Below are 115,343 nucleotides of genomic sequence, written 5' to 3' on the forward strand. Positions count from 1 at the left end.
CGTGCGGCCGCCGCCATTAATAATGAAATCACCTTGCTCTATTGGCAGGTCGGCAACCGAGTTCGTCAAGAGGTGTTAGGCGGTGGGCGGGCAGATTATGGCAAACAAGTGATCGCCACCTTAGCCTCTGAGTTAACGGCTCAATATGGTAAAGGCTGGAGTAAACGCAATCTTGCCCAAATGGTTAAATTTGCAGAGGTGTTTACTGATGCTCACATTGTGCAGACGCTGTCTGCACAATTGAGTTGGAGCCATTTTGTTATCCTTTGCGCTATTGATGACCCGCTCAAACGTGACTTTTACAACAGTCAATTGCGAATGCAAAGCAGCGAATCAACACCCAGGGCGGATAAATGAACCAAGAAAGATCATTAAGAGAGTTTCAGTTTCAAAACGACATCCTTGAGCAAATGCAGTCTCACGGTTGGTTACTGGGCGAGTCGAACAAATACAACAAAGCGTTGGCACTTTACCCTGAAGATGTGATTGCCTTTGTCAAAGCAACACAGCCTGAGCAGTGGGAAAAGTTATCTCAGCACTTCCCAGAGACGGAGCGCAACCCCAATGCTACGGCTGATGCGCTGCTTAAGTCTCTTGAGCAAGAACTGAAAAATGAAGGCACGCTGTGGGTGCTGCGCAACAAACTCAGTAATCGTGGGGCGAAGTTTGAACTGTGTAGTTTTAAGCCTGATCACGACTTAAACCCAATGGCAACCGCTCGTTATGAGCAAAACATTCTACGCGTGGTGCCAGAGCTGGTTTACTCACCCAATGGCTATGATGGGCGTTTAGATTTAACCCTGTTCGTTAACGGTATCCCTGTTGCGACCTGTGAGCTTAAATCTGAGTTTAAACAGTCGATTGATAACGCCAAAGTCCAATATATGAAGGACAGGCAGCCAAAAGACCCAAAAACGCGTAAACCAGAGCCGTTATTAACCTTTAAGCGTGGTGCATTGGTTCACTTTGCCGTGAGCCAATACAATGTCGCGATGACTACGCGCTTAGATGGCAAGAAAACCTTTTTCCTACCATTTGATCAAGGCACAAGCGAAGGTGGTAAGGGGAATGATGTACCCGAAGATGGTGGTTACGCAACGTCTTACCTTTGGAACGAGATTTTCCAAAAAGATAACCTGTTATTAATCCTTGGCCGCTACATTCACCTTGAAGTGAAAGATGTTGAAAACCTAGACGGTTCAATCGCTCAAAAAGAGACGATGATTTTCCCTCGTTATCATCAGTGGGCGGTCGTCTCTAAGCTGCTTAAAACGGTGGATAGTGAAGGCACAGGGCATAAATACCTTATCCAGCACAGTGCAGGCTCTGGCAAATCAAACTCGATTGCGTGGCTGTCTCATCAACTCGCATCAAAACACTACTACACCGACCATCCAGAGCTGAATAAAAAGGCAGGGGATAAGGTTTTTGATTCTGTTATTGTCATCACTGACCGAACGGTACTGGATAGCCAGTTACAGGACACGATTTATCAGTTTGATCATCACGAGGGGATGATTGCGCGTGTTAACCGAGAAGAAGCACAAGGTTCTAAATCCAGCCAACTGGCAGGAGAGCTAAAAGCAAGCACCTCGATCATTATCGTGACCATTCAAACCTTCCCACACGTTTTAGAAGCGATCCGCAAAGACTCAACCCTTGCAGGTCGAAGCTATGCCGTGATAGCAGATGAAGCCCATTCTAGCCAAACAGGGACAACCGCTCGCAAATTGCGTGAAGTGTTGATGAGCGAGCAGCTTGAAGGTGATGAAGAGAGCGCCAGCGGCGAGACTGAATTGTCGAGTGAAGATATGCTGCGTTTGTCACTGGAAGCACGTAAAGGCTCGAACAAGCTCAGCTACTTTGCTTTTACCGCTACGCCCAAGGCAAAAACACTAGAGCTTTTTGGTCGCAGACCAAACTTTGATGAGCCTGCGAGTGACACCAACAAGCCTGAGCCATTCCACGTTTACTCCATGCGTCAAGCAATTGAAGAAGGGTTTATTCTGGATGTGTTGCAAAACTACACCAGTTACCGAGTCGCTTACCAGCTAGCGCACAACAACCCAGATTTGGATCACGAGGTGGACAGTAAAAAAGCCGCTTCGAAAATGGCGAAATGGGTTCGCTTGCACCCGTATAACATTGCTCAAAAAGTAGAAACCATCATTGAGCACTTTAACGAGAAAGTGAAACATCTGCTTGGCGGTGAAGCTAAAGCGATGGTCGTCACCAGTAGCCGATTAGAGGCGGTGCGATACAAGCTTGCCTTTGAAAAATACGTTCAGGCAAAAGGTTATACCAACGTTAATGCAATTGTCGCCTTTTCGGGTGAAGTGAATGATCCTGATGTGCCCGATCACCCCTTTACCGAACTTAATATGAACCCGAAGTTGCGTGGTCGTGATATGCGTAAAGCCTTTGATACCACAGATTATCAGGTGATGCTGGTGGCGAATAAATTCCAGACGGGCTTTGATCAACCCAAGCTGGTGGCCATGTATGTCGATAAACCATTAAAAGGTGTTGAGTGCATTCAGACCCTTTCAAGGCTAAACCGAACTTACAAAGGTAAAGACAAAACCTTTGTGCTCGATTTTGTGAATGACCCAGAAGAGATTTTGGCTGAGTTTAAGGTGTACTTCCAAACTGCAGAATTGGCTGATGTGTCAGATCCCAACATCGTTTATGAATTGATGAAGAAGTTGGATAAGGTTGGCATTTACCAGTGGCGAGAGGTTGAGGCATTTGTTGAAGCCTACAACAACAAACAAGTGAATCAAGCTAAATTAGCGAATGTGTGCAAACCTGCCGTTGAACGTTTCACCGTTCGTTATAAAGAGGCCACGCAAGTGCTCCAATCCGCACAAGCGGAGCTGTCTAAAGCGAAAATTGAACCTTTTTCGCCCAAAGAGCGGGATAAGAAAATCAAGTTTGCAGAAAACAGCGTGAAACACGCCAAAGAAGCACGTGATATTCTGGAAGTGTTCAAGAAAGATTTAATCTCTTTCTATCGCTTTTATGAGTTTACGTCTCAAATCGTCAATTTTGAGGATTATGAGCTAGAAAAACTGAGTATCTACGCCAAATATCTTTACCCATTGCTGCGTCTTGATGTGGTTGAGGATGAAGTTGATTTGTCCGATGTGGTAATGACGCACTACCGCTTGCACGAACAGCGAGAAGCTGATCTACAGCTTGGCACGAAAATTGGCGAAGAGCCAAAACCCTATCTGCCCGTCGCAAAAGAGGGCTCTGGTGCGGTTCCAAAAGATCCTAAAACTGAACTACTGAACGAGATCATCCAAAGAATGAACGATTTGTTTATTGAAGATGGTTTGTCTGAGAAGGATATGCTCAATTACGCCAATACCATAGCAGGCAAGATTTCAGAAAATGAAGTGGTGATGGATCAGCTCCGCAGCAACAGCAAAGAACAAGCGATGCTCGGTCAATTTCCAGAATCGATCAACAACGCCATCATCGAGAGTATGGATGTACATAATGAGATGGCGATGAAACTTCTGTCAAATGAAGTCATTGCCAAAGGCTTTGCTGGACTGATGTTTGATGTGTTGATGAAGGGGCTGGGTAAGTCACAAGCTTAGTGTTTGAAGAAAGCCAGTGGGGGAGGCTGGCCTTCATTAGGGTATCCATTTTTTCAGTTTATTTAATAAACGGAGTTGGTTTTTCAGCAGGATACACGCGCACTTTACGTAAATAGTTTTGCTTCTTGTTCGCTGTTAGCTTGGGCCCTTATACTGCATGTCTAAAAAATACGTTAAGGAAAGTGTTTATGTTCAAGCCCGTGATACAGGAAGAAGTCTCAGGATGCGGAATTGCGTCGGCTGCCAACATTTTAGGAAAGACGTATCAAGAGATGAAGGTCATTGCCAACGCAATGGGCATTTATGCAGAGGATGAATTGCTCTGGTCTGATACTCGGTATGTGAGACGCTGCTCAGCCATGCAGGCGTTGAGACTTCGGTAGATGAAACACCCTTTGAGTCTTGGAGCGCTCTACCTGATTTAGCGTTGTTAGCCATCAAACACCATCAAGAAAACGGCAAAGACTTTTGGCACTGGGTTGTATTTAAGCGCTTAGAAGGGAAGACGTTTGTTTTAGACTCAGCCAGTTACCTGCCTTCTAATATTCGAACAGACTTTGATGAAATGCAGCCTAGATGGTTTATTGAGGTTAAGGGTGTTTGATTTAGTGGGTAAATTTGAAGCTCGACTGCATCCTTAAATGCTATTGTGCCTAACGTTGACCACGACTGAGGTATTCCATTGTTGAAGCGTGAGCTATTGGAAAAGTATCAAGTGATTGTCTACTTGATAGCCATTGTGTGTGGTCTGGCACTTGGCGCTTTTTTGCCAGCCCAAGTGGGTGTTTTGGAGCTGTTGCTTTGGCCTGTTCTAGGGGTATTACTGTACACAACCTTTACTCAAGTTCCACTGGCTCATATTCGCCAGGCATTTGCTGATACTCGATTTATTGCTGCCGCTGTGATGGGTAACTTCATTCTATTGCCTGTTGTTGTATGGGGTTTGATGGCGTTGGCACCTAATGAGCCCGCAGTTCGTCTTGGTATATTGCTGGTTCTGTTGGTTCCGTGCACTGACTGGTTTATCACCTTCACTCACTTGGGTGGTGGTGACACAAAGCACGCTATTGCTTTTTCCCCTGTCAGTTTGATACTTCAGGTTCTTTTGCTGCCTTTTTATTTGTGGTTGTTTCTTGGTTTTGATGTTGCATTAGAGATAGCGCAGCAAGAAATGCTACTGGCTTTTTTTGGATTGATTTTACTTCCATTGTTGGCGGCATTCCTGACAGAGAAATGGGCAGATAAAAATGCCCGTAGAGGGGCGATCATTCAGAAACTGGGTTGGTGCCCTGTACCCTTGCTTGCGCTTGTCGTCTTTTCGATTGCAGCGACCCAAGTTGGACTCGTTATGGATTCAGTCAGTTTGCTTGGACATCTGCTTTTTATCTTTATTGCCTTTCTTGTGATAGCCGCTCTAATGTCCCGTGCTCTTGCACAGATATTCAGATTGCCGACAGGGCAGGGGCGGGTATTGGCATTCAGTTTAGGAAGCCGGAACTCGTTTGTCGTACTACCGCTGGCGTTGGCATTGCCACCATCATTTGAGGTGGCCGTTGTTGTTATCGTTTTTCAATCCTTGGTCGAACTCTTTGGGATGGCGGCGTACTTGTGGTGGGTTCCGAAGGTGTTATTTTGTCCTGAAGAGATTATCCGATGGTCGCCTTAAAAGCATTCATAATTTGGGCTGGTATCCTCGTGCTAGCTGTTGGCAATGGTGTGCTGCGCGAGTCTGTCCTCATATCTAGTCTTGGAAGTGCGGCTGCGTTCGTGTTGAGTGGCATTCTGCTTTCCGTTTTGATCATTGTTGTGGCGTACTTTTCGCTTCCGTGGCTGCAAATCCAGAGCTCTATGCAGTTTTGGTTGATTGGGTTTTTCTGGCTGGCGCTTACGCTCGCCTTTGAGCTTTCTTTCGGGCTCTGGCAAGGAAAATCATGGTCCGTGTTACTTGAAGCTTACACATTTAAGGGCGGGAATATTTGGCCTATCGTTCTCGCAGCAACGCTCTTTGCGCCTTACATTGGGGCCAAGCTAAGGTGAAAAGCGGCTCAATAATGAGTCGTTTTACTACGATTAGCCATACACTGGAGATGATATGACATTCGAAGATTTGCGATCTGAAGTCCATGAAACATACATGAAATACTACGTTGCAGGATTTAAAGAAAACGACGTTTCACTGATCGATAAAATGGTCCAGTATCCTATCGCATACATTAAAAATGGTTCAGTTACCCTGTGTGATTCGTACCCCATAGATCCGAAAAGTCTCAAGGAAGAAAAAGGATGGGATCACTCTATTGATTGGAGATTTGAGGTAACAGCTGCCAATAATCTTGAAGCACATGCAGTAGCTTCGGCTGTCAGATGCAGAGCAGATGGCTCAAAAATTGAGAGCGTGCATGGGTTCTATGCTTTTACAATCAAAGGGTTTTGTCTGTTTCAGGAGTGTGATTCGGTCTTTTTGCAAGCGGTGTATCCAATACGTTTGGGCCAAGGTTTATGCAGTGCGTTAACACTTTCAATTGGTGACACGCCATAAAAAATAGTATATAAACACCCCTCAATTAATAACTGCAGTAGTAGGCCAAGCATTTTAGATTGTTGACAATTTAAGGTTTAAAGCAGGTAAGCTTATTTATAAGGATGTATAAATGACCAATATTATTTTATGTAATCAATCTTTACGTAGGGATATTTTAAGCAACACTTGTGGGATTGAAAGCAACCTTCTCTACGCTAGACAGGGCACTCAGCCTGAAACTCTTGCACGTTTTACTCCCTATGCGGCTTGTGAAGATTTTACCCCACAAGATCAACATATCCTCTCATGTCTGTCCGCGCCGAATGTATCAAGAGAGTTAACAAACCTTAGTTTGTCCTATGGTGAAAGGAACATACTGGCGATTGCCGATGTTTCGAATAGGCTAAATGAATACAATATTGGTTTGATTGGTGCTTCAACAAATGTTTACGTGAGTCGAATGGGTGAGTTTGGTCAAGCCGTCAAAGAGTATCAGGACGCCCTGTTAACGTATCGTGATACTATGCGCTCAGGTGCGACCCCTCTGTCCAAAATGACTGCAAAACATCGTGCTGAACGTAGCTTTGATCGGATGCAGGTTAGCTACCGCCATGAGCTCAGTAAGGTCAATTCACGCTCCCGAGCAAGCCGGCGAAGTACGCCGTTAACGAGTTCAACACGTGGAACGAATATTGCGCGAAGCAGCCGAAATGTCGCAAGTCTTAATTTGAACTCACGAATTGAGGCGGATAATTTAGTTCGATTTACTCAGTATGCCAAGTTTCTTGGAAATGGACTGACTGTTATCGACTTTACCAGCAGGGTTGGCCATATACACAACAGTTACGAAGCGGGCGGTGAGTGGGAGCGTGATCTTTTTATTGAGTCGAGTAGTTTTGCTGCAAGTGCAGTCGTTGGGACTGGTATTGCAAAAGCAGGTCTCGCAGGTCTTGCGTTTCTTATGGTTGCGACTCCCGTTGGTTGGGTTGGATTAATTGTTGGCGGGGCTGCAGTGGCTGGTACCGCAGCTGGTGCTTCACTGGGCATGAATTATTTGGTTAAAAACAATGCTGGGCGTTTTTATGATTCTATTTTGAATACGTTAAGGATCAGATGATGCTTGAAGAAATTGTTTTCGGAGTTGCATTTTCGATTATGTTTGTCGGATTGATTCTATTTGTAATCTTCGGTCAAGTTACAGTACGTAAGCTCAGAAAAAACCCTGATACAAAGCGTGCACTTGGAATGGAGTTATATAGCGGCTATGACATTTTTAATGTGGCGGGTGTGTTTTCAACTCCAAAATGGATAAGAACTCGCTTAGAGGCCTCACCTCTGAGCAGTTTATATGCAAACCATGACTTACTGTTTAAACACACAACCCGCTTTGATCGTGTGTTTGCTCGTATGGTGTGGATTTGTACCATGGGTCCCGCGTTTATATTATTGATTTTAGTCGTACTAAGCGCTCTCGGTATTACCGAATAACCTCTGCTTGGGTGTTCTGTAATAGGCTAGAAGCCATATTCTGTATAGCTCCTTGCATAAATGCTTGAACAGATGCAGTCGGTGGAGTTATCACTGGAGCCATACGATGGCTCCTTAATTCAAAGGAATTTTTTCGATGGCTTTTGAACATGTTTATTTAGTAACGAGTCGCTTGAATACTGTGACGCCTGAACAAGTCGCGAGTGCCGAGGAAACGCTCGGCTTCAAGTTTCCCGATGGTTACTCTGATTTCGTTACACGATTGGGCGAGGGAAGCTATTCGAATTTCGTTCGCGTTTATTTGCCTTCTCGGATTGTTGAGGAGCATCGTGAATTCCAAGATCGTTGGAAGCAGTATTTCTTTTGGGACAAGGGACATGAGGTTCTTACTAAGGAACAGATTGTCGAGTCATTCATTGTCGCCGATACAGTGCAGGGTGATGAATTGATTTTCCATCCGGCACAACCCAATTGCTTGTTTGTTTTGCCGCGTTATCATGACACTGTCTTTGTGGCGGGAAAGGGTTTTCCTGCTGCTGTGGACTGGCTTTGTAAATCGGGTCAATTAACTGATCCCATCACATTCGATAGCTTTGAATCATGGCAACAACGCCGAAGTCTTAAGTTTGTAGGTCCCGGGCAGTTCGAAACGGTAGCAAAAGCGCTAGAAGACCTTGGTATTCATGATCACATACAAACCGATGAAGAATACCCATTGCTTGAGATCTTTGTTTCTGATTTTCAAGGCAAGGTTGTTCTTACAGCGTATGATTCGCATGCGACAGCTTGGCTGACGCTTGATGCTGATGCGAACACCAAAACGATGCAAAGAGCGATTGCTTGCCTTGAAAGCTTGGGATTGGTTTGTCAGTAAGGATACAAATGAATAATGATAAACAACACCTAGTTACGTATTTATGCGGGTGTATCAGTCAAAAAGCGTTGGATTATCAGTAAAAATACCGTCCACACCCATTTCAAACAGACACTTGGCGGCGTTCGGATCATTCACTGTGTACACATATAGATCATAGCCCGCTTGTTTAATGGCTCTGGCCTGATCGGTGGTCAATTGGCTGTAATCCAAATGGATGCTGACAGCACCAAGCGATTCAGCAATGGATTGCCAATTATCCGGTAACGCTTCCCAGAGTTGTCCTAGTGGCCACTCGGGCTTGCGCTGCTGTATCAATTGCAGAATTTCCGTATCAAAACTTGAGATAATCAGTCGATCAAATGCCTGCCAATTCTGCTCCAACGCTCTAATACTTGGCTCAACGATCTGCTCGGCGCTGAAATGTTCGTAACGTTTGATTTCGAGATTCAATCCGAATTGATGTTGTGATAAAAATACCAGCATTTCGTCCAAGGTCGGAATCCGTTCAGCGCTGTATTCGGCTGAAAAATGACTGCCCACATCCACATGCGCCAGATCAGCATAGGTTAGAGACATTAACCGGCCCTGATCTTTGCTCAGTCGCGATAGCTCGTCATCGTGAAAAATCACCACGGTTCCGTCACCCACCAGATTGGCATCAATCTCGACCCAATCAATTCCCAAACGTTGAGTCAGGCGCATGGCACCTAAGGTGTTCTCTGGTGCCAGCTGTGCACAGCCTCTGTGTGCAATCAAACGGTTTGCGATCATTGTTTACCTGCTATCGATTCTGAATCAGTTTCTGGGTTGATCTGAGCTTGTCGCGCTTCATGTCGACGCTTTACTTCATAAGCGGCGGCAAACAGAATCGTGATCAAGATTAATATTAGCCCCAGTGCATTCACCGCCGGTGTTAGTCCTGTGCGCACTTTTGAGGCAATATAAATAGTCAATGTAGTGTCATGCCCCTTCACAAACAACGTGGTATTGTAGTTTTCGAAGGATTGCAGAAATGCAATCACAGCCGCTGACAGGATGGCGGGCATCAAGTAGGGCAGGAGTATACGACGGAAGACCTGAAAGTGCGAAGCACCTAGGCTGAAGGCGGCATTTTCCAGAGTCCGGTCAAAACGTTGCAGACGGGCCAGTATCATCAGCATGACGTAGGCGGCAATAAACGTTGTCTGGGCAATCATGGTCAAATAAATCCCACCACTCACACCGAGGCTGCGCCAAAAAATCAGTGTGGAAATCCCAATAATGACTCCGGGTGTCAGCAAAGGAGACAGCATTAGCCCGTAGAGGAAGTTTTTGCCGTTGCCACGGTACGTCGAAAGAAAGAGCGCACAAGCTACGCCAATTGGCACGGCGATCAACAACACACCCGCAGCGATAATGGCACTGTTCCCTAACGCTTGCCACATGCCAGAGTCTTGCCATAGCTCCTCAAACCACTTGAGTGTGGTGCCGCGCCAAGGGGATATGGTTGGAAAACGGCTGTCGTTGAAGGTTGCAGCTGACATGATAATCAGTGGGGTAAACAGATACAAAAAGAACAACGTAATGTAAAAGCGTATGCCCCATTTCAAGATGCTGTGTGAACTCATCTGGCAATATCTCCCAGACCTACTTTAAACAGGCGCATCATCAGCACAATAAAGCCAATACAAAGCAACAGCAAAATGAAGGCATAGGCGGCACCCTGATTCCAGTCACCGCCCTCAAAAAACCAGTTATAGATGATTTGTGTAAACCAGCGACTGCCAGGTGAGCCTAGCAGGGCAGGGACGGCATAACTGCCAGCCGAGAGCATGAACACCATGATACAGCCGGTGGCGATGCCGGGCTTTGCATGTGGGATGATGATGCGATAGTGAGTGCGTATCCAGCCTGATCCAAGGTTGCGTGCGGCTTTTATCTGATTGCTGTCGAGGCTTTCGATGGCATTGTACAGTGGGAAAATCATGAACAGGATATAGGCGTAGACCATACCAACGATGACACCACCGTCGCCGGATAAAAAGCGAATGGGTCGATCAATAAATCCTAGGCTGAGTAACAAGGCATTGAGTGGCCCTCGGTAAGACAGGATGATAAACCATGAAAACGTGCGCAGTATCTCGTTAATCCAAAAGGGGATGATCAGCAGCAGCACGCACAGGGCGGCCTGCCGGGGAGTAGCAACTTTTGCGAGGTAGTACGCCAAGGGATAGCAGACCACCAGTGTACAGACGGTAACCAGTACGCTTGACCAGATGGTTTTAAAGAAAATACTCTGATGAATGGCGTTGTTGGCCAAGGTTGCGTAGTTCTTCAGTGTGTACTGATCGTCCGGGCCACCGATCTGGCTGGGAGGCAGGTTTGGCCTCAGGGAGTAATCAATCATCAGGATTTGCGGCAGAATCACCAGCATCACCAGCCACAAAAACATCAGCAAAAAAATGCCTAAAGAGACCCAAGGGCCAAAGCGTTCGGAGAGTTGTTTAAACATCGCGAGCCCCTGACATGATCATGGCATCTTCGGCGGCGAAACCAAAAATGATCAGATTTCCGGGGGCAACATCACCTAGGTTCATATCGCTCAAAAGTTGAATTCGCAGACGGTGTTGACTCTTTAAAGGCGTTGCTTCCATCATCAGATATGCACCCTCAAAATTCAGCTCCCGAATTTGAGCTGTAAAGCAATTGTCACTCATGGACGTCCGGCGAGTCAGTAATTCGGGACGAATAAAGAGCAGAGCCTTGTCGCCGAGACGAAATGTGTCGTGTGTATGACCGCTTAGGCGACCCAGATCGCCACAATCCAAGGTGACCCGAGTGCCATCAATCGCAACGACCTGGCCCTCAATGCGATTGTTTTCGCCCACAAAAGAGGCCGCAAATGGGGTTGCAGGGGTTCGGTAAAGTGTCATCGGATCGGCAACCTGTTGTAACTTGCCTGCCGACATGACCGCCACTCGGTCCGACATAGTCAGCGCTTCACCTTGGTCATGGGTGATATAAATAAAGGTGATTCCGGTTTTGCGCTGGATGTCTTTCAGTTCTGTGCGCATATGTTGGCGCAGCTTCAGATCCAAGGCGGAGAGGGGTTCATCTAAGAGCAATACTCGAGGTTCAACTGCTAGGGCGCGAGCAATCGCAATGCGTTGTTTCTGTCCACCTGACAGGTCACTGATTCGCTTATCTCGGCACTCAGGCAGCGCTACGAGATTGAGCAAACGCTCAGAAACTTTGCGACGTTCCGCTTTGCGGACACCGCGAACTTCCAGACCAAACTCAATATTCTCGGCGACGGTCATGAGTGGAAAGAGCGCTAAATTCTGGAAAATCATTGAGGTAGGACGTTTGTTGGCAGGGACTTGGCGCATATCCTGCCCACCAATCCGGACTGTGCCCTCGGTAGGGTCAAGGAAGCCACTGATAATATTCAGCAAGGTGGTTTTGCCACATCCAGAAGGTCCCAAAAAACTGAAGAACTCGCCCGATTCTATTTTTAAATCGGTTTGTTGAACGGCAACAAAATTGTCGAACCGCATCATGACATTATCAAGATGAACACTACTATCCATAACGTCTCACATAGCGTCGGTGAAGCATGACCCTGAGATTAGGGTCATGCAGAGGGCATTCCAAACTCAATCAAGCAGATAGGTAACGGTCTTGGTATTCGTTACGCAGGGCGACATACCAAGGCTCCTGAATTGGCCACCACCAGAGGTTTTTCAGGTCATCTTCTGTATAAGAATCAATGAAGAACTGCTTGGTTTCTTCTGGTAACAGCTCTGCAGCCCCTTTAGAAGTGGAGTTATACCCCGTTGCTTTAACAAACATTGCGCCAGCTTCAGGGGTGTAATACCAGTTAATAAACTCGTACACTGCATCGACATTGTTCGCATTTTTGGGAATAACAAAGCCCTCCATCCAAGCCATCGCACCTTCTTTGGGTGCCGCATAGGCCATGGGCTCACCGTCTTTAATCAGGTTGAAGGCAGTGCTGTCCCAGGTTTGTCCGATGATTGCGCCATTGGCCAAGAATGCTCCTTGTGCTTCATTTTCAGTGGACCAGAACTGTGCGATCATGTGCTTGTGCTCGGTGGCCACTTTTAAAATGACATCAAAGTTAGCACGCATAGCCTGCTCGTTCTTGTAGGAGTCCAGCAGTGGGAAGGGTAATTTCCCTGCTTTTTCCAGCCACAGACCGATACCGACCAGAGCCGAATGGCCACGTACCGTGACACCATCTGCGTGCTCAGGAAGCCACAAGTCACCGTAGCTGAGGTTGTTACGGTCCACTTTGGCCAGCTCTTTGTTGTAGCAGATGGCTTCCGTACCCCAGTCGGAAGGGGCAAAGTAACGTTTGCCATCGACAATGCCACCCACTTCAGAGCCTTCTATCGCGCTTTCCAAGGCACCGTCCCAGTTAATGCGGCGGGTGTCCAGCGGTTGTACCAGATCAAACTCGACATAACCCGGCACACGGTCCACGGTTGGCATAATAATATCGAAACCGCTGCCGTCGGTAGCACGCAGTGAGTTCATCAGTTCATCATTGGTACCGTAGGGGGTGAAGGTGGCATTAATGCCTGTTTTTGCTTTGAAATCGGCGAGCATTTCATCCGTGATGTAGCCTGCCCAGGCATAGATCCGCAGTTCACGGCTGGAGGCCAGTGTACTGTTAATAAAAAATGGACTGACGGCAAGTGTTCCAGCCGCAGCAGCTCCTTTCAAAAATTGGCGACGTGAGACGGTCATGGCGTATTCCTGATCTTAAATAAATAACTTGGATGTTCATCAAGGTTAGACCATATTCCATAAAAGTGAAATATTTATGAAAATACGAACATAAGCGAAAAAATAAACGCACAATAGGTGCGTTTAGATGGGCTGTAGCTGCGATGGAGGGAATAACGACGGCGATGACGGCGGTGACTAAAGACAACGCCGCCGCCAATCTAGATTATGTCCGTTGAGACACACCCACTCCCACCAAGATCAACGCCAATGCAACAAAGTGATTAATCTGAAGTTGTTCACCCATAAAAACGATACCGACAATCACCGCCCACACCGGAATCATATAGTTAATTAAGGAGACAAAGCTGGGACCCGCCATGTACACCAGTTTCATGTAGATCACAGTCGCAATTCCGGTGCACATCAGCCCTAATACGGCGACAGCAATTAACACCGATTCAGACAGTTGTCCGATGGTGCTAAAAGTGGGAATACCGGGGTACAGTGTGCCAGCATGGCCAAAGCCACTGGTCATACTGGCAATGGGGAAGGTCATCATCGCCCCCATGGCCAGTATAGAGGCCGACGTGGACCAAGGGTCACTAGCGGGCTTGCGTCGAGCAATAATGGTATTGCAGCCATAACAGATGGCGGCGGTCAGAACGGCAAATTGTCCGAGCAATGCTTGGCTGTTAAAGCTCAGGTGTTGCAGCGCTTGGGGACCGATCAGTACTAGAATGCCTATAAAACCCAAGCTGAAACCAACGAGTTTCGTGCGTGTGAGCGTTTCACCCTGTATAAAAAAATGCGCCAACACAATGGTAACCAAGGGCATTACCGCCATCAAAATGCCAGCTAACGCACTGTCAATGTATTGCTGCCCCCAACTGATTAATGAAAAGGGAATCAGGTTGCCGATGAGGGACATGGTTAAAATATACGCCCAAACTCGAGCACCACGAGGCATTTGACGTCGGAATAACAATGCAAGTGGAAACAACAAAGAACAGGCCAATAGGTTGCGCAAGAATACAAGGGTGGCGGGACTGAGTTCTTTCACGGCTATAGACGTAAAGGCAAATGAAACGCCCCAAATCATCGCTAATAGAACAAGTAAGCCCCAATGTGTTAAAGGACGATGCATAGTTTTATCTACTTTAATGTATTCAAAATGAGATGATCGAGTATTGGCTGAAACAAGCGGTTGCTGAGTTCCATAAAGCGGCCGTCACGAATGAAGTCCTCGAAACGAGGCCAGAGTCGTTGCAAGGCAAGGTTCTGCTGCACTTCACCCATGAGTTGATAGTTGCCCTGGTAAGCATCCTGAGCCTCAATCAGTTCGGAACCCTCTTTACTCGGTTTAATAAAGGCCCCGCTGGTTTTGGCTGAAAAAGGGAGAGGGGACTGCAAATTGTCAGACCAACTTGTCATGAGCTGCTGCAAAAGTTCAGTCGCCTTTTGAGCTTCTAAAGGCGTTAAAAAAAGCTGGGTGTCGGGCGCGAGTATTTCAGTGAAGGTTTCCCCTTTTAACTGAGCGGCCAAGTGATAAGGCCATTGGCGCACAAGGTGATGCCATTTAAGTGCCTTGCCCTGCCAAACTTGGCTGGGTAGGATCAGTAACCGACGGCGTTCTCCCGTCGAATTGATCCGAATATCCAGTAGAACGTCGTCTAAAACGATCATGCCCTGCTTAAGTAACACGGCCTCAGAATGCGAGGTAGCGTAGGGAAAGTCTGCCGCACGCTCTTGATACACACCCAGAGGGTTGATTAATGGAGCAATCAGTTCATCAGCATAAAGATGCCCAAAGGGCGCTAATGGCAGCTGACCTCGGCGTTGTTGTTTTAGAACCGCCTGCTGTAATTTCTGGCCTACATTGAGTTCGGGCTCCGTTTGCAACTGATGTAAGATCGACTCAAGCAGTTGTTGCCGTTGTGCCCAAGCGTCAAGCCCCGAAATCGCGAAGGCCTCGTGGTCTTCTCCGGTTGGGTCAGGATCATTGAACACAACCCCTAAACGTTCTGCAAAAAATGCTTGTGCAGGGACTTTCAGTAACTGCCCCAAATGTGCGAGTGAAATTGGCGGCTGTGCATCCGTGCTTAAGGGAGGCAGTTCAAACATGTCAGATGCTGCGATAGAAGGGGCAAGGTGAATCTCTTGCCACTCCTTCGCATAGGTTTTGTGGGGCGAGTCTTCTGAAAAATACGCCTGACTAAACGGTTGCAAGGGGTATTCAAAGGTGATCTGTTTTAGCTGTTCGGCGCTTGAAACGTTAAGGATGTGGTCACGGAGCTGCCCAATCAGAACTGAAGGGGGCCGTTCTGTGTTGTCCCTGATATTGCGTCCAACCCAACTGATATAGAGTCCGTCCCGCGCGGAGAGTAGCGCTTCAAGAAATAAATAGCGGTCATCCTCTCGGCGCGAGCGATCACCTGCACGGTAATCCAATGGCATTAAATCAAAGTCAGGTTGCATGACCTGGCGTGGGTAGTCGCTTTCATTCATGCCGAGTAAGCAGATATGACGAAAAGGCACGGCCCTCATTGGCATCAGCGTTGCGAAATTGACAGCACCGGCCATGAAGCGTTGATTCAGTCCTGTTTGATCTATCTGTCCTAAAATCGTGTCTCGGACCATGTGCAGAGGTAAAGGGTCCGAAAAGGCGGCATGTTCACAGTGCTCTTGCCAGGTTTGAAGACCTAACTCGATGCGTGTCAGCAATAGCTCATCACGGCTGTCTTGTGCAATAAAAAAGTCTTGGCACAGTGTGCGCAAGAGCGATACCCATTCTGAGGGGGCTAAGGGCGCTTGCAGTTTAAGCCAATAGTGATCCAGTGTTTCAATAAAACGAACCAGAGCACCTGCTAGCGTGGCGCTTAAGCCGCCAACTTCTGCATACGGTTCGATGCCCTGCCAAGCTTCTTCTTGACCGAGGGTGTACCCGAGCAGCATGCGTTTTAATCCAAAACGCCATGTGTTTTGCTCTTGATCCGGTGGCAGACCAAAGCTCTCGCGATGGGTTGCATCCAATCCCCAGCGAATCCCTGAGTCCTCAATCCAATGGTGCAGCAAAGGCTTGTCTAAAGCGGTAATGCCAAACTTGGCCTGTAGGGCAGGGACATCTAAAAGATCGAGGATTTCACTGACACTGAAGCGCGAACCCGGAAGGTTCAGCAAACTCTCCAGTGCAATTAATAGGGGCGCTTGGTGTCGTTGTCCTTGATCTGACAGGGTAAAAGGGATGTAACGCGTATCGTCAAAGCCGATGCGTCCAAAAACCGCACGAATATGCGGTGCGTACTGATTGATATCCGGTACCATGACCAAAATATCACGGGGACGAAGGTCCGGATGTTGAGCAAAGAGCCCTAATACATAATCTTGTAAAATCTCAACCTCACGTTGCGCGCTGTGGGCAATGTGGAAGGTTAGGCTTTGGTCCGATGAGTCAATTGGGCGGGTGCGCGCTTTGCTTTCATCAAGGCTGCGCAAGGATAAAATATCGCTTTGCAATTGCTTCAGCAGCGACTCCTCACCCGGTTCTTCAAATAAGTCGATGGAGAGCTTTTGTTGCTGGAAGTGTTCTTCGTAGCTGTCTTTTTGGTCAAACTCATCTAACAGCCGAATGTAATCGCGTCCTTGTTTGCCCCAAGATCCGAGCAAGGGATTGGCATGAAGATAAAGATGTTCATCGGAGATATCCGTTTGCCATTTAAGAGGATGGCGTTTAAAGCGTTCGGTAAACAAACGACGAGATTGAACCGGATCAATAATATCCCCCCAGAAATACTGACAGGGGTTAGAGACACAGAGTAACACTTGAGTCACCTGTGAGACGCGCTCCAGAACTTGCACGGTTTGTTTGGGCAATGACGAGATGCCAAACACCACTACACGTTTAGGAAGGTTTAGTGACATTTCGGGAGTGATCGAGGTTTTCAAAAAACGTTGATGCACTTGTGCACGGCTGGTATGGCGGTCCACCTCTGACATATCCGCAATGATTTGTCGCCAAAGTTCCGCTTGCCAGAGTTGACCCTCAGGCAGTGGGATCTTGTCGCCCTTTTGTGTCATGCAATCAACATGCTTTGACCAGTCCTCTAACCAATCAGCACGATACACCTGATACTGATCATAAAGATCGGCAAGGCGCTGTGCCAATTGAAAGCGTTTACGTTGCTGATGATCATCCTTTAAAAAGCGTGATAGTGGTTGGAACTCAGGTCGATCCATCAATGAAGGCAGCAATCTTAGCAAGCGCCAGGTTAAGGGGTGTTTATCATAGGCCGAGTTGATAGGGAGATCGCCTAATACCGAACGATAGACTTGCCAGACATAACTCGCGGGCAAGCTAATGTTTAAGGCGGTTGCGATGTCACAGCCTCCACCGACGTCCGCTTCGTCTTCGGCCAGTGCGAGTTTTAACCATTGCGCTATCCCATTGCTCTGCACCAGCAACACTTCATTTTCCAGCGGGGGCAAAGGGTGGCGTTTTAACCATTCAACGGTTAACTCACGTAAAGCTTCCAGGCGGTTGCTTTGCACAATCATAAAACCTGTTTCAATCTCTGCTGCCATTGAGTCTTGCCTGTTTTGCGAGTGACAAAGATCCTAAGTGTAACAGTTGATTATCCGAAAGTGAGGGGATGTGTTGTCGATATTCGTCAAATCAAATGGAGAATAAAGTGGCGTTCAATCGAGACATGGATGTAGGGTTCAGTTAAGCTTTCATTCGTCCTATACCTTATCGGCCAAGTGATTGGTGTGATTTTAAAGAGAGTCATCATGAGCGATCTTAATTCCAGCGTGACAGAAAAACCGAGCATTACGATTCGTTATTGCACCCAGTGTCAGTGGTTGTTACGAGCGGCTTGGTTAGCACAAGAGCTGCTGTCAACCTTTAGTGATGATTTGGCGTCCGTTACACTGGAGCCTGCGACAGGCGGGGTGTTTGAGATTACCTGTCAAGGACAACGCTTATGGGAGCGCAAAGCGGATGGTGGCTTTCCAGAAGCAAAAGTCCTTAAGCAGCGTGTGCGTGATTTAGTGTGGCCAAGCCGCGATTTAGGCCATAACGATCGCTAAGTTCGTATTGCAGTGCAAAAAAATTAAGTCAAAATTAAGCCGGGTTTACAGTTGAAGTCATCCTGATTTGGATTAATATGCAGTCATAACTTAAACGATTAAGTTAATGTTCCTATAAAAACAATAAAAGGTATAGGTATGCATATTAATAAAGCATCAGGGCTTGGAATCACTGTATTTGCAGCTGGCTTACTCGCCGGCGCCGTTCACGCTGCGACCTTGACGATCTCTTGTGGAGCTGTAGGGTCTGAGTTACAACTCTGTGAAGAAGGCACAAAGCTGTGGAGCGAAAAAACAGGCCATAAAGTTGAGTTGGTTTCAACACCCAACTCGTCCACAGAGCGTTTGTCTTTGTACCAGCAACTCTTGTCGGCTCGATCAAAGGATATCGATGTATTTCAGATCGATGTCGTTTGGCCTGGCTTACTGGCGCCGCATTTGTTGGATTTAAAACCGCATTTTGAAGCGCTTGAATCCCAGCATTTTGAATCCCTCATTACCAATAATACCGTTGACGGTCGTTTGGTGGCCATGCCATGGTTTACCGATGCGGGTGTATTGTATTACCGCTCCGATCTTTTGGAAAAATACCAGTTAGAGGTACCGAGCACTTGGGAAGAACTCACCCAGACAGCCCAGCATGTTCAGGAACAAGAGCGCGCCGCGGGGCAGGCACAATTTTGGGGATTTGTATGGCAGGGACGTGCATATGAAGGGCTCACCTGTGATGCACTTGAGTGGATCTACAGCTATAACGGCGGCACGATTGTTGATGCAGATGGAAAGGTCACCATCAACAATCCAGGCGCTATATCCGCATTGGAAATGGCTGCTAGCTGGGTGAATACCATTTCACCACCGGGCGTTTTAAGCTATGCCGAAGAAGAATCTCGTGGGGTGTTTCAGTCAGGTAATGCATTGTTTATGCGCAACTGGCCCTATGCTTGGTCTTTAGGCCAATCTGACGGAAGTCCTATCCGTGGCAAAATCGGCGTAACGGCGTTACCGAAGGGCGGTGAAGACGGGCGTCCTGCGGGAACGCTAGGGGGATGGCAGTTAGCCGTTTCTCAATACTCTGAAAATGCCGAGCTGGCCGTGGATCTCGTGCGCTTTTTGACCAGTTATGATGAGCAAAAGCGTCGAGCCTTGATCGGCTCCTACAACCCAACACTGCCTGCGCTGTACGAAGATACCGAGGTACTTGATCTCGTTCCATTCTTTGGCGAGTTGTATGAAACCTTCCTCAATGGTGTACCGCGTCCGTCCTCAGTGACTGGAAACAGTTACGGACGTGTGAGTAATGCCACCTTTAATGCTGTTCACAGTGTTTTATCCGGCTCGCAAAGTGCTGAAAAAGCTGTGCAAGAGTTAGAAAGTCAACTCAACCGTATGAGTCGTCGCGGCTGGTAAGCGGGGTCGGTGATCGGGCAGGGTGCTTGATCACCGATAGATCGACAAGAGCGGAGTCAACAGATGTCTACTAAATCCGATATAGCGCAATCAATGCCAGCGTCCAACCGCTTGTCTTTATTGACACAGCGCAAGCGCATGGCCTGGTTGTTTCTGTCACCGATGATGTTAGTTCTACTGGCCGTGGCGGGCTGGCCCCTACTCAGAACCATCGGTTTTAGTTTTACCGATGCCAATCTGGGTAATTTACATGATTACCAGTTTATTGGTTTTGAGAACTACTTGGTGTACGAGGCAGGAGAGTGGTACGGCGTTTTAGCCGATCCCCTTTGGTGGCGAGCAGTGAAAAACACCTTGTTTTTTACCCTGGTGTCCGTCTCTGCCGAAACGTTTTTAGGCATTATTGTTGCGCTCACGCTCAATGCCCAGTTTAAAGGACGTGCCTTGGTACGAGCCGCCATTCTGATTCCTTGGGCGATCCCAACCATAGTATCAGCTCGGATGTGGGGTTGGATGCTGCATGATCAGTTTGGGATTTTAAATGATATTTTCATGACGCTGGGCTTTATTGCGGAGCCAGTGGCTTGGACCGCCGATGCGAATTTGTCGATGTGGGCGGTCATCATGGTGGATGTTTGGAAAACCACGCCTTTTATGGCCTTGCTGACGCTCGCGGCTTTGCAAATGCTGCCGTCAGATTGTTATGAAGCAGCCAAGGTGGATGGCATCCATCCCGTGCGTGTGTTCTTTAAAGTGACTTTGCCATTGATTGCACCTGCCTTGATGGTGGCCGTGATCTTTAGGGTCTTGGATGCATTGCGTGTGTTCGATTTGATTTTCGTGCTCACCTCCAACAGTGCCGATACCATGTCCATGTCAGTCTATGCGCGCCAACAATTGGTTGAGTTTCAGGATGTTGGTTATGGCTCTGCTGCCTCAACACTGCTCTTTTTTGTCATCGCCCTTTGTACACTTGCGTACCTTTATTTAGGCAAAAAACGTATGGAGAGCTACTAATATGTTGACTAAATCACTCTCTAAACTTCTCCTGCGCGTTGCATTCTGGATGTTGATTCTAGCCATTATCGTGTTTTCAACCTTTCCATTTTACTACGCGATTTTGACGTCCTTGAAAACCAGCGAGCAGTTGTTTTCCATCGATTATATTTTAACGAGTGTTCATTTTGGCAATTATCAAACGGTGCTGAATCAGGCGTCGTTTATTCGAAGTCTAGGGAATTCGTTGTTTGTTTCGACGCTCACCGTCGTCATCTCCTTGTTGTTTGGCTTGACTGCGGCCTACGCCTTAGGACGTGTTGAGTTTAGAGGGCGCGGAGCGGTGTTACTGATGGTGCTAGGGGTGTCCATGTTCCCTCAGGTTGCTGTTTTATCTGGGTTATTTGAGGTAATACGTTGGCTTAATCTGTACAACAACCCACTTGCGCTTGTGTTTTCTTACACCATTTTCACCTTGCCCTTTACTGTTTGGGTTTTGACCACCTTTATGCGTCAACTGCCGAAAGAGTTGGAAGAGGCGGCAATAGTGGATGGTGCATCGCCAATCGTGACCCTGTTTCAAGTGTTTATGCCGTTGATGTGGCCTGCCATGGTGACAACCGGTTTATTGGCATTCATTGCGGCTTGGAATGAGTTTCTATTTGCACTGACCTTCACGCTGACCGATGACCAACGCACTGTGCCTGTCGCCATTGCGTTGATCAGTGGTGGGTCTGCGTATGAATTGCCCTGGGGCATTATTATGGCGGCATCCGTCGTGGTGACGGTGCCCTTGGTAATTTTAGTCCTTATTTTTCAACGACGTATTGTATCTGGTTTGACAGCTGGTGCTGTTAAAGGCTAATCCGAGGAGAAACTATGAATGTGTTGACCAATCAAGAGTGGTGGAAGGGTGGAGTCATCTACCAGATTTACCCTCGGAGTTTTATGGATTCAAATGGGGATGGGATTGGTGATTTGCCAGGCATTACTTCCAAGCTGGAGTACGTCGCGTCATTAGGTGTGGATGGGATTTGGCTGTCACCCTTTTTTACATCACCGATGAAAGACTTTGGGTATGATGTTTCAGACTATCGTAATGTTGATCCCATGTTTGGCTCGCTTGACGACTTTAAAGCACTGATTGAGAAGGCGCATGCCTTAGGTCTAAGGGTAACGATAGATCAAGTGATTAGCCACACCTCTGATGTGCACCCTTGGTTTACCGAGAGCCGACAAAATAAGGACAATGCGAAAGCCGATTGGTATGTATGGGCAGATCCTAAGCCCGATGGCACTCCACCCAACAACTGGCTGTCGATTTTTGGCGGCAGTGCTTGGACGTTTGAGAGTCGTCGTCAGCAGTATTATTTGCATAACTTTTTGACAAGTCAGCCGGATTTAAACTTTCATAATCCCGATGTGCAGCAGGCGCAGTTAGACAATATGCGTTTTTGGCTGGAGTTGGGGGTGGATGGTTTCCGATTGGATACAGTGAATTTTTACTTTCATGATCAACAGTTAAGGGATAATCCACCCTTGCCAGCGGGAGCGGCTAAAACCTACGGTGCGCCAGCCACTAATCCGTACACTTGGCAGCAGCATGTCTATGATTTAAGTCAGCCAGAAAATTTGGCTTTTCTTAAAGAGTTAAGAGCCTTATTGGATGAATACCCTGGCACCACAACCGTTGGGGAAATTGGCGATGATCATCTTAGAGCGGATGGCAGAGTATTGCTCCGGTGGCGATAAGCTGCACATGGCCTATACCTTTGATTTGCTCAATAAGCCCAATTCGGCAGAGCATATTCGCAGTGTGATTCAGAACTTTAATGCGATGGCACAAGAGGCTTGGCCTTGCTGGGCGTTATCGAACCATGATGTCGTGCGCAGCGCAACGCGTTGGGGGGAGAACGAAGGCTCTGGTTATCCTCGGGTGGCGTTAGCAATGCTGATGTCTCTGCGTGGCAGTGTGTGTTTATATCAAGGTGAGGAGCTTGGCCTTCCCGAAGCCGAGGTTCCTTTTGAGCGAATTCAAGATCCGTATGGGTTACCTTTTTGGCCAGAGTTTAAAGGGCGCGATGGCTGTCGCACGCCGATGGTTTGGACCTCTGGGGAACAAGGCGGCTTTTCCAGCAAGGAACCTTGGTTGCCAGTCGACCCTGCTCATTTGCCCTATTCTGTTGCAGAACAGGATGCAGACACGTCATCGATGTTAAATGCTGTGCGTCGCTTTATTCATTGGCGTCAACAACAACCTGCCTTGAAACGTGGTGCGCTTGAGTTGCGTGATGCGCCGAGTGGTCTATTAAGCTGGATTCGACGGGATGCGACTCAAACGCTTTTGGCCGTCTTCAATATGACAGGGCAAACACAGCATTATCCGTTACCCTGTGATGTGACGGCTGTGCTAGAGGGACATGGTTTTGAGGCCTTATTACAAGACCAAGTGCTAGCGCTTCCGCCGTATCAGGCTTTTTTCGCTGAAATTGATTGAGTTGACAGAAATGCCGAAGGGATACCTTCGGCGAGTGAGGTTTTATGGCCAGTGTAACACTAAAAAAAATAAGTAAGACCTACCATTCGGTGAATGTACTCAGAGACATCGATTTAGACATCAAGGAAGGTGAGTTCGTTGTCTTTGTTGGCCCCTCCGGTTGTGGTAAATCGACTTTGCTGAGAATGATTGCCGGATTAGAGGAAATCAGTGACGGTGATTTACTGATCGGAAGCGAGCGAGTGAATCACCTGTCACCTAAGGAGCGCGGTGTTGGCATGGTTTTTCAGTCCTACGCACTCTATCCGCATATGACTGTGGCCGAGAATATTGCCTTTGGTTTGAAGCTCGCTAAGCAAGATAAGGGCACGATTGACGATAAAGTTAAGAAAACCGCCGATATATTACAGTTAGGGCCCTTGTTGCAGCGTAAACCGAAGGAAATGTCCGGTGGTCAGCGTCAACGTGTCGCGATTGGGCGTGCCATGGCGCGTGAGCCTAAAATCATGTTGTTTGATGAACCCTTGTCCAATCTGGATGCGTCCTTGCGCATTCAAATGCGCAGCGAGATTGCCAAGCTTCATGACCGCTTAAAGTCGACAATGATCTACGTGACCCATGATCAAGTCGAAGCAATGACATTGGCCGATAAAATTGTCGTGCTAAATGCTGGAGGCATCGAGCAGGTGGGGTCGCCCTTCGATTTGTATGAAAACCCGGCCACTTTGTTTGTTGCGGGTTTTATTGGGTCCCCCAATATGAATGTGATTAAGTGCCATCTCCACCAACCGGGTGAATCGATAACGGCCTTGGACATTCCAGAGCTGGGTACACTGGACGTTAAGATCAACAGCCAAACCGCCCAGATCGGCGAAAAAGTTGTGCTCGGTGTACGTCCAGAGCATTTGGAGATTCAAGCATCGGAGACGGGCCTTGAGATTGTCAACGTTGAATATCTCGGCAATGAGTCGTTTGTGTATCTGCAAATTGGCAAGGAAGAGGTGCCGCTAGTGGCGAGAGTCTCTGCCTATACGACGTATAAGGTTGGTGATAAAGTGCAGGTCTCTATCGCCCCAAACGCGGCACATTTGTTTGATGATAAAGGACGGGCATTTAAGCGAACCTAACGGATGTGGGTACAGGCAGTGAAGTGGTTTAGATGATCGAATATAAAAAAAAGCTGACAATCAAAGATATGGCGAAAGCGTTGAATGTGTCCACGGCGACCATTTCCAATGCATTCAATCGGCCTGATCAACTCTCTGAGTCTTTGCGTCTACGTATCATTGAGGACTGTCAGCGTTTAGGGTATGAAGGACCGAATGCGGCCGCACGCAGTTTGCGTACCGGGGTTAGTGGTATCGTGGGTGTGCTGCTTGCAGATAGCCTGAGCTATTGCATCTCAGACCCTGTTGCGAGTCAATTTTTGGCAGGACTTGCGGATGTCCTCGATCAACGCCAATGCAATATGCTGTTGCTACCCGGACAGGATGAGTCGACATCCTACAAATCTAGGCAAATGGAGTCCATGGTGGATGGGTATATCGTCTATGGTGGGCTGCATCCGTCTAAACGTTTTCAGAGGCTACTGCAACAATCCAAACCGATTATAGCGGTGGACGTGGATACGACGGATTTTATCACGGTGAATATCGATAATCAGGATGGTGCGTATCGTTCTGCCTGTTTGGCGCTTGATCATCGTCCTCAAAAAGTTGCGATTATTTCGTTACGCTTAACACCTGTGTCGACTGTGTCTTGGGCAACCTGTGATGCATGCTATGCCAGTCCAGCCTCGGTGTCTCGATCGCGTTGGCTTGGTTATATGCAGGCATTGCAAGAATATAACTATCCACTGGAACAATTAAGCGTGGTGGATGTGCCTGTGAATACCCATCGGAATGCCTGTCTGGCCGCCTTTATGTTGCTGAATCAGGAGGAACGCCCTGATGTCATTATCTGCATGAGTGACCGAATGGCGCTGGGCGCCTTGCAGGTGGCATTGCAGCAGCAAATATCGGTTCCCAATGATCTTAAAATTGTTGGATTTGATGGTATTGCCGAGAGCCAATTTACGCATCCTACTTTAACTACCGTCCAGCAATATAATGAACTCAAAGGACAAATGGCGGGGAATATGTTCTTGGGACTCGCACCCAGGCAGAATGTGATTCTACCCACCGATATGCTGATGGGTGAAACCTGCCCGAGAGTCGTGCCTTAATTAGCCTTTTTCATGGTTAATATACCTAACCCCAATTTGATTTCGGCCCTGCTGCTTAGCGGTGTAAAGTGTTTGATCAGCAAGTGAGTAAAGTCGTGTGAGCCCGGACTCTATTGAAAGTTGGTTGGGGTGTTTGACAATGACAGCGCCGATGCTAATGGTTAATACCTTAAGCGCGTCGGGACGGCTTGTGTGAGGAATGTTTAAGTCCTCAAATCCCTGTCGAAAGGCTTCAAGATGTGGTAAAAAATCATCATGAGATGAGCGAAGAATTACAACAAACTCCTCACCGCCAATGCGCGCATAAAAGTCATCTTCGCGACAAAAATGTTGAGAAAATAAAGCCCCTAGCTGTTTCAGGGCAACATCCCCCGCTTGATGACCTTGACTGTCATTAAACTGTTTAAAATAGTCAATATCCAAGATCGCAAAGCAGAAGGTTGTATTGTGACGTTTGGCATGTTTCCACGCAGTGGGCGCGAATGTGTCGTAGGCACGGCGGTTCGGAATGGCGGTGAGTGCATCCTTAGTCGAGAGTTCAAGCAGTGCTAATTTTTGCTGCTGAACCAAATCAACGGCGAGATTAAACACAGACCTGAATTTTTCGAACTCATTAATACGAAATCGTTCAGTAAGAGGGGTTAAGTTTTGCTCCGATACCATTTGCTCAATTGCTTGAATGTGCTTCTTCATGGGGCGGTGAACAATCCGTTCCAACAGCGCCATGAGTAGGAGAGCTACCAACCCTGTGATGGCAAAAACGAATGGAAAGCCATCCAGTAAATTGGGGGAGTGTATAGGTGTATGGGTAATGTGAATGGTTACCATCGGCGTGTTGGTATCATCGCGAATAATTCGATCACGTTCAGTTTGAAAGCCTTCCTCAAGTGTAACTGGCGCTAAGTTGGGGATGGTATTCGCAAATGCGAGTTCGTCTTCGGTGGTGGGGGTAGTGAAGTTGAGCTTGAGTCGAGTAATCGATTCGATAAATTCAATTTCACTCTCTGACAAGAGTTGAATAAACATAAGATAGCCAGCGGGATCTTTCTCGCTCAAGGAGTCAGTGACATTGGCTATCGCGTAGATAGCAGGCCCGGATCGAGTGAGCAACCAGCCACCAAGAACGTCACTATCGACTTGATTAAAGCGATGGGTAATTAACGCCCAGTCAATATTTGATATCTGACTGAGATCGACCAATGTTTCGTTGGAAAGATCGTAGCCTTGACTGTAATGAACATGGACGTCATTTGTTAAATACACAACGCCCAAGAGTTTGTTGGTGATAAACGAACTTGGCGTAAAATTACTTTGAACAAAACGCTCAAATTGAGTAGGTTCGGTCAGGAACTGGTAGCTATCGTCCCAATGAGCCCAGTCCAGCGTAATGCTGGCAAGTGTTGCTTTTTTCAGGCGTAAGATTTTTGACAGGCTATTTAATTCTTGGAGCTGAAGTTGTTCTGCGATCTCTATTTCTTTTGGATGCTCAATATAAAAACGATACAAGCCCAATACACTGATCAGAAATAATGCGAACACAACTGAGGTGAGAGCAATATAGCCTTTGATGCTTTTCAAATGAATACGAGCCTTTCGTGCATAAATACCTTTATTCTATATGGGTATTTGTGATGTATTTATTAGCTATCACTATAGCACGAGAGGTCAATTTTTCACTAGATTGTCTCTAAAGCAACTTCAAATGGCGCAATAACGCACGTGTGTCGAGGTGGCTCTCGATCATATCGGCGAGTCGATCTAACGAGGCTTCGCGGTGATGGGTGTAATTGGTGGTTGTTTGAGGAGCTGCTAGGCCAAAATAGGTGAGCAATGTGTTTAAGGCTTCTGCCTGTTCAAAGATTCCGTGCATATAGGTGCCGAGTATCAGTCCATCGTCACTTATTGCGCCGTCAGGTCCACCGTCTGAATGAGTCAACGGCCTAGAAAGCGCGTGACCTTCACTCCTGCCCATGTGGATTTCATATCCGCTAAAAGTGGAGGTTTTTCCTGTTCCATTTAGGTCATGCATCTGTCCGCGTTGTTTGCGCAGTACTTTTTGAGCCTCTAAGTGTGTGGTAAAAGGCAATAGATTCAGGCAGTGGCTGCTACCGGGTTGCCCCTCAAGACCCTCTGGATCATGGATGCTAGACCCTAACATTTGAAAGCCACCGCAGATCCCCATGACTTTGCCGCCATAACGCAGATGCTTTTGCAGGTGCTCAGGCCAGTTGTGTTCGATTAGCCAAGCTAAATCCTGGCGAGTATTTTTGGTACCGGGCAGAATAATGACATCGGCAGCAGGGATAGGCTCGTCTTTACCGACAAAGATCAATTCAACTTGGGGGTGTAAGCGCAGAGGATCGAAGTCATTATGATTGCTCATTCTGGGCAAGCGTGGAACCACAATTTTAAGCGCGCCTGCCTGGTGCTCTCCTGCATGAGCGACACTGTCTTCTGCATCAAGAAGCAGGCCTTGCAAGTAAGGTAACACGCCGTAAACAGGCTTTTGGCTATATTGCTGCAGCCAGTCGGTTCCCGATGTTAAGAGTTGAGGGTCTCCGCGAAAGCGATTAATGATAAACCCTTGGGTGCGTGCTTGTTCAGACGGCGAAAGCAAGGCGAGGGTACCCACCAGCTGTGCAAAAACACCGCCTCGATCAATATCGCCGACTAAAATCACCGGACAGTCGATGGCTTCAGCAAACCCCATATTGGCAATATCACCTGCGCGAAGATTAATTTCGGCAGGGCTGCCAGCACCTTCAGCAATCACAATATCGTGCCGTTGAGTTAATGCCTCCCAAGCCGCGAGCACGACGTCTTTGGCCGTACGTTTAAAGGCGTGATAATCCATCGCGTCCATATTGCCATAGACCTGTCCTCGTAAAATAACCTGGGCTCCTCGATCACTCTGTGGCTTTAGCAACACGGGGTTCATATCGCTGTGTGGTACGAGACCGCAGGCCAAGGCTTGCAGTGCAGTGGAGCGTCCGATTTCACCACCATCACAGGTAACGGCACTGTTTAATGCCATGTTCTGCGGCTTAAATGGGGCAACATTGACGCCTTGACGTGCCAACCAGCGACACAACGCGGCCACCACCGTGCTCTTGCCTGCATCAGACGTAGTGCCTTGGATCATCAAAGTGGTCATCAGAGTTCGATGCCTTTTTGTGCTTTGATCCCTTGGTCTTTAAAGGCATGCTTCACTACGGTCATCTCTGTTACGGTATCGGCAAGTTCGATCAAAGCCGTAGGCGCGTTGCGACCTGTGACAATCACATGCTGGTGGCTGGGGCGATTGTGTATATCGTCGAGCACCTGCTCAAGATCCAAATAGTTATAACGCAGGGCAATGTTCAGCTCATCCAGTAGAATAAATTCATAGGTTGGATCACGTAGCATCGACTGAGTGATTGTCCAGGCGGCTTCTGCGGCGGCAATGTCGCGCTCCAGACTTTTCGTTTCCCAAGTATAGCCTTCGCCCATTACGTGATAGTCAACGCCAACCTGTTGACGAAAAAACGCCTCTTCGCCTGTTTGAAAAGCGCCTTTAATAAATTGAACAACACCGGTTTTCATGCCGTGGCCTAGCGCTCTGGCCAGCATGCCAAAACCTGAGCTGCTTTTGCCTTTTCCGGGGCCTGTGAGCACCAACAGCAGACCCTGTTCATTTTGGGCATTGGCAATGCGGGCTCGCATCAATTCTTGTTTTCGCGCCATGCGTTTGGCATGACGTTCGGGATCTCGTAATAAAGTGGTCATGAAGGCATCTCCCAATGTAGACTAAAAACACGTCTGTTGAGTAAAGATATCGGCAACCAGCGCGGGCGCCGATGGAAAGTAGCCGTGAAAGTAACTGGCGATTAATGAGCCCTGTCGATAGACGGGTTCTGCTTCAGTCCCCGCTTGAATACGAGCTCGGCACACGGGCTGTAAGTGTGTGTCAAAGATTGAGTGGTGATAGGTGTGACCCCGCAGCTCGCCTAGTGAAGTTTGCACCGATTGCAAGCCAATGGCTTGTAGTTTGGGTTGCATTAACGCTTGTCCCTTGAGGAGATCCAGCAAGGCATGGTTGTCACCTTCGATGTCTCTCAATTGAGACGCACAATACATAAGCCCTCCGCACTCGGCCAAAATGGGTTTGTTGGCTTGGTGATGAGCCCATATCGCATCACGCATCTGGGTGTTTTCAGCTAAACGGGCAGCGTGTAGTTCAGGGTAGCCACCCGGTAACCAAAGTGCATCGGCGTCTGGCAATTCTGTGTCAGTGAGCGGTGAGAAGAAACTGAGCTCGGCACCCATTTCCTTGAGTGCGTCGAGATTGGCGCGATAAATAAAGGCAAAGGCTGTATCACGAGCAATGGCAATGCGTGTTCCTTCTAAATAGCGGGGCAGAGGCGTTGGACGGTAACCGGATAAGGTCACGCTTTGCGGTAAGCGATCAAGGCCTTGCTCCTTTAAAAGCTGGGCGGCTTTGTCCAGTTGTGCATCTAAATTATTAAGCTCAGAGGCTTGAACGATGCCTAGGTGACGATCAGGAATGGACATAGCCTCATGTCGAGGCACTGCACCCAGTAAACGCAGGTTAGAGGGCAAAGCTGATTTCAAAATGTCCGTATGGCGTTGGCTGCCAACTCGGTTGGCAATCACATCGTAAATGGGGAGCTCTGGGTCAAACTGAGCGAGGCCTTGTGCGACGGCTGCAAAGGTTTGCGCCATGCCCCAGGCATCAATCACTGGCAGGGCAGGGATGCCTGCCAGTTTGGCAAGGTCGGCGCTCGAAGGTGCGCCGTCAAATAATCCCATAGAGCCTTCAACCAGAATAACATCGGCGTCCATGGCCGCTTCAACTAAGCGCCAACGGCACTCTTCTTCTCCTGTCATCCAAGGATGCAACTGGTAAACAGGCTGACCGGATGCCAACTCCTGCAACATGGGATCAAGATAATCCGGCCCGTGTTTAAATACTCTAACTTTACGTCCTGCATTGCGATGCAACCGTGCTAAGGCCGCCGTAATCATGGATTTTCCCTGACCTGAGCCAGGTGCGGTAATTAAGGCAGCGGGACGATTAAGGGTTAAGAATTGATTATGCATGCGTTATCTCGCTGGAATAAAAAAAGGTTTGCCATCAATCCAAGCCGTTTGGAGACGTTGATTAAACAGCGTTTCTAATGCAGTGGGTTGCAGCATGGACTCAGCGTCTCCCCAACAAGCCTGACCATCGGGGTAAAGTAATAGAATATGGGTACACCAGCGTGCCGCTAAATTCAGGTCATGCAAGCACATCACCAGTGTTTTTCCCTGTTTGGCTTGCTGGGCCATCAACTCAAGCGTTGCCACTTGGTGATGAAGGTCTAGGTGATTAGTGGGCTCGTCGGCCAGCCAAATCGCGGGGTTTTGTGTCATCAAGGTGGCAATGGCAACCCGTTGTCTTTCCCCCCCAGATAAGGTGCTCACTAACCTATCTGCAAGGTGATCAATATCCAGTGCCACCAATGCCGCTTGTGTGAGTGCTATGTCGTTAGCTGACTCCATCTGCCAAGCCGATAGAAAGGCATGGCGTCCCATTAACGCGGTTTCCATCACGGTTGCCGGAAAATCATCGTGTCGTTCTTGAAAAACAAGACCCAGCAGTTGGGCAATGGCACGGCGTTTATAGCTGTGGAGTGGGCGTTGATTGAGGTGAATCTGTCCTGAGCGAGGCGCACGCAGCCCAGCAAGTGTCTGTAGAAATGTGGTTTTGCCAGCGCCATTGGGCCCCAGTATGCCCCATATTTGCCCTGGCTCTAGACAAAAAGACAGGGCATCCCCCTGAGCTCTGCCCGGCACGTCGATGGCCATGGCTTTAAGTTCAAGGCTGGCCATCAACGTGTCCTATGCAATAGATAGAGAAACATAGGCACTCCGAGTAAGGCCGTTAACACCCCAACTGGAAGCTGCTCGGGGGCAATTAAGGTGCGAGCGAAGGTGTCAGCAACCGTCAGTAGCGCGCCGCCGGCAAGGGCCGAAGCGGGTAGGATCAGCCGTTGATCATTGCCCAATACCAAACGCAGCATGTGCGGCACTATCAAACCGATAAACCCGATGCTACCTGCAGTGGTGACGGCAATCGCCGTGAGCAGGCTGGCTAGAAAAAAAATGCCAGCTTCTAAGGGTTTGACCGCAACGCCTAAGGCCGCCGCTTGCAAAGGGCCACGTGCTAACACGTTTAAACTGCGTCCAAACGGGGTTAAAACAACACAAATGCTGATCAGTAGGACTAAGGCTGGCCAGGGTGTTTGAGCATAGGACAGATCTCCCATCAACCAATAGAGCATACCGGGTAGGCGCTGCGGTGGACTCAAGGCTAACATCAAGGTGATGATGGCACCCCATCCCGATGCGACCACAACGCCCGTGAGCAATAGACGAGAGGGTGTCCAACTGCCTGAACCATGGGCCAGCCCAAATACGAGAAGGGTTGCGATTAGAGCCCCTAATAATGCTGACCCAGAGACCAATAGAGCACCCAGTCCCAAGAGCATTGCTCCCAAAGCGCCAACAGCCGCCCCACCCGAGAGTCCTAGGATATAGGGGTCGGCCAAGGGATTGCGCAACAGAATTTGCATTAAGGCTCCGGCCACAGCCAGCAAACCACCTGTAGAAAAGGCCGATAGGGTTCTAGGTAGGCGTAAGTCCAAGATCAAGGTGCGTTGCAAGGGATCACCCTGTCCAATCAGCACGTTCATCACGTCGCGAAGGGGCAGTCCGGAGCTGCCCTGTGTGACTGAGAATACGAGGGCCATTGCCGAGAGCAGTGCTAAGCTCAACAAAGGAATCAGATAGCGCGTATGTATGGAGCCTGCGATGGGTCGTTTACTGACGTTTGGCACGGGCTTCATCCAATGCTTGGCAGAAACGTTCTGCCCCTTGTAAAAGGCGCGGGGTTGGCCTTTGAATCAAAGAGGGGGGAATAAAGTATAGATTCTGATCGGCTGTTGCGTGTAAATGGGGGTATTGTTGCCAGTGGTCGAGCCAGGCTTGGTTTTCCTCGCCCATTCCGCCAGCCAATATTGCTTCGGGATTGGCACTTAAGATGGATTCGGTATCTAAACGCGGAATCATACGCGGTAAATCGGCAAACACATTGTCGCCCCCGCAGAGTTCAATGACTTGGTGAATGAGATGTTCATGGTTGACCGACATGATTGGGTCATTCCAAACCTGGTAAAAAACGCGAACGGGTGATGCGTTTTGATAGCGCTGCTGTAAGTTGTTTATGCCCTCTTCAAACGCTTGAGCAACTTGTTGCCCGACGTCATCGCTTCCTGCTAAATGGGCTAAACGGAGTAAAGTGCTAGAAACATCGGCAAAACGGCGTGGTTCTAAGTAAAAAACCTTGAGGCCCAATGCTTCTAGTCGTTCCATTTGTTCAGCGGGATTGCCCGTTACCCAGGCAATCACTAAATCGGGTTGCAATGAAATGAGCTTTTCCATGTCCAAACGGGTGAGGCTACCGAGTGACTCTATCGCTTGTGCCTCGGGGGGGTAGTCACTAAAGGTGACAACTGCCACCACTTGATCACCGCCGCCCGCTGCAAACATCAGCTCAGTGGCACCGGGTGACAAAGTGGCAATGCGTTGAGCCGGGTGATCCAAACAGATTTGGCGACGCTTATCATCAACCACACAGCGTGCTTGAGTGGTCTCATCCGCCAGTAAGCTGGATGTTCCCAACAAACTCACGAACGCGGCTAAGATCCATTTATGTAGCATGATAAGGTCGCCTTCTGATTAGAGTCCGCTATAACTTAGAGTTAAAAATGCACTGCGTCCAGGATTCTTATAGTCCCAACCACCGAAGCCACGTGTCGTGACATAGTCTTTATCAAACAGGTTGTCGACAGTGACGGTTGCAGACCATTCAGGTGCAAAGTTCCAGCGGCTTCTGAGGTTAACAAGGCCGTATCCCGGCATCTTGTCAGACTCACGGCGTGCATTGTAACGGCTACCTTGCGCAATTAAAGTACCGCCGACCGACCAGTCTCCCCAGCTGCGATCCGCATCAAAGCGAACGCTTTTAGTGGTGCGGCGTTGTAGACGAGTATCGTCGGCACGATCGATCGGATCAGTTCCTGTCAAGGCGGCTTTTAGCATCCAGTCGGCGACCTCAGCACCAAGCTGAACTCAATGCCACGAATACGCGCACGATCAATATTTTGGGGTGCCCATAAACCGGAAGGCAGGGGAGCCCAATTGATCAGGTTTTTATACTGCGCTTCGTAAACGGCGACATCCCAGAAAAACGTTGGGTATTGACCACGAAGCCCTATCTCAGTGGTATGGGAGGTTTCCGGTGCTAGATCAAGATTACCGCTGCCAGGCCAGTAAAGATCATTGAACGTGGGCGCTCTAAAGGCGGTTCCGTAGCTGCCTCTGAGTGTGTGCTCGGGGTTGATGGCGTAACCCAGGGCAAGGCCACCCGTCACCTTATCACCATAGACTTGGTTGTCATCAACGCGTAGATTGGTTTGCAGACTTAAAGGATTGAAGTCAAATAAACCTTGTGCGAAGACCGCATGGTTTTTACGAGATTCTCCAGCATAGCTTGAGGTTTCGACGCTATCCTTAAGTGTGTCTGCACCCAAAATAAACTCATGGGCATCCATCCAAAGCGTGTTTTCCCAACGCAGTTTGTGCGTTTTGGTATCAAAATTAGAACGAGTGCCTTGATAGCTTGTGTTCTCATCCCTTGCTTCACTGAGTTGCACGCGAGACAGCCAATGCTCCGTGACTGGAATGCTGGCCGTTAGCCTAGTACTTGAAGTCGGTAATCCGTGTTACCACCGACAAACTCGGTATTCCCTTGGGTGTGCATCACCAATAGACTTAGATCTGCACCTGAGTCAAAGCCCTGACCGAGACGGGCAAGGACCGATGTATTGTCATAGCCCCTACGTCCTTCACCTTCTTTAATCTCGATGCCATCGGTTGTAAATTGATTGGCAACCAGCTGGTATCGAGTTGAGTTGTGTTGACCCGAAACCCCTGCATTGACTTGGTAGGAACCAAAGGATCCACCACCGACAGACACATTCATTCTTTGTGCTTGAGAGTTGGCTAAAAAGCCTTGTATAACACCGCCCGCCGCATCAGCACCGTAAAGCCCCCCGCGTGGCCCTCTCACAATTTCAAAGCGTTCAAACAGATTGGGTGTTAAAAACTGCCAAGACGCACCGCCAGAGGTGGCGGACTGAAGACGAATACCGTCCACTAACAAAACGGTCGAATCCGAAGCGGCGCCGCGAGTGTAGACACTGGTCGTTTTACCGAATCCGCCATTCGAACTGAAATCAACACCAGGCTGACCTTTCAGAAGGTCAATGATGTCTTTAGGTTGTTGTAGACGAATTTGCTCTTCATCTATAACCGTGACAGATGCCAGCGTTTCATCCGCTGTTTTTGCGGACAGGGTGGCTGTCACAATAATTGGATTAAAACGTGTGTCTGCAGAATCCAAGGAGGAGATCGGCTGAGCGAAGAGAGGAGCGGAAAGGCTCGATAGGCAAAGCAAAGCTAAAGGCTTGATTGCAAAAACCGGTTTGTTCATGTGACAAGGTCTCGTCAAGTGTGCACACCCGCACAACTAATTATCGGGGAACTGCTGTCAGTGGGAGGAGATAGGAGGGACAAAACAAGACCCTGCCCAATGATCGCCCACCGCAATCAGGCATAACATCACGGGCAGGTCTCCGGGCTGACAAGCAAAAGACTCGGTTTTTTAAAAAGCTATCTTTAAAAAAGCTATGTCTTAAGGGGTGGCTCACCTTCCCATACCGACGTACAGTGGTTATTGAGGCACCTTAACTTGATCACCGTTGCGGGGGCAGCGTCAGATTGAAGCACTGACTTCCCTATTAATCCGAGAGCGAATCTACAGAACCTGTGAAGCGCCAAAGACTAGCATTTTGAGTGATTTTTCACAAGTTAAGGGTGCAGTGTGAGCGTGCTTTAAGGACGAATCCAGCGGAATAAGTGAAGGCAGAGTGAGGTTGCTTAAACCAACGACCCCTTTCACTGTTTAACCGATCGTCTTGATCGGTCGGACCAATCCATTCCACGCATAAAACACCTCATCACAGCGCTCAGCTGCATCTTGCTTAACCAGCCGTTGAGGTCGCGAAGGGCGCGTTGTTTGGCTTCGATCGGCACTATACCTCGTCCAATCTCCAGCAAGATCAAGCAAATGGGCTGTTGCGAAGCCTGCTCATGTGCCAGATAGGTGTCGAGTTGGTTTGCATACTCAGTACGAAGCTGCTTAACATCATAGTTCCCCATTAAGTCTGCCTCAATCCAACGCTCCCAGCCCTCAATGATGAGAGGGGATGGGGCGCTGGATTCGGTTGGCCAATCCTTCAGGTATTTGCTTCATAGGCTGAAAGCCAATAGCCATTGGGGTAGAGCTGACGAGCAAAACGGCGTTTTCCTGAGCAGTACCCACCGATAATCAGTTTCACATTAACCTCCTTTCCAATCGTACGCACATCCGCCAAGCATTTGGATGACGTGATCCGCCTGAGCCGTCAGGCATTGATGCAGGCACTGTAAAAAACGCACATAGTTGAGCAATTCTGGGGTGTTTGGAGGCAAACACTCATTGATATCATTAGAGACGATAATTAAATGGATCTGTTGGTCTGTAAGGGCCTGGATGAAGGCATCGAGCTCTTCGATAGCCTCTTTAGGGCTAAAGTCGCTGGCAAACATCACTTGGCTGCTCCAAAGGGTCAGGCAATCCAGCAATAGCGTGCTGTTGGCTTGCAAGCGAGGCAGGACTGCGTTTAAATCTATGGGCTCTTCCAGTGTAATCCAAGCCTTCCCTCTATCCTGTTGATGCCAACGAATACGAGCTTGCATCTCAGATTCTTGCGGCGTCGCGGCTGTTGCTAAATAAAAAAGCGCCCCCCCTCGTGTCTCAGCATCCTGCTCGGCAAGTTGCTCTGCCAATCGACTTTTTCCTGAGCGCACCCCTCCTGAAATAAAGGTCAGCATGACAAACGCCCCCATTCCTGCAAAGCCATTAACAGCCGCTGATTGTCAGCGCGCGAACGTATGGCAAATCGTAGCGCTGAGCCATTTAACCCTGCAAAGTTGTGAGTGTGACGAGCGAGTAAACCGCGTTGCAGTAGGAAAGGCAGCAAGGCATTTGAGTCGCGTTCGGCTGATGGGGGCTGCAATAGAAAAAAATTGGCTTGGGTTGGGGGAATCGAATAGTGATACTCGCGCAGTTGCGGTAACAGCCAGGCTTGCTCTTGTGCTAACCAATCGTGGGTAGCGGCTAAAAACTCACGGTCCTGCAGCAGATGGGGCACGATGTTGGCGGCAAAGGTATTCACACTCCACGGAATTTGTCGTTTTTTAAGCTGTGCGATGCATTCGGGGTTGGCCAGAATATAGCCGATTCTGAGCCCCGGTAAGGTGAACATCTTGGTTAAGGAGCGTAACAGAATCAAGGGTGTGTTTTTATCCAGACAGTGTTGCAATTGGTTTTGTTCATGAGGGGCAAAGTCGATAAACGCCTCATCAACGATCAGTGTACAGTTGGTTATTTTTGCCTGATCGACCCATTCTTCCATTTCCTCCATGCCAATAAGGATGCCCGTTGGGTTATTGGGGCGGGCGATAAACACCACATCCTGCGCCGCCATTTCGGCAAAAATAGCCTGCTTAGGCAAGTGGAAGTCAGGTGTAGAAAGTTGTTTGATACTGGATGTTAGGCCGTAGTGATCGCAGGCTCGACGGTATTCCGCAAAGGTTGGCTCCAAAATCAAACTGCGCTTGCCTGCGAACAGGGAGGTTGCCAAAAAGATGGCCTCACTGCCGCCATTGGTTAAGCAGACCTGCTCAGGTTGCACGCCTTCGGCCTGCGCAATGGCATGGATGGCATCCGTATACTTGGGGTCTGGATAGCGTGTTAGGGTGTCCAATTGCGATTGAATAAACGGACCCAACCAAGCGGGTGGCCCCAAAGGGTTGAGGTTGGTACTAAAATCAATAACCTTAAGTTCTTTGGGGAAGCCATAATAGGCCAGAATTGATTCTGACTGACCACCATGCGAAGGCCAGGGTGCTGTGCTTGAATGATTCATTGCCAAACCCATCCCAGCAAGCTGATTAAGGCAAAAAGCAGGGTGAAAACGATCCAGGCACCATGCATCAGGCGAATACTTTGGCCTATATGCGCGGTTTGCAGTGGCTGGTTGTTTGAACCCAGAATGGCTCGGTGAGAGGCAATGCCTTGGTAATAATTGGTTCCACCAAGTTGCACGCCCAGCAAATTCGCCACCATGGCCTCCGGCCATCCGGCATTGGGGCTTGGATGCAGAGGGGCTTGCTGCCACGTGTGTCGCAGTGCATCCGTTGTACGAACACCTTGCAGCAGGATGGCCGCGATCCAAAAACAAGCCGCTGTCAAGCGCGCAGGCAGCCAATTGGCTAAATCATCCAGCTTCGCAGAAGCATAGCCAAAGTCGGCATAGCGTTCGTTTTTATAGCCGACCATCGAGTCCAGGGTGTTGATGGCTTTGTAACTCATTGCCAGGGGCGCGCCGCCTAAAAAGGCCCAGAACAGGGGAGCGGTGATGCCATCGACCGTGTTTTCGGCCAGGGTTTCCACCGTGCCACGAGTGATTTCGGTTTCATCCAATGAGTGGGTGTCGCGCCCAACAACATGGGATAAAGAGGTACGTGCCAGCGTGAGGTCGCCTTGGCTCAGGGGCCGAGCAACGGCGAGCGCCGCATCCTTTAATCCTTTGATGGCAAAACAAGACGACAGCAACAGGATTTCCAGCAGTAGGCCGAATACCGTATGAAGTGCATAGGCGAGCGCTAAGCAGCATAGGTGATCGCAAAGGTGCTCATCACAACGCTAGCGGTTAATAAAAAGCCATTGATACGTTGTGTGCGGTGGTCGCCACGGTTCCAACGTGCATCAAGTCTGATGATGAATGCGCCTATCAGTTGCACTGGATGTGGAAGACGTTTGGGGTCTCCCACGACTAGATCCAAAAGAATAGCCATCAAAATAACGCAGAGTAAACCTAAACTTAAGCTTGAAAGCAGCATGAAAGCGCCATGACCATCGGTTGTGAACAAGGGGTAATGAAGTCGGCTATCATAGCAAAAACACGACGTGTTGGTGCAGCTTTCATCAAGCATGTTCACCGTTTGCTATTGGGCTGTGGTAACCTTCGCGTTTTGAATGAGTCGAGCCGATGTTCAAGGAGCCAAGGTGAGTCAGATGGTTGAGAAGGGGGTGTTCAACATCCCACTGCTTTCAAATGAGTTGGATGCCGAGATTCAACACAAAATTGACATGAAAACCAAACCCCAAGGATCACTGGGTCGTTTAGAAAGTTTAGCGGCTCAGATTGCGCGTCTACAACACACGTTATCACCTTGCACCGACACGGCCATGCACTTGGTGTTTGCCGCTGATCATGGTGTGTGTGAAGAGGGGGTAAGCCCTTTTCCTCAAGAAGTGACGGCGCAAATGGTACTGAATTTCCTGCAAGGTGGTGCGGCCATTAATGTCTTTTGTCGCCACAATAACGTCGGTCTTAAGGTCATTGATGCGGGCGTTAAAACGTCTTTGCCTGAGCATCCTGATTTGGTGTCCTGTCCGGTTGCATCGGGCACTCGTAACTTTGCGCAAGAGGCCGCCATGTCGGCTGGCGAACTGGCGCAGTGTCTGCAAACAGGAGCAGAGATGGTCGATTGCTGGGCTGCAGATGCGCAGGTGTTAAGCTTGGGTGAAATGGGAATTGGCAATACCACTACTGCTGCCGCTGTCTTGGCTGCGTTACTCAATATACCCGCACGGGATATTGTCGGGGCCGGAACGGGGGCAAGCCCCGAGATGCAAGTGCATAAAGCACAGGTCATTCAAGCAGCACTTGAACGTCACCAGACACATCAACTATCGCCTCTAGAAATTTTGCAATCCGTGGGTGGGCTGGAAATTGCCATGATGACCGGGGCTTTTTTACGTGGGGCTGCCCTTAAAAAGCTGCTCGTGGTCGATGGTTTTATTGCCACCAGTGCCTGGATGGTGGCGTACCAGCTCTCTCCGCACATTCGTGACTACACGGTCTTTGCGCATCAAAGTCATGAGCAAGGTCATCAGCCTATTCTGTCTCAGCTAGGAATCGTGCCTCTGTTGACACTCGATATGCGTTTAGGGGAGGGGACGGGCGCCATTGCGGCGATTCCGCTGATTCGTTTAGCGACCGCCTTTTTGAATGAGATGGCCTCCTTTGATGATGCAGGGGTGAGCCAGTCCGCATGAATACGCCCAAGACAAGTCTGGTCCGCCAAGAGTGGCAAGCGTTTTGGTTGGCGGTGAGCTTCCTGACGCGTATTCCAGTTTGGGTCAAGATTGATTACTCCCAGCGCCTAATGAACCTATCCAGTCTTTATTTTCCGCTGGTGGGCTTGTTACTGGGGGTATTGAATCTGCTTGTGTACAGTCTGCTGATCAGTCTGTTGCCACTCACGGTCACTTTGCTGCTATTGCTGGTGTTACATTTATGGATAACGGGTGCCTTTCATGAAGATGGTTTGGCCGACAGCCTCGATGCGTTTGGCGGCGGCTACACCCGCGAGAAGCGCTTAGAGATTATGAAGGACAGCCGTATAGGCACCTATGGCTCCGTTGCCCTGTTTTGTGTGCTGGCATTAAAGTGGGCCATTTGGGTTGAGCTAGACAACTTAGCCATTGCGCTGTTAATGGCACCTGCCATTGCCCGCTTAACGCCGCTGTTTTTAATGCACTTTATGCCCTATGTCACAGCATCTGAGCAAAGCAAAACCAAGCCTGTTGCTGACTCTATGAGTCTAGGACGCTTGGCTTTCGCCATCCTTGGTGTGCTGCTGGTGGCGCTTATTGCCCAGGTGTTTTGGATAACCCTTCTTGCCATTGCGATCACGCTGTTGTACTGGGGATATAGTCTGCATCGGAACTTAGGGGGATACACAGGGGATACACTGGGGGCCAGTGTGATTATCTCTGAGCTGGTCTTTTTGCTCTTGCTGCTGATTGGACGCTGAGTATGCGTTACTGGATCAGGCATGATCGACCCTTGTTATCAAGCCATCTGTGTTACGGTTGGCTTGATGTACCTTTGGCGGTGCCTGTGCAAGAGACCCTTACCCAGCTGCCCAGCTTGCCAATCCATCTGCCCATTTACACCAGTCCTTTGCAGCGATGCCGTTTATTGGCTGAAGCCTTGGCCGAAGGTAAGCAATCTTTACATTGCCTTGATGCACTGCGAGAAATTCATTTTGGTCAGTGGGAGGGGGTCGAGTGGGATAAAATCAGCCGAGCTGAACTCGATGCTTGGGCCGAACAGCCTTATGCCTACTCCTTTCCAGAAGGGGAGTCGATCCCTGAATTTTTAGCCAGAGTTCAAGTCTTACTCGATGACCTTCCAAGTGAGGCCATCGTCATCACCCATGCTGGCGTTATTCGCGCGGCCCTGCATTTTGTGAAACACTTCCCCCTTGAAGACGCCTTTGCGACTCCGGTGGGGTATGGTCTGTGTCTTGAATTTTGATGGTGAAAAAAGCATGGATAGATTCATATTGGCAAGCGTGTCGATGCTTTGAGTTCTCGCAAGGAAAGATTCGATGCAATTGCGGAGACTCCAGGCAGTTTTCTGAGTACCTGATCCACGAAGCGGCTGTAATCGTCCAAATCCTTAGCGACCACTTGCAGTAGAAAATCGGCAGCTCCGGTTGTGTTATGGCACGACAAAACATTGTCACAACGCTGAATCACCTGTTCAAAGCGCTGTGTTGTCTCTTCATCGTGTTGGTTGCAGGTGAGCTGTACAAAAGCGAGCACACCAAAGCCCAGTTTACGGCGATCAAGATTGGCTTGGTAGTCGGTAATGATGTTCTCTTCTTCTAGGCGTTTCAGGCGGCGCCAGCAGGGTGTTTCGCTCAATGACAATTCAGTCGCCAACTTCGCATTCGACAAACGGCCGTCTTGCTGCATACGTCGAAGAATATCAGTATCTACCTTGTCTAAGCTGATCATTGAAAGACTCCTCTAAAATAAATCCATTTTAAGAAATAATATTCCAAAGTCTGATGGATTTATACGATAAAAAGCAAGGTAATTTCTGGTGAATTCAGTAGTCTGTTAGCTCAACCAATTGATCACCTGAGGGGGGAAGCATGAAAGCCGTTGTGTATGAGAAGTTTGCGAAGGCACCAAAGATAATGAATGTACAGGACCCAACACCTGAGGCCCATGGTGTGGTGATCAAGGTTGAGGCGACAGGTGTCTGTCGAAGTGACTGGCACGGCTGGATGGGGCATGATCCGGACATAGAACTCCCTCATGTCCCTGGGCACGAGTTTGCTGGAGTCATTGAAGCCGTCGGGAAAGATGTTAAGTCTTTTAAAGTGGGTGATCGAGTCACGGTGCCATTTGTCAGTGCATGCGGTGCTTGTCCTGAGTGCCACGGTGGAAATCATCAAGTCTGCGGCAACCAAACTCAGCCTGGATTCACGCATTGGGGATCGTTTGCAGAATATGTCACTATCCACCATGCCGATGTTAATCTGGTGACACTACCGGAAACCATGGACTTCGCCACTGCTGCTAGCCTTGGATGCCGTTTTGTTACATCCTTCAGAGCCGTGGTTGACCAAGGCAAAGTGAGTGCAGGGCAGTGGGTGGCTGTTTATGGCTGCGGGGGTGTTGGGCTTTCAGCCATTATGATTGCGAACAGCATTGGTGCCAATGTGATTGCGGTTGATGTAACAGAGGACAAGCTAGCGCTCGCTAAATCCCTTGGGGCTTATGCAACGATTAACGCCTTGCAGGTGCCTGATGTTGCCGAGGCGATTAAAGAGATCACGCGTGGTGGCGTGCATGTTTCACTTGATGCCCTAGGTCACCCGACAACCTGTATTAATTCGATCAAAAGTTTGAAAAAACTGGGTAAACATGTTCAGGTCGGTTTGTTATTGGCGGATCATGCGACACCACCAATTCCGATGAATCTTGTGATAGCGCATGAGCTGGAAATTATTGGCAGTCATGGCATGCAGGCATTTCGGTATGACGCCATGCTCGCCATGATTAAATCGGGCAAGCTGCGTCCTGATAAGCTGCTGGGACGCACCATCAGCTTAGAAGAGTCCATCGCAGCGCTCACCACGATGGATACACATAACCCGCCGGGTGTGACTGTGGTGACGCATTTTTAGAATGCCTGTGCCGTAAGGGTAAACACAAGAATAATGCCAGCCCCATTGTGTTTACCCTCAGATCAAGCCCGTTATGTTGCGGACTTGGTCTGGCGCCTAAACCAACTCTGCTGCCATTGTCCGATTAAAAAGCCCACCAATATGAAACTGCATGCCAGTAGCTTGGCGTTACTGATCACTTCACCGTGAAACAGGGCGCTGCCGATCAAGCCAAATACAGGTGTCAGCATGGTGAGTGGCGCCACCGTCGATAAGGGGTACTGAGTAATTAAGCGGTTCCACAACCAGTAGCCCAGCAAAGTCGTTGGGTAAGCTTGAAACAGTATTGAAAACCAAACACTTGAATTCATTTGAGCGGGTAAGGCAATAAAGACCTCCGGTCCCTGTGAGATCAGGGCAAGCGTTGCCAGCGGGATGGGAGCAAACAGCATTCCCCAGACGCTAAAGGCAAAAACCTGCTGAGTGTTCGCCATTTTGACGATCAGACCGATGATGCTCCAGCTGAGTGCTCCAATTAATACCAGAAGTAAACCGGCTAAGGGAACGGAACCGTCCTGAAGGTTTAGGCTGGCCAACGCTCCAATTAAAATCAGTAACGCGCCGAGGCTTTGGCGAGGTGTGATTTTCTCTTTTAAAACGAACCAGCCGATCAAAAGGCTGGAGATCAAACTTAAATCCATGAGCACACCGGCCATTCCTGCGGAGACACCTAAGGAAATCGCTGATGTCATCATTCCCCAGACTCCGACACCAAAGGTGACGCCGTAACCGATGAGGTAACGTAACTTCACAGGGGGACGTTTGATGAAAAAAATGACGGGCAAAACCGCAAAGGTAAAGCGCAGGGTGGTTAGCAGAATCGGATTGATTTGATCTGCGCCGAGTTTAATCACTGAAAAATTAAATCCCCACAAGCACATAATGGCGAGGCCCAACAGTAGGTCATTCAGACGCATGGCGTTGTTTCCTTTTTCTCTTCGTTTGCTGAGAAATAAGTATCGATGTTGGGATTAAAGGATAACAGATGCAATTTATGAAAATAAAAAGTATACAGTTTGTTTGAGGCCGATTATTCTTAACTCTAAAGGGGTGTGCAACGGAGTAGGTGTATGCGATATCAGGGCATTGCAGAACAGATTATTGAGGACATTTGCAGTGAACGGCTCACTCAGGGAAGTCGTATGCCCTCTTTACGTAGGCTAGCGCAACAGTTTGATGTCAGTATGACAACAGCCATCAACACCTATCATCACCTTGAAGAACTCGGTTGGATTATTGCGAGGCCTCAATCCGGCTTTTATGTCTCTAGGTCCTTGATGACAACTCAGACACCGGATCTACCCCAGTTTCGCAGTCAACTGAAAAGCCTTTCATTTCGTGAATCGGCCATTACCTATCTGCCCAGTAGGCTTCAATCTGGACCCTTAGGGATCTCGCAGTTAGCACCCGAGATGATGCCTACGGAGCCCTTGCAGCGAAGCATGAAGCGGGGGTTAAGGCGTTTGAGCCAGCAGTTGCATGCTTACCCTGATCGTCAAGGGGATCCGGCACTGCGATATGCACTGGAGCAGCATTTTTCAACCTCTGGTTTTCCATTTAAGGGGCAGGATCTGGTGATAACGGGAGGGTGTATCGATGCGGTGCGTATTGCGCTGGAAACCGTATCAAGCCCTGGCGATGCGATTGCTGTGAATTCACCTTGCTTCAGTGGTCTTTTGGAATTACTGGCGGTACTCAACCGAAAAGTCGTGGAAATCCCTTCAACAGACGAAGGCGTCGATTTGGATCAATTTGAACAGTTACTGAAAGATGCAACGATTCAGGCGGGTTTGTTTAGTACGTCTCATATGAATCCTCAGGGAATTTGCATGTCAGCCGGTCAAAAGCAGCGACTGGCTGAACTGGCGAATCAGTATCAAGTTCCCGTGATTGAGGATGATATTTATATCGAATTGGGACAAAGCAAAACATTGCCATTGCCCGCTAAATACTGGGATAAAGGTGGTTTTTTACTCTGGTGCAGCTCTGTTTCTAAAACCCTGAGTGCTGGGTTGCGTTTGGGTTGGTGTTTGCCAGGGCGCTTTTTTAGTGCCTATGAACGTAGGCAAGGAATCAGTCATTTTGGCGTGAGTACCCCCGTGCAAGCGGGGCTGGCGGATTTTATCAGCACGGGTCAGTATCACAGTCACTTAAATAAAGTGCGTGCTCAGCTTCAGCACAATCTTAGGGATTATCGGGCATTTTTGTTGCAACGCTTGCCAACAGGCACCGCTATTAGCAATCCAACTGGTGGGATGGTGCTTTGGTTGCAGGTTCCGGGACTAGACAGCAAAGCCCTTTGGCAGAAGGCGGTAGAGCAGGGGCTGGATCTTAGAATCGGTCCTGCGTTTACCACATTGGACCTGTATCAGAACTATATGCGTCTTAATGCTGGCTGGCCGATGGATGCCGATATTCAGGTATTGCTTGAACAGTGTGTTGCGTTGGTTGAGCAAAACCTGGGCTTGGATAAATCCGCTGTGGCAACAAAATCGTGATTGGCTGATGAAGGCTGATCAGAGCCTGCCTGCCCGCGCAAGGATAAATCTGCTACTATGGCCACTCGTTTTTTATTTGATTTGAGGTGTGTTCATGACGATTCATCGTATCAATCCTTGCAAGCGCTGGTCAGATGTAACGGTTTTTAATGGCATCGCTTACTTTGTGGAGGTGCCGGAATCGGATCTAAGTGCCGATATCCAAGGCCAGTTGGCTCAGATATTGGAACAGGCGCAAGCTTCGCTGGCAAAGATTGATAGTGACAAAAGCCGGATTTTATCTGCCACCATCTACATTACAGATTTTGCCAATCTGCCAGCGCTGAACGAGGTTTGGGATGAATGGTTTCCAGAAGGTACCGCGCCAAGTCGTGCCTGTGTGAAAGCAGAATTGGCGGATCCAGATTACTTGGTCGAAATTGCATTTACCGCTGCTGCGGGTGCCAAGTTTCAGTCATAAGCAACGGGAATAGATGCTGCCGGAGCTATTGTTCTCGGGCAGCCGCTTCGCGCAATTTATCCTTTTTGCTTTTTCGTTTGCCTTTAACGGGCGCTTTACCTTGAGTGTTTTGCGGTGATGCCTGCGTTGGTGTTGGGCTAGGCTCAAACCCTTGAATCTGTTCGAGTGTCACGTCAAGCTGGTTGCGTTTTACAATCAGTTTGAAGTGAGCATCACTGTCAGGGTCGATAAAGGAGAAAGCGGTGCCTGCTTCACCGGCCCTTGCGGTACGGCCAATGCGGTGGATGTAATCGGCCGGTGCACGCGGCAAGTCGTAATTCACCACATACGGCAGTAAGGGAATATCAAGGCCGCGTGCCGCCAGATCGGTTGCAATCAACACCCGAATTTTGCCAGTTTTGAATGCAGCCAAGGTGGAGCTGCGCTCTGTTTGCGACTTGTCTCCGTGCAGTGTTTCGACGTTAAAATCGTATTTGTAGAGCTTGTCAGCTACATTCTCAGCCGTGCGCTTGCTCGCGACAAACACCAAAAACTGTGCACCGGGGTACTCGGTGAGCAGGTGGCGCAGGAGCGTGGTGCGCTGTGCTTTGTCCACTTCAATCGGACGTTGAGTGAGGCTGTCCGGTAACTTGTTTTGTCGTTCAATCTCGATGCAAACTGGATGAAATAAGAGTTGATTGATTAAGGCATCGACCTCTTGCGGGAAGGTGGCCGAAAACAGCAGGTTTTGTCGCTGTGCTGGCAACAGGTTGATGATCTGCTGCAATTCATCAGCAAAACCCAAATCCAGCAGGCGGTCCGCTTCATCCAACACCAGATGCTGCACTTGATTTAGATTGATGGCATTTTTTTCGATCAAATCCAGTAGACGACCTGGGGTTGCGACCATCAAATCACAACCGCCGCGCATGGCCTGCATTTGGGTGTTAATCGAGACACCGCCGTAGACTGCAAGGCTTTTAATACGTCTTGGGTAATACGCGCTGAATGCTTGAATTGCCTGTTCAACTTGTACGGCCAGTTCACGGGTGGGAACGAGCACTAAGGCGGCCACCTGATTGCTTCTGAGCCCAGGGTGGTTGAGTAGCTTTTCTAGCAGCGGCAATACAAACGCCGCCGTTTTTCCTAAGCCTGTTTCCGCCGCCGCCAAAACGTCACGTCCTTCCAGAACCGCAGGTATCGCTTGGCTCTGAACAGCTGTAGGGGTTTCGTAACCCAATGTATCAAGTGAGCGTTGGAAAAAATCAGACAGACCCAAGGAAATAAACGACATAAGAGGATGTATACCGAGTGAAGATTAAAAAACCATTTTAGCAGGTTTGGAGCGCTAAGTCCGACAGGCTGTTTGCGTCGGAGATGGGCTCAACGCACTGCGTTGGGCCTAAGATTTACTTTAATTCAGAGAGTTCTTCACTAAACCAAATTTTGCGTCTAAAACGAGGGTTTTTAGAGGACATATCGATTTTATAGGGATTGGCTTCTTGAGTCTGTGGCAGATTAAGCAGATTACACAGCTCCTGCGCTAGCCATTTTTCAACTTTCAAAACCACCATTTTCTTACGCAAACGACCTTGTTCATCACGGTTTAAGATTGTGGGCAGTGTGTTCAATGTGAGTATTTCGCCAATGGCCGGGTGCGCCATACGTTCACGCCCTTCATCACTGGCATAAAAATGTGAGACAGCAAACACCATACGTTGAGGATTGATCTGCTGTAAAAACTGGCAGGATTTGACCACGGTCGACCCTGTACGCACCATGTCATCGAACAGAACGATGCTGGATCCTTCTAATCCATCAAAAGTATGCTCACTTTCTTTATGCAATGTGATCTCAACTTTTCGCTCAGCCGTTCGTTCCTTGTCGAGCATAATGAATTTGGCTTTGCTTAGACCAAGAGTTGTAAACATTTGTTTAACGAAGTCGCGCGCTCCTTTATCTGGAGCGCACAGAACCAAACCATCGCCGTCCTCGCCATAACTCAAAATGTTTGAATTGAGTAAGTAATGGGCATAAATCCCGTAGAATAAGGTTATGGAAGTCACCATCAAACACATCCGAAAAAATCTTCTGAACGGATTCAGAGTGATTGTGAATGGTCATCACAGTGTCCACGCCCGAAAACTTTAAGAGTTGAGCGTAGAGTTTAGCGGTGAAGGGTTGTCCATCAAACTTTTTGATGTCATTGATGTCACGTTCAAAATGCGTTTGCCCTAAATCTTTATGGGGGCCACGATCTTGTGCACTATAGAAAAGATCCGGTTCGACCAGAATGACGCGTTCGGCACCGTTTTCCTTGGCTGCACGTGCAATAATTAAATTATTCATCGCCAACTCTTGTCGGCTCTTAGTATGACTTGTTGTACTGACGATGATGACTGGGCGGCCTTTGAGTGTGCGTCCAATATTATCAAAGTCGGTTTCGTCCGATATAAACCTAGGACAAAACTCGGAGTTCATGAATTGCTTCATGCTAATTAGGTCAGCAATATCTTCTCGTTGCCCCATGGCATAAGCAACATCAATGGCAAAGGGGTTGTCTGAAGTGTTGCTCACGACAACAGGAGTGGACGGGCTGGCCGATAAAGTCATGGACGATCCTTAAAAAGGGTGAAATTACCGCTAATTTTAATACGTGTTGGATTATTTCAATAGAGTTACTTTGCAACTTCTTGCGGATTGTACAGGTGTTGTTTTGCCGCCTTAATCACAGATTGACGAACTTGCGCCATGACAGGGCTTTCGGCTTGCCAAAAGTGCCAGTACAAGGGAATGTCTTGCACATATCCAGGAACAACGTCTACGAGTTGCTGACTCTCAATCAAACCTTTCACTTGCAGCTCTGGCATCATTCCAAACCCTAGCCCTGCCAATGCCGCTTTGACAAATCCTTCAGAGGATGGGATCAGATGTATGGTTTTAGGCTCGGCTCCTGCCATGGCTGTCATAAACTGGTGTTGTAATGCATCGTCACGACTGTAGACAAGGCAAGGAGCGTAGAGCAGTCGGTGAGCGTCAAATGTCTCTAGATGTAGGCGCTTAATGAAGTGGGGGCTAGCGAGAGCTCGGTAACGCATTGTGCCTAAAGCGATACAGGCTCCCCCATTCACGGGTACAGCACTGTCACATAAGCAAGCCATGACTTCGCCTTGTTTCATGCGCCTTAGTCCAACGGCTTGATCTTCGACCGATATATCAAAACGCAACTGAGGGTATTGATCAATTACTAAGGCCTCTGGCAGCCAAGTGGCTAAAGAGTCTGCATTGACTGTAATTCGAATAATCAAATCCTCTGGGTCAATGGCTAAACCTAAGCTTGCCTCCATCTGCTTAACCTGTTGCAGGTGATTAAGTAAACGCTCCCCCATTAAGGTGGGCTTAGGTGGGGTGCTTCTAAATAAAAGTGGCTGCCCTAATTGGCTTTCAAGTTGCTTGATCCGTTGACTCACCGCCGATTGGGTGAGATGCAACGCTTGCGCGGCTTTTTCAAAACCACCTTGTTCAAACACAGCAGCGAGTGCTTGTAGGAGTCGATAATCAATCATTAGAAATACTTATGATATATAAAAATTATTTGTTAGATTAATGGTAACGCATGGATTAGTCTCTGCCAATCATTCAATGAAGCCAGTGGAGGCTGTGATGTGGGTATTTGCGACAGGTTTTGTAGTGTCTTTAGGGTTGATTGTGGCCATAGGTGCTCAAAATGCTTGGGTGTTAAGCAATGCGATGCGCGGTTACCATCGGAGTGTGATCGCCAGTGTTTGCATTCTCTGTGATTCGATTTTAATCATCATCGGTGTCTATGCAATTCAACACATTCAGTCATTGATTCCACCTTTAGTGCCGATTTTAACGGTACTGGGTGTGGCGCTATTGTTGAGTTTAGCCTTTAAATCCTTAATGCGTGCGGCCAAAGGAGGAGAGGGATTGCAGGTGTCCGATGTGATTAACCAGCCGAGTGCAGTGAAAGTGGCCATCACGGCGTTGGCCATAACCCTTTTGAATCCACACGTATACTTGGATACGTTGGTTTTGATTGGCAGTGTGGGTGCGCAACAGACGGACAAGCTCTGGTTTGTGGTGGGGGCTTGCTTTGCTTCGTTTGTTTGGTTTTCAATTTTGACGAGTTGTGCGCCTTTGCTGAAAAAACACCTCAGTTCACCTACCCATTGGCGGGTGTTTGATGCGGGTATGGGGATGATTTTACTCGCTGTGGCGGTTAGTTTGGTTGTTTCGTATAGTCAGTGAGCGGGAAGGTTGACGTGTGTTTAAATGTTGAATACTGAGGTCAGAGGTTCCCAGGTGAGGTGAGCCTCTCAGACAGTGAAAACCTGAGAGGACTCTTTATACCTATTTAGAACGCAGGTACGACCGCACCTTCGTATTTTTCGAGAATGAAGGCTTTCACTTCATCGGTTTTAAGCACGTCTACCAAGGTTTTCAAGGATTCAGCGTCTTGGTTATCCGCATGTGTGACCAAAATATTGACGTACGGTGATTCGCTGCCTTCAATAAACAACGCATCATCGGCTGGGTTTAAACCGGCTTCTAAAGCGTAGTTGGTGTTAATGAGTGCAAGATCAACTTGATTCAGAACACGTGGAAGGGTCGCCGCTTCAATTTCACGGATACGCAGCTGCTTAGGGTTGTCTTGAATGTCACGGACACCTGCAGTGATGCCTGCTTCTGGGTTTAGCGTGATTAAGCCAGCTGTTTGTAACAATAATAATGCACGACCACCATTGGTAGCATCATTGGGAATGGCCACTTGAGCGCGTTCAGGCAATTGTTCAAGATCGGTGTGCTTAACCGAGTAAGCGCCAAAGGGCTCAACGTGAATACCGGCTAGGGTAACCAAATCAGTCCCACGCGTGCTGTTAAAGTTATCTAGGTACGGCTGGTGTTGGAAAAAGTTGGCATCAAGGCGCTTTTCCGACACCTGCACATTGGGTTGGACGTAATCGGTAAATACACGCACGTTCAGTTCGATGCCTTTTTCAGCCAGGGTCGGCTTCACAAACTCTAAAATTTCAGCATGTGGAACGGCGGTGGCGGCGACTTGTAAACTTGCTGCATGTGCTGAAAAAGCGGTTAAAGCAGCTAAGGTCACGAGTAATTTTTTCATTCAATATCTCCAAGGGGCTAACAAAATAAGACAGGTTTCATTTACGTGAAAAGTGAATGACTAAGCGGTCTCCTAGACTCTGTAATAGTTGTACCAAAATCAGTAACAGAACGACGGTCACAACCATGACGTCGGTTTGAAAGCGTTGATAACCAAAGCGTATGGCCAAGTCACCTAGCCTCCGGCGCCCACGACCCCCGCCATGGCGGTATAGGAAACCAGTGTAATGGCGGTGACGGTAGAGGCCGCGATAATCCCGGGTCTTGCTTCTGGGAGCAAGGCTTGGGTAATAATCTGCCAAGTGCTCGCTCCCATGGCTTGTGTGGCTTCAATGATGCCTTTATCCACTTCACGCAGGGCTGTTTCGACCAGACGTGCAAAGAAGGGGGTTGCGCCCGCAACTAAGGGGGGAATTGCACCCGCGACACCAAGTGACGTACCCGTAATCAACAAGGTTAAAGGAATCATCACTATCAACAGAATGATAAAGGGCAAAGAGCGCAATACGTTGACGAAAAACGAGAGAATTCCATACAGGGCTTTTTGCTCAAACATTTGCTTAGGGGCGGTTAAAAACAAAATAACGCCCAGCGGTAGGCCAAAAAGCACGGTGAATAGCATGGAGCCACCGAGCATCATCAAGGTGTCGAGCGTGGCGAGCCAGATATCATACCAATCGACGTTGTTAAAAAATGAACTCATGGGCGAAGGATCTCCACCATCACATCGGCTGCACGGAAGGCATCCAACGCAGCTGCCGTGTTACCTCCAATTAAAGAAAGGGTTAATTGACCATAAGGCGTGTCACGAATGTAATCGATACGGCCATTTAGAATGCTGTAGTCAACACCGCTGTGGCGTGCCACCTCACCCAACAGAGGCGAATAGGTGGACTCGCCTTGAAAGGTTAGTTTGATGATGCAGCCTGTGATTTGAGCAAAGCGTTTGAGTTGCTCTTGTTCATCAAGGTGTTCGTCTTCGTAGACAAAGCGGCGCGTAGTAGGATGTTGAGGATGCAAAAAGACCTCCGACACACTGCCTTGTTCAACAATTCGGCCCGCATCCATCACGGCAACCTGATCACAGATGCGACGAATCACATCCATCTCGTGCGTAATAAGCACGATGGTTAGGTTTAGCTCTCGGTTTATTTCATTCAACAATTGCAATACTTGACCCGTTGTTTGCGGATCAAGAGCGCTGGTTGCCTCATCGCACAGAAGAATACTGGGATTGGTCGACAATGCGCGAGCGATGCCCACGCGTTGCTTCTGTCCACCGGATAATTGCGCAGGGTATTTTTGGGCATGGTCGGTCAAACCGACACGTTCGAGTAATTGGTGAACGCGTGCTCTAATTTGTGACTTGGACAGCTCGTTTGCAAGCTTCAAGGGCATGGCGACATTGTCAGCCACTGTTTTTGACGACAGTAGATTAAAATGTTGAAAAATCATCCCGACGCCTTGTCGAAAACGACGTAAAGCCGCTGCATCTAGTGCCGTAATATCTTGATCCTTAACAAGAATGCTTCCAGACGTCGGTTCTTCTAGACGGTTAATAAGGCGTAAGAGAGTACTTTTACCGGCTCCAGAGTGACCGATAAGACCGAAGATTTGGCCCTCTGGGATCTGTAGATCGCAAGGCTCCAGCGCGGTAATCTCACGCCCACCGACCTTATAGGCTTTGTGTACGTGTTTAAACTGAATCACAAAAAAATTAACCTTGTGGCTGAAAAATAGCAGGCAATATTACCACAAAGTCGTAGAAGTGAATGTGAAATATAATACTAACCTTATAGACAAATTTCATGTTCCACACGGTTACGCCCTTTTTGCTTGGCTTGATAAAGCGCGGTATCGGCGTGTTTTAGAAGCAGTGAGGGCGAATCCACAGTTTCTGGCCAAGTGGCAATGCCGATGGAGAGCGTAATCGTACCGATTGACTGCCCTAAGTATTCAATCGGTGTTTTTTCGACGTCAAGGATGAGCTGCTGCGCTCGTCTGACGGCATGTTCATTGGAGGCGGCAGGCATCACCACCACAAACTCCTCGCCACCATAACGGCAGGAAATATCGGTTTCTCGAAAGTGCGTTAACAAACATTCAGCGAGGGTTTTTAATGCCATGTCGCCGGCTTCATGGCCAAATCGATCGTTAAACTGTTTAAAGTGGTCGATGTCACAGATGAGCAGGGATAAAGGCGTGCCTTGGCGTAACGCAACCATGGATTCTCGTTTTAAAAGCTCGTCAAAGAACCGACGGTTTTTTAAGCCTGTGAGTGCATCTTCATAAGATAATTGTTGCAGCTCTTCTTGCAGCTTAATACTCGAAAGTGTGATGCCAATCCGATCGGCCGCCCTTGAAATAAAGAGTGAAATGGCATTGATCGTATCATCATGGATCAAAGGGCTTTCGTCGATTTCAATGACAGCACACACATAGCTTTTATCGGTTGCATCATCCACCTTGATTGAAAAGCTGAGAATGGATTGAGGCGTTAGGGTCGACGGCAGCATACGGTCTCGAACAGAGTTAAAGCGAACCGTTGCCGGTAAAGGCTTAAGCAACGCGGGTAGGCGTTTGAACAGGAGTTGCAAGGCTTCTTGTAACTCTGTGCATTTGTGCAATTGTTCGACTAACTGCTCAAGTGCTCGCATTTTTTTGTTTTCGAGAGCGAGTAGACGGGCGCGCTCTTTTTCTCTGAGGGCATAGCGTTGAATTTTTTCGGTGCGCTCAATGACTTTTTGCTCTAGCGAGAGGGTCAAGTCGACCAGTGCTTTTTGAGTTTGGTTGAAGTGCACTATAGAGATAACAACCAAGGTCATGGAGAAAAGTAAGGCTCCCACGGATACAGGAAAACGCCACCAAGCGATCAATCCATGCGCAACGGCCATATCGATCAGGAGAAAAACCGAGTATACGGCATACGCACAGACGATTAGCTTTTGCGTGGTATCGAGTTTGGTGTGTTGCGGCACAATAAGCACCAGCATGCTGATGAGCGTTAAAACAAATAAGGCATCAAACACAGGGTAAAAATGTGCCAGTCGAATGATTTCAGTTAAGGATAAACCTAAAGCGACGACCAAAAAAACAATATGGACATTCCGTATCCATTTCAGCATACGGAAAGCCGGAGAGGTGTTCGCAAGCCAATAATAGAGAAGGCCCGAGATCGCAATAGGCAGTGTAAAGTAAGACGTGGCTGCCAAGTATCGCCAGAGCATCGGTGCATTGTAGATAAGTTGCGAGGCTTGGCTTTCACCGATAATCATTCCTGCCGAAGCAAACGAGAAGAGTGTGAGGTACAAGTAGGTTTGCTTGTGTGATTGAAAAAGAGAAAAAATAAACGCCAAAATACCGATTAACACGCAAAAAGCAAAAATGATGCGTTCTTTTAATGAACTCGACAAGATAAATAGAATTAAGTCGGGCTTCTCCATCACCTTAACTTCACCCCATAAGCCAATATCACTGTAATCCGAAAAGATTCGGAAGTAGATAGGCTTACCTTGAAAACCTTCGGGCAGTTTGATGCTGTGCCAAGGCCAGCCTGCAAACGCACCGCGACCCGTTTCATCAAATTGTCCGAATTCGTATATTTTGTTTCCATCAAAGTAGACCTGAACAAGCAAGTCCACACTGTAGATATATAAAACGGGATCGGTCCATTGTCCTTGCGGCAGTAAGGTTTTGTACCAAACATTGGTTTGGCCCTTGCGCTCGGGTGGGTTGGAAGGGAAGTCAATGGATTGCCATTCAGGTGAATTGAACGGCTCTTGAGACCAGAGGGGGCGTTCCATGCTCATTAAAGGGAGAATCACCCCAACGGTAACTCCAATCCCGATCCAGTGAGACCGTGGCGGAGGTTGCAGTCGGCACCCAGCAACACATCGCGATCAAAAATATGAAACAACATGAGGTCACTAGGCGTCCAATACGTGAGTTTAATGTTAGTGCCATACTTCAAAATACCGTGCGATGGGTTATGTCTGAGTGTTTCCTCATCCTTGTAAGTTTGAATTGTAGCGGAAAACATATAATTTTGAATTGATTGAGTGTAAAAATGTTTTTTAAAACGTGAGCTTATATGACATTTATAAGTGTTTGATGTTGGGTTAAATACTACGACCTCGTTTGAGATCTATTTTTTAGGCTTGATTGAGCGTGGTATACTGATGCTTTTGGGTGGCAAGTCCAGTGCGTTACTTTGATTCTATCGTTATAGGCGCCGGTGCGGCAGGTTTGATGTGTGCGGCAACCGCTGGACAGCGAGGCCGTCAGGTCGCGGTTTTAGATCATGCGAATAAAGTCGGCAAAAAGATCCTGATGTCGGGTGGAGGACGTTGTAACTTTACCAATTACAATGTGGAGCCACGCCATTACTTGTCCGAAAATGCCCATTTTTGTATCTCCGCTTTACGTCGCTACACACAACAGGATTTTTTAGAGTTGGTAAACAAATACCAGCTTGAATACCATGAAAAAACGCTTGGCCAGTTGTTTTGCAATAATCGAGCTAAGGATATTTTGAATATTCTATTGGCTGAATGTGAGCAAGCGGGCGTGACCATCGAAACACGCTGTCAAATTCATACAATTGAAAAAACTGAAGGTGGCTTTGAACTCACAACGGGCTTAGGCCCGATGGCATGCGAGTCTTTAGTGATTGCCACAGGTGGCCCGTCCATTCCAACCTTGGGAGCGACTGGGTTTGGATACGACGTAGCCCAACAGTTTGGTTTACGAGTGACTGAGCGCCAAGCCTCCTTGGTGCCCTTTACGTTAAAAAACGATGCCTTATCCTTAGCTCAAGCGCTGGCTGGCGTTGCCTTGCCAGTGAGTATTAGCTGTCGTGGGCAAACCTTCAAAGAAGCTATGCTGTTTACCCACAAGGGGCTGAGCGGTCCTGCCGTTTTGCAAATCACCAATTATTGGTACTTTGGCGATGAAGTTGAAATCGATTTATTGCCCGATCAAGATCTAGCCACTCTCATTACTCAATGGCAACGAGAGGGCGCAAAATCTGAGCTGAAAACCCTATTAAGCCGTATCTTGCCAAAGCGGTTGGTGAGCCATTGGTTGGATTTTCCTGAATTGGCAGCCTCTATTGCCAGTAAAGCGATTGCTCAGTTGAGCAAAAGTGATATTGAGCTCTTGGTCAGTTATTTTCATCACTGGCGTATCACGCCGTCGGGAACGGAAGGCTACAAAACGGCTGAAGTCACGCGCGGAGGCGTGTCAACGGACGAACTTTCGTCTAAAACCTTTGAAGCGAAGCTGGTGCCGGGGCTGTATTTTATCGGTGAGGTCATCGATGTGACCGGATGGCTAGGTGGCTATAATTTTCAATGGGCTTGGTCGAGTGGTTATTGTGCAGGGCAGTATGTTTAACGGCGTTAAACTGACGTATTTTGCTATTGCAGAGCGTATGATCTATTCATCATAATGCCTCGAAATCCTTTTTAACACGGGGTATTGCTGTGAGACTTGTCCTGATTGGGAGTGTGCATGTCAGCCATTATTGAAGTTCGTCAGGTGTCAAAGGCCTTCGGCAGTCTAAATGTCATTAATGATTGTTCGATACAGGTTGAGCAAGGATCAATAACGGGGTTGATTGGCCCAAATGGCGCGGGAAAGTCGACGTTGTTTAATTTGATCGCTGGAACCTTTGCCCCAGACAGCGGGAGTATTTGGTATCAAGGCCAAGACATAACGTCTATTCCTGCCAATCAGCTTTTTCATCGCGGCTTGTTAAGAACCTTTCAGATTGCACAAGAGTTCTCTCACATGAGCGCTTTAGAAAATCTGATGATGGTGCCGCCACAAAAAGGGGAAAGCCTTTTTAATACTTGGTTTCGTCCATCCGACGTGCGTGCTCAAGAAGCCGAAGTGCGCGAAAAGGCGCTAGAGGTGATTGAGTTTGTCGGTTTGGCGCATGTTAAAAATGAGTTGGCGGGTAATTTATCGGGCGGTCAAAAGAAACTGCTCGAGCTGGGCCGCACCATGATGGTGGATGCCAAGGTCGTGTTGTTAGATGAAATCGCAGCCGGCGTTAACCGCACGCTGTTGCAGGATTTGATTCGCAATATTCAGCGTTTGAACACCGAAAGAGGCTATACCTTTCTCGTGATTGAGCATGATATGGACATGATCGCACAGCTGTGTGATCCGGTGATCGTGTTGGCGCAAGGCAGCGTGATGATGGAAGGGACAATACAAGAAATACAAGAAGATAAGTCTGTCATCGAAGCCTATTTTGGTAATGATGCACACTGATCCGAAGTTTAGAGGTTTGTGAATGCATTTACTTGAAGCAAAGAATGTTCATGGTGGCTATGGCGGGATGAACATTCTCAATGGTGTGGATTTGGCCATTAACGCGGACGAAATCGGCGTCATTGTTGGCCCCAATGGGGCAGGGAAGTCGACCTTATTAAAAGCCATTTTTGGCTTGTTGCGCGTCACCGAAGGCAGTATTGAGCTTCGTGGTGAGCCTATTACAAATGCCGACCCTGGTGAGTTGGTTTTGAAAAAAATGGCCTTTGTGCCCCAAGAGAAAAACATATTTCCATCCTTGACCGTTCAAGAAAACCTTGAAATGGGCGCTTACAGTCGACGAGACAATTATCAGCACATCCTTGAGCAGGTCTACCATTTCTTTCCCCCTTTAGCTGACAAACGCGCTCAACCCGCCGGTGAGTTATCGGGTGGCCAGCGGCAAATGGTGGCGATGGGACGGGCGTTGATGATTGAGCCGAGTCTTATTTTATTGGATGAGCCGACGGCGGGTTTATCCCCCTTGTACATGGCGGATATTTTTGAGCGCATCGTGACCATCAATGCGGCAGGTGTGGGCGTGTTAATGGTGGAACAACATGCAAAGCAAGCCTTAAAAATCGCCCATAAAGGCTTTGTCCTGGTTGCCGGACAAAATCGATTTACTGACACTGGCATGAACTTGATTAATAATCCTGAAGTGGCTAAAGCTTTTTTAGGTGGCTGAAAGGCTGAGGTGAACCTTTGAACGAACTTGTTTTCTTTATTAATAATGTCCTTATTTCAGGTGCGGTGATCGGATCGATCTATGCCTTGGGGGCCGTGGGAATTACGCTGATTTTTAGTATTCTGCGTTTTGCTCACTTTGCACACGCTGACTTAATGACATTGGGTGCATTCTTTGCATTTTTCTTAACGGCGTTATTTCCCGCGATTGGCCCTGCCTTAGGCTTGCCTACAGCCTTCGTCATGCTGCCGTTGGCCATGGGATTAACAGCCCTGACCGCCGTGTATTTGGACAAAGCCTTTTATAAGCCCTTGCGTGCGCAAGGGGTGAAGCCAATCGTATTGGTTATGGCGTCGCTGGGCGTTACCTTGATGCTCCAGGGACTTATTCGCATGTTTATGGGGACGAGTAGCCGTTCTCTTTACATCGATGATCGCAAAGGCATTCATCGTATTGATGTGCCATTTGAGCTGGCCAATCGTCCGATTGTGATTACCGATCCTCAGATCCTCTTGATACTGTTTTTGGTCGTGGCGGTGATCGCCCTGCATCTGTTTTTAACGCGCTCAAAACTGGGCAAAGCCATGAGAGCCATGTCGGACAACCCAGATTTGGCAAGAGTATCAGGTATTAATACTCAAAAGGTCGTGACCGTTACTTGGATTATCGCAGGCTCGCTTGCGGCGGCTGCAGGGACTTTACTGTCGTTGGATGTGTCGCTTAAGCCGGATTTAAGCTTTATGTTACTGCTGCCCATCTTTGCGGCAGCGATTGTGGGGGGAGTCGGGCATCCATACGGCGCACTGGCGGGTGGGTTTGTTATAGGGTTTGCAGAAACCTTATCCGTCTTTAACTGGGCGGTGTTATTACGGCCTTTTAGAGATCAGTTATGGTTTGAGTTGCCCGCGAATCTTGCCTTTGTGCCAACCGAATACAAAATCACCGTACCTTTCTTTATTTTGTTGGCCATTTTGGTATGGCGTCCGACCGGTCTGTTTAAAGGGAAGGTCTTATAATGAATATGCAATGGCGGACAAAAGAGTTTGGATTGTGTATGGCCTTGGCCGTTTCAATTCTATTGCTGATGGTGTTCATGGGCAGTGCGTACGGAATACGCGTATTGGTTGAAGCGAGTTGTTACGCGATCATCGCCTTAGGGCTGACCATTCAGTGGGGGTATGCTGGCCTATTTAATGCGGGGATTATGGGGTTTGTGGCGATTGGTGGTTTTTCAGCCATGTTGCTCACCTTCCCGGTCAATCAGGGTTTTTGGTCTTCGGATCAAGCCTCGGATTTAGGGCAGGCCTTCTTGAAACTACTGGCTGCGGCGGTGATTGTTTGGGCGGTGGTTCAGTTGCGCCGATTGTCGGTACCAAAGAGCATACGTTTGCCTTTGCTGCTGATCACGCTTGCCGTGTCCTATTTGTGGGTTGTAAACGGGTTTGCACCCGTGACGCAGGCCATTGTATCTCAGCACGGATTTATCGGTGGCTTTGGAATGCCCGTGTGGATCGGTTGGTTGGTCGGCGGTATTTTGGCTGGCACGGTAGCCTATTTTATTGGGCATATCTGCTTAGGCTTGCGCAGTGATTATTTGGCGATCGCCACACTGGGTGTTGCTGAGATTATTAAAGCCTTCTTGAAAAACTCAGAATGGCTCACGCGCGGAACATTAACTGTGTCGCCACTGCCTTGGCCGGTTCCTGGGGCTGGAGAGGTTGGTTTTATTACCGCACGTGCATTGTATCTTTCTGTGACGGCGGTTCTGATTGCGATTATTTTTTATCTGTTGCATGCCGCGTACAGAGGCCCTTGGGGGCGGATGATGCGAGCGATACGCGATAATGAGTTGTCATCAGCGGCCATGGGCAAGGATGTGAATCAGCGCCGTCTTGAGGTTTTCGTTTTGGGCTGTGTTTTGATGGGGATAGGTGGGGCAGGTCTGGCTACCTTTAATGGTATTTTTGATCCAAACGGCTATTTGCCTTTGAACCACACGTTTCTAATTTGGGTGATGGTCATTTTAGGTGGCCCAGGTAACAATTTAGGTACCGTGTTTGGCGCAGTGTTTGTCTATGTTATTTGGGTTATGTCGGAACCCGTGGCGCTGTTTATTTTAAATACAGTGAGCTATTTGGGAAATCTCTGGTTTGCGTGGGAGGCGCCTTCGGATTTTGCCAGTCGAGCCTTGCAAGCTCGTGTGTTTACCATAGGGTTGATTATCACCCTAGTGTTGCGCTTTGCCCCTAAAGGCTTGTTCCCTGAAAAAGTGCAGCAGTATTCATAGCGTCATTTAAATATAACGCCCGCTGCTTTCAATAGCGCGGGCGTTATAGGTGTTACTCGATCAGACCAACGGTTGTGAAGGCTCCGTCACGCACGACCATTTCTTCAATAATGCCCGGCACGTTACCGCGCTCATCAAAGTCTTGTGACCCTGCGGCACCTTCATAGTTGATATCTTGGCCCGCTTTGAGCAATTCAACGGCTTTTTCCCATTCGCCGGGTAAAATCACTTCGCCTGGTGGTAACGCAACTGAGCGTAGCGCAGCGCTTAAACCTTCACGATCTGCGCTGCCATTTTTTTCGATGGCCAATGCAAGAAGGAAAGCTGCATCATAGGCTTGGCTGGCAAACACTGAGTTAGGGTCAAAGCCCGCGGCAGCTGCGGCTTCAGAGAAAAGCTCACTGCCCGGAATGTCCGGCTTACCTGGACGTGTAGCAATCATGCCTTCGAGGACATCTGCGCCAACAGCGCCGACCAAGCGATCACCCACCATACCATCGGCACCAATGTATTGAGTAAAATTACCGCTTTCATAGGCCTGTCGTAGAATCGTCTCGCCAGAGGTATCGGCATAGGCTAAGACTAACAACGTGTCGACGCCACTGGAGGCAAGCGACCCCAGTTCTGAACGATAATCGGCTTTGCCGTCCTCGTGTGCGAGGTTTGCAGCAATGCTACCGCCGCCAGCCTCAAAGACACTGGAAAAGGCATTTGATAGGCCTTGGCCGTAATCGTTATTCACGAAGGTCACGACTATTTCGTTAATGCCTTTTGAGAGGAGAAGGTTGGCGAGCACCTCGCCTTGGTATGAATCTGATGGGGTTGTCCGGAAAACGAGATCATTATCGTTGATTTCAGCAATGGCGGGTGATGTCGATGCCGGGGAGACCATTACAACCCCAGCCGGTACTGCAACATTGTTGGCCGCTGCAATCGTAGCACCAGAACACAGTGCACCCACAATTGCGGTGACTTTTTCGGTATTGATCATTCTGTCGGCCGCGTTAATGGCGGCAGAGGCATCTGTGCAGGTGGTGTCTGCCGACAAAAGGGTGAGTGTCTGGCCATTAAGAATGCCGCCTTGCTGATTAATTTGCTGAACCGCCAGCTGTGCTCCTGAAAAGATAGGAGGTGCTAAACTTTCAATAGGGCCTGTAAATCCTCCAATAAAGCCTAGTTTGACGTCGGCATGAGCGAAGCTTCCTAAGCCCAATGCTGTGACGAGTGCAGAACATAGAAGGGTAGGTTTTATCATAGTATTTTCCTTCAGACAATTTGATATAGAAAGCGTATAATGATCATATCTTGAGCCATGTAAGGATGTTATAGGACAAAAAACATGACGTTGTATAAACGTATCAGTTTTTTTCTGAAATGTATCAATTTTGAGTGGTTTTTTAGAGGGGTATAGATCTTATTTCTATGCATTCCAGTATAATCCCACCATTGCTATGTGGTTTTTTTTCTGGGGTAGAGTGTATGTTTTTTCGCAAGCAAACGGTTGTATCGGACAGTCAAGTTAAAGCCAGTCAAGCGAATGATCATTTGGTTAGCGCTATAAACAAGAGCGTTGCAACCATCGAGTTTACCCCAGAGGGGATCGTAAAAACGGCCAATTCGTTATTTCTGCAAGCCATCGGTTACAGTCTGTCTGAGGTACAGGGACAGCACCATAAAATATTTTGTGAACCAGAGTATGCACGCTCAACGGCCTATCAAGAGTTTTGGCGAAAATTGCATCAGGGGCAGAATCAATCTGGCACCTTTAGGCGCATAAAAAAGGACGGTTCGTTAATCGTTATTGAAGCCACGTATTTTCCGATATTCGATAATGGGAATCAGTTAGTAGGTTTTTTCAAAATTGCATCGGATATCACTCAATTGCATGCTGAAATTACAAAGCAAAAAGCACTGGCTGATGCGCTTAATAAATCAATGGCAATCATTGAGTTTGAACCGGATGGAACCATCATTTCGGCCAATGAGAACTTTTTAAGTACCGTTCGATACTCTCTTAAAGATATTGTAGGACGCCATCACCGTATTTTCTGTTACGACAAGTTTTATCAAGACAAGCCTCGTTTTTGGCAAGATTTGCAAAAGGGCCATGTTTTTAGTGGTCAGTTTGAACGCAAAACATCGACAGGTGAGTCTATCTGGATTGAAGCGACTTACAACCCAATACTAGATGAAACAGGACGAGTTGTTAAGGTTGTAAAATTTGCAAGTGATATCACTGCGCGTGTCAAAGAAAACCATGCAGTGATGGAGGTTGCGCAACTGTCTTCAGCGACCGCAGAGGAAACATCGCAAATTGCGGATCATGGAGCCAAACTTCTATCCACATCGGTTGCTATGTCTGAGCAAATTTTAGAGATGGTTGAGCAGGCGGCATCCAGCATTAATGACTTAAATGAACAATCTGTGAATATTGAAAAAATTGTCTCAACCATCAGTGGGATCGCGGATCAAACCAACCTGCTGGCGCTCAATGCTGCAATTGAGGCTGCTAGAGCAGGAGAGCAAGGTCGAGGCTTTGCAGTGGTTGCCGATGAAGTTCGTCAGCTTGCCTCTCGGACCAGTCAATCCACGTCTGAAATACAGAACGTTGTTATTCAAAACAGAAAGTTAGCGCAAGCGGCCACCGAGCAAATGTCAAATGTGAAAGAAAGCGCAATTGCCAGTAACGGTCAAATCATTGAAGTCTCTTCGGTGATGCGAGAAATCAAAGAGGGTGCAGAAAACGTGTCGAAATCCGTGTCAACGTTAATGTCCAATTAGGGGCTGTCATTTCTCTGAGCCGCCTTCTGGTCTGAGCCGCTATCAGGCTCTTAGTTTACAAGGTACAATCTAGCTTCCCAATAAAGATGATTTGGAAGCTAGATGAATCTGCAAAACTCTCCCCCTTCGTCTGATCTCTCGCGCTTTTTTCAGGTTATTGCCATCTGTGCTTTGATGATGGCTGCCTTGAATTTAAGAGGTGGAATCGTTGTTGTGGCCCCTCTAGTCATGGAGGTGCGGGCAGCGCTTAATATCAGTGCGAGCGAGTTCAGTATGCTGACTACCTTGCCTCTGATTTGTTTTGGTGTGGTGTCTATCTTGGTGCCTTGGTTAAGCCGATCCTTCTCCACTCAGCAGCTTGCGGTCGTTGGGCTGTTACTTATTAGTCTGGGTGTGTGTTTAAGACTGGTGATCTCCTATCCGGTTGTACTGCTGGGTACTGTGATTTTGGGTTCGGCAATCGCCTTATTGAATGTTTTAATCCCAGGTATGGTTAAAACCTTCTTTCCCAAACGTATTGGATTAATGACAGGTCTTTACTCCATTATGCTGAGTTTAGGGGCGGGACTTGGGGTATATCTCGCGGTTCCCATCATGACCTATTATGATAGCTGGCGTTTTCCGGTGATGATCTGGGCGATTTTGCCCTTGATCGGTGTGTTATTTTGGTTGCCGATGCTTAAGTTGAAAAAAGCAGGCAAAGCCTCCGCCTCCGCACGCGCTACCCTATGGAAAGACCCGATTGCTTGGTCAATCACGCTGTACATGGGGCTGCAGTCATTTTACTTTTATGCGATTGCGACCTGGCTTCCAAAAATTTTTATGGAAAGTGGCTTAGACCCTGAAAGCGCGGGTACAGCTGCGTCATTAATTAACATGGTGAGTATTCCTTTTAATTTGATGATCCCGATCTTAGCGGCGCGTATGCGCAGTCAGGTTCCCTTGGCGCTCCTTGTTTTTATCGCCTCCTTTAGTGGGATCGCGGGTTTATATTGGAGTGCCGCGTCAGCGCCGTATCTCTGGGCATCCTTAATGGGAGTGGGTGCTGGATGCTCTTTGAGTTTGGCGTTAACGTTGTTTATTTTACGGACACAAAATGCCTTACAAGCCACCGCATTATCGGCGATGGCTCAAAGTGTGGGGTATATGATTGCGGCGAGTGGCCCTGTGATGCTGGGAGCCATTCGAGATTTCTCTGTAGACTGGCAATATGCTTTATTACTGATGATGATATTGCAGGTTTTTCAACTGGGTTTTGGTTTGTATGCCTCTCGTCCAGGGTATGTTAAAGCGTTAGAGCGTCATTAATTGATTAAGAGAGATGTATGGATATTACGGCTTATTTAAATGCATTTACGGGTTTTTTTGTTATTGTCGATCCCATTGGTACGGCATTGATCTTTAATGCACTGATGCCAGATGCCGATAATCGCAGCCGAGCGATAACGGCGATTAAAGCTACCCTGATTAGCATTGCGCTGATTCTGTTGTTTGGTAACTATGGTGAAGCCTTTATTCATATGTTGGGCATCAATATTAATGCCTTGAGAATTTCGGGTGGCTTATTGCTCTTCTTCACAGCATTCAATTTGGTAACACGAGAAGTCAGCATGCCTTCGGCGTCAAAAGAAAAATCGGATGTGTCAGTTTTTCCACTGTCCATTCCATTGTTAGCGGGGCCAGGTGCTTTAACCCTATCTATTCTGGTTTTTTCAGGCAGTAGTGATCAAAAGGCCAGTGTTTCGATCTTTTTAGCCGTGATCAGTATTTATGTGCTAACACTGGTGATGATGTTGCTTTCAAAATACGTGAAAAAAGTTATCGGAAAAACCGGAGATGAGATTCTCCGGCGTTTCTTAGGCGTTATTTTGGCTGCCTTGGCAATACAGTTTATTTACGACGGCATTACCAATATCTCATCGGCCGTTTAATCAAAGCGTGTATGGCTCCATTCATCAACTTTTTTCTCTAGGCGCTGCAATGCAGCGTCTTTCTCTTCATCTGTCATCCAGCTTCCGGTAAAACTGTTTTTGACCAAGGTTAGAATATGGGCGTGGGTCAGGGGGAGTGCATTGATCACAGCTGTAAAGTTGTCATTCACGTATCCACCAAAATAGGCCGGATCATCCGAATTTAATGTGGCCTGTAAGTCCTGATCCAGCATCCTGATAATCGGGTGTTCGTCCATCGATCCAATGACACATAGCTTCAAGTTTGATAATGGGCATACGGTGAGCGTATAGCGATGTTCAGCTAAATGTTGGATCAGCTTAGGATCTTCCAACGAGCGATTACCATGATCTACCCGGTCTGTTTTAACCGTGTTGAGCGCTTGCCAAACGTACTCAGGAGGCTCCTCTTCGCCCGCGTGAACCGTTACCTTTAAACCCAAGGCTTTCGCACGGGCAAATACGCGCGCAAATTTCTCAGGCGGGTGTCCTTTCTCAGATGAATCGAGTCCGACACCGGAGATTTTATCTAAATAGGGTAGGGCTAACTCAAGCGTTTCGAATGCGCTTTCTTCGCTCAGATGGCGTAGAAAGGACATGATGAGTTTAAAGCTAATCCCATAGTGCCTTTGTCCATCTTCCAACGCTCGATAAATGCCGTTGATTTGTGTGGCAAAGTCGATGCCTCGCTCTAAGTGACCCTGCGGATCAAAAAAGACTTCCGTGTGAATCACATTGTCCTGATGAATACGCGTTAAGTAATCATAGGTTAAGTCATAAAAATCTTGCTCGGTGATGAGCACCGACATACCTTGATAATATAAATCTAGAAAGGCTTGCAGGTTGCCAAAGGAGTAGGCGGCTTTGAGTTCATCGGTGCTTGAGTACGGAAGTGTGACCTGATTACGTTGAGCCAACATAAACATGCGTTCAGGCTCTAGGCTGCCCTCAAGGTGCAAATGCAATTCAGCTTTAGGAAGACTGTGCGCAAAGTCGATCAGTAAACGCTTCATATGTGAGCCTCCAGCCTGGTGGGATAAGACGTTGTTATCCTTATACTACTGAACTTGTCGAGTAAAGTTGAGTAAAACTCTAAAAAACATCTGAATTGGTTTTCACAAGATCCGTTATCAAAAAATGAATCAATAATAAGGTATCTTTGTTTAATTTTAGTGCGAGTTTAAGAAAAAGTGCTCAAATAAGTTGCAGTGGTTGCACATAGATAGGGCATATAAGGCTTTGATACCCATGGCCTTTGTTTTGCATGTTAAACATTTTGAATGTATGTGAATGGCTATATTAGATTGAGACCAGCGTATGAAACTACACATTACTCCAGCTTCACGGGCGCGTCATCAATTCACGTTGCATCTAAAATCGACAGTTGAAACAGGGGATTTGAGTGCACGCAGTGGTGTTGATTACCCTCTGGCACACGCCTTTGATCAGCTGTCACTTCGTCTTCATGACTCTTTTACTGAAGGCTTGCGTCATGCCGTGGCGATTGCGGGTCAAGCGCCACTATTGGCCGAGTCGGCTAATTTGGCTGAAAAAGAAGGGGCAACATTAAGTGAAGCCTCGGCACAGTTGGCCAGCGCAAGTGAGGAAATCAGTGTCACGATTAGCAAAGAGTTGGGGCCTGCAGCTGAGACAATGCACCAGTTGGCGGCTGATGCCTCACGGCAAGTGGCTGAATGTGATGTTCAAGGACGGTCGGTGGGGGAACTCATGGAAACCATGCGAACTGAAATGTCGGCGTTGCAGACCCGCATTCAACGGGTGGATCAACAAGCTGAAGAAATGCTGCGTTTGGTCGAGATGATTGCCGATATTTCACGTCAAACCAATCTTTTAGCTTTGAATGCAGCGATTGAAGCCGCTCGGGCGGGGGATGCTGGCCGGGGCTTTTCGGTGGTTGCAGACGAGGTACGTGCCCTTGCTGATCGAACGATGAATGCAACCGGCGAAGTCGAAAATCGCATAGGGCTGATCCGAGGCGAGGTGACAGAGTTAACCCAAGGAGGGGAGTTGGTCAGCGCTCGAGTCGAGACGGGTTACACTGCTATTGGAAATATGCGAGATTTTCTTAAAAAAAGTCGATCCGATATGCAAATGCTGGAAAATTGCAGCCGTCAGGTAGCATCAGGCACCACTCAGATAGGTTCAGCCATTAGCAGTGTAACACGTGATATTCAAGGTATTGCCGATGCCTCGAAGCACTTATTAGAAACGTCAGCTCAGCTGGGTTCTGGGAGCACAAGTATTCGCCAGCATGGTGATCAGTTGCTGGAAGCACTGGGTGTGTATCAGTTGGATCTGCATGGTACAGCACGAAATGATGTCGAGAAATTGGCTTCAGATGTTGGTTTGAACGAACCGCATCAAGAGCAACGCGTTGAGCAAACCTTGCGAGCGGCATTAGGTCGCAGTGGTCGACGCTTTGAGCTTTTGTATTTGGTTGATCCGAATGGGCGACAAATCAGCGCCAATATTCACCCTGAGTGGGTCGTGGTGAACTATGAGGGAACAGGCAAGGGGCGGAACTGGTCGGATCGTAAATGGTTTAAAGAGGCGATGCGAAACGAGCGGCCATACGTGAGTCCTGTGTATCGTTCTGTGGCCACCGATGACTACTGTTTTACGGTCAGCGTGCCTGTTCGGCATCCTGAAAAAGGCATCGTAGCTATCCTTGGCGCGGATGTGCGTTTGGCCGCTTTTTTGGATAGCTAAGCCCATTCACTCTGTTGCCAAGATGGATAGTGTGTATCCGTCTTGGCTGTCTCCAGGCTACAGATTGCAGCCTTTTTGTCTGTGTTGATGGAGTCCATTACCGCTGCCTGCTATGATCGAAGGAGATGCTCGAATTCACAGTGTTGCCAAAATACGAAGGTCATTTTATGCACGCATCCCCTTTAGTAACGTCCGAATGGTTACAAACGCACCTGCAAGACCCTGATCTTGTTGTCATCGAAGCCAGTATTGGTAAAGTCATAGGTAAAGAGCCGATTGAGTATGACTCGCCTGTGTGCATTCCCAATGCCATTAAACTGGATATCGAAACTGATTTGTCGGATTTAACCTCTAGCTCAGTTCATGCCTTTCCCACTCTTGAGCAAATGCGCTCGTTACTTAAGCGTGTGGGAATTAACCAGCGTCAGACATTGGTGATTTACGATAACCAAGGCATCTATGCAGCCCCCAGAGTTTGGTGGATTTTCAAAACCTTTGGCTTTGATAAAGTGTATATTCTGGATGGTGGATTACCCCATTGGTTGCAAGAAGGGAGAGCCGTTGCAAGCGCTTATACAGCGTCAACGGGTTGTTTGGTCGATGACGCCTTGCAGTTACATTCGGCTAATCTTAAATCCAGTGCTGAGATTTTATCGAACATTGAATCATCCTCATTTAAGGTTGTGGATGCCCGTTCGGAAGATCGCTTTATGGGACGCGTTTCAGAGCCTCGTCCGGGAGTGCGAAGTGGGCACATACCCCAATCCCTCAATCTGCCTTTCCTAAAGGTTTTAGATGGGCATCTGTACAAGTCACCTCAAGACTTAGATCAGATTTTTGTAGCATTGGCCTTGGAACCCAGTCGTCCGATTGCGTTTTCCTGTGGCTCGGGAATTACCGCGTGTATTCTGTTGGTAGCGGCTATTGTGTCGGGTAGAGAACAGGTGAGTCTGTACGATGGCTCCTGGGCCGAGTGGGGGGCTGGGGAGGGGTTTCCGGTTGAGGGGGAAGCCTAGTTAATCACTAATACGTGTAACAGTTGTTTTACTGACGGAGGTGTAATGAGTACCCAAAGGTATGGTCGTATTTATTAGAAAGTTGCATTACACTCAAGCTCTTAGCACATGGACATATGGACGTTTTTGTGAATACTTCAGAGCAACAACGACTCTGGTTGATTGAGCTGCTAGCTTGGTGTCCGTTGTATCGATTGGTTGAAGATTTGATATCGTATTGATGTTTTTGACCCTATGACATGTACTTTTGCACATGCTCACCACTCCAGCGCTAAAGTGTATTCGTCATTAAATGTTCATCATCCTTGATTAGCCTGAATCAACTTAACATTGGTTTGGGAGAGTCTTAGATGTCGATTGTAGGAAGCGCCATACCGGCGCAAAGGGAGCGTCCGGGGGCTTCGCAATGGCTGTCATGGCTTATTGTTGTTGCCTTAGTCTATTTATTACTCGCTGCGGTAGGTGCAATCGGAGATGGCTTTAAGGCCGCTACCGCGAGCAATGCCAAAGAGTTATTTGCGTTTGCAACCAACCCGTTGATTGGATTGGTGATTGGGGTTGTCGCCACAGCGTTGATACAGAGTTCGAGTACTGTTACTTCCATTATCGTGGGAATGGTGGCAGGTGGTTTGCCAGTTAGTATCGCGATTCCCCTGATTATGGGTGCCAACATAGGCACCTCTCTCACCAGTACCATTGTGAGCTTGGGCCATGTCCGAAGTGGCGAAGAGTTTCGTCGCGCCTTCTCAGCCGCGACAGTGCACGATGCGTTCAATATCGTTGCAGTGGCCATCATTCTGCCTTTAGAAATGATGTTCGGGGTATTAGAAAAGTCTTCCGCGTTGCTGGCGGGCTTTTTTGTCAGCGATGCCAGTGTTGATATGAAAAGCATGAACTTCATGAAAATGATTATCTCACCGGCTGCAGACTTGCTGAATGCATCTGTATCTTGGCTGCCGAATAAAGTGTGGTCTGGAGTTGCACTAATTTTGATCGGGGTGGCGCTGATCTTATTTGTCGTGACTGCAATTGGCAAAGTGTTGCGAAAAGTCATGGTAGGGAAGGCGCGCGATATTATGCATGCCAGTGTTGGGCGCGGGCCTATTTCGGGTATGGGGTCGGGTGCGATAATTACCGTGTTAGTCCAGTCATCCTCTACAACCACGGCGCTTATCGTGCCGCTTGCCGGAACGGGCGTGTTCAGTCTCAAACAGGTTTACCCCTTTACGCTAGGTACCAATGTGGGAACCTGCATCACCGCACTGTTAGCAGCAACGGCGATAAGCGGTCCCACCGCCGTGCTTGCGATGCAGATTGCACTGGTGCATTTATTGTTTAACCTGGTGGGTATACTACTGATATACGGTCTGCCTTTTCTACGCGGACTTCCCCCTGGTATCGCTATCGGTCTCGCCGACTTGGCACAAAAAAGCAAACTTTATGTGGCCGCTTATATTTTAGGTGTTTTCTTTGTCCTGCCGTTGCTCCTGATTGGGGCGAGCCAGTTGTTTTGATCTGAGGAGATTGGGATGGATTCGCAACGTAAAATTGAGACTGAAGCACGAATTCGTGAATTACGTGAATCGGTCGATGCTCTGGAAGCGCAATTGGCTGAAGCATCTAACCAAGAGCGAGAGCAGCATGAGCAACACGAACTGATTGATCAGCTCGATACCTATATCGATGCGGTTGACACGAAAGTGAGTGGACTTAAAACCTTTTGGCAGGTTCTGAAGCAAGAGCTCGGGAGACGATCATGACTGGTTCAAGACGTAGGAATTCCAATACTTTGATCATGTCTGGACTGCTATCGGTTGTTTTTATGCTTCAAGGCTGCAAAGAGAATAATCACTCAATGCAGGTGGTGACGCCTGACAGCATAATAGCCAGTGGTTCGAGCACCGTTTATCCGCTCACTAAAGAGGCCGCACGACGTTTCGAGCGTGTTAATAAAGACGTCAACCTAGCCGTCGAGTTCACGGGGACAACCGCTGGTTTTAGAAAATTCTGCGAAGGGGAGACTGACATCAACAATGCATCGCGGCCAATTAACGTGAGTGAGCAGGCTGCCTGCGAGTCTAAGGGTGTGTCGTATGTTGAAGTGCCCATTGCCTTGGATGCGATTTCGATTGTAGTACACCCATCCAACAGTTGGGCAAATGATATCTCTGTAGCCGAACTCCAACGACTTTGGTCGCCAGAGTCAGAGGGAAAGGTCATGACTTGGCGTGATGTGCGTGCGAGTTGGCCAGACGAACCGATTGAGTTGTTTGGTCGAGGCCAAGATTCGGGAATCTATGATTACTTCACGACGGCAATTGTAGGAACCACTCGCAGTAGTCGTAAGGACTACGTTGCCAGTGAGGATGAAGAATTTCTTGCCGCTCAAATCGCAGCCGAACCGAGCGCTTTAGGCTTTTTTGGAATTGGTGGATATCACCGTCACTGGGATGAGCTGAAACTTCTTGCTGTGACGAATGATACCTACTCCGTATTTCCGACCTTGGAAACCGTTAAACGCGGTGAGTATACGCCCTTGTCGCGGCCACTTTACCTTTATTTGAATCAGCAGAGCCTCAAGGACACCCCCGAGCTTCATCGCTTTGCCCTTTCGTATGTGGAAGGCATTCGCAGCTGGATTCATTTTACGGGGTACCTTCCGTTTGAGGAGCAGGTATATGTTGATACCTTAACCCAGCTGCAACAGCTTGAAGGTCAGTGAGAGAGTTATTGGCTAACTCAATGGCTTGGTATTTTTAGAGTAGCCAGTCGCAATTGAGTGACTGGCTGCTTTGACTTTAATCTTGTTCAGAAACCACTAAGGTAACAAACCCTTTTCATTCTTTATCAGTAAGATAAAAAGAAAAGTCTTTTCCGATATTAACGTAAGGATTCATAATTCGCGGCAGCAGCATCTAGCACCGCACGAGCGGATTCTGCATCTTCAAAGCCAAGCCGCCAAGTGCAGCGGCTTGAGTTGCTGAGGACAAAAGGGCAAGGTAAGTGACGCTGGTTAGCATCAGAATTTTCCGCATGGTGTTTCTCCTAGGGTCGTTGTCCTGATAGCCTAGCAAGCAGAAGTGACGAGCATATTACAGACAGAAAGTATCGACCACATTATGGCAGCGATTCAGATTTATTTGCCGACCAAGTGAGGTTAAACGGAGGTTGATCAAACCATCATTTTGAGCTTTTTGCACATAGCTCCCATCCTTGATGCACTATGTGCAACTTACGATAAGGGCAAACTTACACCATAATTAGGTTTGCTTTGCTAACTTCAACCTAACATGACTGATATTGGCACCCAACTAATCCAGATCATCTGGCGTGACAAGTAAGTCATATTCCTCAACATTTATATCCCAAAATGTGTAGCTGTCACCATCAGAATCAATCAGGCGAATATCAAAAACGGGTGACGAGTAACCCGTCAAGGTGACTCGTTGGGTTGTACCGTTAACAAGAACGTCATTGCCCAATACATCCTCCTCCCAACTCTTTTGATCGCCGGGGCTGACGTATAGCTGGTTGATCTGGTAGCCAGTTTTGTTAGTAATATCAACATAATAATCAGCTGCCAGTGCAGGTAGGGCTAATAGGCAGGATAAAATCAAGGGTAACAGTAGTTTAGTACGCATTAGGAAAACCTTTTCTGTGATTGAGGATCCGCAACATAGAGCGTACTTGAGTAAGGACGTTAGAGTTTTGGAGCTTGAGTATCATCTGTATATCAGAGTTAGTCAAATTAAGAAGTCTTAATGGTTATGTTACCCTGCGCTAAAGCATGTAGTGAGCAAAGGTGTATTGGTTTTACCGAGGGTCACAATCTTTAGGAGGAGAGCAGTTTACAAGCGGTTAGGGAGAGGTCACGCTGACTTCGGGGTTTAATATCATTGAATAAAATATCGAGTTCCGCTTTGGATTCAATGACGATACCTCTATCATGATCTAATTGATCGGTGATCACTTTGATGGCTGTCTTGATATGATGGTTTGAACTTGGAATTTATTACAGAGAAAAGGGTATGACGAAAATTACTGATGTGGCCTTAACATCCGCAATTCAGCAGCTTGAGCTGATGGATAGCGTTGCTAAGGCGGCTGTTTGTGATGAGATATTTTTTGAGCAGCCAAATCTGTTAGCGTCAGTTTTAGTTCTGGCAAGGATGTCTGTTTCAGCGCAACATGTAGAGTCTGTTCTAGAGATCTTAATCGTGATCCACCTTGCATTAAAGCGAGCAGGTGTGAAGATTGAATTGATCACTGAAGAGGCCCAAGACCGGGAGCTTAAACGGCTAGTCGCATCCTTAAAGTTTAGAGAGGGTCTAGAGCCTGTTTCGCAGGATGAAGCTATAAAGCAGAGTATAAGTTTTCGAAAAGAGCCTTGGCTGCTTTCATACGTATACGCGAGATTACAAGACAGCGGAATACTTGCTTGTTTAGATGAAGATTCGAAATATTTGAATTTGTCGGCACTTAATTTGGTTGAGTGTGTAGCTTGTGCAAATAGAGTGATCTAGCTATTTGGCTATGCCTGATGCAAAAAAGCCCCATAAAGGGGCTTGATTTGATTACGCGCATTTTTGGGTAGGTTGCCATCCTTGATCAGTTTCCTCCAAATCAATTTCCAACTCATGAATTTGTCGATCCAAGTTGGCAAGCTTACTAAGTAAGCCCGCGATAGGCTCTTCGTTAATGGACTCCATATAAAGATCTCGCAAAGCTTTATCTGCAAGAACATGAATCTTCTGTTCACCTTTCTCCCATTTTGCAATGGCTTGGTCAGTTTTGTCCATCAAACCACCAAGAGCTTTCTGAGAAAGATCCAGTTCAACTCTGAGAAATCTAAACTCGCGGCCTGTAAGTAAACCTTCTTTAGAGACTAGGCTTTTTGCAATCACGCGATGCAGCCCATCAATATCATGAATAGCAACACCTGTGCCATGCGCAGTGTCGGTAACTGTGTAACCATTAGCAAGATGGATATTATTCAGTCCGCACGCTTTATAGTGATACATCACTATTCCTCCTGACCCCATACTGTCACTACAAGGCATGTAGTATTTTCTCGATTTACAAGCTTTGCAACCACTGTTACATTTATTCCAGCGGTCACCCTTTTTAATTTATAACGCCAACCGCGTTCTTTATCCGAGCACCAGCGCATATCGCCAATTTGCTCACCATTCTTCAGCACATTAATAATTTGCCTCATAGAGATATCTCTTTGTATCATTCTTTCTAATGCATGATCCAAAAGGGACAAACTTTCAGTTTCTGATCCGGCAATGCGGCGTATTTCGTCACGCACACTATCGCTACTGATGAACGGGAGTTCTATCAGTTTAGCTGTTTCCTGCATCGCCTTCCTCTTTGGCAGTAATCTATACTTATTATAGGTTAAGTGTGCTTATATGCAATAGGTATTGTTGGTTAGCTGGTTACATCCTGCATAATGTGACTGCTCACAACTCTAACGAGGGTTTACGCTGGATTATACTAAAGGATAGGCGAAAATAGGATGGGGCTTTCAAGGAGAGTTTTAGAGGATTGCCAAGCTGTGTTTAATATGAGTAGGCAAATATTAAACCCGCTTTATTTCACTCATTTTTATCTTTGCGGCCTGTGAATGTTACATGCACTAAAAAGATAAGGCGAAATAAAAAACGTCACGAAATTGTCACTAGATGATTATGAAAAGAATTAACGATTTGTTTTTACTGCTTAATATTGGTCGGGACGGCAGGATTTGAACCTGCGACCCCTTGCACCCCATGCAAGTGCGCTACCAGGCTGCGCTACGCCCCGACTCATTTCTCCATCAGGCGTTGCCTTCAAGAGGACGCAAATACTACATGAACCGAATTACAGTGTGAAGCTCTTTTTGGAATTTTTTTGCAACTCTTTGAGTTGCATAGCCAATTAAGCTTATCGTCTTATGCCTTAAACACCCGCCAAGCCACATACCCCGCAATCAGCCCCCAAAACGCACTGCCGACAGAGAAGAGTGTCATACCCGATGCCGTCACTAAAAAGGTGATTAAAGCGGCTTCACGGTGAGATTGCTCCTGCAGAGCTGTCGATAAACTATTGCCAATAGTTGAAAGCAATGCCAATCCTGCCAGTGCCAGTACCAACTCTTTAGGGAAGGAAGCCAATAACAACGCCACAGATCCGGCTAAAAGACCCGTTAGAAGATAAAAGAATCCTGCCGCTACAGCCGCTGTATAGCGTCGTTTTTTATCAGGATGCGCATCTTCACTCATGCAAATCGCGGCGGTGATGGCGGCAAGGTTCAGGGCATAGGCACCAAAAGGGGCGAGGACTAAGGTCGTTAGACCTGTCCAAGTAATCAAGGGCGATAAGGGTGGCTCATAGCCCGCCGCTCGGATGGTCGCAATTCCTGGCATGTTTTGCGAGGCCATGGTGACGATAAACAAGGGAATGCCCACGCTGATGAGCGCCGATAGCGAAAAACTGGGCATTGTGAACACAGGTTGTGCGATCTGCCATTCCAGCTGATTGATCGTCATCAGGCCTTGCGCCCAAGCCATGATCACACCGCCTGCCAACACCAACAAAATGGCATAGCGGGGTGCGTAACGCTTACCGACAAGATAGATGGCGAGCATCAACATTACTAGGGCAAGTTCAGATTGTGCAGATTCGAAAATCGATAAACCAAACTGAAACAGAACACCCGCAAGCATCGCATTTGCCAGTGGAATGGGGAGGTACTGCATGATTTTGGCAAACCAACCGTGATGCCCGCCAGCGTGATTAAAATGGCGCTAAACATAAACGCGGCAATGGCCTCAGGTAGGCTGACACCATTTAAACTGGTCACCAAAAGTGCAGCGCCTGGGGTCGACCAAGCCGTTAAGATTGGTGTTCTGTAATAGAGCGTCAGCCCTAGGGTCGAAATGCCCATGCCGATGCCGAGCGCAAAAAACCATGAGGTCACCTCGGCCGTAGTTGCGCCAGCCGAAGCGGCGGCCTGAAAAATGATAACCGCTGAGCTGGTATAGCCCACCAAAATGGCGACAAAACCGGACGTCAGGGTGGATAATGAAAAATCTTTAAACAACTGTGAAGTTAGAAAATAGGGAAGTTTCACGAGGGCACCTGTTTTTTGAAGGGCTGAAGGTCGCTATGCCAAACGAGTCTGTTATATTGTGCGCTATAACGCTCATTCGGTGAGCATAACACTGTGCGCTATAGCGCACAATCGGGATGAGGAGTTTTTTATGTCAGAGCCTCCAGTATTGCAGTTAGGCCAGCGCTTGCGACAACTGCGCCAAGAACGGCAATGGAGCTTGGATGAGGCCGCTAAACACACAACGGTTAGTAAGGCCATGTTGGGTCAAATAGAACGAGGAGAGTCCAGCCCAACCCTATCGACACTCTGGAAGATCGCAACTGGGTTTCATCTGTCTTTTACAGCCTTGGTAACGGACTTATCAGTTGCCTCTACTGAGCCAAATCCTAAGGCATCAAATCGCGTGATCTCTGACGATAGGGGAATAGACGTCGTCACCTTGTTTCCTTATGATCCATTGGTTGGCTTCGAGGTTATGTATTTACGATTGGAGCCTGGCAGCCAAACCCAGTCTGACCCCCATGAAGAGGGTGTTCTAGAGCATTTGATGATCTTGGAAGGTGAATTGGAGCTCTTTATCGATGGCGCTTGGATTCGGCTGAAACAAGGGGATAGAGTGAAGTTTGCAGGCGATCAGTTTCATGTGTATCGCAACTCAGGCGAGACGCCTGTCGTGTTTCATGACATTATTCATTATGCAAAATCAAGTTGTAGGTCTTAGAGGGGCGATTATGAGCAAACTCTGTTTACATCTCATCATCAGTGGCCGAGTGCAAGGTGTGTGGTTTCGGCGTTTCACACAGGAACACGCCCAGCTTAATAATGTGACGGGCTGGGTAAAAAACTTGCCGGATGGTTCCGTCGAAGCCTTGCTCTGTGGGGATGAGCAAAATGTGCGTCATGTCGAAACCTGGTTGAGTAAAGGTCCAGAGTTGGCAAATGTTGCAGACATTCAAGCACAGCAACAGGCGATGGATGAGTCCTTTACATGCTTCGAGATACGTTAATGCAGTATAGAAATATTGTTGTTTTGACGGGAGCGGGTATTTCCGCAGAGTCTGGCATTAAAACCTTCCGCGATTCGAATGGGCTCTGGGAAGAGCATCGTATTGAAGATGTGGCAACGCCAGAAGGTTTTGCTCGCGATCCTGAGTTGGTGTATCAGTTTTATAACCAGCGTCGGGCCCAATTGAAGCAGGCCGAGATTAAGCCGAATGCAGCACACTTGGCATTGGCGGAGTTTGAGCAACGCCATGTCAGTATGGGAGGACGTTTTACGTTAATTACGCAAAATGTCGATAACCTGCATCAGCGAGCCGGGAGTTTAAATATACTGACGATGCATGGCGAATTGCAAAGTGCGTTGTGTTTAACCTCGGGCAAAGCTCAGACATGGACTGAGGACTTAACGAACCAGGATCGCTGCTCATGCTGCCAGCCTCCCAGTGCCATGCGGCCTAATATCGTTTGGTTTGGTGAGGTGCCGTATGGCTTGGATGAGTGCTTTGAATGCGTAAGTGAATCCGATGTATTTATCTCTATTGGTACGTCCGGTAAGGTCTATCCCGCCGCTGGCTTTATGTCGGTGGCGAAGACTGCCGGTGCTCATACGGTTGAGCTAAATATGGAGCAAACAAGCCATACCTTTGATGAGGGAATTTATGGTCCCGCTTCAAAAGTGGTTGTCGAATATCTTAACTCCATTCGCATATAAAGGAGTCAGCGCAAGATGAGCTGTTGATCATGACAACTCATCCTGCCGCTTGAAGATTATGCTAAAACCGACGGGTTTAAGCTGTATGTGCAGGTGATCGATGCGGAGTCGATGATATGGGGCTGAATTGCGGCTAGGAGATCAGCACCTTTTGCTGCCCCTTTCAGATCAATCGACGCCGTATTCAAGGCATAGACGGTAAACACATAATGATGCAGGCGCTCATCATTCCATGGCGGGCAGGGGCCATCGTATCCAAAATATTGACCTTCCATTTGTTCATCACCTGCAAACCAGGCGGTATAGTCATTCAAACCATGATGCATGCCTTCAAGGGCGTTTGGACCGGGTTTTCCACGAGGCGTAACCCCTTGGCAATGTGTACCTTCCTGTATTTCTGAGGTGGAAGCTGGAATATTCCAAAGTAACCAATGGTAGAAATCGACGCGGGGCAAATCCTTAGGCACTGTTTGACCTTCTTTATTGACCTGATCTCCTTGGCTAGGCACATCAATATCATGACAGATAATCGCAAACGAGAGCGTACCTTCAGGCACATCGCTCCATGCTAAATGTGGATTTTCGTTATCGGATAGAGTGATGGGGCTATCTGATGCAATTTTAGCAAACGCAAATTTCTCGGGAATAGCATGACCTTCTTGAAGGCTTAAACTCGTTAACTTCATGACAAACTCCTGATGTCTTGGTATCGATTAGGATCAATTTTTTCTACGCAGGTTCATTAAATCCAGACTTGAAAGAGGTAAAGCCTACCTCAAATGTGTGGCATTTATGAGCATTTATTACGCTCTATTTTACCTTTTGTGCCCTGCAATTGGGCAAAAAGGGTTAAAATTATTCCTAATAGGAATTTAAGATTACTGTTGTTGATATATAAATCAATGGCCTGCTTAGATTGGCATACTCTGTGCTTTCATTTTAAGAATAAAAAGTTCTTCATGGTAATTTTACAGAAGTGCTTTTGTTTAACCTTGGTGAAAGCAAGTGGAGGAAGTATACCCATGGAGACAGAGTGTCAGAACCGTCTACCGAGTCAGCCAAGCTATGCGCAAAGCATACCAAAGCTGAGCTCGCGCGTTTTAATTTCGATGATCCAAGATGCAGAGCACCCCAAAGCGATAGAACTCTTATCGATGGTTAACGCCTTACCCGTGTCCAAAGTGTTGACAAACATCCAATGGGAGGCGGGTGTGATAGACCCTGTGGTAAGTGATGCCTTACACAGCACCTCTGTGGGGTCCCACTTAGCCATATGTGGGGATGAGCGTTTTATCTGGGCGTGCTGGTCTGTCGCAAGTCAAGCGGGGTGGTTAAACGATGAGATGACCTTGCTAAAAACCGAGGATGTCCGAAATCTGTACTGTGTGCACTGCGGTCATATTCAAGCAATCAGTACTCAAACCGAGGCGGAGTGTCAGTCCTGTCAGGTACAACTCTTTGTGAGAGATCATTTTTCTCAGCGTCTGGGTGCCTATATGGGGGTGTGTCTCGATGCGAATCAGCCATACGGAGGCGAGGTTAAATGATGCGTTCAATGATTGAAGTCGAAGTCACAAAAGTCAAACAGATCACCGATGTTATCCGTGAATTCACCTTATCGCCGATGACAGGGAGCTTGCCTGGTTTTTCATCAGGAAGTCATATCCAACTTCATCTTCCAACGTCTGTGCGAGTCTTGAAAAAGGCCTACTCACTCTTGAGTGATCCTGCGGATACGTCCAGTTATCGCATTGCCGTTCGTTTGCAAGAGCATTCCAAGGGTGGGTCTCGTTTTATGCATGAAAGGCTCTCGGAAGGGGATCATTTGCACATCACGCCCCCTGCGAATCTGTTTGCACCGAACTCATTTGCTCGGCATCACCTGATGATTGCAGGTGGCATAGGCATCACGCCCTTTCTCTCGTATCTTGCAGAATTTCAACGTCAATCCAAGTCGTATGAGTTGCACTATGCCTATCGCGGTGGTGTAACGGATGCTTATGTCACTGATCTTCGTCAAGCCTTCTCAGCCAAACTACACACCTATGATTCCAATCTTGAGCAACGCTTGGATTTAGATCAACTGTTGTCTAACCAACCCGTTGGGACGCACGTGTACGTTTGTGGGCCTGAGCGTTTACGCCTTGCGGTACAAGAGGCCGCGACCAAAAACGCTTGGTCACCGTCACGAATTCATTGGGAGGCCTTTGCAGGCGCTGAACCGGGTCAAGCGTTTCAGGTTGAGTTGGCACGCTTGAATAAAACCTTGGAGGTGAGTGCAGACGAAAGTTTGTTAGAGGCATTAGAAGCGTCTGGCGTTGAGATTCCAAATCTATGTCGCGGGGGTGTCTGCGGTCAGTGTGTAACGACCTATCTGGAAGGGGAGGTGGAGCATCGTGATGCATTTTTATCTCAAGCCGATCAGTCGCAGCAATTGATGCCCTGTGTGTCACGTGGCAGGTGTGGCAGCCGACTTGTGTTAGACCTTTAGGAGAATTTTATGTCTGTCGTTTTTAATCCCATCGAATCCTACCGCGACGATTTCACCTTTCGGAACACATCGAAGGCAATTAAGCGTTTCCCTTTCCCGTTTCCTGAAGATCAGTATATGTATTCAGTCAATATCGAACCGGCCTTAAAAGGGGAGGCTGGAAGTGTCTTTGAGCATTGGTTTGATATTGATGAACATTATCTGTCTGAGGTGGCAGAGCGAGCGAAGGTCTTAGAAAAGGATCCTGATCGTTGTCTAGTCATGCCTCATATGGAGTGTGCTGCTTGGGACAGCTTAGCCTTGTTGATGACGCATTTAGCCCGTGATTATCCAGAATGGTTTGAGTTGTATCAATCGGGTGATCAATGGGTTTGGGTGAATCATGCGCTGAATCTGCGGCAGGCATTCACCTATGGTGATTCTGAAACCTTGCCTTGCGAACCCTTGGAGTACATTACGCGTCAGGTGCAAGGTGACTTCGCGATTCTTGACCAGCGCGACAATAACCTATGGATGGATGCAGGCATGGTCACAGGTCCTGCCGATTGGTCGATTAAGTTTGATGCGGGCATGAACTTTACTCAGTGGCATGCCCCTGTCCCCATGGCTCATAAAATGGGCGTGTTTGATCGCGCACTTAAATACCTGATGAATATCCAGGTGGATCGACCTGTTCGCCGCTTGAACTGGACAATGACGGTCAATCCACGCCTTGATACCTCCTCCGAAACCTATCACGAATGGGGGCATGAGCGTAGCTTGGTGACCCCTGACAATGTGGCTCAGATGGTTCACTTACGTGTTGAGTTACAGTTTTTAGCGCGCTTACCACGCAGTCATGCCCTGATGTTCAGTATCCGCACCTATTTAATTCGTTTAGATGAATTGGCAACACAGCCGGAGTGGGCGTGCCGTTTGCATCGCGTGTTAAGAGACCTTCCTGACGAGTTGGCGGATTACAAGGGACTCAGTCAGTACCGGGCTATGGTGGTTGATTGGCTAAAATCCTACGATCCGGCTGAACGTCCTTGTTGTGCCGAATAAGCCGTATGGCTGAAGTAGGGCATTACGAGTTTTTGAAACAGACGACTTACTTACACATAAACATGACTGAGGTCTAAACAATGGCAAATTCTTGGCGAACGTCGGCATTAGCCGATCGGCATAGAGCACTGGGGTCTAAGTTAGAAGATTGGAATGGCATGGGCACTGCTTGGACCTATGACACGGATCTGGCAGATGCGCATGAAGCGATTCGTACACGTGCCGGATTGATGGATGTATCGGGACTGAAAAAAGTACATTATGTGGGCCCACACGCAGAATCCCTGTTGGAGTATGCAACGAGCCGCGATATTTCGAAGGTGTACCCAGGAAAGTCGGTCTACGCGACCTTTTTAAACGAAGCGGGTAAGTTTGTTGACGACTGTGTGATCTACAGGACAGGCCCAAATGCGTTTATGGTGGTTCACGGTGCGGGCATCGGCCATGAAATGTTGGTTCGCTCTGCACAAGGACGTCAAGTGGCAGTGTTGTTTGATGATGATCTCCATGATTTATCCTTACAAGGGCCTTTAGCCGTCGAGTTATTGGCCGAGTGTGTTCCAGGAATACGTGACTTGCCCTATTTCCATCATATTCAAACTCGCTTATTTGATTGCCCTGTGATGATTTCACGCACAGGGTACACTGGTGAGCGTGGCTATGAGATTTTTTGCAAAGCAACCGATGCGCCATTGATTTGGGACACTCTGCTTGAGAAAGGCGCGGCCTACGGTGTGGTTCCCTGCGCATTCACCGCACTGGATTGGTTGCGTGTTGAAAGTTATTTATTGTTTTATCCCTACGATAATTCAGAAAAATACCCATTTGTTGATCAGCCTGCCGGTGATACGCTCTGGGAACTGGGTCTTGATTTTACAGTGTCCCCCACCAAGGGTGAGTTTCGGGGAGGCTCAGAGCACAAGCGCTTGCAAGGTAAAGAGCGCTTTAAAATCTTTGGTGTGTTGCTGGATGCCAAGGTTGCAGCGGCCGAAGGTGATGCACTGTGGGCGGATGGTCGGCAAGTGGGGATTATTACCTGTGCCATGTATTCGCGCTTAACCGATCAGTCGATGGCGATCGCACGTCTACATGTGCCTTATGCTGAGCAGGGTGTTCCCTTGGAGGTTCGCGGGAGCTTGAATGCAAATGCCATCGCACACACCTTACCCTTTGATGATCCAGAAAAGCTGAAGCGAACGGCAAAAGGCTAAGCTGTCGCTGGATCTTTAACCCCTTATCTAAGGGGTTCGTGTGTTTGGATCGCGCTGGATAATCAATAGGAGGTCAAATGACCGGATGGTGGTTTTTAATGTTGGCGGGTATTAGTGAGATTTGCTATGCCGCGGCAATTCCGAAAACCGAAGGGTTTACACGCCTTTGGCCTTCGCTTTATTGCATTTTCTTCATCTGCCTGAGTATGTACTTATTGGCCTTATCGGTTCGGACGGTTCCAATCGGGACGGCCTATGCGGTTTGGGTCGGAATAGGGGCCATTGGCACGGCGATTTACGGTATGACTGTGCTGGGCGAGGCTGCCACTTTTGCCAAGATGTTCTGCTTGCTTATGATTACGATGGGCATTGTTGGACTGAAGTTTTTTTCTCCAGCACATTGATCAACGTTCGTGTCCATTGAAGACCTTCAGCCTGTCGGCTCAAGGTCTTTTAATTGGTTAACGCCTTTGTCGAATGTCCAATTAGGATCGTTAAAGCTTTGTCCCAGCCAAGTGTTGAGTAGCATTTGATAGTCTTTGCTTTGACGGTAATCTCCAATGAAGCGATTAATGCGTTTGAGTAAAGCGTAACTGCTGGGGTGATTGGCAACCGCTGCACAATAAAACCAGAGTCCTGAGCTGATATTGCCCGGGATGACTTCAATTTTTCCGCGCCATGGACTGGTTTCCCCTTTGCAGGCCCAGTAGTAGATAGGAAGGTCAACAGCAAAGGCATCGACCACACCCTGGGCCAGGCAGTCATGAATGAGGCTTTGGTCGTTGTAGGCCAGTAGGTTTGAAAGCTCAATACGTCCACCGGGTTTGTTGCGATTGGCTTGCCAGCGCAGGCCTTGCTCTTCCAGAACCGAAATGGCCGCTGGGTCATTAATACAGCCTAAGACTTTTCCCTTTAAGTCTTGTAGAGACTTGATCCGATCATCGCCGGTGCGTTTGGCCAACACATAGGGTAAAAATACATAAGGATCGGAAAAGGCGACACTGTCATAGCCGGGCATTGGTGGTAGTGCGCTCCACACAAGATCCACTTCTGCCTCCCGTCGATTGGGACCGGCTTCCAATAACTCCAAGCAACGATCCCAGGGATACTCAACGAACACACATTTGACCCCCAAGGATTTAGCAAAGGCTTGAGCTAAATCTGCATCCAACCCTTTTAAAGGTTGGCCGGGAGCATCTCTAAACGACACCCCTATAAATTGCGGCTCAATGGCGATGCGTATCTCACGTTTTTTGAGAATGGATTCTAATCGATCAAACTTGGGATCGGCTTGGATTTTCTCTTCATTCAGTAAGCGTTGAAAAAGTGCCTGTTGTTGAGATAATTGCGTTTTTGAATAAACCGATTGCATGTCTTTCAGTAGACCCTGGCTCCATTGAACTCGGTTGCGTAAGTGTTTATCGGCGGCTACTCCGATACTAAGACCGCTGTCGATAATGCGGTTGTTGGCCTCAATTTCACCTATATAGTTGCTCATGGCATCAAACAATTCATGCAGCGTGGTTAAGGATTGTGCCACCCCTTGGCTGAGTTCATTCAGACGAGATTCTGAACTTGTCAGCAGTCGACTCAGTTGATCCCTCAATTGGCTCAAATCCATTTCGGCATAGGCTTGTCGTGCATTTTCTTGCGTGCGCAGCGCAAGGTTTCGGATTTCGTGAGCGACAACGGCAAAGCCTTTGCCCGACTCTCCAGCATGCGCCGCTTCGATAGCGGCATTGAGTGAAAGGAGCTGAACCGTGCGACCGATGCTGTCGATGTCATCAATTACGGAACGCGAGGCTTCTGTTCGTTCGTGTATGGCCACCATGAGTTCGGAAAGCTCGTTGGTAAAAAAATGGTGGGTCTGATCCAGCTCTTGCTTCATTTCAATGCGGATATTGTCTGCACTTTTGCTGCTATCCAATAAAAAACCGCGTGTATGGGATAAAAAGGTCAGTTGCTCTTGGGTTCTTGATGCAATTTCAGAAAAGGTATTTTCAATTTGAGCAAGGGCCTTTTGTGCATGCGACTGCAAACCTGACAGCCGTTTAAGGAGATCTGGTGCAGGATTTGGGGGCAATGCCGTATTTATGTGCGCTTGAGACTGGGTTAAACGCTCATAAAGAGAGGCTGGCATTTGTCCATTTTCGAGTTGCAGGGCTTTCTCTATATCACCCGTTAATAGGGCTGTTTTCCATGCGTCAGCATCGTTTGAAGGTGATTTCCGAAACGTGAATAAAGGCATGTTGACCCTCCAGCCATCTGAATGCTCAGATTTATGCAGGTTATATGCCATATCACTGAAATACATACAGGAGGCTCAGCAGACGTCCTTGTCTATTGAGTATTCACAGATGAACACGTATTTGTGGCTAGCTGCGAACACGTGTTTTGTCAGGATCGTAAAAAATGGGTGCACAGACCTCGACCTCAAGGCGTTTTTGGTGCCCATCAAGCTTACCTAACTGTAAAGGCGTACCAAGTGTGCAGTATCGAACATCAAGGCGGCAGAGTGCGATATTTTGACCTGTGATTGGGGAGCGGGTGGCACTGGTGACAATACCGACCTGTGCACGCCCTTGATAGACGCGGTCACCATGATGCGCCGTTTCATTGCCCAAAATACGCAAGCCCATCAGTTTGTGCTGAGGGTGAGCTTGGCGCGCCAGTAAGGCTTCTCGGCCAATAAATTCATCTTGCTTTGATTTTAAGGGGACGCAAAAACCTATGCCTGCTGTAAAGGGGTCGGTTTGATCACAAAACTCATAACCTGCGAATACAAGTCCGGCCTCAATGCGCAGCATGTCCAACGCCTCCAAGCCCAACGGCACAAGCCCTAGGTGTTTTCCTTTTTCCCAAAGTTGAGTCCACAGGGCTGTGGCATCATCGGGGTGACACCAGATTTCATACCCCAGCTCTCCCGTATAACCGGTTCGGGTGACCATGAGGGGACAGCCGTTGTAGTCATTTAAACGTCCTATCGTCAGTCTAAACCAGCCCAACTCTGTCACCGACGGTTGTGTCGCAGGGGTCCAAATCAGTTGCGTTAAGAGTTCTCGGCTCAATGGACCCTGTACGGCAAGATTATGAATTTGATCCGTCGCCGATTTAATCCAGACTTTCATGTTGAGTTTAGCCGCTTGTTCCCTTAGCCAGATGCTAGCGTAGTCCTCACCGCAAATCCAACGAAAATTATCAGGGCCCAAACGCAAGAGGGTGCCATCATCCAGCATGCCTCCATGTTCATAGCACATGGCCGAATACACCACCTGACCCACGGCAAGTTTACGAATATCACGGGTTAAGCAGTAGTTGAGCAAGGCTTCTGCATCAGGTCCCAAAATATCAAACTTGCGTAAAGCAGACAGATCCATCACGGCGACTCGCTCTCGGCAGCCGTAATATTCTTGCAGGCTCCCGTAGCCGTTAAAGTGGGTGGGCAGCCACCAGCCACGGTACTCGGTAAAGTGTTGAGTCAGGGCAGACAGGTGAGGGTAAAAACCACTCTTGCGAGTGAGGACGGGTTCTGAATTGGGTAGCGTGCGAGTGCTCATAGCGGGACTAAAATGCTCCTGTGCTGAGTAAAGACGAATGTGAATGTCCGTCGGCATCCAGCCATTGGCAGGGTCTATGTCATCGGGACAGGAAGTGCTGACACAGAGCAGGTCTTTAAGTGCGCGTAGCAGCACATAATCACCCGGTCTGGACCAGGGTTCATCCAACGTCATTTGTTGATGTTCATTGATCTGGGTGTTGAAGAAAAAGTTAATGGCTGGCCAGCCCGGTTTAGATGGAATGCCAAAGGGCTGAAGGGCATGGCTGATGTTGTCACTGCAATTGTCGTGTCCCATGTAGCCCATACTCTCGTAATAGCGCGCTGTGCAAGCAAGGGCAAAGGAGTCGTGGCGTCCAACGGTGTCTTGAATCACTTCCAGCATGGGTTGCATCTGTTGATCAAAAAATTTACTGAAAAGTCCGGGCCCTGGGTAAGCGTGACCGTTGAGTGTTCGAGTGACCGTAGGGTCTAGCTCAACGCATTGACCTTGATTGAGGGCGGTGAAATCAAAGGCAACGAAGTCCGAGCATTGACGCCCAGCTACATCGATGACTTGTATATACTCGCCCGCTTTGACTGGGTAGGCCCTTGCCGTTCCGGGGTGCAGCGTAAATTCATTCACCACCTCACCCAGGGAGGAAGGCAATGTCGGCAGCGCCTGTGCGTCCAATCGCGTCAATATGAGTTCCAGTTCGCTGGAACGTGCCTGTGAGTCAACCGGGGTTTTACAGTCAGGGATGCTTAGCACAATCCACATTTTGTCAGAAGCAATTAATGTAAGCCTGTAACCCGCTGGGAGAGCTTCATCCCAAAGATTGACGGAGCAGGGTAGTGGGTTCAATTGCTGGATGAGCGTTTTGAATGCATCTGGACAGTCTGTATGGGTTGAAAGGCTTTGATGTAAGGTGTTGTTTGGAGTGTTGTTTGAAAGCCCTAGACTCTCTAGCGCACAGAGGCCTTGTTCATTCAACGCTAGGATCTCGGCTTGTTGGTTACCTTCAACATTCACAACCGTAAGCTGATCACCGGCCTCCAGTAACAGAATACGCGTTTTGCCCGGAACAAGGCTCTGGGTGTGTACCCGAGTGGATCTTGCGAAAAGCGCGGGCTCATGCAATTGGGTGGCAAGGGGTTTTTTCATATTGAAATCCTGATTTCAATGACGCGGCTTTGTCGGCTGGATCAGCCATCCCACGACAAAGCCAGCGTTGAAGAGCGTTGACGTCGGTTAGCTTGCCGACTTTAAGGGAGCCGCCTCGGTTTTTAGGTAGGCCTCCAGTGAATCATCCAGTGCCTCTAGCCAAGGTGTATGGTGTGGCGTGGCTTGAGTGCCTGTCATGAGTGAGCGATAGGTTTTATTTCGATAGCCCATGATGTCTTCATATTTGTCTTTCTTCCACTGCAGAAAGGTTTTGTTGACAGCTGAGATGTCGAAGCTGGGATAGTCGGTGGCATCAATTAAGGCTTGAATGTAGCTGCCTTGGAACTCAAACATTTCTTGCGCGGTTTCCAAGGTTTCTTCTTTGGCTCGCCAAGCTAAATTATCGGCGATCATTTCCTCTTTGCTGGGGAGTGTAATGCGCCCTAAGATGACATCTCGCGCATACCAGGCTTGCGCGTCAAACATATTGAAGGAGTACCATTGATCCTGCATGCCCAAATAGAGAAACTGCGGGTTGTCTTCCCAAAAAATACCCTTGTAGAGCTTTAACGGCCAGAGACGATTGTTGGTTTTTAAGCTGAGGTCATCCCCTAAAAATGGAAAATGGTGCTTATAGCCCGTGCAGAGAATGATGGCATCAATTGTTTTATGACTGCCATCGCTAAACCAAACCTGGTGACCTTCAACCCGATCAATCAGGGGTTTTTCTTCCCAGTTTTCTGGCCACTTATAACCCATTGGCGCGCTGCGATAGCAACTGGTGATGGAGCGAGCGCCATATTTGTAACATTGAGACCCGATGTCTTCAGCTGAATAGCTGCTGCCAACCACCAAGATATCTTTATCTTTGAACTCAAGCGCATCTCTAAAGTCATGCGCATGCAGGATACGGCCACCAAAGGCTTCAAACCCTTTAAAGTAGGGGACGTTGGGCGTTGAAAAATGGCCACAGGCGTTGACGACATAGTCAAAGGTTTCTGAATACACACGATCCTCAGTATGATCGTGAGCAGTCAGCGTAAAGGTTTTGGATGTGTCATCATAGGTGACCTGTCTGACAACTGTATTGAAACGTATATAGTCTCGGACACCGGCTTTTTCGACGCGGCCTTTGATATAGTCCCACAGGACTTCACGCGGGGGGTAAGAGCCAATGGGTCCGCCAAAATGCTCATCAAAAGTGTAATCGGCAAACTCCAGGCATTCTTTCGGGCCGTTTGACCATAAATAGCGGTACATGCTGCCGTGCACAGGCTCGCCATTCTCATCAACACCTGTTCGCCAGGTGTAGTTCCACATCCCTCCCCAATCCGTCTGCTTTTCAAAACAGACTAGCTCTGGAATGTCTGCGCCCTGACTGGCAGCAGATTGAAAGGCTCGTAGTTGTGCAAGACCGCATGGGCCTGCGCCTATAATCGCGACACGTTTACTCATGTTGCTCTCCAAACTCTAGATGATTTCAAACATAGGCTCGATCCTAACCTCGTCTTTGGCGGCTGAAACTCTCCTCTTGTGGCTATCTCTTTTGAGATATAGCCCGGAAAAATGGCCCTGTGGCACTATCTCAAGGCATCCAAGGCAGGATTGCTCCGTTTAAGTGCGACAGAATTGACCTTTAAAAAGGAGGAATCTGAGAGGATATGTTTTTTACTGTAAAGAAACTAAATTTCTTAATGGTTTAGAGTTGGTCGTTAAAATCTCAGTTAAATCGGCCTGCGTAAGGGCATAAAAATTGCTACCTCCTGTGACTGTTTAACCCAGAGTCGAGGTCAGGATGCCATTTGAGATAAGCGCAAAGTGGAACGTCATCAAGTCTGCTTGGGGGCGAAGTCAGAGCGAGGATAAGCCGCAGCATCCTTGGCTGGTTGATTTACCGCTGGGTCTTTTGCGGCATGTGAATTTAGACGAAGCGCTCGCCGTTTGGCTGGAAGGACTGGAGGTGCAGCTGAAATCATCAGGAGCAACCTTGATGTTGCAAACGGAAAAAACGCTAACTAAGGTGGGACGAGAGGGACTTTGTCATCCGCACCTAAACTGTCCTTATCTGTCGCCTCAAGGTGACTGGCCTGATGTCGGTGAGTTGAATACCTGTATTCCCTGCATACGTATGGGCAAGCATCGGTTGGCCTGTGGGGTGCGAGATGGGCACGGTGGGCAGGGGGTGCTGGTGATGGAGTTTTTGCATTCGCCACGAACGGCACAAAAGCGACAATTACGGGAAGTCGGTAAGGTTTTGAGTGAGACGCTCAGTCTAGTGTTGGATGAGCGCCAGCGTCGTGAGGCGGCGTTGATGGAAGAGCGGGCGCTTTTATCGCGAGAGCTGCATGACTCTGTGGCGCAAGAGCTTAGCTATTTGCAAATACGCATGAGTCGCCTGGCGAGCGTGATCGAAAACCCAGAGCAAGCCGCTGAGGCGAGCCATATGCTTAAGGATCTTCGGCACAATGTACAACGAGCACACCGACAGGTACGTGAGTTAATTTCCCTGTCTCGGTTAACCTTAGAAGGTCGAAGTTTGCATATGGCGTTAGAAGCGGCAGTGGATGAATTTTCTCGCCAAAGTCGCTGCGTATTTGAATTGGATAACCGCTTGCCCGTGGGGTGTATGCGGGCCGAAACCGAATTGCAAGTGATGCATATCCTGCGCGAGGCCTTGGTTAATGTCGTCCGTCATTCACATGCCCAGCATGTTTTGATCACGCTCAAGATGCTTAAAGATCAGCGTTTTGAGGTGTGTGTTGAAGATGATGGTGTCGGCTTATCTGAAGATGCCGAAAAGCAGGAAGGTCATTTTGGCTTAAAAATGATGAGAGAGCGCGCCAACACAATACCCGCTCAACTCAGTATCGAGTCGAAGGCAACACGCGGTACACGCGTTAAGTTACTCTGGAGAGCGTTATGAGCCGACCCCTGAGCTTATTGTTGATTGATGATCATGCCTTGATGCGCCAAGGGTTGGCCGAATTATTGAATGCCGTCGAAGGTTTTGTTGTTCTGGGGACGGCTGCCTCAGCAGAGGAGGGCTTGACGCTAGCGGAGGCGTTGATACCGGATATTGTGTTACTCGATTTGCATATGCCCGGGATGGGAGGCATGCAGGCACTCAAGCGTTTCAAAGCCTGTTTGCCGGATGCTCTGATCATCGTGTTAACAGCGTCGGATGCACAAGCGGACTTGCTGATGGCGTTAAGCATGGGAGCCGATGGCTACCTATTAAAACACACGGAGCCAGAAGCACTGGTCCAACAATTAATGAGCTGTTCTAAACAGTGCTTACTCTTGGACCCTAAGATGCAACTGCACGATTCGGGGCGTGCATCTTTAAGTCAAGTGGCGGGAAAGTGCGTCGATCAGGTGGAGTTAACCGAGCGCGAGTGTCAAACCCTGAGGTTGATCGCCGAGGGCATGAGCAATAAGTTGATTGCACGTGCCTTAGGAATCAGTGATGGCACGGTCAAAATTCACGTGAAACATTTATTGAGCAAACTGAATCTGCATTCTCGACTGGAGTTAGCGGCTTGGGCGCATCGATGCGGTTTTTTGGAAAGGGGCATTTCGTCAGAGAGGCAAGTGGGATGAAAAAGCTAATGGCGCACTTGGACCAAGGGTACGAGAAAATGGCGAGTTTGTTCGGAAGAGTGAATGCACAGCTGAATCAGGATTTCGAGTATCTGCCCTTGGCCTTAGCCAAGTTGGATGTAGACGGTGCGATACAAGAGCTGAATAAAGGATGGGAGGAGCTCATGGGTTATCCCTATCGCAATGGCATTTATCGCTCGCATGCGGGCTTTTTTCATCCTGAAGATCGCCCTCGTTGGCAGGAAGCCTTGTCGCAATTACGTTCAGAGCCTAAAGGCAGTTGGCGACACCTGCAGCTACGCGGTTTAATGCCATCGGGTGAGCGCAGATGGCTCGAAGTAAAATTGAGACGCAATCCACAGGGTTTTATGGTGTCCCTGGATGATGCAACGCATCAGGTTCATCAACAGCAGCAATTGGCGGCACGTCATCGCAGCTTGCGTAATTTAGTGGATGGCTTGCCCATGATGATTTATCGCTGTCGCAATAATCGGCATTGGACCATGGAGTACGTGAGTGAGGGGGCCGTTCATTTGACCGGCTTTCGGCCAGAGCAGTTGGTCGACAGCCAAGAGGTGACATTTGATTCGCTTATTTTCCCTGATGATCAAGAGGCTGTCTGGTCTGCCGTTCAAATTGGATTGAATCAGCGTCTTCCTTTTCAAGTGAATTATCGCTTGATATGTGCGAATGGGCAGTTAAAAACCGTTCATGAGCGCGGCAGTGGCATTTATGCAAACAACGGAGAAGTGTTAGGGATCGAAGGAATGATTATGGACGTGAAGCAATCTCTATAATATTCCCATAAGGATAATATATTTCCTATCAGTATTGACTGGAGGGTTGCTATCACCTATAAAGTGAATTTAAGAATATTTTATTCCTGTAGATAATTTTATATTTAGCGATGACTTACAATTGAGGGCTCACCATGCAACATGATCAAAATCACTACATTCTTAAGATTAGCTGCCCGGCCACGTCAGGTATTGTTGCAGCTGTTGCCTCTTTTTTATCTGAAAATAATGGCTACATCAGCGAAATGTCACAATTTGACGATGAATTCAGTGGCACCTTTTTTATGCGCGCGGTGTTTCGTTTTAATCAAGGCTTTGAAGGCGATATTGCCGTCATTGAGCAAGGATTTGTCGATGTTGCTAAAAAGTTTAGTATGAGTTGGGAGTTGCACAGCAGCGATCAACCCATGCGTGTGCTGTTAATGGTCAGTAAGTTCGACCACTGTTTGGCTGATTTATTGTATCGATACCATAAGGGTGAAATGGATATGACGATTACGGCCATCGTGTCGAATCATCTGGATTTGCGCCCTATGGCGGAGAGGGAAGGCATTCGTTTTATTTACTTGCCAGTGACGAAAGAAAACAAGCTCCAACAAGAAGAGGAGTTAATGAAAATTATTGAAGAAAGCCGGACAGACTTAGTGGTGCTGGCAAGGTATATGCAAATCTTGTCTGACAATCTGTGTAAAAAACTGTCGGGTCGAGCCATTAATATTCACCATTCATTTTTACCGGGCTTTAAAGGCGCAAAGCCGTATCATCAAGCCTTTGATCGCGGTGTCAAATTGATTGGCGCAACGGCGCACTATGTGACCTCCGATCTAGATGAGGGTCCAATTATTGAACAAGAGGTTCAGCGCGTGGATCATGGCTACAAACCTGAAGATTTAGTTAATATTGGTCGCGATACCGAAACGGTTGCTCTGTCAAAAGCGGTAAAATATCACTTACAGTATCGCGTATTCCTTAATCAAGATAAAACGGTGATTTTCCGGTGAACAGTCAAACACAAGCCATTCTCGCTACTGATAAACGAATTGATGGAAAAGCCATCTCCGCACAAGTATTGTCAGAGGTGGCAGAGCAAGTGAGTCAGCTGCAAGCGCAGGGTGTTCAGCCATGCTTAGCCGTGGTGCTCGTCGGGAAGGATCCCGCGAGCCAAGTCTATGTGAAAAACAAACTTCTGCGTGCTGCCGACGTCGGCATTCTGTCTGTTGAGCATTATCTTCCGGAACACACGTCAGAGGAGACGTTGTTATCCTTGATCGAGTCCCTGAATGAGGACGCAAAGGTGCAGGGGATTCTTGTGCAGTTGCCGCTTCCTAAGGGGATTGATGAAATTAAAGTGCTGGAAGCCATCAAGCCGATTAAAGATGTGGACGGGTTTCACAGCTCCAATGTGGGTGGCTTGAGTCAAGGGCGATCCGTGTTACAACCCTGTACGCCATCCGGTTGTATGCGTTTGTTAAAGCATGTTTGTTCTGATATGTCAGGAATGCATGCGGTCGTCGTTGGGCGCTCCAATATAGTGGGTAAGCCTATGGCCGCTTTGCTTTTGCAAGCCAACTGTACGGTGACGCTGGTTCATTCAAAATCTCGTGATATTCAGTCTTTGTGTCAAATGGCGGATATTCTGGTTGCGGCTGTGGGGCGTCCGGAAATGATCAAACAAGACTGGGTTAAGCCAGGAGCCATTGTTATCGATGTCGGTATTAATCGTGTCGAAAAAGACGGCAGCACACGCTTGGTAGGAGATGTCGACTATGCGGACGTGTGGGATAGCGTCGAAGCGATTACGCCAGTTCCTGGTGGCGTGGGCCCCATGACCATTGCCATGCTTATGTCGAACACGGTGGAGGCAGCACAAAGGCAACACGCGCTCGTATCCATGAATAGGGTGGACGGATCGAGAGAATCTCCTTAAAGAAGCTGCGTTTTAATCGCTTTAAGGAGTTGTTAGTTGACAGCATTTGGCATAAGGTTAATACCCTTCAAGACGGCGTAAACTCGGCAAGCCGTGCTGGGTTTGCGTCTAGTATTTTGACTGAACTCAACCTTGCCTTTAGGACGTTTCCAATGTCAGAAAAATTCCGCCTTGTAACCCGTAGTGATTTCGATGGACTGGTGTGTGCTGCGCTGCTTAAACATCTCGATTTGATTGACGACATTCTTTTTGTCCATCCAAAAGATATGCAGGACGGTAAAATTGATATTACGGGCAAGGACATTACCACCAATTTACCCTATGTCCCTGGCTGTCATTTGGCGTTTGATCACCATTTAAGTGAAACACTGCGTAATAAAGATCGCGCTGAACAACATATTATTGATCCAGATGCTCCATCTGCAGCACGCGTGGTTTGGAAATACTACGGTGGTCATGATGCGTTTCCCGTGCATTGGGATGAAATGATGGAGGCCGTTGACAAAGGCGATGCGGCTCAATTCAGTGAAGACGAAGTGTTAAATCCCCAAGACTGGGTGTTGCTGAACTTTATTATGGATGCCCGCACAGGATTGGGGCGTTTTAGAGAGTTTCGAATTTCAAACTATCAGTTGATGATGCAACTGATCGATTATTGCCGGAACCATACGATCACCGAGATTTTAGCGTTACCGGATGTGAAAGAGCGAACGGATCTTTACTTTGACCATGCTGAAAAAGCCAGAGAGCAGCTGACACGTTGCTGCAGGATTTACCAGAACCTGGTCGTCGTCGATCTGCGTGATGAAGAAACGATTTACGCGACGAATCGCTTTACACTCTACGCCATGTATCCGGATACCAATATTTCAATCCATGTTATGTGGGGATTGAAGCAACAAAATACGGTGTTTGCCGTAGGGAAATCCATTCTAAATCGCAGCTCGAAAACCAATGTGGGCGAACTCTGCCTTGCCTACGGCGGTGGTGGGCACCTCAATGCTGGAACATGCCAAGTGGGCAATGATGAAGCGCAAGCTAAGCTTCAGGAAATGATTGTCAAAATCAATGCGGATGGTTGATGTTTGAGAGCCCGCGAATCTGGATATAGAGGTTCGCGGGTTTGTCTTGATCCTTTGTGTTGCGTGTAATGGCTGTTCGTTCTACCAAAGCAGGGTCTATAACCACTCAGGAACCACTAAAGAATACCACCGGAGATAGGCAGATTGACTCCGGTGATATAGCTTGAAGTATCACTCAATAAAAACGCAACCGCCCCCACGATTTCATTAATATGTCCGTATCGACGCATGGGAATGGATTGAATCATTTGCTCTGCGACGTTATCAGGGCAAGCATCAAAATATTGACTGCCTGCAGCGGCTTGTAATTCCACTTGACGTGTCCACATAAACCCTGGCCCCATATAAGCAGGTGAGATCGCATTCACGCGTATTTGGTAGGGTGCTAAGTCTTTCGAGGCCGTCTGTGTCATGCCGATTAATGCGGCTTTTGAAGTTGCGTAGGCGATCATATTGGGTGGCCCCCCTACAGCGGCCATGCTCGCTGTATTTACGATTGCGCCACCTCCGTGAGTGATCATATGTCGTGCAATCGCACTCATGACGGTAAATGCCCCCGTTACATTGATATGCATGACTCTATTAAAGTCGTCTAGCGGGTAGGTGTGTGTTGGCGAAAAATGCCCTTGATAACCTGCATTATTAAAAAGTCCATGGATAGGGCCCAGTGTATGGCTCAAGTGATCTATGGCATTTTTGACTTGCTCTGGATTCGTTACATCTGCAATAAAATAAGCGTTTGTGATCCCTTGTTGTGTTAGCGTCTTTGCAGCGGCTTGGGTTTTTTCTGGGTCTAGATCAAGTAAGCCTATACGTGCCCCTAAGTGTCCTAAATACTGCGCGGTGGCAAAACCTATATCTCCCGCAGCTCCGGTAATCACAATTGTTTTTCCATGAAAATCAATGGCCGTTGGGTGAGCATGAGTGGCATTAGCGTCCATAGTATCCTTCGCTGAGTCTGTTTTTATTGTGGTGGGCTTAATTCGCTGTGCGAATTAATGATCGATTTTTCGAATCTCTTTTCAAACCTCTTCACACATCTTGGCTAAAAATAGGTGTTTAAACCACGCGCGAAAGTGAGTGGTTTCGATACTTTTTTGCTTTTCTTAAGAGTGCGACATCTGTCAATGAGGTTTGGGTGGGGTGGGGATTCCTCTTAATAGGCTTAATCTATGTGATAGCTTTTTTCATGAGGTACTAGGGCTTTTTATATTATTTTTTAGGTGGGTTTAATTGGTTTTTAATCATATGTATTTGATAATTAATTGTTTTTTTGGTTTTTTTGAAAAGGGTTTTTCGGGTTGAGTAAAATGAGCTTGTGCAAAAAAGTACATATAATTGGTGAAATAAAGATTTGTTTATCTTTCGAGCAGAGAGTGTAATACCTAAGCTCTCTCTTCGGTGTAGCCAAAGCCATCACAGAAGACACACAAAAAATATAACAAACCCACTGACGACTTGCGTCAGATAATGGAGAGACTTCTCATGAAACGTAGTTTTGTTCCAACATTACTTGCAGCGTCAATTGCCTTCACAACCCTACAAGCACAAGCGATGACGACGGTGACTATTGGTACGGTTAACAATGGCGATATGATCCGTATGCAAGAACTCACGCCTGTTTTCGAAGCAGCGCACCCTGATATTAAATTGCAGTGGGTTGTGCTTGAAGAAAACATATTGCGTCAACGGCTTACTACCGATATTGCCACAGGCAGTGGTCAGTTTGATGTGATGACGATTGGCAGTTATGAAGTCCCTATTTGGGGAAAGCAAAACTGGCTGGTTTCGCTTGAAAACCTTCCTGATGATTATGATGTGGATGATTTGTTTCCCTCCGTTAGGGAGGGTTTATCGCATGAGGGCGCTCTTTATGCCTTGCCCTTCTATGCTGAAAGTTCAATGACCTATTACCGTCAAGACCTGTTTGAAGAGGCGGGGCTGAACATGCCAGATCGCCCAACTTGGCATCAAATCCGAGACTACGCTGTTGCGCTGCACAAACCTCAGCAAGAGCAGTATGGTATTTGCCTGCGTGGCAAAGCTGGCTGGGGCGAAAACATGGCTTTAATATCCACAGTTGCAAATGCGTTTGGTGCCCGTTGGTTTGATGAAAAATGGCAGGCTGAATTTGAAGGTGAGGAATGGACAAATGCGTTAAGTTTTTATGTTGATTTACTGGGCAACTATGGCCCGCCAGGTGCATCTTCAAATGGCTTTAATGAAAACCTTGCTCTGTTTAACTCGGGCAAGTGTGCCATGTGGGTCGATGCGACTGTCGCGGGTTCGTTTGTGACCGATCCTTCACAAAGCAGCGTGCATGAGCACATAGGTTTTGCATTAGCGCCAATGCAAGTCACTGAGCAGGGCGCAGGCTGGTTATGGGCCTGGAGTTTAGCGATTCCGGTAAGTTCTAACGTAAAAGAAGCAGCACAAACCTTTATTACTTGGGCAACGTCTAAAGCCTACAGTGATTTGGTGGCCGAGCGCTATGGGATTGCCAATATCCCGCCTGGCACACGTCAATCAACCTATGAAAACCCCGCCTATTTGGAGGCGGCAAGCTTTGCCACAACCACGCTTGAATCTATGAATAAGGCTGACCCTGTAAATTCAACCCTAAAACCGTCGCCTTATACAGGTGTTCAGTTTGTGGCTATTCCTGAGTTTCAGGCGATAGGGACTCAAGTCGGACGCATGTTTGCAGGTGCGTTAGCGGGGCAAAGCAGCGTTGCAGCCGCATTAAGCAGTGCCCAAGCGGCCACACAGCGGTCGATGGCGCGCGCTGGCTATCACAAGTAGTTGTTTAAGTGCCAGAGGGGTCGCCTCTGGCACTTTTATAATAAGAAATCTAAAGAGCACTCCGTATGAATACGTCAAGTTTGCCAGTCGAACATTCGGCCCAGGCTGAAGAGTCTTCGCAGTCAGTCCAAAGTCAACGTCGTCGTAAAAGCAAGATAAGTCTAGCGATGGTGTCACCCTCTGTAGTGGTGTTGCTTGCATGGATGATTATCCCTCTGTCGATGACAATCTATTTTTCATTTATTCGTTATAACCTCCTGTACCCAGGTGATGAAGGGTTTGTTGGCTTAGAAAACTATTATTACTTTATGACGGATGCGGGTTTTACCGCGGGTTTAACCAACACTTTGTGGCTAGTGGGTTCTGTGTTGTTGATCAGTGTGGTGTTGGGCGTGCTCATTGCTATTTTGGTCGATAACATGTTTTGGGGGAGAGGGATTGTTCGAGTTTTATTAATTTCCCCCTTTTTTATTATGCCGACTGTTTCGGCCTTGGTTTGGAAAAATCTTTTATTAAATCCTGTCTCGGGTGTGTTTGCTGCCATTTGGAATTTCTTCGGTGCAACGCCGATTGACTGGTTCACCCATTATCCCTTAGGCGCCATTATTATGATTGTCTCGTGGCAATGGGTTCCATTTGCTGTGCTGATGTTGATGACCGCCATGCAGTCATTGGATCAAGAACAAAAAGATGCCGCACGTTTAGACGGGGCCGGTCCTATCGCGATTTTCTGGCACATTACCTTGCCTCACCTGATGCGCCCGATTGCTGTGGTCGTCATGATTGAGACTATTTTTCTGCTGGCGATCTTTGCCGAAATATTTACCACCACGGGTGGAGGTCCGGGTTACGAAACCACCAATCTGGCGTTTTTGATCTACACCCAAGCCTTGCTTGAGTTTGATGTAGGTGTGGCATCCGCAGGTGGACTGATTGCCGTTGTCATTGCCAACATTGCCGCCTTTATGCTGATTCGAATCGTTGGCAAAAGCCTGACTGAAAAACATTAATAGCGGGAAAAAAACAATGCTTACATTAAAACAAACCCGTCAGTTACGCACTTTCTTATTGGGCAGTCTTGCGTGGATTGTCGCGCTCCTTGTCTTCTTTCCAATTTTTTGGATGCTGCTGACCAGTTTTAAAACCGAGTTGGATGCCTTTTCATCGCCGCCACAACTCTTTTTTACACCAACCTTCGAAAACTATATTCAGGTTGATAGTCGCAGTAACTATTTTCACTACGCAATGAACTCGGTAGTGGTGTCCTTTGGGGCGACCTTTTTAGGCATGCTCTTGGCTATTCCTGCCGCGTATTCCATGGCTTTTTTTGAAACCAAGCGTACCAAAGGAACCTTGCTTTGGATGTTGTCGACCAAGATGCTGCCTCCGGTCGGGGTACTGGTTCCAATTTACCTGATCTTTAAGGATGTGGGTCTTTTGGATACACGCACGGGCCTGATTTTGATTTACACCTTGATCAATCTGCCGATCATGGTCTGGATGCTGTACACCTACTTCAAGGAAATACCCAAGGATATTCTAGAGGCTGCCCGTCTTGATGGTGCGACACCCATGCAAGAAATACTGCGGGTGTTATTGCCTATCTCTAAAGGTGGGATTGCTTCAACTTTATTGCTGTCGTTGATTCTGTGTTGGAATGAAGCCTTCTGGTCATTGAATTTAACCGCATCGTCTGCAGCCCCCTTAACCGCATTGGTTGCATCTTACTCCAGTCCAGAAGGTTTGTTCTGGGCGAAACTATCTGCAGTATCGACCTTGGCCTGCGCGCCGATTCTCATTTTTGGCTGGTTTAGTCAAAAGCAACTGGTTCGTGGTTTATCGTTTGGCGCGGTCAAATAATTGAGGTGACGTATGTCTGATCTGACAATAAAAAATCTAAAAAAAGTGTTTGAAGGTCTCGAAATCATTAAAGGGATCGATCTCGACATTCGTGATCACGAGTTTGTCGTATTTGTGGGGCCGTCGGGCTGTGGTAAGTCGACCTTATTGCGTTTAATCGCGGGTCTTGAGGAGGTGACCAGCGGTCACATTTACTTAGACGATAAAGAGATTACTGACATAGCACCCGCTAAGCGTGATTTGGCGATGGTGTTTCAGACCTATGCGTTGTATCCGCATATGACGGTCCGTAAAAATATGTCATTTGCACTGGACTTAGCTGGCATCGATAAAAAAGAGGTGGAGGCTAAGGTCAATGAGGCCGCCAGAATACTGGAGTTAGAGCCCTTGCTTGAACGTAAACCGAAAGCCTTGTCAGGGGGACAGCGTCAACGGGTCGCGATAGGGCGTGCGATTGTTCGCCACCCTAAGATTTTTTTGTTCGATGAGCCTTTATCCAATCTTGATGCGGCGCTTAGAGTCCAAATGCGTCTGGAATTGGCACGTCTGCATCAAGAGCTGAATGCGACCATGATTTATGTAACACATGATCAAGTTGAAGCCATGACGCTGGCGGATAAAGTGGTTGTCTTAAATGCAGGGCGAGTGGAGCAGGTGGGCAGTCCGTTAACGCTCTATCATCACCCCGTGAATCGCTTTGTTGCTGGGTTTATTGGCACACCTAAAATGGGATTTTTAAAGGCGAAGGTGGAATCCGTTAATGCAGGTGGTGTGCTTGTTTCATTGTCTTGTGGTCACCAAGTTGAGATTGCGGTGAAGGGGGAGCATTTACAAAGAGGCAGTCGTGTAACGCTGGGTGTTCGACCCGAGCACTTGCGTATCACGGCGGCCAGTGATTCTACTTTTAAAGCGAAGCTGACCGTATCAGAGCATCTCGGTGCCGACACCTTTTGTTACGTCGAGACAGCCGATCAGGAGGTTTTAACAGTCCGAGCAGCGGGCCATTTTCAGATGAAGTTTGGTTCAGACATAGGATTGGAGTTGGATGTTCAGCAATGTCATCTATTCGATGATCAAGATCGCACGCTGGCTCTCATCACAACACCTCTTTAACTCGATGATACATTAGGGATTTAATATGAAGTTATCACAACAACATCTTGCTGATTTACCTGCCAGCATGATCAGTCCTACGTATGACCGTTTGGTTTGTCGCGCGGGTATTTTGCACATCGGAGTCGGTGGTTTTCATCGTGCCCATCAAGCCATTTACACCGAAGCTCTCTTGAATCAAGGGTTGGCCCTGCATTGGGGGATTTGCGGTGCTGGCGTTAGGGAGTCCGACCGCGCAATGAAAGAGGCTCTTGAGTCTCAGGATTACCTGTATACATTAATAGAGCTTGGCGCAGGCAATGAGGTTAAGACGCAAGTTGTGGGCGTTATTACAGAATTTATACTCGCGCAAGATTCAGTAGACGCATTTATTCAACGCCTTAGCGATCCTGATATTCGTATTGTGTCGTTGACGGTGACAGAAGGTGGCTATTTTACAGACGACACCACTGGTAAGTTTAAAGATCAGGATCCCGATATTTTGGCAGACTTGGCCCAGCCTGACGCCCCCAAAACCCTAGTGGGTTTACTCTGCCAAGGATTAAAGCGTCGGATGCAAGCAGGTATTCCACCTTTTACGGTGATGTCTTGCGACAATCTGCCTCATAACGGAGATGTGGCTCGAAAGGCTGTTTTAGGCTATGCCTCTTTGCTGGATACCCAGTTAATGAATTGGATTGCAGACAATGTCACCTTCCCCAATGGCATGGTGGATCGCATCACTCCCATGACAAGTCAGGCACATAAACAGCAGTTATTTGACAGCACCGAAGTAGAGGATGTATGGCCAGTTGTCGCCGAGCCTTTTTTACAGTGGGTCGTGGAAGATAAATTTTGCAATGGCCGTCCTGAATGGGAAGTGGTGGGTGTGCAGTTCACACAGGACGTCACCCCGTATGAGACGATGAAAATTGGTTTGCTCAATGGCAGTCATCTCGCCATGACGTTTTTAGGAACTCTATTAGGATACGAGTTTGCGCATCAAACCATGGAGGATGAGGATCTTCGTCGTTTTGTCGAAAATTACATGGATCATGATGTCACCCCTTTATTGGCCGAGGTGCCGGGCATTAATTTAACGGAATACAAGCAGACCTTAATTGAGCGTTTCTCCAACCCTGCAATTTGCGATCAGTTAACACGAATCTGTTCAGATGCCGCCGCGAAGTTCCCTAAGTTTGTGTTTCCGACATTGCGCGGATTGATTGCTGAAAATAAACCTTTGGAGCGCGTAGCTTTGATTGTCGCAGCTTGGACACACTATCTGCATGGAAAAAATGAATTAGGTCAAACCTATCCCATTTTGGACCCGAAATTAGCAATTTTGCAGCGTGCAATTGCTCAGCCAGAGACGTGTGTCACACAAATGCTTGAAATATACGATATATTTGGTGACGATCTGCCCTCATCAAACGCGTTTGTTGAGGCCTATCAAACTCAACTGTCACGCTTGCAAACACAAGGCGTGAGAGCAACGCTTAAACAACTGATCGGATAATTACCTATGTCAACGGTTAGATTCTCTCAACCTCAAACCCCCGCCATTATTTTTGATATGGATGGCTTATTAATCGACTCTGAACCCGTGTGGATGAGAACAGAGCGTGAGCTTATTTGGGAGTTGGTCGGGGAGGAGTTATCGAATGAAACCCTTCTGAGTTTTCAAGGACGCAGCAGTCGTGTTTTTTGTGAAGGGATGGTGGCGCGTTTTGCCAACGCCAATCTTAAGGTTGAGTCTCTATTGGAGCAGTTATTGACCCGCATGGAGAGCAATATCCGTTCAGCACCGCTCATGCCCGGTGCGCGTGATTTACTTGAGTATCTAGCTGAGACAAGAGTGCCGATGGCCATTGCGTCATCCTCACCGATGGCTTTTATTGAGGCGGTGGTTAAACAGCACCAGCTGCCCATTACCAGCATGACCTCGGGCACAGAGGTACCCGCATCAAAACCGCACCCGGCTGTTTTTGAGCTGGCCGCGCAACGCTTATCCAGCCCAGTGCATGCGTGTTGGGTATGGGAAGATTCCGTCAATGGTGTGATTGCCGCAAAAGCCGCCAGCATGAGTGCGATTGCGGTTCCTGATCCCCATCATCCTCGTCCAGAGCAGTTTTCAATCGCGGATTATCAGCATGCATCATTGCTGCAAAGTCTTGAATGGATTCGTTCTGAGGATGTGTCCTGTTTATTTGATGTAAAAGGGTAAAGGAGTTCTTTATGTACCTTGGCATAGATTGTGGTACGCAAAGCACCAAGGTTGTCATTCTAGATGCTGAAAAAGAAGAGGTGATTGCACAAGGGCACGCACCCCATTCGTTGATCAGTGATGCAAAGGGTAAGCGCGAGCAGAATCCTGAGGACTGGATTTTGGCGCTTGAGCAGGCCTATTGGCAGGCGGTCAACAAGGCCGCTATTAATCCATCGTCAATACGTGCGATAGGTGTGTCCGGTCAGCAGCATGGTTTAGTGGTGTTAGATGCGCAAGGGCAGGTGATTCGCCCCGCAAAATTGTGGTGTGACACTGAGACAGCACCGCAAAATGCAGAACTATTGCAGGCGCTTGGCGGTGATGACGGCTCGATGCAAAGGCTGGGGTTGGTGGTTACAACGGGTTATACCCTCTCCAAGTTAGCCTGGATGCAGCAGTATCACCCCAGTGATTTTAAGCGTATCGCGCACCTGCTGCTACCCCATGATTTTTTGAATTACTGGTTAACGGGCCAATGTATGACGGAGGCAGGCGACGCCTCGGGTACGGGGTATTTTGATGTGCGTCGCCGTGGTTGGTGCCCTGACGTCTTTGAACTGATTCCAGATGCCAGTCATTTACGCAATGCACTTCCGGACGTGATTGATAACCAGCAAATGTTAGGTAAGGTGAGGCCAGAAGTAGCGAAACGTCTAGGTCTGAGTGCCGATGTATGGGTGTCATCTGGTGGCGGTGACAATATGATGGCTGCGATTGGGACAGGCAATGTGCAAGAAGGGCGCATGACCCTTAGTCTAGGCACCTCTGCGACCTTAAGTGCTCATTTGAATACGCATTACGATGGTTTACATCCTTCCATTGCTCACTTTTGCTCATCGACGAATGGTTGGCTACCCTTGATCTGTACGATGAATTTGACAGGAGTGGTTGAGCAAATGCGACAGCTGCTCAACCTGAGTATCACAGAGTTCACGGATATGGCCGCGTCTGCACCGATTGGTGCCTCTGGCTTGACGCTTTTACCCTTTTTGAATGGTGAGCGTGTGCCAAATTTGCCTCAGGCACAAGGGCAGTTGTTGGGTATGACGCCGCTTAACCTCACGTCTGCTCATATGAGCCGTGCGGTCTTTGAAGGAATATCCTACGGTTTGAAATATGGCCTAGACTGTTTGTTAGCGGCAGGGCTTAGGCCACAATCAATTTGTGTGACAGGTGGAGGGGCTAAAAATACATTTTGGCGACAGCTATTGGCCGATTTGTTGAGGGTTGAAATAGTCTGTCCTGCCGCCGCTGAGGGTGCTGCACTAGGGGCGGCCATTCAAGCCTTATGGGCTGATCATCATCGTCAAGGAGATCCAGTGAACTTAACGGAGTTGACGGCTCGTCTGGTCGCTTTAGATGAGTCCACGCGTGTTGTTCCCTGCTCAGAAAAAGGAGAGGCTTACCATGAAGCGTATCAGACCTATCAACATAGGTTACGATTCCAATTCCCTGAGTTGACGCTGTAAGATGGGTAAGCAGCCTGTCGGACTTTTCCGCAGTAGATCAGTGCTAAGTCCAACAGGCTGCTAGGCAAGTCATAATAAAAACAACGATGTCTAAGTGTAACGAGGTATGTATGGGAACCCGCCACGATCCACAGCTGGATACGACGTTTAAGCTGGAGCTAGAGCTCCCTGAAAGCTTTTATCACGGTTCAATTCGCTACTTACAACACGGTGCCGATTCCCCGCTTATTCGTTGGCACTGTCATAAAGAATACGAATTACATTTAATTGTAGCGACGACAGGTAAAGTATTTGTTGGCGATTATATCGGTAATTTTGGCCCTATGCAGTTGGTTTTAACCGGACCACACTTGCCGCATAACTGGATAAGCGCTATTGAACCAGAGGCAGAGGTTCCACCGGTGCGGGATCGGGTGATTCAATTCTCGGATGATTTTATCCAACAGTGTCGACGGATTATGCCCGAATTTTCACAGTTGGATCGGTTGCTAAAACAGGCCAGTGTTGGTGTTTTATTTGAACAGAGTTTGGCACAGGAAATAGAGCCCTTATTGGTCCGTGCGGAGCACGCATCCGGTTTCAGTCGAGTGGTTATTTTTTTCTCAATTATGGAGAAATTAATCCAGGCTAAAAAAACACGATTGTTGTCTTCAACGTCGTTTGATCCACTGCTGGATGAGCACGCGATTGATCGGGTTAATATCGCGGTAGATTATATTATGCGCCACTACCAAGTTGGGCTGTCCTTAGATGATGTTGCGGCCGAATTAAAAATGAAGCCGAATTACTTCTCTAAGTTTTTTAAGCGCAGCACAGGTATTGGATTTATTGAATTCGTCAATAATCTCAGAATTAATCGTGCCTGCGAGCAGTTGATCGAAACAGAGGATTCTATAACGGATATTTGTTTTAAAGTGGGCTTTAACAATATTGCCAATTTTAATCGGCGTTTCTTTAGCTTAAAAGAAATGACGCCTTCCGATTATCGCCGACAAGCGAGTTTACGCTATTATCAGCCGTCCAAAGAAAAAGCCAAGGCGTAAACCTTGGCTTCCTACTTTTTGGCTCTTCGTACCGGTAGCCGCCATTCTGTCGCAGTGGATGATGGCGGATGGATGAGCTTACAAGCGCTCACCTGTTATCGGGTCAAAGAAAACGGTTTTACTCATATTAATCATGAGTGACATCGTTTCTCCTGGTTTGCCTGCCTCATGAGGCTCCACACGACAGTTCACCTCTTGTTCATTCATTTTAACCAGTACCAAGGTGTCTGGCCCCGTCGGCTCAATCACGTCAATTTTAGCCTTGACAATGAAGGTCGATGGGTTGGAAGCGTAGTGGGGGATGACATGCGTGATTTGTTCAGGACGAATCCCCAATACGACCTTTTGACCCACGCGCTCTAGCAATCCACGTTCTGAGCTGGGCGTCGGTAAATAGTGGAGTTGATCCATGACCAAGAGCTTAACACAGACTTGACCTTCGTGATTCACCAGCTCCGTATCGATAAAGTTCATGGACGGGGACCCCATAAAGCCTGCAACAAAACGATTGGCTGGGTTATCATAGACCTCTTGCGGTGTACCAAACTGCTGAATATGTCCATCTTTCATGACGGCGATACGATCAGCCAACGTCATGGCTTCAATTTGATCATGCGTGACATACACGATTGTGGTGCCAAGGCGTTGATGTAGTTTTTTAATTTCGGTACGCATTTCAACACGCAGTTTTGCATCGAGGTTTGAAAGAGGCTCATCAAATAAATAGATTTTTGGGTGACGAGCTAAGGCACGTCCCATGGCAACACGCTGGCGTTGTCCGCCTGACAGCTGTCCGGGTTTACGGTCTAACAAATGCTCAATTTGTAAAAGCTTTGCAACCCGCTCAACTTCACGCTCGATCTCTGCCTTCGGCAGCTTACGAATTTCCAGCGCAAAGGAGATGTTCTTACGGACATTCATATTGGGGTAAAGGGCGTAAGATTGAAACACCATGGCTATATCTCGATCCTTGGGTAATACCCCTGTGATATCGTGGTCTTCAATGCAAATCTGTCCACCTGTGACGTCTTCAAGCCCGGCGATACAGTTCATCAGCGTTGACTTACCGCACCCTGATGGTCCAACCAGGATAATGAACTCGCCATCCTGAATGTCCATGTTAATGCCTTTGAGAATATGGGTGTGACCGAAGGACTTCTCAACGTTTGTTATATTTAAACTCGCCATAATCTAAGCTCCTAACCCTTAACACTGCCAGCCGTTAGGCCGCGTACAAAATATTTTCCGGCAATGACATACACCAATAAAGTGGGTAATGCCGCAATGATGGCGCCCGCCATATCGACGTTATAACGCCGTTCCCCCGTTGAACTGTTCACTAGGTTGTTTAAACCGACGGTGACAGGTTGAGAAGACGGGTCAGAAAAGGTCACGCCGAATAAGAAATCGTTCCAGACCTGAGTGAACTGCCAAATGACACACACGGTTAGAATCGGAGTTGACAGAGGCAATATAATGTGCCAGAAAATACGCCAGAATCCCGCACCGTCCAATTGGGCGGCTTTAATTAATTCACTGGGGAGGGTGACGTAATAGTTGCGGAAAAACAGTGTCGTAAATGCAAGCCCATAGACAACGTGTGTGAAGATCAGACCCGTAATACTGCCGCTGATGCCCATGCGTCCTAGAACATTGGCATGCGGGAGCAAAATGGCCTGGAAGGGCAAGAAGCATCCGAATAGCAAAAGCCCGAAAAAGAGATTGCTGCCCCGAAAACGCCAGAAGCTGAGGACATAACCATTAACAGCGCCCATGAGGGTTGAGATGGCAACCGCCGGTAAGGTAATAAGCATCGAGTTTATAAAGTAGGGTTGCAGTCCTCGCTCAGAGCGCGCACCAATTTGAGCTTCACTCCAGGCAATTCGCCACGCATCCAGGTTGAGCTGTGTGGGCCAATCGATGAGCTGGCCCATACGGATTTCATCCATTGAGCGAAACGAGGTCACAATCATTAATGCCAAAGGTAACAGGTAGTAAATCGCCATAATCCCAAGTACGGCATAGAGTAGAGCGCGTCCTGTAATGTCGGCATATCGACGATTCGGATTAGTGTTCATGTTTTTTAGTCCTCAGCTCGGAGTAAAGGTAAGGCACTAAGATGGCAACGACCGTCAGTAGCATGATCATTGCAGATGCGGCACCTAAGCCCATTTGGTTACGAGTAAATGACATTTGATACATAAAAATGGCAGGCAAATCAGAGCTAACGCCTGGGCCACCACCAGTAAGGGCTAGCGCAAGGTCAAAGGATTTAATCGCAATGTGCGCCAGCATGACAAAGGCGCTAAAAAACACAGGGCGTAAACTTGGAATGATAATGCGGGTGTAGATCATAAAGCGGCTGGCGCCATCAATCTGGGCTGCTTTGATAATGCTGTCATCTACCCCGCGTAAGCCAGCTAAGAACAAGGCCATGACAAAGCCTGAGGATTGCCAGACGGCGGCGACAACAATGGTGTAAATTGAGAAGTTCGGGTCGACCAACCAATCAAAGCGGAAGGTTTCCCAACCTAAACTGCGTACAAACTGTTCGATGCCCACCTGAGGGTTGAGCATCCATTTCCACACGGTACCGGTGACAATGAATGACAGGGCCATTGGGTACAGGTAAATGGTGCGTAACGCCCCTTCAGCGCGAATTTTTTGATCCAGTAGAATGGCCAACGACAAGCCAATCGCCAAACAGATTGCAATAAATAGAACAGAGTACACCGCTAAGTTACGTAAGGATACAAACCAGCGTTCGTTATTAAATAAGCGAACGTAGTTGGCCCATCCAACAAAATCATAACTGGGTAACATTCTGGAGTTTGTAAAAGACAGGTAGCCTGTCCAAAGAATAAACCCGTAAAAAAATACGAGAACGATGATCAGTGTAGGCGATAAAACCAACTTGGGCATCCAGTAGGCGAGTGTATCGCCCATACGTGAATTGCGCCTAGGCGTCATCGCAACTGATGTTAAGTCAGCAGTCTTGGATTCAGACATAATGTATTACCTGTTTAGAGCAGTGTGAAGCAAAGTGACCTCTTTTACCCAAGGGTAAAAGAGGCGAAGTTGACGTTCCTTATTGAGCCGCTCGTATTGCGGACGCCAGTTGGCGTGTTGCTTCTTGAGCGGTCATAGAACTGTTAAAAAAGGTGGTGGTAACATCGTAGATAGCACCCTGTACAGCGGATGTCGTCGACATACCGTGTGCCATCGATGGGACAAGCCCTTCGCCGGAGGCAGATGTTGATTTAAATGTATCCATTGAGGCTTGTGCGCATGCATCAAAGCCACTCATGTCCTGATCAAGACGAACAGGAATTGAGCCTTTGTTCATGTTGAAGGTTTCTTGGAACTCAGGCGACAATACGAGACGCGCCATGGTGTTTTGCGCCTCGATATTTTCGGCACTGCGTTGCTTGAACATGGCCAGTGAGTCTATGTTAAAGGTGAACATATTCTCTGTGCCTGGGAAGGGTAGGCATAAATAGTCTGTTCCGGGCTGCATATTAGCGGCCGAGAACTCGCCCTTCGCCCAATCCCCCATAAACTGCATAGCGGCGTCACCACGAATGACCATCGAGGTCGCAATGTTCCACTCGCGGCCAGGGAAGCCTGGATCTAAATACTCACGAACTTTTCTGAATTGCTCAAAGGCTTCGATCATTGTGTCGCTTTGCAGAGCGGCGGGATCATGCTCAACAAAGGCTTTAACGAAGAACTCGGGTCCGCCTAAGCTCAGTGCGATGGATTCAAATGTTGTTGCATCTTGCCAAGCTTGCCCGCCATGAGCAATGGGGATGATGCCCGCAGCTTTGAGTTTATCCGCAGCTGCCCATAACTCATCAAGAGAGGTTGGCAGTTCGACACCGGCTTTTTCAAACGCGGCAGGATTTGCCCACATCCAGTTTACACGATGGACGTTCACAGGCACGGCAACAAACTCGCCGTCGAATTGCATGATGTTACTCACCATCTCAGGTAAAACATCCTTCCAACCTTCGGACTCGGCAACCGTGTTGAGACTACTCAAAAAACCCAGATCCGCCCACTCGTGTATCTCAAGCCCTTTGATTTGAGCTGAAGATGGTGGGTTGCCTGATACGGCGCGTGCACGTAAAACGGTCATGGTGTTTTCACCGCCGCCTCCAGCAACCGCAAAGTCTTTCCAGGTATGTCCTTCTTTTTCCACCATTGACTTGAGTACACTGACGGCTGCCGCTTCACCACCGGATGTCCACCAGTGTAGAACTTCAACTTCACCTGCTTGAGCGGTGAATGCAACGCTTGAAGTCAGTGCGACAGTGAGCATGGATTTTCTAAAATTCATGGAAATAACCTCTGCATTATTTTTGTTATCGAGTGCTATGAAGACTTATACAAAATCTAACTAACAAACCCAGCTTCAAATCTAATGCTTCCAACTGACAAATACACGTAAGATAAGGTTACTAAGTGTAACATGAATACGTTATTAACTATCTTTATCTAAATTAGATATGTTCTAAATTAATGATTTATATAAAAAATATTAATTTTTCAAAATGTGGTTTCATTAATTATGTAACACGTATGTTGCATTTTGTGTTTATTGTAACGATATTGTAATGATTTTTTGGTCTAGTTTTTTGCAACTCTTGATGTCTTCAATCTCGAAGTGAGGAAGGTTGTGTTTTGTCAGCTTTATTGAATAAATAACATAAAAAATTTAAGGGTTTATGGTAGTCAAGAAAGGATGTTCGATGGCTTTTTTTAAGAGTGGTGGATTTTCACCCATTTTATATTGATTCAGAATGTGCAAATGGGTGGATTTGCATCTATTTTTAAAGAGGGCGTGTTTAAAATCGATTCTTGTTATTTTTAACTGATTGATATCCTGTATTTATTTTGTTTTTGGCGCTGTTATTGCTATAAACTCTTAGCATTGAGTCATGATTTTGAGTGGCTTCTTTATAAAAAAGGCAAGATTAGATGAATAATAATAACGTGAAATCAACCTCGTTTGGCATATTGCTGAAATCACTTATCGCCCCAGCTTTTTTACTGTTTTTTATGGTAATGGTGGGAGCTTATGCGGTATACAATTTAAGCAGTGTGAGCCAAACAACCCGTATCATTACCGATGATATGGTTCCAAATACGGGGCGTGCAACGGAAGTCATGCGTTCTATTTTTAATGAGCGCTTAGCCTTATACAATTTTAGAGCCAGTGGTTCGCCTGAGGATGCGCGGATCTTCAATACTGAACAAAAAGAGACCCAACGTTTGCTTCAAGAGGCGGACGTCTACTTTAAAAACCCTCAACGCCGTGCCATGTTGCAAGCGTTGTCTCAACAGCATGAAACGTTCGGTCGTCATTTTTCTCAAGAGTTAGTTCCTGTGCAAACAGAAATGATGGCGTTGCGCGTGCGTCTATTAAGTGAGCTGGGCCCTGCCGCACGGCGTGAAATAGAACGCTTGGTCGAAACCGCATTGGTCAGTGGTCGCCTGACAGAGGTTCGAGTGGCTGTGGCTGCACAAGGCAGTGTTTTGAATGCCAGTACGCAAGTAGGGTTGTTTTCCATTACCATGGATCCAGCTTTTCAGCGTGAAGCAGGGTTATTAATTGAAGATGCCCGCTTTACCATTGAAGACTATGCTGAGATTGCGGGATTGGATACCCGTGCCTTAATTGATGAGTTGGTCAGTACCTGGTCTGAGTATGAAGAAGCCTTCGCGCAGATGATTCAACTCGCTGAGCGTTATCAAGCCATTTTGAATGATTCCATCTTGCCTAAGGGAACTCAGCTAACCGATGCCGCATATGGTTTACAGCTCGATATTTTTAATCATTTAGAGCAAGAAGGCGCTCGGACCCAAGCTCAGATTCAATCCAGCAGTGTAATCATGATGCTACTGGTGGCAATCGCAGCCATTATTGGCTCGGCAATTGCCTATTTTATCACTCGAAGTGTCGTCAAACCGCTTCTTGCAGCCAGTCGTGTATTATCGGATTTGGTGACAAGTCTGAGGGCGAAAAACTGTGATTTACACCAGCGCTTGCCTGTTACAACACGTGATGAGGTTGGGGTTCTAGCCCGAAACATCAACGAATTCTTAGCGACCTTGCAGCCCGTTGTTAATCAATTCAGAGAGAGTTCCGATACACTGCAGTCTGCTTCTGACAAGCTGACAAAGGTTGCATTGAAAACCCAAGAGGGAACCCATCAGCAAAAGAGTGAAACCATCGAAGTGGCCACAGCATGGTAGAAATGGAGAGCACCGTTGCAGATATTGCACGAAGTGCCGCAGAAGCACAGGTGTTGTCTGAACAAACAGACAAAGATGCAAATGAAGGCAAACAAGTGGTTAATCAGATGATTAACAGCAGCCAAGATTTAGCGGCTCAGCTTAAAGAAATGGCGGATGGCATCGAGTCGTTAGGAAGTCATACGGCATCCATCGGACAGGTGTTAGAGGTGATCAAAAGCATTTCCGATCAAACGAATCTATTGGCACTGAATGCAGCGATTGAGGCGGCGAGAGCGGGTGAGAGTGGACGTGGATTTGCAGTGGTTGCCGATGAAGTGAGAACCTTGGCAAAACGAACCCTGGATTCAACGGTGCAAGTGCAGTCTTTTGTCGATAATGTGCAAAAAGGCACTGAACTGGTGGTGTTGAAAATGCATAAGTGCAAAGCGTCTAGTGAATCTACAGTAGAAAAAGTAGCCGCCGCAAATGAAGCCTTAAACATGATTATGACGCGTGTGCAAACCATTAAGGATATGACCACTCAAATCGCCAGTGCGGCTGAAGAGCAAAGCTTGGTGTCTCATGAAATTACGCGCAGCGTGGATCGTATACGACACATCGCGGAAGAGTCTGCTTTGTCGGCAGAAGGGTCATCTCAGTCGGCTCTGGAAATGGACCGTTTGGGTAAGGAATTAAATCAGTTGGTGAGCCAGTTTAAAGCCTAGTATTTAGGCTTTATCGAGTTGAATGTCGACTTTCAAACCCATGCCGGGTTCATTCTTTAATTGAATCGAACCTCCATGGGTATGAACAATATTGCGGGCAATTGTCATTCCCAGACCATGCCCGCCCGTATTGCGATTGCGAGATGTCTCCAAACGGACAAAGGGTTCAAAGATATGTGCCAACTCCTCTTCAGGGACGCCCGGCCCATTATCGAGGATGGTAATTAAAAATGCATCGGGGGTTTCGTTGAGCGTGATCCATGCCTCTGAACCATAAAAAACCGCATTATGAATGAGATTCGACAAGCAACGTTTAAAGGCGATTGGGCGTCCGATCAACTGCACCTGCGCAGGTGCATCTATATGGACTGTCTTATTTAAGACGGCCACCTCCTCTTGGATCGCATGGACTAATGCATTCACATCCATACGCGATGTTGGCTCGTTCAAGTCGCTACCACGTGCCAACTCCAGAGCTCCTTGAACCAAATGCTCAAGTTCACTGAGATCTTGGTTTATTTTGGTTCGTGCTTCTGGGTCATCAAGAAGCTCTGAGCGTAATCTCAGGCGTGTGATCGGGGTTTTTAAGTCGTGGGAAATGGCCGAAAACAGTAGGTTGCGCTCACTAATAAAGCTAGAATGCGCCGTTGCATTAAGTTAAATGCCCGAGCCGTTTCGCGGACTTCAAAGGTGCCTTTTTCGGGCACAGGAACCTGGTGAATATCACGTCCCAAAAGGCTGGCCGCCTCTGAGAGCTGTCGCAGAGGTGCGGTCATCCAACGCACAATAAACCAACTGCTGAGCATCAGAATAAAGGATAAAATTAAAGTGAACACGAGTTGTTCATGTGTAAAAGGGGGAATGCCTTCAACAACATAGGGATCCGGGAGCATTAAGCTGGCCAAGTAGAGCCAGTCACCATTGCTCATTTGCATCTGAGCGACCAGCAGAGGGGCAGGCGGATTCAATACCAAGTTATTTTGAACCCAACGGGAGGGAAGCTCCGAGAAAAGTACGTCTTTGTTGAATACGCGTAGTTTGTCGGGATAGGCAAAATTGACATCAATTGCACGGACACGGACACCGACACGGTCTCTAAAGGCTGTTTCGTAGGCGCTAATAAGCCGCGTCTTCAGTGGATTGTCTTCAATGGTTTCATATTCAATCCTCTCTTCATTGACACTCAAGAAAAAACGGCTTCCCCCCAGATTGCGCTGCTGATCTAAAATAATATGCTGGTAGGTTTTGGGCAGACCTTCAAAATAGAGAACCGTCTGTGCCATCGAAATGGCTAAGTCTTCAACACTCAAGAGGGCGTCAGACTCTTTTTCACTGTGCATAGAGGCAAGCCAAATACTGGTCGCCAGAAAAAAAGATCCACCGACCGCCAGTGCCATCACCAAGAGTAAGCGACTGTAGAGCGATGAGTACGCACGCGGTAATAGGCTGGTTAGCCAACGCGGACGTCGAGTTTTGGGCTTAGAGGTATTGGATGTCAGCACTGAGAAGGTAACCCTGTCCACGAACGGTTTTGATTAACTGACTGGCATCGTCACCGGTTTCGAGTTTTTGTCGCAATCGACTGATTTGAACATCGATGCTGCGATCATAGGGGCTCAGTTCCCGGCCTTTCAAGCGTTTAAACAATGCCTCCCGACTGATTATTTGACCAGGGTGTTGAATGAAAACCTGTAATAAATCAAAGTCAGCACCGCTTAAGGCTAAGCTATCGCCTAACTCATGTATCAACTTGCGTTGCATTAAATCAAGCGTCCATTGACCAAACTGTATTTTTTGTGCAGTAGAAGTTTCAGTGGAGTTGCTGCGCTCTTCCGTACGACGCAGAACCGCTTTAATTCGCGCCAATAGCTCACGTGGGTTAAAGGGTTTATTCATGTAATCGTCTGCGCCGAGTTCTAAGCCAATAATTCGGTCGGTTTCATCGGAACCGGCTGTCAGCATGATGATGGGTATATCAGACGTCGTGCGAATTTTTTTGCACAGGGTGAAGCCATCCTCTCCCGGCATCATGATGTCCAGCACAATTAAATCGACAGGATTCACGCGTAAGGACTCCATTAACCCTTGTCCATTATGCGCCGTCGAAACCATAAATTGATTGCGACTCAGGTAGGTGCTTAATAAATCTGTGATTTCTGCATCGTCGTCAACAATTAAAATATGAGGCGTGTCTTTATTATTGTCATTCATAGAAGTACTGTTTTTTTAATTTGTATATTGAAATTGTTTAAGCGGCATCCATCTGCAATCGAGCCATCTATCATCCGCTATCCGCTGGGGGCGTTAAGTGTGCCACTTCATAATGGATTGAGCTAGATGAAGTCATTTAATTCTATCATTTTCGCTTGTCAGGGCTATTTGACGGTGACACATACTGCCGGAAAAGGGATTGACCCATACGATACGCACGCTTGAATTCGTCCTTAGTACGGGTGGTCTGCAAAGGGGTCAAGCGATGGCGATTGAGTTGAGTCATGAGTCCTTCTGAGTAATATTCACTGATGAGAACTTCAAGGCTCTCTAAATTAAAGGCAGGCTTGTTCTCGGGTAACGCAAGGCACACCATCTCTTTAATGGGAAATAGCGTTTGAAGGTAGGTTTGTGCGTCCAGAATATGCGTCCACTTTTCGTGAGCCGTCGGTGATGCAGATGTGACGTGAGGATAGGGAGGCGCCCATTCCTGAAGAGGATGAAGTCGATCTACCTGTGTTAGAACACCGAGCACGGGTGGTTTTTTGCGTGTGCGGTTGCTTGAGAGTTCGTAGCGTGCTTGCCATGCTTGGTATGCCTGCAAATCCAGAGCCCGTGCGGGTTGGTCCGCTTTGAACACCCACAAAATCACATCAGACGCCATGAGGATATCAAGCGTTTCATTTAGTTGTCTGGCATCGCCATTGAGCCCAGGTAGGTCAATCAGGTGCAGGGCTTCGACCGTCTCAAGTCGACACACGTATCGGTTTACAGACGAGGTTGAGGGTAAGGGGGATACCTCGGTTACCAGCTCTCGGCAAAGCGCATTGATGAGCGTCGATTTCCCGGCATTGATCTGTCCAACACAGGCTATTTTCAACGGGTTTGGTTCAGGAGGGGAAGGGATTTGATCATCAGCAATCGATGCTTCTTCAAGATCATTTTGGTAGCGCCCACTGTAAAGATCGATTGAAACACGAGCCACTTCCTGCAAAAAAGCCTGTTTAAGGCGATGTTGCAGATCGGCTTTAACTTCTTGAAAAAAATAATCATAGAGTTGGCCGCGAGCTTCTGCCAGCCATCCTGAAGGAGTGGCTAAACGAACCACTCGCCAGACATTCCAGAGCTTAAGGATGGGCTGATGTCGATCTCTATTTTCATAAATCAACTGCAATGATGCGATATCAATCTTTTCAGCATACGGCAGGTGTTCTTTCAGTAAGTGCCGATAGCGACGGCTGACCACTTCCGTTAATGTCAAAAGCTCTAACAGAGTGATTTTAGTGATACTGCGATGATGTTGACCGCGATAAGCCTGAGCGCTCTCCGTGAGGAGGACAAGGGCGTGCTCCTTTAGACGTCCCCA

Annotated in this window: 107 protein-coding genes, 1 tRNA gene, 5 pseudogenes and 1 riboswitch (2 of these 114 cut by a window edge); of the genes and pseudogenes, 61 read left to right on the forward strand and 52 right to left on the reverse strand. The window is 47.8% G+C overall.

What is annotated here, in order from left to right:
• The 9 genes and pseudogenes from D791_RS01020 to D791_RS01060 form a co-directional block, all read left to right on the forward strand.
• Nucleotides 1-357: the 3' portion of a DUF1016 N-terminal domain-containing protein gene (locus D791_RS01020; protein WP_051513835.1), read on the forward strand. Its footprint begins 69 nt before the window's first position; 357 of the gene's 426 nt are visible here — the last part of the coding sequence; its start codon lies off the left edge, out of view; its stop codon occupies nucleotides 355-357.
• Nucleotides 354-3,608, forward strand: a complete 3,255-nt coding sequence (locus D791_RS01025; protein WP_036506638.1) for a type I restriction endonuclease subunit R — start codon at nucleotides 354-356, stop codon at nucleotides 3,606-3,608. Before D791_RS01020 ends, D791_RS01025 begins: the two co-directional genes overlap by 4 nt.
• Nucleotides 3,609-3,796: 188 nt before the next feature.
• Nucleotides 3,797-4,212 (forward strand): annotated as a pseudogene (locus tag D791_RS01030) (hypothetical protein).
• Nucleotides 4,213-4,293: 81 nt separating this feature from the next.
• Entirely contained in the window at nucleotides 4,294-5,274 is a 981-nt protein-coding gene (locus D791_RS01035) for an arsenic resistance protein (protein WP_036507287.1), read from the forward strand.
• A complete protein-coding gene (locus D791_RS01040; RefSeq protein ID WP_036506642.1) occupies nucleotides 5,262-5,645 on the forward strand; it encodes a hypothetical protein in 384 nt (127 codons plus the stop codon). The genes D791_RS01035 and D791_RS01040 overlap by 13 nt, the downstream gene beginning before the upstream one ends.
• A 55-nt stretch (nucleotides 5,646-5,700) precedes the next feature.
• Nucleotides 5,701-6,147 carry a hypothetical protein gene (locus D791_RS01045; protein ID WP_036506644.1) on the forward strand — a complete coding sequence of 149 codons (447 nt, stop codon included), beginning with the start codon at nucleotides 5,701-5,703 and terminating at the stop codon, nucleotides 6,145-6,147.
• A gap of 112 nt (nucleotides 6,148-6,259) precedes the next feature.
• A complete protein-coding gene (locus D791_RS20185; protein WP_036506646.1) occupies nucleotides 6,260-7,246 on the forward strand; it encodes a hypothetical protein in 987 nt (328 codons plus the stop codon).
• On the forward strand, nucleotides 7,246-7,617 hold the full coding sequence (locus tag D791_RS01055) for a hypothetical protein (protein ID WP_237748467.1): 372 nt from the start codon (nucleotides 7,246-7,248) through the stop codon (nucleotides 7,615-7,617). The genes D791_RS20185 and D791_RS01055 overlap by 1 nt, the downstream gene beginning before the upstream one ends.
• Before the next feature lie 136 nt (nucleotides 7,618-7,753).
• On the forward strand, nucleotides 7,754-8,491 hold the full coding sequence (locus D791_RS01060) for an SMI1/KNR4 family protein (RefSeq protein WP_036506650.1): 738 nt from the start codon (nucleotides 7,754-7,756) through the stop codon (nucleotides 8,489-8,491).
• 54 nt (nucleotides 8,492-8,545) lie between these two features.
• Here the strand turns inward: D791_RS01060 and D791_RS01065 are convergent, their stop codons facing one another.
• From D791_RS01065 to recC, 7 genes are all read right to left on the reverse strand, one after another.
• Nucleotides 8,546-9,265: a glycerophosphodiester phosphodiesterase family protein gene (locus tag D791_RS01065; protein WP_036506652.1), complete on the reverse strand. Its 720-nt coding sequence runs from the start codon at nucleotides 9,263-9,265 to the stop codon at nucleotides 8,546-8,548.
• On the reverse strand, nucleotides 9,262-10,101 hold the full coding sequence (locus D791_RS01070; protein WP_051513840.1) for an ABC transporter permease: 840 nt from the start codon (nucleotides 10,099-10,101) through the stop codon (nucleotides 9,262-9,264). The genes D791_RS01065 and D791_RS01070 overlap by 4 nt, the downstream gene beginning before the upstream one ends.
• Nucleotides 10,098-10,985, reverse strand: coding sequence for an ABC transporter permease (locus tag D791_RS01075; RefSeq protein ID WP_036506654.1), 888 nt, complete (start codon nucleotides 10,983-10,985; stop codon nucleotides 10,098-10,100). Before D791_RS01075 ends, D791_RS01070 begins: the two co-directional genes overlap by 4 nt.
• Complete coding sequence (locus D791_RS01080; RefSeq protein ID WP_036506658.1) at nucleotides 10,978-12,063, reverse strand: ABC transporter ATP-binding protein; 1,086 nt, start codon at nucleotides 12,061-12,063, stop codon at nucleotides 10,978-10,980. The genes D791_RS01075 and D791_RS01080 overlap by 8 nt, the downstream gene beginning before the upstream one ends.
• Before the next feature lie 70 nt (nucleotides 12,064-12,133).
• Nucleotides 12,134-13,246, reverse strand: coding sequence for a substrate-binding domain-containing protein (locus D791_RS01085; RefSeq protein WP_036506660.1), 1,113 nt, complete (start codon nucleotides 13,244-13,246; stop codon nucleotides 12,134-12,136).
• A gap of 205 nt (nucleotides 13,247-13,451) precedes the next feature.
• Nucleotides 13,452-14,372: a DMT family transporter gene (locus D791_RS01090; protein ID WP_051513843.1), complete on the reverse strand. Its 921-nt coding sequence runs from the start codon at nucleotides 14,370-14,372 to the stop codon at nucleotides 13,452-13,454.
• An 8-nt stretch (nucleotides 14,373-14,380) separates the two neighbouring features.
• The gene (gene recC / locus D791_RS01095) at nucleotides 14,381-17,806 is read right to left on the reverse strand and encodes an exodeoxyribonuclease V subunit gamma (protein ID WP_036506662.1); all 3,426 of its coding nucleotides are present in this window, start codon (nucleotides 17,804-17,806) and stop codon (nucleotides 14,381-14,383) included.
• A gap of 207 nt (nucleotides 17,807-18,013) precedes the next feature.
• On the opposite strand from recC, the gene D791_RS01100 reads away from it, so the two are divergent.
• The 7 genes and pseudogenes from D791_RS01100 (at nucleotide 18,014) to D791_RS01130 (ending at nucleotide 25,440) form a co-directional block, all read left to right on the forward strand.
• A complete protein-coding gene (locus tag D791_RS01100) occupies nucleotides 18,014-18,313 on the forward strand; it encodes an Rdx family protein (RefSeq protein WP_036506665.1) in 300 nt (99 codons plus the stop codon).
• 138 nt (nucleotides 18,314-18,451) lie between these two features.
• Complete coding sequence (locus D791_RS01105) at nucleotides 18,452-19,723, forward strand: ABC transporter substrate-binding protein (protein ID WP_051513846.1); 1,272 nt, start codon at nucleotides 18,452-18,454, stop codon at nucleotides 19,721-19,723.
• Nucleotides 19,724-19,816: 93 nt separating this feature from the next.
• The gene (locus D791_RS01110) at nucleotides 19,817-20,740 is read left to right on the forward strand and encodes a carbohydrate ABC transporter permease (protein WP_036507297.1); all 924 of its coding nucleotides are present in this window, start codon (nucleotides 19,817-19,819) and stop codon (nucleotides 20,738-20,740) included.
• 1 nt (nucleotide 20,741) lies between these two features.
• A complete protein-coding gene (locus D791_RS01115; RefSeq protein WP_036506667.1) occupies nucleotides 20,742-21,584 on the forward strand; it encodes a carbohydrate ABC transporter permease in 843 nt (280 codons plus the stop codon).
• A 14-nt stretch (nucleotides 21,585-21,598) separates the two neighbouring features.
• Nucleotides 21,599-23,216 (forward strand): annotated as a pseudogene (locus tag D791_RS01120) (alpha-glucosidase).
• Between the two features lie 44 nt (nucleotides 23,217-23,260).
• Nucleotides 23,261-24,343: an ABC transporter ATP-binding protein gene (locus D791_RS01125; protein WP_036506669.1), complete on the forward strand. Its 1,083-nt coding sequence runs from the start codon at nucleotides 23,261-23,263 to the stop codon at nucleotides 24,341-24,343.
• A gap of 32 nt (nucleotides 24,344-24,375) precedes the next feature.
• Entirely contained in the window at nucleotides 24,376-25,440 is a 1,065-nt protein-coding gene (locus D791_RS01130; protein ID WP_036506671.1) for a LacI family DNA-binding transcriptional regulator, read from the forward strand.
• Here D791_RS01130 and D791_RS01135 read toward each other — a convergent pair whose 3' ends face one another.
• The 15 genes from D791_RS01135 to D791_RS21615 all read right to left on the reverse strand — a co-directional run bounded on the left by D791_RS01135 (nucleotide 25,441) and on the right by D791_RS21615 (nucleotide 38,643).
• Nucleotides 25,441-27,018, reverse strand: coding sequence for a diguanylate cyclase (locus tag D791_RS01135; protein ID WP_036506673.1), 1,578 nt, complete (start codon nucleotides 27,016-27,018; stop codon nucleotides 25,441-25,443).
• A gap of 109 nt (nucleotides 27,019-27,127) precedes the next feature.
• Nucleotides 27,128-28,594, reverse strand: coding sequence for a cobyric acid synthase (locus D791_RS01140; RefSeq protein WP_036506676.1), 1,467 nt, complete (start codon nucleotides 28,592-28,594; stop codon nucleotides 27,128-27,130).
• On the reverse strand, nucleotides 28,594-29,205 hold the full coding sequence (gene cobO, locus D791_RS01145) for a cob(I)yrinic acid a,c-diamide adenosyltransferase (protein ID WP_036506679.1): 612 nt from the start codon (nucleotides 29,203-29,205) through the stop codon (nucleotides 28,594-28,596). The genes D791_RS01140 and cobO overlap by 1 nt, the downstream gene beginning before the upstream one ends.
• Nucleotides 29,206-29,226: 21 nt before the next feature.
• Nucleotides 29,227-30,540, reverse strand: coding sequence for a cobyrinic acid a,c-diamide synthase CobB (locus D791_RS01150; RefSeq protein WP_036506681.1), 1,314 nt, complete (start codon nucleotides 30,538-30,540; stop codon nucleotides 29,227-29,229).
• Between the two features lie 3 nt (nucleotides 30,541-30,543).
• Nucleotides 30,544-31,311: an ABC transporter ATP-binding protein gene (locus tag D791_RS01155; protein ID WP_036506684.1), complete on the reverse strand. Its 768-nt coding sequence runs from the start codon at nucleotides 31,309-31,311 to the stop codon at nucleotides 30,544-30,546.
• Nucleotides 31,311-32,327 (reverse strand): FecCD family ABC transporter permease, encoded by a 1,017-nt coding sequence (locus tag D791_RS01160; RefSeq protein WP_081763663.1) that lies wholly within the window; start codon nucleotides 32,325-32,327, stop codon nucleotides 31,311-31,313. Before D791_RS01160 ends, D791_RS01155 begins: the two co-directional genes overlap by 1 nt.
• Nucleotides 32,302-33,201 (reverse strand): cobalamin-binding protein, encoded by a 900-nt coding sequence (locus tag D791_RS01165; protein ID WP_081763664.1) that lies wholly within the window; start codon nucleotides 33,199-33,201, stop codon nucleotides 32,302-32,304. Before D791_RS01165 ends, D791_RS01160 begins: the two co-directional genes overlap by 26 nt.
• An 18-nt stretch (nucleotides 33,202-33,219) precedes the next feature.
• Nucleotides 33,220-33,582, reverse strand: a complete 363-nt coding sequence (locus D791_RS21285) for a TonB-dependent receptor domain-containing protein (protein WP_089503587.1) — start codon at nucleotides 33,580-33,582, stop codon at nucleotides 33,220-33,222.
• The gene (locus D791_RS21290) at nucleotides 33,576-34,196 is read right to left on the reverse strand and encodes a TonB-dependent receptor domain-containing protein (protein WP_157682195.1); all 621 of its coding nucleotides are present in this window, start codon (nucleotides 34,194-34,196) and stop codon (nucleotides 33,576-33,578) included. The genes D791_RS21285 and D791_RS21290 overlap by 7 nt, the downstream gene beginning before the upstream one ends.
• A 38-nt stretch (nucleotides 34,197-34,234) precedes the next feature.
• Nucleotides 34,235-35,035, reverse strand: a complete 801-nt coding sequence (locus D791_RS19890; protein ID WP_089503589.1) for a TonB-dependent receptor — start codon at nucleotides 35,033-35,035, stop codon at nucleotides 34,235-34,237.
• 116 nt (nucleotides 35,036-35,151) lie between these two features.
• A riboswitch (cobalamin riboswitch) is annotated at nucleotides 35,152-35,387 on the reverse strand.
• 112 nt (nucleotides 35,388-35,499) lie between these two features.
• On the reverse strand, nucleotides 35,500-35,763 hold the full coding sequence (locus D791_RS18700) for a bifunctional adenosylcobinamide kinase/adenosylcobinamide-phosphate guanylyltransferase (protein WP_051513848.1): 264 nt from the start codon (nucleotides 35,761-35,763) through the stop codon (nucleotides 35,500-35,502).
• Nucleotides 35,764-35,943: 180 nt separating this feature from the next.
• A complete protein-coding gene (locus D791_RS01180) occupies nucleotides 35,944-36,477 on the reverse strand; it encodes a bifunctional adenosylcobinamide kinase/adenosylcobinamide-phosphate guanylyltransferase (RefSeq protein ID WP_036506687.1) in 534 nt (177 codons plus the stop codon).
• The gene (gene cobD, locus D791_RS01185) at nucleotides 36,471-37,574 is read right to left on the reverse strand and encodes a threonine-phosphate decarboxylase CobD (RefSeq protein ID WP_036506690.1); all 1,104 of its coding nucleotides are present in this window, start codon (nucleotides 37,572-37,574) and stop codon (nucleotides 36,471-36,473) included. The genes D791_RS01180 and cobD overlap by 7 nt, the downstream gene beginning before the upstream one ends.
• Complete coding sequence (cbiB, locus tag D791_RS01190) at nucleotides 37,571-38,263, reverse strand: adenosylcobinamide-phosphate synthase CbiB (protein ID WP_337588577.1); 693 nt, start codon at nucleotides 38,261-38,263, stop codon at nucleotides 37,571-37,573. Before cbiB ends, cobD begins: the two co-directional genes overlap by 4 nt.
• Nucleotides 38,264-38,313: 50 nt before the next feature.
• Nucleotides 38,314-38,643 carry a cobalamin biosynthesis protein gene (locus D791_RS21615; RefSeq protein WP_337588578.1) on the reverse strand — a complete coding sequence of 110 codons (330 nt, stop codon included), beginning with the start codon at nucleotides 38,641-38,643 and terminating at the stop codon, nucleotides 38,314-38,316.
• 82 nt (nucleotides 38,644-38,725) lie between these two features.
• Between D791_RS21615 and cobT the strand changes: the two genes are divergently transcribed.
• Genes cobT through D791_RS01205 form a run of 3 tightly spaced genes read left to right on the forward strand, consistent with a single transcriptional unit; the run spans nucleotide 38,726 to nucleotide 41,039 of the window.
• Entirely contained in the window at nucleotides 38,726-39,772 is a 1,047-nt protein-coding gene (gene cobT, locus D791_RS01195) for a nicotinate-nucleotide--dimethylbenzimidazole phosphoribosyltransferase (RefSeq protein WP_036506693.1), read from the forward strand.
• Nucleotides 39,769-40,533, forward strand: a complete 765-nt coding sequence (gene cobS, locus D791_RS01200) for an adenosylcobinamide-GDP ribazoletransferase (protein ID WP_036506696.1) — start codon at nucleotides 39,769-39,771, stop codon at nucleotides 40,531-40,533. Before cobT ends, cobS begins: the two co-directional genes overlap by 4 nt.
• A gap of 2 nt (nucleotides 40,534-40,535) precedes the next feature.
• Nucleotides 40,536-41,039, forward strand: a complete 504-nt coding sequence (locus D791_RS01205) for a histidine phosphatase family protein (RefSeq protein ID WP_036506699.1) — start codon at nucleotides 40,536-40,538, stop codon at nucleotides 41,037-41,039.
• 23 nt (nucleotides 41,040-41,062) lie between these two features.
• Here the strand turns inward: D791_RS01205 and D791_RS01210 are convergent, their stop codons facing one another.
• Nucleotides 41,063-41,524, reverse strand: coding sequence for an Lrp/AsnC family transcriptional regulator (locus D791_RS01210; RefSeq protein ID WP_036506711.1), 462 nt, complete (start codon nucleotides 41,522-41,524; stop codon nucleotides 41,063-41,065).
• 140 nt (nucleotides 41,525-41,664) lie between these two features.
• On the opposite strand from D791_RS01210, the gene D791_RS01215 reads away from it, so the two are divergent.
• Nucleotides 41,665-42,705: a zinc-dependent alcohol dehydrogenase family protein gene (locus D791_RS01215; protein ID WP_036506714.1), complete on the forward strand. Its 1,041-nt coding sequence runs from the start codon at nucleotides 41,665-41,667 to the stop codon at nucleotides 42,703-42,705.
• Between the two features lie 71 nt (nucleotides 42,706-42,776).
• Here the strand turns inward: D791_RS01215 and D791_RS01220 are convergent, their stop codons facing one another.
• Nucleotides 42,777-43,661: an EamA family transporter gene (locus D791_RS01220; RefSeq protein WP_036506716.1), complete on the reverse strand. Its 885-nt coding sequence runs from the start codon at nucleotides 43,659-43,661 to the stop codon at nucleotides 42,777-42,779.
• Between the two features lie 153 nt (nucleotides 43,662-43,814).
• Here D791_RS01220 and D791_RS01225 point away from each other — a divergent pair, with 153 nt between their 5' ends.
• Nucleotides 43,815-45,242, forward strand: coding sequence for an aminotransferase-like domain-containing protein (locus D791_RS01225; protein WP_036506719.1), 1,428 nt, complete (start codon nucleotides 43,815-43,817; stop codon nucleotides 45,240-45,242).
• 94 nt (nucleotides 45,243-45,336) lie between these two features.
• Nucleotides 45,337-45,702, forward strand: a complete 366-nt coding sequence (locus D791_RS01230; protein WP_036506721.1) for a RidA family protein — start codon at nucleotides 45,337-45,339, stop codon at nucleotides 45,700-45,702.
• Nucleotides 45,703-45,727: 25 nt separating this feature from the next.
• Here the strand turns inward: D791_RS01230 and D791_RS01235 are convergent, their stop codons facing one another.
• The 3 genes and pseudogenes from D791_RS01235 to D791_RS01245 form a co-directional block, all read right to left on the reverse strand.
• Complete coding sequence (locus D791_RS01235; RefSeq protein WP_051513852.1) at nucleotides 45,728-46,975, reverse strand: DEAD/DEAH box helicase; 1,248 nt, start codon at nucleotides 46,973-46,975, stop codon at nucleotides 45,728-45,730.
• Between the two features lie 115 nt (nucleotides 46,976-47,090).
• Nucleotides 47,091-48,294: pseudogene (locus tag D791_RS01240) on the reverse strand (ribose-phosphate diphosphokinase).
• A 65-nt stretch (nucleotides 48,295-48,359) separates the two neighbouring features.
• Complete coding sequence (locus D791_RS01245; RefSeq protein ID WP_036506723.1) at nucleotides 48,360-49,247, reverse strand: LysR family transcriptional regulator ArgP; 888 nt, start codon at nucleotides 49,245-49,247, stop codon at nucleotides 48,360-48,362.
• A gap of 40 nt (nucleotides 49,248-49,287) precedes the next feature.
• Between D791_RS01245 and D791_RS01250 the strand changes: the two genes are divergently transcribed.
• Entirely contained in the window at nucleotides 49,288-49,953 is a 666-nt protein-coding gene (locus D791_RS01250; protein ID WP_202806783.1) for a LysE/ArgO family amino acid transporter, read from the forward strand.
• Between the two features lie 106 nt (nucleotides 49,954-50,059).
• On the opposite strand, the gene D791_RS01255 is transcribed toward D791_RS01250, so the two are convergent.
• The 4 genes from D791_RS01255 to D791_RS01270 all read right to left on the reverse strand — a co-directional run bounded on the left by D791_RS01255 (nucleotide 50,060) and on the right by D791_RS01270 (nucleotide 54,638).
• Nucleotides 50,060-50,830, reverse strand: coding sequence for a MetQ/NlpA family ABC transporter substrate-binding protein (locus D791_RS01255; RefSeq protein ID WP_036506729.1), 771 nt, complete (start codon nucleotides 50,828-50,830; stop codon nucleotides 50,060-50,062).
• A 174-nt stretch (nucleotides 50,831-51,004) separates the two neighbouring features.
• Entirely contained in the window at nucleotides 51,005-51,532 is a 528-nt protein-coding gene (locus tag D791_RS01260; RefSeq protein ID WP_475094619.1) for a methionine ABC transporter permease, read from the reverse strand.
• Nucleotides 51,529-52,539 carry a methionine ABC transporter ATP-binding protein gene (locus D791_RS01265; RefSeq protein WP_036506732.1) on the reverse strand — a complete coding sequence of 337 codons (1,011 nt, stop codon included), beginning with the start codon at nucleotides 52,537-52,539 and terminating at the stop codon, nucleotides 51,529-51,531. Before D791_RS01265 ends, D791_RS01260 begins: the two co-directional genes overlap by 4 nt.
• 83 nt (nucleotides 52,540-52,622) lie before the next feature.
• Nucleotides 52,623-54,638, reverse strand: a complete 2,016-nt coding sequence (locus tag D791_RS01270) for a sensor domain-containing diguanylate cyclase (RefSeq protein WP_081763667.1) — start codon at nucleotides 54,636-54,638, stop codon at nucleotides 52,623-52,625.
• A gap of 391 nt (nucleotides 54,639-55,029) precedes the next feature.
• On the opposite strand from D791_RS01270, the gene D791_RS01275 reads away from it, so the two are divergent.
• The 5 genes from D791_RS01275 (at nucleotide 55,030) to D791_RS01295 (ending at nucleotide 60,122) form a co-directional block, all read left to right on the forward strand.
• Nucleotides 55,030-56,223 carry a BaiN/RdsA family NAD(P)/FAD-dependent oxidoreductase gene (locus tag D791_RS01275; protein WP_036506734.1) on the forward strand — a complete coding sequence of 398 codons (1,194 nt, stop codon included), beginning with the start codon at nucleotides 55,030-55,032 and terminating at the stop codon, nucleotides 56,221-56,223.
• Nucleotides 56,224-56,340: 117 nt separating this feature from the next.
• Nucleotides 56,341-57,108 carry an ABC transporter ATP-binding protein gene (locus D791_RS01280; RefSeq protein ID WP_036506737.1) on the forward strand — a complete coding sequence of 256 codons (768 nt, stop codon included), beginning with the start codon at nucleotides 56,341-56,343 and terminating at the stop codon, nucleotides 57,106-57,108.
• 22 nt (nucleotides 57,109-57,130) lie between these two features.
• Nucleotides 57,131-57,835 carry an ABC transporter ATP-binding protein gene (locus D791_RS01285; RefSeq protein ID WP_036506739.1) on the forward strand — a complete coding sequence of 235 codons (705 nt, stop codon included), beginning with the start codon at nucleotides 57,131-57,133 and terminating at the stop codon, nucleotides 57,833-57,835.
• 17 nt (nucleotides 57,836-57,852) lie between these two features.
• Nucleotides 57,853-58,851, forward strand: a complete 999-nt coding sequence (locus D791_RS01290) for a branched-chain amino acid ABC transporter permease (protein WP_036506742.1) — start codon at nucleotides 57,853-57,855, stop codon at nucleotides 58,849-58,851.
• Nucleotides 58,851-60,122: a branched-chain amino acid ABC transporter permease gene (locus D791_RS01295; RefSeq protein ID WP_036506744.1), complete on the forward strand. Its 1,272-nt coding sequence runs from the start codon at nucleotides 58,851-58,853 to the stop codon at nucleotides 60,120-60,122. Before D791_RS01290 ends, D791_RS01295 begins: the two co-directional genes overlap by 1 nt.
• A 52-nt stretch (nucleotides 60,123-60,174) precedes the next feature.
• On the opposite strand, the gene D791_RS01300 is transcribed toward D791_RS01295, so the two are convergent.
• Nucleotides 60,175-61,377 carry an ABC transporter substrate-binding protein gene (locus D791_RS01300; RefSeq protein WP_036506747.1) on the reverse strand — a complete coding sequence of 401 codons (1,203 nt, stop codon included), beginning with the start codon at nucleotides 61,375-61,377 and terminating at the stop codon, nucleotides 60,175-60,177.
• 224 nt (nucleotides 61,378-61,601) lie between these two features.
• On the opposite strand from D791_RS01300, the gene D791_RS22145 reads away from it, so the two are divergent.
• The 3 genes from D791_RS22145 (at nucleotide 61,602) to D791_RS01315 (ending at nucleotide 64,834) form a co-directional block, all read left to right on the forward strand.
• Complete coding sequence (locus D791_RS22145; RefSeq protein ID WP_036506749.1) at nucleotides 61,602-62,903, forward strand: methyl-accepting chemotaxis protein; 1,302 nt, start codon at nucleotides 61,602-61,604, stop codon at nucleotides 62,901-62,903.
• 102 nt (nucleotides 62,904-63,005) lie between these two features.
• Nucleotides 63,006-64,211 (forward strand): CynX/NimT family MFS transporter, encoded by a 1,206-nt coding sequence (locus tag D791_RS01310; protein WP_051513858.1) that lies wholly within the window; start codon nucleotides 63,006-63,008, stop codon nucleotides 64,209-64,211.
• Nucleotides 64,212-64,228: 17 nt separating this feature from the next.
• A complete protein-coding gene (locus D791_RS01315) occupies nucleotides 64,229-64,834 on the forward strand; it encodes a MarC family protein (RefSeq protein WP_051513864.1) in 606 nt (201 codons plus the stop codon).
• On the opposite strand, the gene D791_RS01320 is transcribed toward D791_RS01315, so the two are convergent.
• A complete protein-coding gene (locus tag D791_RS01320; RefSeq protein ID WP_036506752.1) occupies nucleotides 64,831-65,865 on the reverse strand; it encodes an adenosine deaminase in 1,035 nt (344 codons plus the stop codon). The genes D791_RS01315 and D791_RS01320 overlap by 4 nt on opposite strands.
• A gap of 304 nt (nucleotides 65,866-66,169) precedes the next feature.
• Between D791_RS01320 and D791_RS01325 the strand changes: the two genes are divergently transcribed.
• The 5 genes from D791_RS01325 (at nucleotide 66,170) to D791_RS01345 (ending at nucleotide 71,320) form a co-directional block, all read left to right on the forward strand.
• Complete coding sequence (locus tag D791_RS01325) at nucleotides 66,170-67,582, forward strand: methyl-accepting chemotaxis protein (RefSeq protein ID WP_051513870.1); 1,413 nt, start codon at nucleotides 66,170-66,172, stop codon at nucleotides 67,580-67,582.
• 125 nt (nucleotides 67,583-67,707) lie between these two features.
• Nucleotides 67,708-68,598 carry a sulfurtransferase gene (locus D791_RS01330; RefSeq protein WP_237748468.1) on the forward strand — a complete coding sequence of 297 codons (891 nt, stop codon included), beginning with the start codon at nucleotides 67,708-67,710 and terminating at the stop codon, nucleotides 68,596-68,598.
• A 350-nt stretch (nucleotides 68,599-68,948) separates the two neighbouring features.
• The gene (locus D791_RS01335; RefSeq protein WP_051513884.1) at nucleotides 68,949-70,112 is read left to right on the forward strand and encodes a Na/Pi symporter; all 1,164 of its coding nucleotides are present in this window, start codon (nucleotides 68,949-68,951) and stop codon (nucleotides 70,110-70,112) included.
• 15 nt (nucleotides 70,113-70,127) lie between these two features.
• Nucleotides 70,128-70,358, forward strand: coding sequence for a hypothetical protein (locus D791_RS01340; RefSeq protein WP_036506755.1), 231 nt, complete (start codon nucleotides 70,128-70,130; stop codon nucleotides 70,356-70,358).
• The gene (locus D791_RS01345) at nucleotides 70,355-71,320 is read left to right on the forward strand and encodes a PstS family phosphate ABC transporter substrate-binding protein (RefSeq protein ID WP_081763668.1); all 966 of its coding nucleotides are present in this window, start codon (nucleotides 70,355-70,357) and stop codon (nucleotides 71,318-71,320) included. Before D791_RS01340 ends, D791_RS01345 begins: the two co-directional genes overlap by 4 nt.
• 589 nt (nucleotides 71,321-71,909) lie before the next feature.
• Here the strand turns inward: D791_RS01345 and D791_RS01350 are convergent.
• Nucleotides 71,910-72,239 (reverse strand): hypothetical protein, encoded by a 330-nt coding sequence (locus D791_RS01350; protein ID WP_036506758.1) that lies wholly within the window; start codon nucleotides 72,237-72,239, stop codon nucleotides 71,910-71,912.
• Between the two features lie 387 nt (nucleotides 72,240-72,626).
• Between D791_RS01350 and D791_RS01355 the strand changes: the two genes are divergently transcribed.
• Nucleotides 72,627-73,121, forward strand: a complete 495-nt coding sequence (locus D791_RS01355; RefSeq protein ID WP_051513895.1) for a hypothetical protein — start codon at nucleotides 72,627-72,629, stop codon at nucleotides 73,119-73,121.
• Nucleotides 73,122-73,172: 51 nt separating this feature from the next.
• On the opposite strand, the gene D791_RS01360 is transcribed toward D791_RS01355, so the two are convergent.
• The 4 genes and pseudogenes from D791_RS01360 to D791_RS01375 form a co-directional block, all read right to left on the reverse strand.
• Nucleotides 73,173-73,619, reverse strand: coding sequence for a helix-turn-helix domain-containing protein (locus D791_RS01360; RefSeq protein WP_036506761.1), 447 nt, complete (start codon nucleotides 73,617-73,619; stop codon nucleotides 73,173-73,175).
• Between the two features lie 2 nt (nucleotides 73,620-73,621).
• The gene (locus tag D791_RS01365; RefSeq protein WP_036506764.1) at nucleotides 73,622-73,963 is read right to left on the reverse strand and encodes a DUF4258 domain-containing protein; all 342 of its coding nucleotides are present in this window, start codon (nucleotides 73,961-73,963) and stop codon (nucleotides 73,622-73,624) included.
• A 369-nt stretch (nucleotides 73,964-74,332) separates the two neighbouring features.
• Nucleotides 74,333-74,409: transfer RNA gene (locus D791_RS01370), tRNA-Pro, on the reverse strand.
• Between the two features lie 128 nt (nucleotides 74,410-74,537).
• Nucleotides 74,538-75,718: pseudogene (locus tag D791_RS01375) on the reverse strand (benzoate/H(+) symporter BenE family transporter).
• Nucleotides 75,719-75,848: 130 nt separating this feature from the next.
• Here D791_RS01375 and D791_RS01380 point away from each other — a divergent pair.
• From D791_RS01380 to cobB, 3 genes are read left to right on the forward strand one after another with little or no spacing between them, the layout of a single operon-like run.
• Nucleotides 75,849-76,421, forward strand: coding sequence for a helix-turn-helix domain-containing protein (locus D791_RS01380; RefSeq protein WP_036506767.1), 573 nt, complete (start codon nucleotides 75,849-75,851; stop codon nucleotides 76,419-76,421).
• Nucleotides 76,422-76,431: 10 nt separating this feature from the next.
• Nucleotides 76,432-76,707, forward strand: coding sequence for an acylphosphatase (locus D791_RS01385; protein WP_036506770.1), 276 nt, complete (start codon nucleotides 76,432-76,434; stop codon nucleotides 76,705-76,707).
• Entirely contained in the window at nucleotides 76,689-77,414 is a 726-nt protein-coding gene (gene cobB, locus D791_RS01390; protein WP_237748469.1) for a Sir2 family NAD+-dependent deacetylase, read from the forward strand. Before D791_RS01385 ends, cobB begins: the two co-directional genes overlap by 19 nt.
• A gap of 56 nt (nucleotides 77,415-77,470) precedes the next feature.
• Here the strand turns inward: cobB and D791_RS01395 are convergent, their stop codons facing one another.
• Complete coding sequence (locus D791_RS01395) at nucleotides 77,471-78,100, reverse strand: YbhB/YbcL family Raf kinase inhibitor-like protein (RefSeq protein ID WP_036506773.1); 630 nt, start codon at nucleotides 78,098-78,100, stop codon at nucleotides 77,471-77,473.
• Between the two features lie 336 nt (nucleotides 78,101-78,436).
• On the opposite strand from D791_RS01395, the gene D791_RS01400 reads away from it, so the two are divergent.
• From D791_RS01400 to D791_RS01420, 5 genes are all read left to right on the forward strand, one after another.
• A complete protein-coding gene (locus D791_RS01400) occupies nucleotides 78,437-78,961 on the forward strand; it encodes a dimethylamine monooxygenase subunit DmmA family protein (protein WP_036506775.1) in 525 nt (174 codons plus the stop codon).
• Nucleotides 78,958-79,905, forward strand: coding sequence for a PDR/VanB family oxidoreductase (locus D791_RS01405; RefSeq protein WP_202806784.1), 948 nt, complete (start codon nucleotides 78,958-78,960; stop codon nucleotides 79,903-79,905). Before D791_RS01400 ends, D791_RS01405 begins: the two co-directional genes overlap by 4 nt.
• A 9-nt stretch (nucleotides 79,906-79,914) precedes the next feature.
• Nucleotides 79,915-80,949, forward strand: a complete 1,035-nt coding sequence (locus D791_RS01410) for a heme-dependent oxidative N-demethylase family protein (RefSeq protein ID WP_036506778.1) — start codon at nucleotides 79,915-79,917, stop codon at nucleotides 80,947-80,949.
• Between the two features lie 80 nt (nucleotides 80,950-81,029).
• Nucleotides 81,030-82,160, forward strand: a complete 1,131-nt coding sequence (locus tag D791_RS01415; protein ID WP_036506781.1) for an aminomethyl transferase family protein — start codon at nucleotides 81,030-81,032, stop codon at nucleotides 82,158-82,160.
• 77 nt (nucleotides 82,161-82,237) lie between these two features.
• A complete protein-coding gene (locus D791_RS01420) occupies nucleotides 82,238-82,564 on the forward strand; it encodes a DMT family transporter (RefSeq protein WP_036506784.1) in 327 nt (108 codons plus the stop codon).
• A 26-nt stretch (nucleotides 82,565-82,590) separates the two neighbouring features.
• Here D791_RS01420 and D791_RS01425 read toward each other — a convergent pair whose 3' ends face one another.
• The 3 genes from D791_RS01425 to D791_RS01435 form a co-directional block, all read right to left on the reverse strand.
• Nucleotides 82,591-84,408 carry a methyl-accepting chemotaxis protein gene (locus D791_RS01425; protein ID WP_051513900.1) on the reverse strand — a complete coding sequence of 606 codons (1,818 nt, stop codon included), beginning with the start codon at nucleotides 84,406-84,408 and terminating at the stop codon, nucleotides 82,591-82,593.
• Nucleotides 84,409-84,535: 127 nt separating this feature from the next.
• Entirely contained in the window at nucleotides 84,536-86,860 is a 2,325-nt protein-coding gene (locus D791_RS01430) for a trimethylamine N-oxide demethylase (RefSeq protein ID WP_036506787.1), read from the reverse strand.
• A gap of 87 nt (nucleotides 86,861-86,947) precedes the next feature.
• Complete coding sequence (locus D791_RS01435; RefSeq protein ID WP_036506790.1) at nucleotides 86,948-88,315, reverse strand: NAD(P)-binding domain-containing protein; 1,368 nt, start codon at nucleotides 88,313-88,315, stop codon at nucleotides 86,948-86,950.
• A gap of 340 nt (nucleotides 88,316-88,655) precedes the next feature.
• On the opposite strand from D791_RS01435, the gene D791_RS01440 reads away from it, so the two are divergent.
• The 6 genes from D791_RS01440 to D791_RS01465 all read left to right on the forward strand — a co-directional run bounded on the left by D791_RS01440 (nucleotide 88,656) and on the right by D791_RS01465 (nucleotide 94,266).
• Nucleotides 88,656-89,783, forward strand: coding sequence for an ATP-binding protein (locus D791_RS01440; protein ID WP_051513904.1), 1,128 nt, complete (start codon nucleotides 88,656-88,658; stop codon nucleotides 89,781-89,783).
• On the forward strand, nucleotides 89,780-90,460 hold the full coding sequence (locus D791_RS01445) for a response regulator (protein ID WP_036506794.1): 681 nt from the start codon (nucleotides 89,780-89,782) through the stop codon (nucleotides 90,458-90,460). The genes D791_RS01440 and D791_RS01445 overlap by 4 nt, the downstream gene beginning before the upstream one ends.
• Nucleotides 90,457-91,257 (forward strand): PAS domain-containing protein, encoded by an 801-nt coding sequence (locus D791_RS01450; RefSeq protein WP_051513907.1) that lies wholly within the window; start codon nucleotides 90,457-90,459, stop codon nucleotides 91,255-91,257. The genes D791_RS01445 and D791_RS01450 overlap by 4 nt, the downstream gene beginning before the upstream one ends.
• A gap of 134 nt (nucleotides 91,258-91,391) precedes the next feature.
• Nucleotides 91,392-92,258: a formyltetrahydrofolate deformylase gene (gene purU / locus D791_RS01455; RefSeq protein WP_036506797.1), complete on the forward strand. Its 867-nt coding sequence runs from the start codon at nucleotides 91,392-91,394 to the stop codon at nucleotides 92,256-92,258.
• Nucleotides 92,255-93,184 (forward strand): bifunctional methylenetetrahydrofolate dehydrogenase/methenyltetrahydrofolate cyclohydrolase FolD, encoded by a 930-nt coding sequence (gene folD, locus D791_RS01460; RefSeq protein WP_051513909.1) that lies wholly within the window; start codon nucleotides 92,255-92,257, stop codon nucleotides 93,182-93,184. The genes purU and folD overlap by 4 nt, the downstream gene beginning before the upstream one ends.
• 152 nt (nucleotides 93,185-93,336) lie before the next feature.
• Nucleotides 93,337-94,266: a DHH family phosphoesterase gene (locus tag D791_RS01465; RefSeq protein ID WP_036506799.1), complete on the forward strand. Its 930-nt coding sequence runs from the start codon at nucleotides 93,337-93,339 to the stop codon at nucleotides 94,264-94,266.
• 116 nt (nucleotides 94,267-94,382) lie between these two features.
• Here the strand turns inward: D791_RS01465 and D791_RS01470 are convergent, their stop codons facing one another.
• The gene (locus D791_RS01470) at nucleotides 94,383-95,207 is read right to left on the reverse strand and encodes an SDR family NAD(P)-dependent oxidoreductase (protein WP_051513912.1); all 825 of its coding nucleotides are present in this window, start codon (nucleotides 95,205-95,207) and stop codon (nucleotides 94,383-94,385) included.
• Between the two features lie 544 nt (nucleotides 95,208-95,751).
• On the opposite strand from D791_RS01470, the gene D791_RS01475 reads away from it, so the two are divergent.
• From D791_RS01475 to D791_RS01510, 8 genes are all read left to right on the forward strand, one after another.
• Nucleotides 95,752-97,068, forward strand: a complete 1,317-nt coding sequence (locus D791_RS01475; RefSeq protein WP_036506801.1) for an ABC transporter substrate-binding protein — start codon at nucleotides 95,752-95,754, stop codon at nucleotides 97,066-97,068.
• A gap of 167 nt (nucleotides 97,069-97,235) precedes the next feature.
• Entirely contained in the window at nucleotides 97,236-98,078 is an 843-nt protein-coding gene (locus D791_RS01480; protein ID WP_237748481.1) for a carbohydrate ABC transporter permease, read from the forward strand.
• A gap of 16 nt (nucleotides 98,079-98,094) precedes the next feature.
• Nucleotides 98,095-98,928 carry a carbohydrate ABC transporter permease gene (locus D791_RS01485; RefSeq protein ID WP_036506806.1) on the forward strand — a complete coding sequence of 278 codons (834 nt, stop codon included), beginning with the start codon at nucleotides 98,095-98,097 and terminating at the stop codon, nucleotides 98,926-98,928.
• A gap of 12 nt (nucleotides 98,929-98,940) precedes the next feature.
• Nucleotides 98,941-100,041, forward strand: coding sequence for an ABC transporter ATP-binding protein (locus D791_RS01490; RefSeq protein WP_036506809.1), 1,101 nt, complete (start codon nucleotides 98,941-98,943; stop codon nucleotides 100,039-100,041).
• 25 nt (nucleotides 100,042-100,066) lie between these two features.
• Nucleotides 100,067-101,539, forward strand: coding sequence for a mannitol dehydrogenase family protein (locus D791_RS01495; protein WP_036506813.1), 1,473 nt, complete (start codon nucleotides 100,067-100,069; stop codon nucleotides 101,537-101,539).
• A gap of 6 nt (nucleotides 101,540-101,545) precedes the next feature.
• Complete coding sequence (locus tag D791_RS01500) at nucleotides 101,546-102,247, forward strand: HAD family hydrolase (protein WP_051513915.1); 702 nt, start codon at nucleotides 101,546-101,548, stop codon at nucleotides 102,245-102,247.
• Between the two features lie 11 nt (nucleotides 102,248-102,258).
• Nucleotides 102,259-103,758, forward strand: a complete 1,500-nt coding sequence (xylB, locus tag D791_RS01505; RefSeq protein ID WP_036506816.1) for a xylulokinase — start codon at nucleotides 102,259-102,261, stop codon at nucleotides 103,756-103,758.
• Nucleotides 103,759-103,868: 110 nt separating this feature from the next.
• Nucleotides 103,869-104,801 carry an AraC family transcriptional regulator gene (locus D791_RS01510; RefSeq protein WP_081763671.1) on the forward strand — a complete coding sequence of 311 codons (933 nt, stop codon included), beginning with the start codon at nucleotides 103,869-103,871 and terminating at the stop codon, nucleotides 104,799-104,801.
• 78 nt (nucleotides 104,802-104,879) lie between these two features.
• Here the strand turns inward: D791_RS01510 and D791_RS01515 are convergent, their stop codons facing one another.
• The 4 genes from D791_RS01515 to D791_RS01530 form a co-directional block, all read right to left on the reverse strand.
• Nucleotides 104,880-105,989, reverse strand: a complete 1,110-nt coding sequence (locus D791_RS01515) for an ABC transporter ATP-binding protein (protein WP_036506819.1) — start codon at nucleotides 105,987-105,989, stop codon at nucleotides 104,880-104,882.
• An 11-nt stretch (nucleotides 105,990-106,000) separates the two neighbouring features.
• Nucleotides 106,001-106,879, reverse strand: a complete 879-nt coding sequence (locus D791_RS01520; RefSeq protein ID WP_036506822.1) for a carbohydrate ABC transporter permease — start codon at nucleotides 106,877-106,879, stop codon at nucleotides 106,001-106,003.
• The gene (locus tag D791_RS01525) at nucleotides 106,869-107,771 is read right to left on the reverse strand and encodes a carbohydrate ABC transporter permease (protein WP_036507345.1); all 903 of its coding nucleotides are present in this window, start codon (nucleotides 107,769-107,771) and stop codon (nucleotides 106,869-106,871) included. Before D791_RS01525 ends, D791_RS01520 begins: the two co-directional genes overlap by 11 nt.
• Before the next feature lie 118 nt (nucleotides 107,772-107,889).
• Entirely contained in the window at nucleotides 107,890-109,140 is a 1,251-nt protein-coding gene (locus tag D791_RS01530) for an ABC transporter substrate-binding protein (RefSeq protein WP_036506825.1), read from the reverse strand.
• Nucleotides 109,141-109,781: 641 nt separating this feature from the next.
• Between D791_RS01530 and D791_RS18705 the strand changes: the two genes are divergently transcribed.
• Complete coding sequence (locus D791_RS18705) at nucleotides 109,782-111,059, forward strand: HAMP domain-containing protein (protein ID WP_051513918.1); 1,278 nt, start codon at nucleotides 109,782-109,784, stop codon at nucleotides 111,057-111,059.
• Nucleotides 111,053-111,766 (forward strand): methyl-accepting chemotaxis protein, encoded by a 714-nt coding sequence (locus D791_RS18710; RefSeq protein ID WP_081763673.1) that lies wholly within the window; start codon nucleotides 111,053-111,055, stop codon nucleotides 111,764-111,766. Before D791_RS18705 ends, D791_RS18710 begins: the two co-directional genes overlap by 7 nt.
• Before the next feature lie 3 nt (nucleotides 111,767-111,769).
• Here D791_RS18710 and D791_RS18715 read toward each other — a convergent pair whose 3' ends face one another.
• From D791_RS18715 to D791_RS01550, 5 genes and pseudogenes are all read right to left on the reverse strand, one after another.
• Nucleotides 111,770-112,234 (reverse strand): sensor histidine kinase, encoded by a 465-nt coding sequence (locus tag D791_RS18715; RefSeq protein ID WP_051513925.1) that lies wholly within the window; start codon nucleotides 112,232-112,234, stop codon nucleotides 111,770-111,772.
• 48 nt (nucleotides 112,235-112,282) lie between these two features.
• Nucleotides 112,283-112,396 (reverse strand): annotated as a pseudogene (locus tag D791_RS21950) (histidine kinase dimerization/phospho-acceptor domain-containing protein); the annotation flags it as partial.
• Nucleotides 112,351-113,268: a HAMP domain-containing protein gene (locus D791_RS18720; protein WP_051513938.1), complete on the reverse strand. Its 918-nt coding sequence runs from the start codon at nucleotides 113,266-113,268 to the stop codon at nucleotides 112,351-112,353. The gene D791_RS18720 and the pseudogene D791_RS21950, both read right to left, overlap by 46 nt.
• Nucleotides 113,246-113,977: a response regulator gene (locus tag D791_RS01545; protein ID WP_036506828.1), complete on the reverse strand. Its 732-nt coding sequence runs from the start codon at nucleotides 113,975-113,977 to the stop codon at nucleotides 113,246-113,248. The genes D791_RS18720 and D791_RS01545 overlap by 23 nt, the downstream gene beginning before the upstream one ends.
• Before the next feature lie 145 nt (nucleotides 113,978-114,122).
• Nucleotides 114,123-115,343: the 3' portion of a GTPase family protein gene (locus D791_RS01550; RefSeq protein ID WP_157682199.1), read on the reverse strand. The gene runs 402 nt beyond the window's last position; 1,221 of the gene's 1,623 nt are visible here — the last part of the coding sequence; its start codon lies beyond the right edge, outside the window; its stop codon occupies nucleotides 114,123-114,125.

The sequence above is a fragment of the Nitrincola nitratireducens genome (genome assembly GCF_000585235.1).
Lineage (GTDB): Bacteria > Pseudomonadota > Gammaproteobacteria > Pseudomonadales > Balneatricaceae > Nitrincola > Nitrincola alkalisediminis.

Coding starts and splice junctions, on each gene's coding strand:
- D791_RS01025 (WP_036506638.1), top strand. CDS start 354: ATGAACCAAGAAAGATCATTAAGAGAGTTTCAGTTTCAAAACGACATC.
- D791_RS01040 (WP_036506642.1), top strand. CDS start 5,262: ATGGTCGCCTTAAAAGCATTCATAATTTGGGCTGGTATCCTCGTGCTA.
- D791_RS01045 (WP_036506644.1), top strand. CDS start 5,701: ATGACATTCGAAGATTTGCGATCTGAAGTCCATGAAACATACATGAAA.
- D791_RS20185 (WP_036506646.1), top strand. CDS start 6,260: ATGACCAATATTATTTTATGTAATCAATCTTTACGTAGGGATATTTTA.
- D791_RS01055 (WP_237748467.1), top strand. CDS start 7,246: ATGCTTGAAGAAATTGTTTTCGGAGTTGCATTTTCGATTATGTTTGTC.
- D791_RS01060 (WP_036506650.1), top strand. CDS start 7,754: ATGGCTTTTGAACATGTTTATTTAGTAACGAGTCGCTTGAATACTGTG.
- D791_RS01065 (WP_036506652.1), bottom strand. CDS start 9,265: ATGATCGCAAACCGTTTGATTGCACACAGAGGCTGTGCACAGCTGGCA.
- D791_RS01070 (WP_051513840.1), bottom strand. CDS start 10,101: ATGAGTTCACACAGCATCTTGAAATGGGGCATACGCTTTTACATTACG.
- D791_RS01075 (WP_036506654.1), bottom strand. CDS start 10,985: ATGTTTAAACAACTCTCCGAACGCTTTGGCCCTTGGGTCTCTTTAGGC.
- D791_RS01080 (WP_036506658.1), bottom strand. CDS start 12,063: ATGGATAGTAGTGTTCATCTTGATAATGTCATGATGCGGTTCGACAAT.
- D791_RS01085 (WP_036506660.1), bottom strand. CDS start 13,246: ATGACCGTCTCACGTCGCCAATTTTTGAAAGGAGCTGCTGCGGCTGGA.
- D791_RS01090 (WP_051513843.1), bottom strand. CDS start 14,372: ATGCATCGTCCTTTAACACATTGGGGCTTACTTGTTCTATTAGCGATG.
- recC (WP_036506662.1), bottom strand. CDS start 17,806: ATGGCAGCAGAGATTGAAACAGGTTTTATGATTGTGCAAAGCAACCGC.
- D791_RS01100 (WP_036506665.1), top strand. CDS start 18,014: ATGAGCGATCTTAATTCCAGCGTGACAGAAAAACCGAGCATTACGATT.
- D791_RS01105 (WP_051513846.1), top strand. CDS start 18,452: ATGCATATTAATAAAGCATCAGGGCTTGGAATCACTGTATTTGCAGCT.
- D791_RS01110 (WP_036507297.1), top strand. CDS start 19,817: ATGCCAGCGTCCAACCGCTTGTCTTTATTGACACAGCGCAAGCGCATG.
- D791_RS01115 (WP_036506667.1), top strand. CDS start 20,742: ATGTTGACTAAATCACTCTCTAAACTTCTCCTGCGCGTTGCATTCTGG.
- D791_RS01125 (WP_036506669.1), top strand. CDS start 23,261: ATGGCCAGTGTAACACTAAAAAAAATAAGTAAGACCTACCATTCGGTG.
- D791_RS01130 (WP_036506671.1), top strand. CDS start 24,376: ATGATCGAATATAAAAAAAAGCTGACAATCAAAGATATGGCGAAAGCG.
- D791_RS01140 (WP_036506676.1), bottom strand. CDS start 28,594: ATGACCACTTTGATGATCCAAGGCACTACGTCTGATGCAGGCAAGAGC.
- cobO (WP_036506679.1), bottom strand. CDS start 29,205: ATGACCACTTTATTACGAGATCCCGAACGTCATGCCAAACGCATGGCG.
- D791_RS01150 (WP_036506681.1), bottom strand. CDS start 30,540: ATGCATAATCAATTCTTAACCCTTAATCGTCCCGCTGCCTTAATTACC.
- D791_RS01155 (WP_036506684.1), bottom strand. CDS start 31,311: ATGGCCAGCCTTGAACTTAAAGCCATGGCCATCGACGTGCCGGGCAGA.
- D791_RS01160 (WP_081763663.1), bottom strand. CDS start 32,327: ATGAAGCCCGTGCCAAACGTCAGTAAACGACCCATCGCAGGCTCCATA.
- D791_RS01165 (WP_081763664.1), bottom strand. CDS start 33,201: ATGCTACATAAATGGATCTTAGCCGCGTTCGTGAGTTTGTTGGGAACA.
- D791_RS21285 (WP_089503587.1), bottom strand. CDS start 33,582: ATGCTAAAAGCCGCCTTGACAGGAACTGATCCGATCGATCGTGCCGAC.
- D791_RS19890 (WP_089503589.1), bottom strand. CDS start 35,035: ATGAACAAACCGGTTTTTGCAATCAAGCCTTTAGCTTTGCTTTGCCTA.
- D791_RS18700 (WP_051513848.1), bottom strand. CDS start 35,763: ATGGGGAACTATGATGTTAAGCAGCTTCGTACTGAGTATGCAAACCAA.
- D791_RS01180 (WP_036506687.1), bottom strand. CDS start 36,477: ATGCTGACCTTTATTTCAGGAGGGGTGCGCTCAGGAAAAAGTCGATTG.
- cobD (WP_036506690.1), bottom strand. CDS start 37,574: ATGAATCATTCAAGCACAGCACCCTGGCCTTCGCATGGTGGTCAGTCA.
- D791_RS21615 (WP_337588578.1), bottom strand. CDS start 38,643: ATGCTTGATGAAAGCTGCACCAACACGTCGTGTTTTTGCTATGATAGC.
- cobT (WP_036506693.1), top strand. CDS start 38,726: ATGGTTGAGAAGGGGGTGTTCAACATCCCACTGCTTTCAAATGAGTTG.
- cobS (WP_036506696.1), top strand. CDS start 39,769: ATGAATACGCCCAAGACAAGTCTGGTCCGCCAAGAGTGGCAAGCGTTT.
- D791_RS01205 (WP_036506699.1), top strand. CDS start 40,536: ATGCGTTACTGGATCAGGCATGATCGACCCTTGTTATCAAGCCATCTG.
- D791_RS01210 (WP_036506711.1), bottom strand. CDS start 41,524: ATGATCAGCTTAGACAAGGTAGATACTGATATTCTTCGACGTATGCAG.
- D791_RS01215 (WP_036506714.1), top strand. CDS start 41,665: ATGAAAGCCGTTGTGTATGAGAAGTTTGCGAAGGCACCAAAGATAATG.
- D791_RS01220 (WP_036506716.1), bottom strand. CDS start 43,661: ATGCGTCTGAATGACCTACTGTTGGGCCTCGCCATTATGTGCTTGTGG.
- D791_RS01225 (WP_036506719.1), top strand. CDS start 43,815: ATGCGATATCAGGGCATTGCAGAACAGATTATTGAGGACATTTGCAGT.
- D791_RS01230 (WP_036506721.1), top strand. CDS start 45,337: ATGACGATTCATCGTATCAATCCTTGCAAGCGCTGGTCAGATGTAACG.
- D791_RS01235 (WP_051513852.1), bottom strand. CDS start 46,975: ATGTCGTTTATTTCCTTGGGTCTGTCTGATTTTTTCCAACGCTCACTT.
- D791_RS01245 (WP_036506723.1), bottom strand. CDS start 49,247: ATGATTGATTATCGACTCCTACAAGCACTCGCTGCTGTGTTTGAACAA.
- D791_RS01250 (WP_202806783.1), top strand. CDS start 49,288: ATGGTAACGCATGGATTAGTCTCTGCCAATCATTCAATGAAGCCAGTG.
- D791_RS01255 (WP_036506729.1), bottom strand. CDS start 50,830: ATGAAAAAATTACTCGTGACCTTAGCTGCTTTAACCGCTTTTTCAGCA.
- D791_RS01260 (WP_475094619.1), bottom strand. CDS start 51,532: ATGAGTTCATTTTTTAACAACGTCGATTGGTATGATATCTGGCTCGCC.
- D791_RS01270 (WP_081763667.1), bottom strand. CDS start 54,638: ATGAGCATGGAACGCCCCCTCTGGTCTCAAGAGCCGTTCAATTCACCT.
- D791_RS01280 (WP_036506737.1), top strand. CDS start 56,341: ATGTCAGCCATTATTGAAGTTCGTCAGGTGTCAAAGGCCTTCGGCAGT.
- D791_RS01285 (WP_036506739.1), top strand. CDS start 57,131: ATGCATTTACTTGAAGCAAAGAATGTTCATGGTGGCTATGGCGGGATG.
- D791_RS01295 (WP_036506744.1), top strand. CDS start 58,851: ATGAATATGCAATGGCGGACAAAAGAGTTTGGATTGTGTATGGCCTTG.
- D791_RS01300 (WP_036506747.1), bottom strand. CDS start 61,377: ATGATAAAACCTACCCTTCTATGTTCTGCACTCGTCACAGCATTGGGC.
- D791_RS22145 (WP_036506749.1), top strand. CDS start 61,602: ATGTTTTTTCGCAAGCAAACGGTTGTATCGGACAGTCAAGTTAAAGCC.
- D791_RS01310 (WP_051513858.1), top strand. CDS start 63,006: ATGAATCTGCAAAACTCTCCCCCTTCGTCTGATCTCTCGCGCTTTTTT.
- D791_RS01315 (WP_051513864.1), top strand. CDS start 64,229: ATGGATATTACGGCTTATTTAAATGCATTTACGGGTTTTTTTGTTATT.
- D791_RS01320 (WP_036506752.1), bottom strand. CDS start 65,865: ATGAAGCGTTTACTGATCGACTTTGCGCACAGTCTTCCTAAAGCTGAA.
- D791_RS01325 (WP_051513870.1), top strand. CDS start 66,170: ATGAAACTACACATTACTCCAGCTTCACGGGCGCGTCATCAATTCACG.
- D791_RS01330 (WP_237748468.1), top strand. CDS start 67,708: ATGCTCGAATTCACAGTGTTGCCAAAATACGAAGGTCATTTTATGCAC.
- D791_RS01335 (WP_051513884.1), top strand. CDS start 68,949: ATGTCGATTGTAGGAAGCGCCATACCGGCGCAAAGGGAGCGTCCGGGG.
- D791_RS01340 (WP_036506755.1), top strand. CDS start 70,128: ATGGATTCGCAACGTAAAATTGAGACTGAAGCACGAATTCGTGAATTA.
- D791_RS01345 (WP_081763668.1), top strand. CDS start 70,355: ATGACTGGTTCAAGACGTAGGAATTCCAATACTTTGATCATGTCTGGA.
- D791_RS01350 (WP_036506758.1), bottom strand. CDS start 72,239: ATGCGTACTAAACTACTGTTACCCTTGATTTTATCCTGCCTATTAGCC.
- D791_RS01355 (WP_051513895.1), top strand. CDS start 72,627: ATGACGAAAATTACTGATGTGGCCTTAACATCCGCAATTCAGCAGCTT.
- D791_RS01360 (WP_036506761.1), bottom strand. CDS start 73,619: ATGTATCACTATAAAGCGTGCGGACTGAATAATATCCATCTTGCTAAT.
- D791_RS01365 (WP_036506764.1), bottom strand. CDS start 73,963: ATGCAGGAAACAGCTAAACTGATAGAACTCCCGTTCATCAGTAGCGAT.
- D791_RS01380 (WP_036506767.1), top strand. CDS start 75,849: ATGTCAGAGCCTCCAGTATTGCAGTTAGGCCAGCGCTTGCGACAACTG.
- D791_RS01385 (WP_036506770.1), top strand. CDS start 76,432: ATGAGCAAACTCTGTTTACATCTCATCATCAGTGGCCGAGTGCAAGGT.
- cobB (WP_237748469.1), top strand. CDS start 76,689: ATGCTTCGAGATACGTTAATGCAGTATAGAAATATTGTTGTTTTGACG.
- D791_RS01395 (WP_036506773.1), bottom strand. CDS start 78,100: ATGAAGTTAACGAGTTTAAGCCTTCAAGAAGGTCATGCTATTCCCGAG.
- D791_RS01400 (WP_036506775.1), top strand. CDS start 78,437: ATGGAGACAGAGTGTCAGAACCGTCTACCGAGTCAGCCAAGCTATGCG.
- D791_RS01405 (WP_202806784.1), top strand. CDS start 78,958: ATGATGCGTTCAATGATTGAAGTCGAAGTCACAAAAGTCAAACAGATC.
- D791_RS01410 (WP_036506778.1), top strand. CDS start 79,915: ATGTCTGTCGTTTTTAATCCCATCGAATCCTACCGCGACGATTTCACC.
- D791_RS01415 (WP_036506781.1), top strand. CDS start 81,030: ATGGCAAATTCTTGGCGAACGTCGGCATTAGCCGATCGGCATAGAGCA.
- D791_RS01420 (WP_036506784.1), top strand. CDS start 82,238: ATGACCGGATGGTGGTTTTTAATGTTGGCGGGTATTAGTGAGATTTGC.
- D791_RS01425 (WP_051513900.1), bottom strand. CDS start 84,408: ATGCCTTTATTCACGTTTCGGAAATCACCTTCAAACGATGCTGACGCA.
- D791_RS01430 (WP_036506787.1), bottom strand. CDS start 86,860: ATGAAAAAACCCCTTGCCACCCAATTGCATGAGCCCGCGCTTTTCGCA.
- D791_RS01435 (WP_036506790.1), bottom strand. CDS start 88,315: ATGAGTAAACGTGTCGCGATTATAGGCGCAGGCCCATGCGGTCTTGCA.
- D791_RS01440 (WP_051513904.1), top strand. CDS start 88,656: ATGCCATTTGAGATAAGCGCAAAGTGGAACGTCATCAAGTCTGCTTGG.
- D791_RS01445 (WP_036506794.1), top strand. CDS start 89,780: ATGAGCCGACCCCTGAGCTTATTGTTGATTGATGATCATGCCTTGATG.
- D791_RS01450 (WP_051513907.1), top strand. CDS start 90,457: ATGAAAAAGCTAATGGCGCACTTGGACCAAGGGTACGAGAAAATGGCG.
- purU (WP_036506797.1), top strand. CDS start 91,392: ATGCAACATGATCAAAATCACTACATTCTTAAGATTAGCTGCCCGGCC.
- D791_RS01465 (WP_036506799.1), top strand. CDS start 93,337: ATGTCAGAAAAATTCCGCCTTGTAACCCGTAGTGATTTCGATGGACTG.
- D791_RS01470 (WP_051513912.1), bottom strand. CDS start 95,207: ATGGACGCTAATGCCACTCATGCTCACCCAACGGCCATTGATTTTCAT.
- D791_RS01475 (WP_036506801.1), top strand. CDS start 95,752: ATGAAACGTAGTTTTGTTCCAACATTACTTGCAGCGTCAATTGCCTTC.
- D791_RS01480 (WP_237748481.1), top strand. CDS start 97,236: ATGGTGTCACCCTCTGTAGTGGTGTTGCTTGCATGGATGATTATCCCT.
- D791_RS01485 (WP_036506806.1), top strand. CDS start 98,095: ATGCTTACATTAAAACAAACCCGTCAGTTACGCACTTTCTTATTGGGC.
- D791_RS01490 (WP_036506809.1), top strand. CDS start 98,941: ATGTCTGATCTGACAATAAAAAATCTAAAAAAAGTGTTTGAAGGTCTC.
- D791_RS01495 (WP_036506813.1), top strand. CDS start 100,067: ATGAAGTTATCACAACAACATCTTGCTGATTTACCTGCCAGCATGATC.
- D791_RS01500 (WP_051513915.1), top strand. CDS start 101,546: ATGTCAACGGTTAGATTCTCTCAACCTCAAACCCCCGCCATTATTTTT.
- xylB (WP_036506816.1), top strand. CDS start 102,259: ATGTACCTTGGCATAGATTGTGGTACGCAAAGCACCAAGGTTGTCATT.
- D791_RS01510 (WP_081763671.1), top strand. CDS start 103,869: ATGGGAACCCGCCACGATCCACAGCTGGATACGACGTTTAAGCTGGAG.
- D791_RS01515 (WP_036506819.1), bottom strand. CDS start 105,989: ATGGCGAGTTTAAATATAACAAACGTTGAGAAGTCCTTCGGTCACACC.
- D791_RS01520 (WP_036506822.1), bottom strand. CDS start 106,879: ATGAACACTAATCCGAATCGTCGATATGCCGACATTACAGGACGCGCT.
- D791_RS01525 (WP_036507345.1), bottom strand. CDS start 107,771: ATGACGCCTAGGCGCAATTCACGTATGGGCGATACACTCGCCTACTGG.
- D791_RS01530 (WP_036506825.1), bottom strand. CDS start 109,140: ATGAATTTTAGAAAATCCATGCTCACTGTCGCACTGACTTCAAGCGTT.
- D791_RS18705 (WP_051513918.1), top strand. CDS start 109,782: ATGAATAATAATAACGTGAAATCAACCTCGTTTGGCATATTGCTGAAA.
- D791_RS18710 (WP_081763673.1), top strand. CDS start 111,053: ATGGTAGAAATGGAGAGCACCGTTGCAGATATTGCACGAAGTGCCGCA.
- D791_RS01545 (WP_036506828.1), bottom strand. CDS start 113,977: ATGAATGACAATAATAAAGACACGCCTCATATTTTAATTGTTGACGAC.